General features: G+C 40.2%; 95 protein-coding genes and 1 tRNA gene (1 of these 96 only partly in view). 74 read left to right on the top strand and 22 right to left on the bottom strand.

All coding sequences use genetic code 11. The annotated features are described in order from the left end of the window. The 10 genes from ACYVM0_RS21250 to ACYVM0_RS21205 all read left to right on the top strand — a co-directional run. On the top strand, positions 1-810 hold the final stretch of the coding sequence (locus ACYVM0_RS21250; RefSeq protein WP_460560453.1) for a hypothetical protein. 1893 nt of this gene lie to the left of the window's left edge; the window shows 810 of its 2703 coding nt (coding positions 1894-2703); its start codon lies beyond the left edge, outside the window; its stop codon occupies positions 808-810. A gap of 86 nt (positions 811-896) precedes the next feature. After that, on the top strand, positions 897-3092 hold the full coding sequence (locus ACYVM0_RS21245) for a hypothetical protein (protein ID WP_460560451.1): 2196 nt from the start codon (positions 897-899) through the stop codon (positions 3090-3092). A 5-nt stretch (positions 3093-3097) separates the two neighbouring features. Further along, positions 3098-4534: a contractile injection system tape measure protein gene (locus ACYVM0_RS21240; protein WP_460560449.1), complete on the top strand. Its 1437-nt coding sequence runs from the start codon at positions 3098-3100 to the stop codon at positions 4532-4534. A gap of 71 nt (positions 4535-4605) precedes the next feature. Next, positions 4606-6528, top strand: a complete 1923-nt coding sequence (locus ACYVM0_RS21235) for a S8 family serine peptidase (RefSeq protein WP_460560447.1) — start codon at positions 4606-4608, stop codon at positions 6526-6528. A gap of 46 nt (positions 6529-6574) precedes the next feature. Then, the gene (locus ACYVM0_RS21230; RefSeq protein ID WP_460560445.1) at positions 6575-8239 is read left to right on the top strand and encodes an eCIS core domain-containing protein; all 1665 of its coding nucleotides are present in this window, start codon (positions 6575-6577) and stop codon (positions 8237-8239) included. Positions 8240-8330: 91 nt separating this feature from the next. Continuing rightward, positions 8331-8840, top strand: coding sequence for a toxin-antitoxin system YwqK family antitoxin (locus ACYVM0_RS21225; RefSeq protein WP_460560443.1), 510 nt, complete (start codon positions 8331-8333; stop codon positions 8838-8840). An 88-nt stretch (positions 8841-8928) separates the two neighbouring features. After that, positions 8929-10242, top strand: a complete 1314-nt coding sequence (locus tag ACYVM0_RS21220) for an ATP-binding protein (protein ID WP_460560441.1) — start codon at positions 8929-8931, stop codon at positions 10240-10242. Between the two features lie 117 nt (positions 10243-10359). Continuing rightward, positions 10360-11505 carry a M28 family metallopeptidase gene (locus ACYVM0_RS21215; RefSeq protein WP_460560439.1) on the top strand — a complete coding sequence of 382 codons (1146 nt, stop codon included), beginning with the start codon at positions 10360-10362 and terminating at the stop codon, positions 11503-11505. A 66-nt stretch (positions 11506-11571) separates the two neighbouring features. Then, positions 11572-13503 (top strand): M1 family metallopeptidase, encoded by a 1932-nt coding sequence (locus ACYVM0_RS21210; protein ID WP_460560437.1) that lies wholly within the window; start codon positions 11572-11574, stop codon positions 13501-13503. 80 nt (positions 13504-13583) lie between these two features. Further along, positions 13584-14105 carry a GNAT family N-acetyltransferase gene (locus ACYVM0_RS21205; protein WP_460560435.1) on the top strand — a complete coding sequence of 174 codons (522 nt, stop codon included), beginning with the start codon at positions 13584-13586 and terminating at the stop codon, positions 14103-14105. Positions 14106-14168: 63 nt separating this feature from the next. On the opposite strand, the gene ACYVM0_RS21200 is transcribed toward ACYVM0_RS21205, so the two are convergent. The 3 genes from ACYVM0_RS21200 to ACYVM0_RS21190 all read right to left on the bottom strand — a co-directional run bounded on the left by ACYVM0_RS21200 (position 14169) and on the right by ACYVM0_RS21190 (position 16819). After that, on the bottom strand, positions 14169-14807 hold the full coding sequence (locus ACYVM0_RS21200; RefSeq protein ID WP_460560434.1) for a transcriptional regulator: 639 nt from the start codon (positions 14805-14807) through the stop codon (positions 14169-14171). A 62-nt stretch (positions 14808-14869) separates the two neighbouring features. Next, positions 14870-15508 (bottom strand): 16S rRNA (guanine(527)-N(7))-methyltransferase RsmG, encoded by a 639-nt coding sequence (rsmG, locus tag ACYVM0_RS21195; protein WP_460560433.1) that lies wholly within the window; start codon positions 15506-15508, stop codon positions 14870-14872. Positions 15509-15700: 192 nt separating this feature from the next. Continuing rightward, complete coding sequence (locus tag ACYVM0_RS21190) at positions 15701-16819, bottom strand: glycosyltransferase family protein (RefSeq protein ID WP_460560431.1); 1119 nt, start codon at positions 16817-16819, stop codon at positions 15701-15703. An 87-nt stretch (positions 16820-16906) separates the two neighbouring features. On the opposite strand from ACYVM0_RS21190, the gene tgt reads away from it, so the two are divergent. Continuing rightward, the gene (gene tgt / locus ACYVM0_RS21185) at positions 16907-18046 is read left to right on the top strand and encodes a tRNA guanosine(34) transglycosylase Tgt (RefSeq protein ID WP_460560429.1); all 1140 of its coding nucleotides are present in this window, start codon (positions 16907-16909) and stop codon (positions 18044-18046) included. Between the two features lie 348 nt (positions 18047-18394). Further along, positions 18395-19108 carry an OmpA family protein gene (locus ACYVM0_RS21180; RefSeq protein ID WP_460560427.1) on the top strand — a complete coding sequence of 238 codons (714 nt, stop codon included), beginning with the start codon at positions 18395-18397 and terminating at the stop codon, positions 19106-19108. A 183-nt stretch (positions 19109-19291) separates the two neighbouring features. Here ACYVM0_RS21180 and ACYVM0_RS21175 read toward each other — a convergent pair whose 3' ends face one another. The 3 genes from ACYVM0_RS21175 to ACYVM0_RS21165 are packed head-to-tail and all read right to left on the bottom strand — an operon-like array spanning position 19292 to position 23260. Further along, on the bottom strand, positions 19292-20035 hold the full coding sequence (locus ACYVM0_RS21175; RefSeq protein ID WP_460560425.1) for an SDR family NAD(P)-dependent oxidoreductase: 744 nt from the start codon (positions 20033-20035) through the stop codon (positions 19292-19294). 31 nt (positions 20036-20066) lie between these two features. Beyond that, complete coding sequence (locus ACYVM0_RS21170) at positions 20067-22217, bottom strand: alpha-glucuronidase family glycosyl hydrolase (RefSeq protein WP_460560423.1); 2151 nt, start codon at positions 22215-22217, stop codon at positions 20067-20069. 8 nt (positions 22218-22225) lie between these two features. After that, complete coding sequence (locus ACYVM0_RS21165; RefSeq protein WP_460560421.1) at positions 22226-23260, bottom strand: LacI family DNA-binding transcriptional regulator; 1035 nt, start codon at positions 23258-23260, stop codon at positions 22226-22228. A gap of 589 nt (positions 23261-23849) precedes the next feature. Here ACYVM0_RS21165 and ACYVM0_RS21160 point away from each other — a divergent pair. The 18 genes from ACYVM0_RS21160 (at position 23850) to ACYVM0_RS21075 (ending at position 53422) form a co-directional block, all read left to right on the top strand. Continuing rightward, entirely contained in the window at positions 23850-27029 is a 3180-nt protein-coding gene (locus ACYVM0_RS21160; RefSeq protein WP_460560419.1) for a SusC/RagA family TonB-linked outer membrane protein, read from the top strand. An 18-nt stretch (positions 27030-27047) separates the two neighbouring features. Continuing rightward, entirely contained in the window at positions 27048-28868 is a 1821-nt protein-coding gene (locus ACYVM0_RS21155) for a RagB/SusD family nutrient uptake outer membrane protein (RefSeq protein WP_460560417.1), read from the top strand. Between the two features lie 38 nt (positions 28869-28906). After that, complete coding sequence (locus tag ACYVM0_RS21150; protein WP_460560415.1) at positions 28907-30508, top strand: endo-1,4-beta-xylanase; 1602 nt, start codon at positions 28907-28909, stop codon at positions 30506-30508. Between the two features lie 5 nt (positions 30509-30513). Beyond that, positions 30514-32148, top strand: coding sequence for a GH35 family beta-galactosidase (locus ACYVM0_RS21145; RefSeq protein WP_460560413.1), 1635 nt, complete (start codon positions 30514-30516; stop codon positions 32146-32148). Between the two features lie 178 nt (positions 32149-32326). Beyond that, positions 32327-33499, top strand: a complete 1173-nt coding sequence (gene uxuA, locus ACYVM0_RS21140) for a mannonate dehydratase (protein WP_460560411.1) — start codon at positions 32327-32329, stop codon at positions 33497-33499. 45 nt (positions 33500-33544) lie between these two features. Further along, positions 33545-35227 carry a glycoside hydrolase family 43 protein gene (locus ACYVM0_RS21135; protein ID WP_460560409.1) on the top strand — a complete coding sequence of 561 codons (1683 nt, stop codon included), beginning with the start codon at positions 33545-33547 and terminating at the stop codon, positions 35225-35227. 24 nt (positions 35228-35251) lie between these two features. Beyond that, a complete protein-coding gene (locus ACYVM0_RS21130; RefSeq protein WP_460560407.1) occupies positions 35252-37822 on the top strand; it encodes a glycosyl hydrolase 115 family protein in 2571 nt (856 codons plus the stop codon). A 32-nt stretch (positions 37823-37854) separates the two neighbouring features. After that, positions 37855-38973: an endo-1,4-beta-xylanase gene (locus ACYVM0_RS21125; protein ID WP_460560405.1), complete on the top strand. Its 1119-nt coding sequence runs from the start codon at positions 37855-37857 to the stop codon at positions 38971-38973. Between the two features lie 21 nt (positions 38974-38994). After that, on the top strand, positions 38995-40428 hold the full coding sequence (locus tag ACYVM0_RS21120; protein ID WP_460560403.1) for an MFS transporter: 1434 nt from the start codon (positions 38995-38997) through the stop codon (positions 40426-40428). Between the two features lie 29 nt (positions 40429-40457). Then, the gene (locus tag ACYVM0_RS21115; protein ID WP_460560401.1) at positions 40458-41492 is read left to right on the top strand and encodes a glycoside hydrolase family 43 protein; all 1035 of its coding nucleotides are present in this window, start codon (positions 40458-40460) and stop codon (positions 41490-41492) included. A 116-nt stretch (positions 41493-41608) separates the two neighbouring features. Then, positions 41609-44224, top strand: coding sequence for a glycoside hydrolase family 3 protein (locus ACYVM0_RS21110; protein ID WP_460560399.1), 2616 nt, complete (start codon positions 41609-41611; stop codon positions 44222-44224). Positions 44225-44226: 2 nt separating this feature from the next. After that, a complete protein-coding gene (locus tag ACYVM0_RS21105) occupies positions 44227-45603 on the top strand; it encodes a Gfo/Idh/MocA family protein (RefSeq protein ID WP_460560397.1) in 1377 nt (458 codons plus the stop codon). Between the two features lie 8 nt (positions 45604-45611). Further along, positions 45612-46373: a cupin domain-containing protein gene (locus tag ACYVM0_RS21100; RefSeq protein WP_460560395.1), complete on the top strand. Its 762-nt coding sequence runs from the start codon at positions 45612-45614 to the stop codon at positions 46371-46373. Between the two features lie 125 nt (positions 46374-46498). After that, positions 46499-47584, top strand: coding sequence for an alpha/beta hydrolase (locus tag ACYVM0_RS21095; protein WP_460560393.1), 1086 nt, complete (start codon positions 46499-46501; stop codon positions 47582-47584). Between the two features lies 1 nt (position 47585). After that, entirely contained in the window at positions 47586-49088 is a 1503-nt protein-coding gene (locus ACYVM0_RS21090) for a TolB family protein (RefSeq protein ID WP_460560391.1), read from the top strand. 4 nt (positions 49089-49092) lie between these two features. Next, complete coding sequence (locus ACYVM0_RS21085) at positions 49093-51030, top strand: sialate O-acetylesterase family protein (RefSeq protein WP_460560389.1); 1938 nt, start codon at positions 49093-49095, stop codon at positions 51028-51030. Positions 51031-51064: 34 nt separating this feature from the next. Further along, positions 51065-52609, top strand: a complete 1545-nt coding sequence (locus ACYVM0_RS21080) for an alpha/beta hydrolase family protein (RefSeq protein WP_460560387.1) — start codon at positions 51065-51067, stop codon at positions 52607-52609. 15 nt (positions 52610-52624) lie between these two features. After that, positions 52625-53422, top strand: coding sequence for a polysaccharide deacetylase family protein (locus ACYVM0_RS21075; RefSeq protein ID WP_460560385.1), 798 nt, complete (start codon positions 52625-52627; stop codon positions 53420-53422). On the opposite strand, the gene ACYVM0_RS21070 is transcribed toward ACYVM0_RS21075, so the two are convergent. From ACYVM0_RS21070 to ACYVM0_RS21045, 6 genes are all read right to left on the bottom strand, one after another. Continuing rightward, positions 53423-54187, bottom strand: coding sequence for a sialate O-acetylesterase (locus ACYVM0_RS21070; protein ID WP_460560383.1), 765 nt, complete (start codon positions 54185-54187; stop codon positions 53423-53425). A gap of 65 nt (positions 54188-54252) precedes the next feature. Next, on the bottom strand, positions 54253-55377 hold the full coding sequence (locus ACYVM0_RS21065) for a Gfo/Idh/MocA family protein (protein WP_460560381.1): 1125 nt from the start codon (positions 55375-55377) through the stop codon (positions 54253-54255). A gap of 32 nt (positions 55378-55409) precedes the next feature. After that, positions 55410-56906, bottom strand: coding sequence for a mandelate racemase/muconate lactonizing enzyme family protein (locus ACYVM0_RS21060; protein ID WP_460560379.1), 1497 nt, complete (start codon positions 56904-56906; stop codon positions 55410-55412). A 116-nt stretch (positions 56907-57022) separates the two neighbouring features. Further along, the gene (locus tag ACYVM0_RS21055; RefSeq protein ID WP_460560377.1) at positions 57023-57949 is read right to left on the bottom strand and encodes an RraA family protein; all 927 of its coding nucleotides are present in this window, start codon (positions 57947-57949) and stop codon (positions 57023-57025) included. Positions 57950-57983: 34 nt separating this feature from the next. Then, positions 57984-59531 (bottom strand): gluconokinase, encoded by a 1548-nt coding sequence (locus ACYVM0_RS21050; RefSeq protein ID WP_460560375.1) that lies wholly within the window; start codon positions 59529-59531, stop codon positions 57984-57986. Then, positions 59518-60414, bottom strand: a complete 897-nt coding sequence (locus ACYVM0_RS21045; protein ID WP_460560373.1) for a helix-turn-helix domain-containing protein — start codon at positions 60412-60414, stop codon at positions 59518-59520. Before ACYVM0_RS21045 ends, ACYVM0_RS21050 begins: the two co-directional genes overlap by 14 nt. Before the next feature lie 202 nt (positions 60415-60616). Between ACYVM0_RS21045 and ACYVM0_RS21040 the strand changes: the two genes are divergently transcribed. The 7 genes from ACYVM0_RS21040 to ACYVM0_RS21010 all read left to right on the top strand — a co-directional run bounded on the left by ACYVM0_RS21040 (position 60617) and on the right by ACYVM0_RS21010 (position 71727). Then, the gene (locus ACYVM0_RS21040; protein ID WP_460560371.1) at positions 60617-63778 is read left to right on the top strand and encodes a SusC/RagA family TonB-linked outer membrane protein; all 3162 of its coding nucleotides are present in this window, start codon (positions 60617-60619) and stop codon (positions 63776-63778) included. Positions 63779-63789: 11 nt separating this feature from the next. After that, positions 63790-65328, top strand: a complete 1539-nt coding sequence (locus tag ACYVM0_RS21035) for a RagB/SusD family nutrient uptake outer membrane protein (RefSeq protein ID WP_460560369.1) — start codon at positions 63790-63792, stop codon at positions 65326-65328. Positions 65329-65559: 231 nt separating this feature from the next. Further along, complete coding sequence (locus ACYVM0_RS21030; RefSeq protein WP_460560367.1) at positions 65560-67278, top strand: IlvD/Edd family dehydratase; 1719 nt, start codon at positions 65560-65562, stop codon at positions 67276-67278. Between the two features lie 11 nt (positions 67279-67289). Continuing rightward, positions 67290-68288 carry an SMP-30/gluconolactonase/LRE family protein gene (locus tag ACYVM0_RS21025; protein ID WP_460560365.1) on the top strand — a complete coding sequence of 333 codons (999 nt, stop codon included), beginning with the start codon at positions 67290-67292 and terminating at the stop codon, positions 68286-68288. A gap of 10 nt (positions 68289-68298) precedes the next feature. Then, positions 68299-69129 carry a fumarylacetoacetate hydrolase family protein gene (locus ACYVM0_RS21020; RefSeq protein WP_460560363.1) on the top strand — a complete coding sequence of 277 codons (831 nt, stop codon included), beginning with the start codon at positions 68299-68301 and terminating at the stop codon, positions 69127-69129. Between the two features lie 58 nt (positions 69130-69187). Further along, positions 69188-70363, top strand: a complete 1176-nt coding sequence (locus ACYVM0_RS21015) for an endo-1,4-beta-xylanase (RefSeq protein WP_460560361.1) — start codon at positions 69188-69190, stop codon at positions 70361-70363. A gap of 50 nt (positions 70364-70413) precedes the next feature. Next, positions 70414-71727: a GntP family permease gene (locus ACYVM0_RS21010; RefSeq protein WP_460560359.1), complete on the top strand. Its 1314-nt coding sequence runs from the start codon at positions 70414-70416 to the stop codon at positions 71725-71727. Positions 71728-71827: 100 nt separating this feature from the next. On the opposite strand, the gene rpsA is transcribed toward ACYVM0_RS21010, so the two are convergent. From rpsA to hxpB, 3 genes are all read right to left on the bottom strand, one after another. After that, the gene (rpsA, locus tag ACYVM0_RS21005) at positions 71828-73771 is read right to left on the bottom strand and encodes a 30S ribosomal protein S1 (protein ID WP_460560357.1); all 1944 of its coding nucleotides are present in this window, start codon (positions 73769-73771) and stop codon (positions 71828-71830) included. A 207-nt stretch (positions 73772-73978) separates the two neighbouring features. Beyond that, complete coding sequence (locus tag ACYVM0_RS21000; RefSeq protein ID WP_460560355.1) at positions 73979-79096, bottom strand: choice-of-anchor J domain-containing protein; 5118 nt, start codon at positions 79094-79096, stop codon at positions 73979-73981. A gap of 240 nt (positions 79097-79336) precedes the next feature. Then, a complete protein-coding gene (hxpB, locus tag ACYVM0_RS20995; RefSeq protein ID WP_460560353.1) occupies positions 79337-79996 on the bottom strand; it encodes an HAD family hydrolase in 660 nt (219 codons plus the stop codon). A gap of 111 nt (positions 79997-80107) precedes the next feature. On the opposite strand from hxpB, the gene ACYVM0_RS20990 reads away from it, so the two are divergent. Together ACYVM0_RS20990 and ACYVM0_RS20985 are read left to right on the top strand one after the other, a co-directional pair. Then, positions 80108-80878, top strand: a complete 771-nt coding sequence (locus ACYVM0_RS20990) for a lysophospholipid acyltransferase family protein (RefSeq protein WP_460560351.1) — start codon at positions 80108-80110, stop codon at positions 80876-80878. A 6-nt stretch (positions 80879-80884) separates the two neighbouring features. Beyond that, positions 80885-81991 carry a peptidase associated/transthyretin-like domain-containing protein gene (locus tag ACYVM0_RS20985; RefSeq protein WP_460560349.1) on the top strand — a complete coding sequence of 369 codons (1107 nt, stop codon included), beginning with the start codon at positions 80885-80887 and terminating at the stop codon, positions 81989-81991. Positions 81992-81993: 2 nt separating this feature from the next. Here the strand turns inward: ACYVM0_RS20985 and ACYVM0_RS20980 are convergent, their stop codons facing one another. Genes ACYVM0_RS20980 through ACYVM0_RS20965 form a run of 4 tightly spaced genes read right to left on the bottom strand, consistent with a single transcriptional unit; the run spans position 81994 to position 84438 of the window. After that, complete coding sequence (locus ACYVM0_RS20980; protein ID WP_460560347.1) at positions 81994-82506, bottom strand: acyl-CoA thioesterase; 513 nt, start codon at positions 82504-82506, stop codon at positions 81994-81996. Positions 82507-82548: 42 nt separating this feature from the next. Next, positions 82549-82860 (bottom strand): TIGR03643 family protein, encoded by a 312-nt coding sequence (locus ACYVM0_RS20975; RefSeq protein ID WP_460560345.1) that lies wholly within the window; start codon positions 82858-82860, stop codon positions 82549-82551. Continuing rightward, entirely contained in the window at positions 82823-82954 is a 132-nt protein-coding gene (locus ACYVM0_RS20970; RefSeq protein ID WP_460562314.1) for a DUF2256 domain-containing protein, read from the bottom strand. The genes ACYVM0_RS20975 and ACYVM0_RS20970 overlap by 38 nt, the downstream gene beginning before the upstream one ends. Positions 82955-82965: 11 nt before the next feature. After that, positions 82966-84438 carry a cryptochrome/photolyase family protein gene (locus ACYVM0_RS20965; protein WP_460560343.1) on the bottom strand — a complete coding sequence of 491 codons (1473 nt, stop codon included), beginning with the start codon at positions 84436-84438 and terminating at the stop codon, positions 82966-82968. 63 nt (positions 84439-84501) lie between these two features. Between ACYVM0_RS20965 and ACYVM0_RS20960 the strand changes: the two genes are divergently transcribed. The 4 genes from ACYVM0_RS20960 to ACYVM0_RS20945 all read left to right on the top strand — a co-directional run bounded on the left by ACYVM0_RS20960 (position 84502) and on the right by ACYVM0_RS20945 (position 89640). After that, positions 84502-85218 (top strand): SDR family oxidoreductase, encoded by a 717-nt coding sequence (locus ACYVM0_RS20960; protein WP_460560341.1) that lies wholly within the window; start codon positions 84502-84504, stop codon positions 85216-85218. Positions 85219-85287: 69 nt separating this feature from the next. Then, entirely contained in the window at positions 85288-86520 is a 1233-nt protein-coding gene (locus ACYVM0_RS20955) for a proline dehydrogenase family protein (protein ID WP_460560339.1), read from the top strand. An 83-nt stretch (positions 86521-86603) separates the two neighbouring features. After that, positions 86604-89057, top strand: coding sequence for a DUF5916 domain-containing protein (locus tag ACYVM0_RS20950; protein WP_460560337.1), 2454 nt, complete (start codon positions 86604-86606; stop codon positions 89055-89057). 76 nt (positions 89058-89133) lie between these two features. Next, positions 89134-89640, top strand: coding sequence for a hypothetical protein (locus tag ACYVM0_RS20945; protein ID WP_460560335.1), 507 nt, complete (start codon positions 89134-89136; stop codon positions 89638-89640). A 9-nt stretch (positions 89641-89649) separates the two neighbouring features. Here the strand turns inward: ACYVM0_RS20945 and ACYVM0_RS20940 are convergent, their stop codons facing one another. Then, positions 89650-90843 (bottom strand): ABC transporter substrate-binding protein, encoded by a 1194-nt coding sequence (locus tag ACYVM0_RS20940; protein ID WP_460560333.1) that lies wholly within the window; start codon positions 90841-90843, stop codon positions 89650-89652. A gap of 59 nt (positions 90844-90902) precedes the next feature. Further along, positions 90903-92438, bottom strand: coding sequence for a glutamine-hydrolyzing GMP synthase (gene guaA / locus ACYVM0_RS20935; protein WP_460560330.1), 1536 nt, complete (start codon positions 92436-92438; stop codon positions 90903-90905). Positions 92439-92519: 81 nt separating this feature from the next. On the opposite strand from guaA, the gene ACYVM0_RS20930 reads away from it, so the two are divergent. The 26 genes from ACYVM0_RS20930 (at position 92520) to map (ending at position 109791) form a co-directional block, all read left to right on the top strand. Continuing rightward, positions 92520-93221, top strand: coding sequence for a head GIN domain-containing protein (locus tag ACYVM0_RS20930; RefSeq protein WP_460560328.1), 702 nt, complete (start codon positions 92520-92522; stop codon positions 93219-93221). 113 nt (positions 93222-93334) lie between these two features. Further along, positions 93335-94390 (top strand): hypothetical protein, encoded by a 1056-nt coding sequence (locus tag ACYVM0_RS20925; protein WP_460560326.1) that lies wholly within the window; start codon positions 93335-93337, stop codon positions 94388-94390. Then, positions 94353-96683, top strand: coding sequence for a hypothetical protein (locus tag ACYVM0_RS20920; RefSeq protein WP_460560324.1), 2331 nt, complete (start codon positions 94353-94355; stop codon positions 96681-96683). Before ACYVM0_RS20925 ends, ACYVM0_RS20920 begins: the two co-directional genes overlap by 38 nt. A gap of 251 nt (positions 96684-96934) precedes the next feature. Next, positions 96935-97240 carry a 30S ribosomal protein S10 gene (gene rpsJ, locus ACYVM0_RS20915; RefSeq protein WP_290339494.1) on the top strand — a complete coding sequence of 102 codons (306 nt, stop codon included), beginning with the start codon at positions 96935-96937 and terminating at the stop codon, positions 97238-97240. 120 nt (positions 97241-97360) lie between these two features. Beyond that, positions 97361-97978: a 50S ribosomal protein L3 gene (rplC, locus tag ACYVM0_RS20910; RefSeq protein ID WP_430987497.1), complete on the top strand. Its 618-nt coding sequence runs from the start codon at positions 97361-97363 to the stop codon at positions 97976-97978. Between the two features lie 39 nt (positions 97979-98017). Continuing rightward, positions 98018-98650 carry a 50S ribosomal protein L4 gene (gene rplD / locus ACYVM0_RS20905; protein WP_460560321.1) on the top strand — a complete coding sequence of 211 codons (633 nt, stop codon included), beginning with the start codon at positions 98018-98020 and terminating at the stop codon, positions 98648-98650. Positions 98651-98675: 25 nt separating this feature from the next. Beyond that, positions 98676-98978, top strand: a complete 303-nt coding sequence (rplW, locus tag ACYVM0_RS20900; RefSeq protein ID WP_460560319.1) for a 50S ribosomal protein L23 — start codon at positions 98676-98678, stop codon at positions 98976-98978. A 60-nt stretch (positions 98979-99038) separates the two neighbouring features. Next, positions 99039-99881: a large ribosomal subunit protein uL2 gene (gene rplB / locus ACYVM0_RS20895; RefSeq protein ID WP_460560317.1), complete on the top strand. Its 843-nt coding sequence runs from the start codon at positions 99039-99041 to the stop codon at positions 99879-99881. 106 nt (positions 99882-99987) lie between these two features. Continuing rightward, positions 99988-100260, top strand: coding sequence for a 30S ribosomal protein S19 (gene rpsS / locus ACYVM0_RS20890; RefSeq protein ID WP_460560315.1), 273 nt, complete (start codon positions 99988-99990; stop codon positions 100258-100260). A gap of 80 nt (positions 100261-100340) precedes the next feature. Beyond that, the gene (gene rplV / locus ACYVM0_RS20885; protein ID WP_430987492.1) at positions 100341-100688 is read left to right on the top strand and encodes a 50S ribosomal protein L22; all 348 of its coding nucleotides are present in this window, start codon (positions 100341-100343) and stop codon (positions 100686-100688) included. 21 nt (positions 100689-100709) lie between these two features. Further along, the gene (gene rpsC / locus ACYVM0_RS20880) at positions 100710-101525 is read left to right on the top strand and encodes a small ribosomal subunit protein uS3 (protein ID WP_460560312.1); all 816 of its coding nucleotides are present in this window, start codon (positions 100710-100712) and stop codon (positions 101523-101525) included. A 129-nt stretch (positions 101526-101654) separates the two neighbouring features. Then, entirely contained in the window at positions 101655-102074 is a 420-nt protein-coding gene (gene rplP / locus ACYVM0_RS20875; protein WP_430987490.1) for a 50S ribosomal protein L16, read from the top strand. Positions 102075-102113: 39 nt separating this feature from the next. Further along, positions 102114-102323 carry a large ribosomal subunit protein uL29 gene (gene rpmC, locus ACYVM0_RS20870; RefSeq protein ID WP_460560310.1) on the top strand — a complete coding sequence of 70 codons (210 nt, stop codon included), beginning with the start codon at positions 102114-102116 and terminating at the stop codon, positions 102321-102323. A 22-nt stretch (positions 102324-102345) separates the two neighbouring features. Further along, complete coding sequence (gene rpsQ, locus ACYVM0_RS20865; protein WP_460560308.1) at positions 102346-102603, top strand: small ribosomal subunit protein uS17; 258 nt, start codon at positions 102346-102348, stop codon at positions 102601-102603. Between the two features lie 111 nt (positions 102604-102714). Beyond that, complete coding sequence (rplN, locus tag ACYVM0_RS20860; protein ID WP_430987487.1) at positions 102715-103083, top strand: 50S ribosomal protein L14; 369 nt, start codon at positions 102715-102717, stop codon at positions 103081-103083. 110 nt (positions 103084-103193) lie between these two features. Continuing rightward, positions 103194-103532 carry a 50S ribosomal protein L24 gene (gene rplX / locus ACYVM0_RS20855; protein ID WP_430987486.1) on the top strand — a complete coding sequence of 113 codons (339 nt, stop codon included), beginning with the start codon at positions 103194-103196 and terminating at the stop codon, positions 103530-103532. After that, positions 103532-104098, top strand: a complete 567-nt coding sequence (gene rplE, locus ACYVM0_RS20850; RefSeq protein ID WP_460560305.1) for a large ribosomal subunit protein uL5 — start codon at positions 103532-103534, stop codon at positions 104096-104098. The genes rplX and rplE overlap by 1 nt, the downstream gene beginning before the upstream one ends. 9 nt (positions 104099-104107) lie before the next feature. Next, positions 104108-104377, top strand: a complete 270-nt coding sequence (gene rpsN, locus ACYVM0_RS20845) for a 30S ribosomal protein S14 (RefSeq protein WP_430987484.1) — start codon at positions 104108-104110, stop codon at positions 104375-104377. 126 nt (positions 104378-104503) lie between these two features. Further along, on the top strand, positions 104504-104902 hold the full coding sequence (gene rpsH, locus ACYVM0_RS20840) for a 30S ribosomal protein S8 (RefSeq protein ID WP_430987483.1): 399 nt from the start codon (positions 104504-104506) through the stop codon (positions 104900-104902). A gap of 120 nt (positions 104903-105022) precedes the next feature. Continuing rightward, positions 105023-105577 (top strand): 50S ribosomal protein L6, encoded by a 555-nt coding sequence (gene rplF / locus ACYVM0_RS20835; RefSeq protein WP_460560302.1) that lies wholly within the window; start codon positions 105023-105025, stop codon positions 105575-105577. Positions 105578-105684: 107 nt separating this feature from the next. After that, entirely contained in the window at positions 105685-106038 is a 354-nt protein-coding gene (gene rplR, locus ACYVM0_RS20830; RefSeq protein WP_460560300.1) for a 50S ribosomal protein L18, read from the top strand. An 81-nt stretch (positions 106039-106119) separates the two neighbouring features. Then, positions 106120-106638, top strand: coding sequence for a 30S ribosomal protein S5 (rpsE, locus tag ACYVM0_RS20825; protein ID WP_460560298.1), 519 nt, complete (start codon positions 106120-106122; stop codon positions 106636-106638). Positions 106639-106715: 77 nt separating this feature from the next. Beyond that, positions 106716-106898 carry a 50S ribosomal protein L30 gene (gene rpmD, locus ACYVM0_RS20820; protein ID WP_460560296.1) on the top strand — a complete coding sequence of 61 codons (183 nt, stop codon included), beginning with the start codon at positions 106716-106718 and terminating at the stop codon, positions 106896-106898. A gap of 139 nt (positions 106899-107037) precedes the next feature. After that, entirely contained in the window at positions 107038-107487 is a 450-nt protein-coding gene (rplO, locus tag ACYVM0_RS20815; RefSeq protein ID WP_460560294.1) for a large ribosomal subunit protein uL15, read from the top strand. Between the two features lie 76 nt (positions 107488-107563). Next, positions 107564-108907, top strand: coding sequence for a preprotein translocase subunit SecY (gene secY / locus ACYVM0_RS20810; RefSeq protein ID WP_460560292.1), 1344 nt, complete (start codon positions 107564-107566; stop codon positions 108905-108907). Positions 108908-108990: 83 nt separating this feature from the next. Next, positions 108991-109791, top strand: a complete 801-nt coding sequence (map, locus tag ACYVM0_RS20805; protein WP_460560290.1) for a type I methionyl aminopeptidase — start codon at positions 108991-108993, stop codon at positions 109789-109791. Positions 109792-109864: 73 nt separating this feature from the next. Here the strand turns inward: map and ACYVM0_RS20800 are convergent, their stop codons facing one another. Beyond that, a complete protein-coding gene (locus tag ACYVM0_RS20800) occupies positions 109865-110455 on the bottom strand; it encodes a YiiX/YebB-like N1pC/P60 family cysteine hydrolase (RefSeq protein ID WP_460560289.1) in 591 nt (196 codons plus the stop codon). A gap of 54 nt (positions 110456-110509) precedes the next feature. Between ACYVM0_RS20800 and ACYVM0_RS20795 the strand changes: the two genes are divergently transcribed. The 5 genes from ACYVM0_RS20795 to ACYVM0_RS20775 all read left to right on the top strand — a co-directional run bounded on the left by ACYVM0_RS20795 (position 110510) and on the right by ACYVM0_RS20775 (position 115186). Next, entirely contained in the window at positions 110510-111742 is a 1233-nt protein-coding gene (locus ACYVM0_RS20795; RefSeq protein WP_460560287.1) for a BaiN/RdsA family NAD(P)/FAD-dependent oxidoreductase, read from the top strand. 146 nt (positions 111743-111888) lie between these two features. Continuing rightward, positions 111889-112989 (top strand): LptF/LptG family permease, encoded by a 1101-nt coding sequence (locus ACYVM0_RS20790; RefSeq protein WP_460560285.1) that lies wholly within the window; start codon positions 111889-111891, stop codon positions 112987-112989. Between the two features lie 186 nt (positions 112990-113175). Next, entirely contained in the window at positions 113176-114501 is a 1326-nt protein-coding gene (locus ACYVM0_RS20785; RefSeq protein ID WP_460560283.1) for a citrate synthase family protein, read from the top strand. A 327-nt stretch (positions 114502-114828) separates the two neighbouring features. Then, positions 114829-114902: transfer RNA gene (locus ACYVM0_RS20780), tRNA-Ala, on the top strand. 32 nt (positions 114903-114934) lie between these two features. Beyond that, positions 114935-115186: a GIY-YIG nuclease family protein gene (locus ACYVM0_RS20775; RefSeq protein WP_460560281.1), complete on the top strand. Its 252-nt coding sequence runs from the start codon at positions 114935-114937 to the stop codon at positions 115184-115186. The last annotated feature ends 157 nt before the right edge of the window (positions 115187-115343 follow it).

The raw sequence follows: 115343 nt of genomic DNA, 5'->3' as shown, positions 1-115343 counted from the left end.
TATCGTGTAATTACAGAAGGCAAAGTGCAGGCTTATCGTTTACGTATGGAAGATGGCGCAGGTAAAGCCTTGCTTGATGGACTAAAAGATTACAAGCAACAACAAAATGCAATAAAAGATGCAAAGGATTTACGGGAACAGGTACTTCGTGGAAAGATAATGATCTCATCTGCAGATGCAAATGGATATGTAAGGGTGATTGTGAAAGACAGGGAAGATAATAATGCATTGCAAAGTGACATGATAAAGAAAACTGATGCAGATACATTAAAACTTGAAATTGAAACATTGGCATTCCCGGATTGCTGCGCCATTGAGGGATTTCATATAATAGAACATATTTTATTAAGACCAAAAGACGATGATTTTGCGCCGCTCTTCCACCCGGTTATTGTACAGGACATGCTGGCAAGGAAAATCGGTGTTACACCAACTGATCTTTTAATTGAAGACGGGTATTCATGCTGGATAACAGTGGCAGTACCCAACTGGCTGCCACAGTTTAAAAACAATCCTAACGGACAATACCAGTTTGAACAACTGGTACGCAGGGAGACTCCTGCACATATTGTGGTTCGTTTTTGCTGGATGAGTCCCAACGAAATGTATCGCTTTGAAACAGCCTACCTGAAGTGGTTGTATGAAAATGCTTTGGAGAAACCTAATGAAAGAGAATTAACTGAACATGTTAATGACCTGGTTGCCATAATGAAGCAATGCAGTTTTTCTATTCGTGAGATCGGGGACCCGTGTTTGAGTGTTGCTTCTGCAACTAATGAAATGGATATGGTCAATACAAAGAATAAATAGAATGAGTATGGTTGTCGGTGTCTTCCCATGGTCGGTGCCTTCACCGGTCATAACGCCTGACTTTTTAATGATACAAATTTTTAGCTATGACTACTTGTGATAATGTTTCTGATTTTTCTGCCGACCAGTTAACAAGAATAAAGTTACTGGGTATGGGCATTGTATGCGGACTGGAAGTGTTCAGGGATTCGCAATGTTTTATCAGTGTTACCAAAGGCATTGGTGTAACATCAGCAGGTAATATTATTTGTATTGCCGGTAAAACAATAAAATATTACAAAGAATATAACGATCCCAATAATTATTTCAATACGATCATTAACTGTATTCCCGGCGCAGGAGTAAAAAAATGCACTGTCTTCGAATTGCTGGAGCACAGAGAAGACGGTGCGTTTTCAATTGTACCGCAAAGCCTGGATGCAGTGGAGAAACCTTTTCTTGAAAACAAAGTGGTATTACTGTACCTGGAAGACGCAGCTAAAATGATCGTACGCCTTTTACTGGTTGATGAACAGGATATGTGGGCTATTTTAAAATGTGGTTGTATCATGCAATCGCATTGTATACAAACCGAGCCAAAGGAAGAGGAGGACATGTCTATTTTTGATAAGGATGCAGAAAATACGTTACCGGGTGATGAGGAATTGTATAATGCCGTGCATAAAAAATATATGCTGAATGCAGTAACCATCCGCCGCTTTGGTTATGGCAAGACAGATATTGGCGACTTAAATGTAGGTGATAGTAAAGAAGAAAACCTGTTACCCGATTTTGATTTTACAGATACTACTCCGGCTAAAAGAAAAGAAAAGTTTTTCAGGGAATATGAATTGATCATCGACGAAGCATTAAAAAACCTGGATGATGAGGTTGATAAATTGCATAATTATTTTAGCTGTATGATCGATGCCTGCCATTGTAAAGAAAAAGACAATGAAGCAGAAATAAAATCTCCCTGCAACCCGGTAAATACCGATACCTCAACTGAAACAGGATTGCAGATGCACAATATTAAGATCTTTAATAACTATTTTACTTTCATCAATAAAAAATGGGCGGTATATAAAAAGAACCGCAAGCCTGTTGAAAGCGTACAGTATTTTTATGATTTTGTAAAAGACCTTATTGCCACCTACAACGAATTATTGAATGAATTGTACGAGTTGGTAAATGATTGTTGCACCGGCACGGAATGTTTTCCCAGGCATTTAATGCTGGGCAGGATAACAGAAGAAGTAAGTTTCCAGGCTTCTATCTTTCGCCAGGGGTACCTGCAGCCGCCGATTTACAATGATAATGCCAACCGTTTACAGCAAATACGTTTTTTGCATTGGCGTATGGTGATCATGATGAAATGTTTTTATGTGCCCGATTGGGAACGGGATGATTTCAGCGATGAAAGCTACTACGATGTATTGCAGATTGAAGGAGAAAAAATATTGGGAACAGACCCGAAACTACCGGTGCGCATTACACCGGGGCGGCTGTTTAGTGAACCATTGGGTAAACAAACGATCCCATTTTATTATAATTTATCCAACAGTACTTATTCCATACAATACTATTGGGATTATTTGTCAACCAAACACAACAGGGAAGACCACCAGCTTTCTTTTTTCAACAAGGAAATACCCGGTTATACCAGCCTGGATTTTGTGGTACACCCGTTTGTGTACTCTTTAAACCAGTATCCTTTTTACCGCGTGGAAGGCCATACCGGGATGAAAGTGACTGATGCCATTGCTGCCATTAAAAATTTAAGAAGAAGGTATGCCCTGAGTTTTGATGTGATGGCTGTAACAACAGACAACCTGAAAGAATTATTCATGCAGCCTTTGGACGATAAGGAATTTGTTGCTTATGGTTTAGAGCATGTAGGTGGGGTACAAAAAGGATATACATTGCTTTTACTTCATGATGGGGATACCGAAAACCCGGTAGTGATAGCGGATTTCCAGTTACCCTTTATGATGGCTGGTAAATTTACTGCAACTGCTGCACCAACAAGGGGAGATAATAATGAAAATATAAGAGCTACATGGAAAGATACGCTGGAAAAAATAGGAGCGGCAAAGGAAAAAAAAGATAACCTGAAAAGTATACCGGGTATTAATGAAGGTTTAGAAAAAGCCTTGATTGCTATTGGTGTTAATTCATATACGCAGTTGGCAAAACTAACAGCAAAGGAAATACCTGCCATGGCTGTAATGATGAGCAGAAAACCGGAAGAGATCAGCGAAACATGGTTTAAAGAAGCAAAAAAATTAATCAGGACTAAATAAATATTTTGCAACAGCAACATACTATAAAAAAATTTTCATTGCAACTGCAAACGCAGGGGAGTGAGCACAGTTATAAGATACAGCGCAAGTGCATAAAAATGGTGAACGAAAATCTTGTTGAAGGCATAGATGCAATGTTGACAGAATATTTTCCGGCTGATGAAATTGTAAGGATCAATAAAATTGAAATTGACCTGGGGGATATTACACATGAAGAACTGGAAAAGGATTTTGTGGCCAGGTGTATGGCCGGGCTGGTCAGTAAAATAAAAAAAATACCGGCGCAGCAAAAGCAGGATGATAAAAGCGACATCAGTAAAATAACCCATGAAGAAAATGTACTGCAGCAATTTTTCTATTTTCTTGCCACTGGCAAAATGACCTGGGCAGTACAACAGGCAAATTTTCAGCAATGGCAAACGGCAATAGAGGAAATAATTAAAAAACAACCGGCAACTTTCAGGACATTATTTACAGATTGTATAGCAGCACAACCGCAGGTAATTGAAAGATTGCTCCTGCAATTTGATACTGCACTGGTAAAGGTATTGGTAGAATTATATCAGCCTCTTGTAAAAAAAGAATACGAAAATTTAACTACAGGTGTAGAAAATATATTCTCTTCGCAGCAAACCGATGTAGTTAAGAAAAAAATATTGGCAAAATTATTACGCCCCGTATTTAACCCTGTAATAAAAATGAACGGCGAAACATTGGAGGAAATGATACTTTCCATAAAGGCCATGGTTCCACTAAAGGCAGGTGAAAATAAAACCGCCTCAATAAAAAATGCAGTTGTCGCTTTTGCTGAAAAGGCAGGAATTATTAAGGAGTATAAAACTAAGGAACAGGTGATTAAAAAAGTACAGGAACAAAATATAGCTTCACCGGCCGGAAAGCAGAACCCGGTAGCAACACCGGGAAATGAAGCTGATGATAAATCAATCTATATAAACAACGCCGGCATTGTTATTCTCCATCCTTTCTTACAAAATATATTCAGGGCCACAGGCTTAATGCAGGAGCAGCAATTTAAAGATGAAACGGGCCGGCAGAAAGCAGTGCATCTGTTGCAATACCTTACCAATAAAGAACAGCAGGCACCGGAATACCTGATGCCGCTAAATAAAATATTATGTGGCATTACTGAAGCTGAACATATCGACAGGTTTATACAATTGGATAAAACTGAAATGAATGAAGCCGACGAATTGCTGGAGGCTGTAATTACACATTGGACCAGCCTGAAAAATACTTCGTCCACGGCATTGCAGGAAACCTTCTTTCAACGGCGTGGTAAATTAACATTCCATGAGGCAGACGGGTATTGGAAATTGCAGGTGGAAAGAAAAGCGGTAGATATATTATTAGACAAAATTCCCTGGGGCATTTCGTATATACAATTACCATGGATGCCATATGCATTGATAACAGAATGGTAAAACACATACAGGCAAAAAGCTGTTGGGAATAATAAAACATAAACCTATTATAAATCTTAAAAGCAAATTCTATGTATTCATTCAAATTTGGAGGCAAAGGCGGCGTAACACAAAGCCTAGAAGAAAGCCAGGGCAGGATGGTGGTTCGCACCCGTAATGCCCGCAGTTTAAACGATGCTGTATTTTCTGAAGCAGGAAAAAAAGTATTGGAAAATTTTGTTCCCGAAATTGAATTTCCTGAATCTGATGTTACGGTACTTAAGCCACGTGATGGGATGCGTGGAGATCCGGTAGCTTTAAGGGATAGTGGCAGAGAAATATTAAAAACAGAAGAAGAACTTAAATTTGCAGGCCGGGTTTTAATGGACCCCGCTTCTAACTCCCCGGTAGTGTACACCGAAAACCTGTTTATAAAATTTCACGACAATATTAAACAGGAAGTATGTGAAAAGATCATTGCAGAAAATAAACTTACTATCAAACAAAAACAAAATTATGCAGTGAATGCTTACTTTGTAAGTACCCCTGGTGATACCGGTTTAAAAATATTTGATATTGCCAATGCTTTACTGGAAAAAAAGGAAGTGGAATTCTGCCATCCTGAATTGATAAGGAAAAAAAGTACAAAAACTATTAATCCGCAACAATGGCATTTAAGATCTGCAGTAATAAATGGCCACCAGGTAAATGCCGGTGTGAATGCAGATAAGGCGCAATTACTTACTAAAGGAGAAAATATTATTGTTGCCGTAATTGACGACGGGGTAGATATTGATAATCCTGAATTTAACCTGCCGGGAAAAGTGGTTGATTCCAGGGATGCCACCCAAAACAATAGCAACCCAAGGCCCAAACTGATGGATGAAATGCATGGTACGGCATGTGCAGGTGTGGCTGCTGCTGCAGGCATCGGCGCATCCGGTGTGGCACCTGCGGCTAAGCTGATGCCTATACGGTTATCATCACAACTGGGTTCTATACAGGAAGCCAATGCATTTAAATGGGCAGCAGACCATGGGGCTGATATTATTTCCTGCAGCTGGGGACCCGAAGACGGCGACTGGTCAAACCCTGCAGACCCTCTGCATACACAATTTGTGGGCTTACCCGATAGTACCAGGTTGGCTATACAGGATGTAACTACCAACGGGCGCAATGGCAAGGGCTGCATCATTACTTATGCCGCAGGTAACGGTAATGAAGATACTAAATTTGATGGCTATGCAAGCTGCGAAAATGTAATAGCTGTGGCGGCCAGTAATGATACTGATAAGCGCAGCGTGTACAGCGATTTTGGCGATGCCGTATGGTGCAGTTTCCCCAGCAGCGATTTTGGTCACCCTCCATTTCATCACCCGGACCCATTGACGCCGGGAATTTTTACAACCGACAGGGTTGGTGCAGCGGGCTATAATCCTAATGGAGATTACACTAACGATTTTGGAGGTACTTCCAGTGCATGCCCCGGGGTGGCCGGCACAATAGCTTTAATACTTGCTGCCAATCCCGATCTTACAAGATTACAGGTAAAAACAGTGCTTAAAGAGTGCTGCGTAAAAATTGATGTTGCCCACGGACAATACGACGCCAACGGGCACAGTAAATTTTACGGCTATGGTAAAGTGGATGCAGAAAAAGCGGTACAATTGGCCCTGGCCTTAAAATCGCCGGCTCAATCAGCAACGGTAAAAATAATCTCGGTATTGGTTGACCCTGCAGGTGATGATACAGGACATGAAAAAATATCACTGCTCAATACTTCAGCAGGAAATATCAGCCTTAACGGATGGGCCATTGAAGTAAAAGGTAAAAAAGAAGTGTTGACAGCCACACTTGCAGGGGGTGAAGCAAAAACGATCACGCTTGCAGGTACAAAGGCAAAGCTGTCAAATACTGGGGCTACCATCAACCTGCTTAATGCATCACAGCAGGTAGTGCATACCGTTAGTTATAAAAAGAACCAGGTAAAAAAGGGCGCAGCCATTGAGTTCTGAAAAATAATGCAGTCAGTCTTTAGCAATAACTTATAAAACTACAATCATGGAAACATTTGCAGGCTTGTCTTCAGAAAAAGTAAATGCTACTGTTCCTGCCGGAGGAAAAAATAAACCTTTTTTTTCTCCGGCTACGGTGCAGCCAAAACTAACTATCAATCAGCCCAATGATAGTTATGAACAGGAAGCTGATGCCATGGCTGATAAAGTGATGCGTATGGAGCAACCGGGTGTGCAATTACAACCATTACCCATTGCTGCGCTGCAAAGAAAATGTGCACATTGCGAAGAGGAAGACAAGAAAATGCAGCGTAAAGAAATGAATGGCGGAGAAAAAACTGCCGGTAGCAATTTAGAAAGTTATGTAGGAGGATTAAATAGTGGCGGGCAGTCTTTATCAAACGAAGTTCGTAATTTTTATGAACCACGTTTTGGGTATGATTTTAGCAACGTGAAAATTCATACCGATACGGTTGCTGCAAAATCGGCGCAATCAATCAATGCGCTGGCATATACTTCGGGCAATAATATTGTTTTTAATAGCGGGCAGTATTCACCTGGTACAGATAGCGGTAAAAGATTGCTGGGGCATGAGCTGACGCATGTGGTGCAGCAGAATTCGTCCATTCAGACAAAAAGGATTCAACGGACAATTGGGGATGGTCATGATTTAACTGCATTGCGGTTCAAGGGAGATGCTATATTGGAAGGGTGCTTTGATAATGAACGTGTTTTAAAAATAGGTGCAAAGGGCGAGGCTGTAAGAAAGTTGCAGCAAGCATTGGTAGATGCCGGATTTCCTCTGCCAAAATTTGGAGTTGATGGCGACTTTGGCAGTGAAACTGAAACTTCAGTTAGAAACTTTCAAAACGCCTCTCCGGGTTTGGTCGTGGACGGGATTGTTGGTCCCCAAACCATGGGTTCACTGGATGTCTTGTTCACTCCTGCACCGCCTGCCCCTGCGCCACCTGCCCCTGCGCCACCTGCCCCTGCACCACCTGCACCAACTCCCGTTGCCCCTTGTCCGCTGGGTATAACCGGACCACAGCAAGTTGATCATTATTGTGCAGCTTATGTGCCAAGTGATGCTGCTTCCTGCGGAACATTTCCTGCACCTAATATTACACTTACAGCTACAGGAATGGCAGCTGGAGCTGCACTTAGATGGAGTGTCAGCAGTGGAGCTACAAAAGCATCTATTGTTGGTCCGGTTAACGGCACAACTGCTGTAATTAAAGGCGATGCACCAAGCGCAACAGCAGGAGATGTAACTATAAGTGTATCAAACGGAACTTGTACAGCAACGAGAACAATAACTGTGAGAGAACCCAGCCATATGACATCTACACAGGCTCCTTCAACAACACCAACCTTAATTTCTAATCAAATTACTTATACTGTACAGGATCAATTTAACAATGCAATGGGAGCTGGTATTTGCGTGGATGAAACAATCACCGTATGTCATAATAGTTTGGTAGGAGCCAATTTTACTTTCGGAGATGCAGCTACGAATGCTAGCGGGCAAGTAACAGATAACCTGAGTGGAAGCTTTCCTGGAGGAGTGCCTGCTGGTTTATGTGTTAAATTAAATCAAACCATAACAGCGGGAGGTTGCGGCCCATTACTTCGAAATACAATTTTGTTTAGGAATACTGGCATTACTCTTCTCCCAGGAACCAGCTGTGCTGCCGGGGATGCTTGTCCATAATAATAAAATTATGGGTTGTATACAGTTAAAAATATTATCAAGAAGCATTATTGTATTAACAATATTTAGTTGTAATCAAAAACATATTGATATGAAGAAAGGTCATTCTGAAAAATCGCAATCAATGCAAACTGTTTATGAAGATTTGGATGAATTAAAAGCTTCTTGTCCATCAGGTACAACTTTGTCTGGACCTGTTGATAAAAATGGACAGACTATAACAGTAAATGGGCAGATTGAAGCTGTTTGTTTGACTATAGAAGGAGTTAAAAACGGATTATTTATGCAGTGGTATAATAATGGAAAAAAAGCTGTTCGTGGCAGTTTTACACAAGGGAAAAAATCCGGAGAATGGACTTATTGGTCAAGTGACGGGCACATGACTGGTAAAGGAACTTTTAACAATAACAAACCGGATGGTAAATGGATCACCTGGTTTAAAAACAGTAAAAAGGAATCTGAAGGAGAATATAAAAATGGTGTTGAAGAAGGTAGATTTATATACTGGGATGAGAATGGGGATATTTCTAAAATTCTGAATTATGAAAATGGCAAATTAATTAAGACAGTCTATTTTGAAAATGGTAAGCAAATAAATTAAATAAATTAAAAGTAGGCTTAGGATAACTAAGATATAAAAGCGAACTGCCAGCATACGGAATTAAAATACAGGTAAATGCAAGTAAAATATGATCAACTCTTTCAAAATACTACAGCAGGTCATTCATGGGCGCATGCAAACTCATTTTAAAAGGGAGGAGAAAGATGGATCTGCAATTTTTCCTGCCATAAAAATCGAACAAGACGGCTCGCAATTAAATGATTTTATAGTTAAACAACAACTTACCATCGAAGAATATATTATATTACTCATAGCATTAGTCCCCCATGTTCAACCCACTTTCTTTGAAAATATAGTCAGCGAATTTCTACCCCAGGGCGGAGACTTTACAGAATTCGGAGGCGTAAAAGCTACCAACCAACGCAGCATTTTACCCACAGGAGAAACAGTACTGTTTATCCTTGCCGGTAACGATATGCAGCGTCGCTTACAATTACAACAGCTCTTTAGCCCCGATCATTTTTTTTATAAGCAAAATATTCTTTGGCTGGAGCATGTAAAGGATGGCGAACCTGTAATGAGTGGAAAATTATTATTAGGTACGGAATGGGTAGATAAATTTTTATTCAATAAAGAAACCGCACCCAAATTCAGTCCCGAATTTCCGGCAAAGAAATTAAGTTCTCAAATGACCTGGGACGACCTGGTGTTAACACCACAAACAAAAGAAGAGATCGATCACATTAAAATCTGGTTGTCGCATAACAGTACATTGTTAAACGATAATAATCTTTCCCGGAAAATAAAACCCGGTTACAGGGCATTGTTTTATGGGCCACCGGGTACAGGTAAAACTTTAACGGTGTCTTTATTGGGAAAAGAATTTAATAAAGAGGTCTATCGTGTGGATCTGTCGCAGGTAGTGTCAAAATACATTGGCGAAACAGAAAAAAATTTAGAAAAAGTGTTTAGCAAGGCAGAAAATAAAGACTGGATCTTATTTTTTGATGAAGCCGATGCGTTATTTGGCAAACGTACCAATGTAAGCAGTTCGCACGACAGGTTTGCCAACCAGGAAGTATCTTACCTTTTGCAAAGAGTGGAGGACTTTCCGGGTTTATTGATACTGGCTTCTAACTTTAAAAATAATCTAGATAAAGCCTTCACAAGGCGCTTTCATGCCATGGTGCATTTTCCTATGCCTAATGCAGGCGAAAGATTACTGATCTGGCAAAAAGCATTGCCGCAGCATCTGCAGGTAGCCGGTGATATTAATTTAAATGAGATGGCACAGCGGTACGAGTTAAGTGGAGCTGCTGTTTTAAATATCATGCAATTTGCGGCATTAAGAGCCTTGCATCGCAATGATAATACCATCCATAATGCCGATCTCTTAACCGGTATCCGCCGTGAATTCTGGAAAGAAGAAAAAACCATTTAAACCCCGTAAAATACTTTACATCTCCCTGTAAAAGGTGCTTTCTGCGGCATTTTCCGCTTATACAATTCAATTTTTTTACTGCCTGTTTTTTCCGACATTTACCCTTTATATGATCGCATGAGGAAAATATTTTTACTACTGTTAACTGTAACAGCATCAGCAGCATTTGCCCAGGACCTCTCTTTTGGAAGAAAGATAGTGGATACGCTTACCTCGCCTTATTTCTGGGGCAGGGGTTATACCAATGATGGCATGAAAAAAGCAGCAGACTTTTTAGCCAATGAATTTAAAGCTTACGGATTGGAGCCCATGACTAAAAATTATTTGCAGCCATTCAGCTATCCCGTAAATACTTTTCCCGGAAAAATGGAAGTGAATATCAATGGCAAAGACCTGGTACCCGGAAAAGATTTTATTGTTAGCCCCGAAACAAGAGGTGTAAAAGCAGCAGGCGACCTTGATGTGCTGGATACCATTCAATATATCAACCGCAAAGAAATGGTGGTGATAAAAATGCAGGATAAATTAACCTGGGATATTGCACCGGAAGCAGCCGGCTACTCTTTAATATTAGTAGATAAAAAAGCACTGGATAAAAAGCCTTTTTCATTTAAAGTGAATATTGATAATAAGCTGGTGAAAAATTTTAAAACAGCAAATGTGTGTGGCATGGTTAAAGGCACAGTAAAACCCGACTCTGTTATTTTTATTACAGCGCATTACGATCACCTGGGTGGCATGGGCGCCGATACATATTTCCCCGGTGCTAATGACAATGCCAGTGGCGTTTCTTTATTGCTCAACCTGGCACATTATTATGCACAGCATCCGCAAAAATATACTATCGCATTTATTTGTTTTGCCGGGGAAGAAGCCGGGCTTATCGGGTCAAAACATTTTACCGAAAATCCTTTGGTGCCATTAAAAAATATTCGTTTTCTCATCAATACCGATCTTGCCGGCACGGGTGAAGAAGGTATTACCGTAGTAAATGCTTCCGAATTTCCTAAAGAGTTTGCTATGATGAATGCCGTGAATGACGAAAAGAAATTACTGGTAAAAATTAACTCCCGGGGTAAAGCTGCCAACAGCGACCATTATTTTTTTACAGAAAAAGGGGTGCCTTCTTTCTTCTTTTATACTTTAGGTGGCATCAAAGCTTATCATGACGTTTTTGATAAAGCGGTAACATTACCCTTAAATGAACATGAACATTTGTTTAAGTTAATTGTTGGCTTTAATGATAAGTTAATGGGCAATTAAGTACAATGCATTTTCAAATCGTATTAACACAATATAATTTTCTATTTGAGCTTTAAAAATATTTCTATGACGAGATTTTCTTTAGTGTTGATTTGTTTATTCCCTGTGATCGCAGTAGCCCAACCCGATCGTTGGCAACAAAGGGTTAAATACAATATGAATATTGATATGGATGTGAACACCAATCAATTTAAAGGCAAACAAAAACTGGAATACACCAACAATTCTCCTGATGTATTGAACAAACTGTTTTATCATTTATACTTTAATGCTTTTCAGCCCAACAGCAGTATGGATGCAAGAAGCCTGGAGCTGAGTAAAAATATTATTAACGGCAGGGCCGATTGGGATGGCAGGGTAAGAGACAGGATTGGGAAATTAAAAGATAATGAGATCGGCTTTCAAAAAATAATCAGCCTTACAATAAATGGTGTACCGCAGCCATTTAAATATCATGAAACTATCCTTGAAGTGAACCTGGTAAAACCAATGGCACCCAAAAGTAAAATAGTTATTGATATGGATTTTGAAGCGCAGGTGCCTTTGCAGGTAAGGCGGAGCGGAAGAGACAATCCAACCACAGGGGTGCGTTACAGCATGAGTCAATGGTATCCTAAATTATGTGAGTACGATTACGAAGGCTGGCATCCTACGCCCTATGTGGCAAGAGAATTTTATGGTGTATGGGGCGATTATGATGTGACCATCAGCATTGATAAAAATTATAAACTGGGGGGCACCGGTGTATTGCTGAATGCCAATGAAATTGGCTGGGGATATGATGCTGCAAACACACCGGACTTAAAGCCAATAACCAGGGAAAAACGGACCTGGCATTTTGCAGGTAATAATGTACATGATTTTATGTGGGCCGCCGATCCGGAGTATAAACACATCGTAAGAAAAATGCCCAATGGTGGTCCAACATTGAATGTGATTTATAACTATGTGGAGAACAGTCCTAAAAATGATTCTGCCTGGAACGAAGTGGCTGATGCTGCAGTAGTGGCATTGCCTTTTATGGATAGTAAATTCGGCAGGTATCCTTATCCGCAATACTCATTCATACAAGGTGGCGATGGCGGCATGGAATACCCGATGGCAACATTATTGAGCGGTCCTGGTTTGGGAACAGTTTTTCATGAATGGATGCACAGCTGGTACCAGATGATGTTAGGTACCAATGAAAGTATGTATGCCTGGATGGATGAAGGCTTTACCAGTTATGCCGAAGACCTGGTATCAAAATTTTACAGTGGCAGGTCTTCACTGGCCGGCCTTAAAGAAACCCTGCAGCGAAACCCGGGCAATAAAAACCTGCAGGAATTGATCCCTGTACTTCCCGAAGATCACAGCAATGCCTATGCCAGCTACTATGCATTGGTAAAAAGTGGTTATGAAGAACCGCTGACCACACATGCCGATCATTTTAATACCAACTTTGCGTACAGCGCAGCAGCTTATTCCAAAGGGGAGGTTTTTATGGAACAGCTGGGGTATATTATTGGTGCTGCAACAAGAGATAAAGTGTTACTGGAATATTACAACCAATGGCGTTTTAAACATCCCAACAGCAACGATTTTGTACAGGTGGCAGAAAAAGTAAGCGGTATTAAATTAGACTGGTACAAAGAATATTTCTGCAGCACTACAAAAACCATCAACTATGCTATTGATAGTTTATGGGAAGAAGGTGGTGTTTCTAAAATACGGTTGCGCCGCATAGGGCAAATGCCAATGCCTGTTGATCTGCAACTGACTTTTAAAGATGGCACCACAGAAATGCACTACATTCCACTCAATTTAATGTTTGGTGAAAAGCCAGCCGAAGACCCTAAACAAAAAAGAGAAGTGCATGAAGAGTGGCGCTGGACACATCCCACTTATGTGGTTGAATTTAAACGCCGCCTTACTGATATCACGGCTGTGGAAATAGATCCGACTAAAAGAATGGCTGATGTGGAACGGAAAAATAATTTATTGGAATTAAAATGGTAACTACCGTCAACGGTCATACGTATTCTCATGGTCAGACGAGGGCGTCAGACCATGAGAATACCCACTAATACAAATTACAAATGGAAATAACCATACAAAGAGTCACCACTACCGATGTGGCTACACTCTCTACGATTGCAAAGCAAACTTTTTACGATACGTTCACCGGTACCTGCACTGCAGCCGACATGCAAAGTTTTTTGGACGAGTACTTTAATGAAACACAGCTCACCAAAGAACTGAGCAACCCCGACGACCTTTGTTATTTTGCCATGGCAGATGGAAAAGCGGTTGGCTACATCCGTTTTATGGAAGATTATAGCAGCCTGCCGGTGATGAAACAATGGAAAGCTATAGAATTAAAACGTATTTATGTGCTGAAAGAATATCATGGTATGGGGATAGCGCAAAAACTCATTGATTTTATGCTGGACTATGTGGAAAAAGAAAACTATAAAGCCATCTGGCTGGGTGTGTGGGAGCATAACTTAAGGGCACAAAAATTCTACGAAAAATATGGCTTTGTAAATTCAGGCTATACCCATGATTTTCCTATTGGAAATACGCCGCAAACGGATGTGTGGTTGTGGAAATTCCTGTAACCAATAAACCCCGGAAAGTACCGGGGCTTATTGTCTGTGCTTGATCTTGATAACACTTGCGTGCTACCTTCCAAAAAATTTATTCACGGCCTCCACACGATTAGTGACGTGCAGTTTTTCGTAAATGTGATACACGTGTTTACGTACTGTTTCAGTACTGATAAAAACGGCATCCGAAATTTCTTTATACAATAACCCTTTCGATAACATCTCCAGGATCTCTTTTTCTCTTTTTGATAAAATGTCCAATGCAGATTCTGTTGGGGATTTATCCGACTTTTTGTTTTGAAAGGCGGCTACTACTTTCCTGGCTATCTGGCTGCTCATCGGTGAGCCCCCTTCCATCAGTTCCTGTATGCCTTCCAGTAATTTACCGGGAGGGGTTTTCTTTAAAATATAACCACTGGCACCTGCACTTAAAGCTTCAAAAATCTGTTCATCATCTTCATAAATAGTACACATCATAAACAATATTTCAGGATGTGTGGCTTTCAGTTCTCTCACCACTTCAATACCACTGATACCACCCAGGCCGATATCCATCAATACTACTTTGGGGTTTAAAAGCGGAAGGGTGATCAGGGCTTCTTCACCGCTAACACAGGATCCTGCTAATTCGCAGTGATCAGACATTTCAATGATCTGCTCCAGCGCAGACCGGATGTCGTTATTATCTTCTACTATGGCAACTGGTATCTTCATAATTGTATTGCAAAGTTGGTTCATTAAAACTATACGAACAATACCACAAAGTGGTAATTCTTTTATTTTAAGCCCACATACAACATGTATTTTTCTTTAAAAAACTCCCGGGGAAAGAGCTTTTCAATTTCCCATACCATTGGTTTACAGCCGCTTTCAAAAATCTCCTGCGTTAAATCGCCCCCTTTAAGGCAGATAAGGCCGTTGGGGGTATTTACGCCATACTGTGTATTTTTATTTTTCTGCAATAATGGTCTGCTCCAATGCCAAAGGTCTTTTAAAGGTGCTACCGCACGGCTTACCACCACATCAAACTTCCTGTTTTTTATATCCTCGGCACGGGTATGTTGCGTAGTTACATTCTGCAAACCAATGGCAGCAGCTATTTCTGCCACTACTTTTAGTTTTTTATTGATGCTGTCTACCAGGTGAAAATGTGTACCGGGATAAAATATAGCCAATGGAATTCCCGGAAAACCACCACCACAGCCAAGGTCCATCACCTGCATGCCCGCAGTAAATTCAAATTGCGTGGTAATTGCTAAAGAATGCAACACATGGTGCTCATAAAAATTATCCATATCCTTCCGGCTGATCACATTGATCTTTTCATTCCATTCGATGTATAATGCTTTCAGTGCAGCAAACTGCCTGGTCTGCTCCTCACTAAAATCATCGAAATACTGTTGAATCATTTCCATAAAAGACAATTTCAAAAATTATATAGAAAGTAAAGGCAATCTATTTATACAAGTTACTAAGTCCGGAAAAAAAGTTCAATAATAAATGCTCAATGCTCAATATTGAAGTGCAGCTGTATTTTCATTGTACATTGTTTGTTGAATATTGAGCGTTGAACATTTTTGGTTTACCTGTCTACAAGCCCGAGGCAATTACCACACTCTCTTCGGCTTCCTTACCAACGTAAACGAAAAAATAATATAATAAAAGAACATCCAGATATCAAACAATAAAAACCATGGATAGAGATCTTTTTCATTTAATTTTTGCATGCAGCGATAGTAAACAATGGCCTGCATAATAAAACGAACCCCGAATACAATTAACGCATACTGCCATCCGTAAAACAAAATACTTGCCACTAATAAAGGATAAAATAAAAATTGCGTAAGTGAATATACACCCAGCAAAAATTTATGCAGCGGTTTATAATATTTTGCTGTACTGTAATGCCGTTTTTTTTGCCTGGTCCATTGGCTGAATGTTTTAGCCGGTTCACTTAATGTAAAAGTATTGGCATCAATATTTATTTTGGTGTTGGTGGGGGTGGCTGCGGTCTTAATAAAAAGATCATCATCGCCGCTGGCGATATTACTATGTGCTGTAAAACCTTTATGCCTGAAAAAAATAGTTTTTTTATAACTCAGGTTTCTGCCCACCCCCATATAGGGCTTACCTGCCAGTGCATAAGAAAAATATTGCAGGGCAGTATGAAATGTCTCCCAGCGGATGAGTTTATTTAATACACCCTTTTTTTTATGGTAAGCTCCATAGCCCAACACAATTTCGGTATCCTCATCATAAGTTTCCTGCATTTTGTCAATCCAGAATTCGCTGGCTGGTACACAATCGGCATCAGTTAATAACACCACTTCGTATTTCGCAGCCTTAATGCCCATGCTCAAAGGAAATTTTTTGCCGGGTATAAACCTGGCTTCCTGTTTTAATTCTACTACATGCAGTTGTTTAAAACTTTTCTGAAATTCTTCCAGTAGGTATTTACTATCGTCAAAAGAATTATCATTCACTACAATTACTTCATGTGTAGTACGGTAATCCTGTACCAGCGAACCCGGCAGATTTTTCGCTAAATTTGCCGCTTCATCCCTTGAGCAGATGATAACCGATACCGGTTGGGTTTGCGATGCTGTTTTTGCTTGGGGCTTATAAAAAGCCAGCCGTAAAAAGAAAAAGCCGTAATAGAAAAGCTGTATCAGGGTGATGAGGCAAAAGCCGTAAAAAAGCAATTGCCACCAATGGGTAAAATTCATGGGGCAAAAATAAGGAATTAGTAATTTGGAATCGGGGATAAGTGATAACGCTATCCTCAGGATATAAACCGTAAACAAAAGCATATCATGGCTGCATTACAATTTGAATTACAACATAGCGATATACAAACCAAGGCCAGGGCCGGCAAGATCACTACCGACCATGGCGATATTGTAACGCCCATTTTTATGCCCGTAGGCACCGTGGGCAGTGTAAAAGCTGTTACCCAGCAGCAATTGCATGAGGATGTAAAAGCGCAGATCATCCTGGGTAATACCTATCATTTATACTTACGCCCGGGACTGGAAATCCTGGAAGCGGCCGGCGGCCTGCATAAATTCAATGGCTGGAATAAGCCCATTTTAACCGATAGCGGTGGTTACCAGGTTTTTTCTTTGGCCAACAACAGGAAATTAACTGAAGAAGGCGCTTTGTTTCAAAGCCATATTGATGGCAGCAAACATTTATTTACGCCGGAAACTGTAATGGATATTCAGCGTATTATTGGCGGCGATATCATTATGGCATTTGACGAATGCCCGCCATATCCCAGTGATTATAAATATGCCAAAGATTCGATGGACTTAACACACCGCTGGCTGGAAAGATGTTTTAAGCGTTTTAATACAACCGGAGATAAATACGGCTACACACAAAATTTATTTCCCATTGTGCAGGGTAGTACCTACAAAGATCTGCGAACAGCCTCGGCAGAATTTATTGCTTCGCAAAATGCCACCGGCAATGCTATTGGTGGATTGAGTGTAGGTGAGCCAACAGCAATGATGTACGAATACACCGAACTCTGTTGTGATATTTTACCCAAAGACAAACCCCGCTATTTAATGGGCGTGGGCACACCCTGGAATATCCTGGAAGGTATTGCTTTAGGTATTGATATGTTTGATTGCGTAATGCCTACCCGTAACGGCCGCAATGCCATGTTGTTTACATCGCAGGGTATCATCAACATTGATAATAAGAAATGGGAAAAGGATTTTTCTGTTATTGATGATGGCATTGATTGCCCGGTAAGTAATTTTTACAGCAAAGCCTACCTGCGCCATTTAATGAAAGCAAAAGAATTTTTAGGTTTAACCATTGCAAGTGTACACAACCTGGCATTTTATTTATGGCTGGTTACAGAAGCCCGCAAACATATTATTGCAGGCGATTTTAAAAGCTGGAAGGAAGAGATGGTATTGCGATTGCAGACAAGATTGTAACGTTTACTCAGTACGCTGAAATTTTATTTCTGCCTGCTACGATCGAAATACAATTTCGATATACTTCGGGAAATAAGAGATGATATTACGATTGCAGAAAAGTGTAATGAGTACATAGTATGCTGAAATTGTATTTCGGCCTGTCAGCATCGAAATAAAATTTCAATGTACCTGCCCAACCATTCGCCATCCTGTCTCGTCTTACCCCAAAGAATCGTACAATATTGTTAAAAATATATTTCCCCCATCGTTCCGGTAGTAAATACGGCCAAATAAACCGTCCCTTGGCACAATAATTGAAAACCTAAAGAAGTTATTTATCTTTAAATACCCAATCAAACTAAAACAATGATGAAACATTACATTTTTTATTTGCTTTTAACGTTATCCATACCCTTTGCTGCAGTAAGCCAGAACGGTACCGTACAAAATGCAGCTATACCGAAAGATGCTGCTGTAAACGTTACCATGACAGATTTTAAGAACAATGTACTCAATAATGAGATCGTGGTTTTTAAAAGCAAGCTCAACAGCAAGGAATACCAGGGCTTAACAGACGATAATGGTAAATTTACTGTACGCCTGCCATCAGGTGATACCTACGAGATTTTTATTTTAGGCTTTAAAGATTCGGCCAGTTATAATATTTTAGAAATCCCGGCATTAAAAGGCAATGCGTATTATAAAGATCCTTTTGTGGTGGATATACAACATATGCCTGCCAAAAGCTTTGTACTGGAAGATTGTAATTTTGAAACCGGTAAAGCCACATTAGAAGAAAGCTCGTATGGTGTACTGGATGAACTAGTAGCTTATTTGGTAAGAAAAGATGATGAAAAAATTGAAGTGGGAGGGCATACTGATAACGTTGGCACTGCGGCTAAAAATTTAGTGCTTTCGCAAGACAGGGCCAATACAGTAAGGGCCTATTTATTAACTAAAGGTATTGATCCGGCAAGGGTAACTGCCAAAGGCTACGGTGCTACAAAACCTGTTGCCTCCAATGCAACTGCAGATGGCAGGGCACAAAACAGGAGGACAGAGGTAACCATTCTTCAGTAATACATTGCTATATATAAATTAAAATCCGTCCCATTTAATTAGGACGGATTTTTTATGTTGCTTGGTTTCTTAAGTCTCTTTAGCGTATTTTACCGCTAATGGTTTCTATTGAACACTTTTTTGAGTGGCAGCATTAATTTCCAATGCTCAATTTGCAACGCCCCCATGTTCAATAAAAGAGCATTAAAACCCGATGCTGTTGCCGCCATCCACCGGCAACACTACACCGGTAATATATTTGGCGGCGTCGGTAGCTAAGAACAATGCAGCTTCACCAATATCAGCGGCTTCTCCCATAATACCCATGGGAGTTCTGCCAAATACTTTTGCTTTACGTTCAGGGTCGCTGTTCAATGCTTTATCCGTCATAGCGCTGTAAATAAATCCCGGTGCAATAGCGTTTACACGAATGCCTTTAGGAGAGAGCTCTACCGCCATGGCTCTTGTCATACCATCAATAGCAGTTTTGCTGGCACTGTAAGCAATTACTTTGGGTAAACCGTATTGTGCGGCCATTGAACTGATGTTGATGATATTGCCGGACTTTTTGGCCAGCATATGTTTTACCACTTCACGGCTTATGGCAAATACCGAACATAAATTGGTAGTGATCACACTTTGAAATTCTTCATCCGTTACTTCGGTAAACTCTTTTTTCATATTGATACCGGCATTGTTTACCAGTATATCAATCTGCCCGAACTCTGCAATGATATTTTCTATCAGGGCAGGAATAGAAGCCAAAGCCGTTAGGTCGCAGCTTTTATAAAAACAATGGTCTCCTAATTGGGATTGGGCTGTTTTTAATTTTTCTTCATCTCTGCCAACAATAATAGTTTGAATACCATGTTGCGAAAATTTCCGGGCAATGGCAAATCCTAATCCGGACCCACCGCCTGTTACAATAGCTACTTTTTTATTTTGCATATTTATTGATCTGTTCTTTTATAAAAATAGTTTAATTACCCGGCGCAAACGGAAAACGTAAGCTTTTATAATACTCCAATGTTTTATCCGGCTGCTCATAATGTGCCGGTATCGGCATTTTACTAAATGTTTGAAAATACAACAAACAGGCGTTGCGCCACCATACCGCTTCTTTCACCTGTATATTCAGCAACTGCTGTACCTGTATAAACCGCTCTGCATCCACAAATTTTTCCAGGCTATTCCATTGTTGCTGCATAGCTTTTATTGAATCAACACCGGTATAATATTTATAACACAACTCATTCCACAAGGTTCTGCCGCTATGCATGATATGGTTCCAGGATACATGATGAAACCATAATAAATATTCATCCGCACATTTGTTGCTGTCATTCCACTGGTTACTCACCTCATTTTTATATTCGCCTAATGCATTGGTGCCGGTAGCAGTTCTGTTAAAGCCAATACCAAAAGAATCGGCTTTGTGGTAATACACCGGGTTCCAGTCGGGCCTGCCCAATGTATTGCCCCAGGGCATCGGCCCGTAATGGTGACCGTTATACATGATGTGTGCTAATCCCAGCGGCGTCATATAATTCACCAGCGTTTCATGCGATTGCAACATCATTTTTCGGGCAACTGTTACAAATGTTTTGTTATTGCTGAAACTTTGTTGCAGCCATTCTGCAGCAATCTGTTCGCTGCTTAAAGTATAATCCCAGGCCAACCTGCCCAATGCATACCAGTTGGCTTGTGCAAAAGGGTGGCTGCACCAGTTGATATCACTACCGATATTGCTTACGCCTGCAATAGCGCTCATTGAAAAATTATTGATGCTGCCGTCAATTACTTTTGCCACTGTTGAACCTTTACCTTTTTCATACGTATCAGCATACAAGGTTTCTTTAAACATCGGCGCTTCAAATACAAGATGTGTTCCCTGCCCTAAATATTCCTGCGTTAGCTGAAACTCCATGGCCAGTGGTGTTTTGGGCATGGCGCCAAACAAAGGCGAAAAGGGTTCCCTGGGTTGAAAATCTATCGGGCCATTTTTTACCTGCAAAATTACATTGCTTTTAAATTGTCCGTCTAAAGGCGTAAACTCTTCATAAGCCTGTTTAAACCTGTCATTGCTTTGCTGGCTGTATACAAATGCACGCCACATCACTATGCCCTTGTAAGGCGCCAGTGCATCGGCAAACATATTGGCGCCATCTGCATGCGTACGATTATAATCCTGCGGGCCCGGTTGTCCCTCACTGTTAGCTTTAATTAAAAAGCCGCCAAAGTCGGGGATGAGCGTGTAAATTTCTTTTACTTTTTGTTTCCACCATTCCTGTACACCGGCATCTGAGGGGTCAGCAGTTTTTAAGCCACCAATTTCTATCGGCGCACTAAACCTGGCAGTAAGAAAAACTTTTATGCCGTAGGGGCGAAACACATTGGCTAATGCAGCTACTTTATATAAATATTGCCTGGTAAGTATAGTAGCATTGGCATTTACATTATTAAGTACCGTGCCGTTAATGCCTATCGATGCATTCGCCCTGGCATAATCAATATAACGCTGGTCGATATAATCGGGTAATTTATGCCAGTCCCAGATAGAGGCACCGGCATAACCTCTTTCAACAGATCTGTTTAAATTGTCCCAGTGGTTTAATAAACGATATTTTATTTTAGGGGCAGATGATATTTCTAAATTTGAAATATCCTGTTGTGTTTGCAGTAAACGTAAAAAGTGAAATACACCATACAATACGCCGATATCAGTATTGGCAGAGATTACAATTTTTTTTGGTCCGGATAGTGATGTAGAAATAATAAAACCTTCGTTTCCTGATTCACGTAACATGATTTTTTCATTGGGAAGTTGCCCCATGTCTAGCTCTATTGCTCTGCCAATGATCAATGTAGTTTTATTATTAACAGCATCTGTGGCTGTATAGTTAGCCGCAAGCAGACCCCGCAGTCCTTTTTCCAATTCATTTTTAGCCGCAGTAATTATTGCCGATTTGCCAATAACTGCAGGTGCAATGATCTGCTGTTTATATTTATTCAATAATGCAATATTGGAAATTTTATCGTACCGCAACCAAAGCCTGTAGCCATCATCTGCAGATACAGTGATGCTGCTCAATAATAATAAGTATACAAACAGTGGTTTCTTTATACGCATCAGCAAAATTATTTTTTAACCTTATCTTTTTTTAAAGACGATTCCCGTATGATCAATTCTGATTTAAGTACGATGGAGTTGGTATTGTTGGTACCATTGGCACCCTGCAATTGATTGATTAAATGTGTTGCAGCTACTTCTCCTATATCCATACCCGGATAATTTACTGTAGTGAGTTTAGGTTCTATAATGATACTGATGGTATCATTATTAAAACCTACCAGTGCAATATCTTCGGGTACCCGGATACCTTTTTCTTTAAATACCTGGATGCATAAAGCAGCGGTGAGATCATTGGTGGTAAAAATGCCATCCGGCAAAGGATGCATGGCGGCTACCTGGTTGGCAAAAGCAATGCAGGATTCTTTTTTAAGGTCATTAACAAATAAGAGGCTTTCATCAAATGGAATATGGTTGTCTTTTAAAGCGGCTAAATATCCTTTATAGCGTTGTGCATATACATTTCTTTTAAGGCTGGACGTGGTATGAATAATTCTTTTGCACCCCTGGTCAATCAGGTGCTGCGTGGCTTCGTAGCCCGCCTTAAAATTATCGATGATCACTTTGGTGCCTTTGCTGTCTTCTTCCACACGGTCAAAAAAAACTACCGGAATATTTCTTTCAAAAAAGGGTTCGTAATGATCCATGTTCTCTGTATCAAATGCCAGGGCGGCAATCAATCCATCTACTCTTTTATGAAAAAAGTTATTGGCATTGGCTACTTCTTTACCTGCTAATTCAGAGGAGTGGCCGATGATAAGATCGTAATTGGCAATGGTGGTTACTTTTTCTATGCCGGCTAACACAGAAGTAATAAAGTTACTGTTCAGCTCATGTACTATTACACCAATGGTATGGCTTTTCTGCCGGCGCAGGTTGCTGGCAAAATTATTAGAACGGTAGCCCAGCTCTTCTGCTTTTTCTACAATTCTCTTTTTAGTATTCTTATTAATGGCAGGATGATCCCTCAGCGCCCTGCTGATGGTGGCCGCAGAAAGGTTTAATTCCCGTGCCAGGTCATAAATGGTAATTTCTTTGTGCATATAGCAGCGAATTTCAACAATCCTGTGTCTATTATTTGAAATATTTTTTCTGCAATCGATTGCAATTTAAAATAAAATATTTACATTAGCATTTTAAAAGTAAGCTTTCTGTAAAAGTATTTCGGAAATATTTTTTCGGGTAGTACTGAAAGCCTTACTGACAAAGACTTTTAAAACGATCAGCTATAATGAAGATTGCTTGGCACCGGAATTATCCTTAGACGATTTTAATTTTTTTTTGAATGGCAATATTTAGAATTTGCTATTTTTTTGCAACTTTTATGCAATCGATTGCATAAAAGTTCAAGTCAGAGAATACCTGCTTTGTTACTAATAAAATTGTAGGCTGCTAATATGAATAAGAAATCTGCTTTGCTTTATCAGGCCATTGAAAATACAATAGGCGCTGTACTACCTCGCCATTGCGATACTTCAGCATTTTTTGCAATCAGCTTTTTTACTCAACACTGTCTTCCCCGTTTTTATTGTTCCAATACCATCTTACCATTAAACATTGTATCACCATTTTATAATAAACTATATGATTGACATTCTTGCATAAATTAATTAATACGCCAAAACAACAATTATGAAAAAAAGGAATCTTCAAAAAAACAACATGACTTTTTCTGTTGCGCCAAAACAGAAAATATTGTCATTTCTTATCCGGCCATTTATATTGCTGCTGCTGTTTGCATTGCCTGCCATGGTAACTGCCCAGCAAAAAGCTGTAACCGGCCATGTTAGTAACGAAAGCGGCTTGCCGCTGGCAGCTTCGGTTGTCATTAAAGGCACAACCAGGGGTACCACCACTGATGCCAACGGGAACTATACTATACTGGCAGCTCCCGGCGATAAAATAGTTATTTCTGCAGTAGAATATGTGTCGCAGGAATTTACTGTAGGTAAGGGCAACAGTGTGGATGCCGTTTTAGTAAGGGCAGATAAAGCCCTTAGTGAAGTGGTGGTGGTGGGGTATGGTACCCAAAAGAAAAAGGATGTTACAGGATCTGTAGTATCTGTTGGGGAAAAAGCTTTACGTGAAGTACCCGTGGCCAACCTGCAACAGGCTTTACAGGGCAGGGCCGCAGGTTTGGAAGTACAAAAAACAGGAACAAGGCCCGGCGCCGGAGCGGTTATTCGTATACGTGGTGAAAGAACCATTAACGGTTCTAACGATCCGCTCATTATCCTGGATGGTATTCCCTACGAGGGAGGTAACCTGAATGATATTAATCCGGATGAAGTAGCTTCTGTTGATGTTTTAAAAGATGCCTCTGCTACCGCTATTTATGGTTCAAGGGGGTCAAATGGTGTAATATTGATTACTACCAAAAAAGGAAAACCAGGCGAAGCCAAATTGTCTTACAATGGTTACGCCGGTAGTGTTTCAGTCAGAAACAAATACAATGTATTTAATGCGCAGGAGTATATTGCTTTAAGGGACCTTACTAACGTAAACCCTTACATGCCGGAAGAAACTGCAGCCAGGGCAAAAGGGCAATCTACCAACTGGCAGGACCTGATGTATAAAAACGGTTATGTAACCGATCAGAATATTTCTGTTTCGGGTGGCTCTACCGGTGGCAGCACCTATTCTTTAGGGGGTGGATATTACAAGGAAACCACTGTGTTACCCGGCCAGGATTTTGAACGTTTTTCTTTACGGGCCAGTGTTGATACTAAAATCGGTAAAAAATTAAAGATCGGTTTAAATACATTGAACAGTCTTAATATTACCAATGGCTCGCAGTTTAATAACCCTATGTTTCCAATCATTACTTTAAGCCCGTTAATGCCGGCTTATGATTCTTTGGGAAACCTGGTATTGTCGCCAACCGGTAATACAACAGACCGTGTAAGCCAGTACAATCCTCTTTTTCTTAAGAATAACGATGGACAATGGGTGGATAAAGTGCGCCGCCTGCGTACTTTCAACAGCCTGTACGCCGAATACCAGATCATAAAAGGATTAAAATACCGTGTTAATGTAGGTTTAGATTACCGTCTGCAGGAAAATGACCAGTTCAGAAGCTCAGACAAAGCTTTGGCCCCGAGCTATTTCAGGCCAAAACAAGGCAATACTGCAAGTGTGAATAATGCCGAAGGGTATGGCTATACGTTAGAGAACATAGTTACCTATGATAAAACAATTGGTAAACACAGGTTTACAGTAACAGGTTTATATAGCTTCCAGGAAGACCATAGCCATAACACCTCTGTAAGTAAAGATTCAATTGATGAGGATTTCATCCGCTTTTATAATTTAGGACAGGCCAATGCATCTAATAATGTAAAGCCTACAGTAAGTGGTTCAGAAGTTTCTTATGCATTGGAATCTTATATGCTGAGGGTTAATTATGCTTTTAACGATAAATATTTATTAACGCTTACGGAGCGTATTGATGGTTCATCACGCCTTGCTCCCGGAAATAAATACCATGATTATCCTGCAGCCTCATTTGGCTGGAATATCGGCAGCGAAAAATTTATGGAACAATTCAAATTCCTGGATAATTTAAAGTTAAGGGTGGGTGTTGGTCAAACATCAAATCAGTCAGTTAGTCCTTACACTTCTTTAGGCCTTGTATCTCCATATAACTACAACGGTTACTCGTCTCCTTCTGCTCCGGGTGGTACCATCCGTTATAACTACGGGCCATCAACAATTGTAACCGGTTATAATTTAGTAACCTTGCCTAACCCCAATTTAGATTGGGAATATACCAAAACTGTAAACGTAGGTTTAGATTTCAGCTTCTTTAAAAGCCGCATCACCGGTTCATTGGAATGGTATAAATCCAATACCAACAAAATTTTATACGGTATCTCTTTACCCGTTACTTCCGGCGTTTCCGGTAGTTATACTACTAATATCGGAGAAATGGAAAACAAGGGACTTGAATTTACGCTTAGCACTGTTAACGTAAGGCTTAACAATGGCTTTACATGGTCTACCGATCTTAACCTTTTTGGAAACAGGAACAAGCTGTTGAAATTAACTGACGGATTTAAAAATAATATCGGCAGCCAGTTATTCATCGGCCAGCCTTTAAGTGCACTTTACGATTACAATAAACTGGGCGTTTGGCAGTTAAGCGAAGCAGCTGAAGCCGCAAAATTTGGTAACCAGCCGGGTGATATTAAACTGGAAGATGTGAACGGAGATGGAAAGATCGATCCGAATAATGACCGCAAAATTATCGGCAGCGGACAGGCCAAAATACAGGGTGGTATTACCAACCGTTTTGCCTATAAAAATTTCGATTTCTCCTTTATTATGTATGCCCGTTTTGGTGGTTTACTGGTAAGCCAGATACACCAGCCTTTTGCGGCTTATACCAATGTATCAGACGGATTAAGGAATACCATTAAAACCAATTACTGGACACCAACCAACCCAACCAATGATTTCCCGATTGCCAATTTCACTTCCCGTGCAAGGCCTATTACTACCGACTGGACAACACTGGGGTATTATGATGCCAGTTTTATTAAAGTGCGTAGCATCAACCTTGGCTATACTTTTTCTTCAAAACTTGTGAGCAGGTTAAAAATACAATCTTTCAGGGCATATGTGGCTGTACAAAACCCATTTGTGTTGTATTCTCCTTACATGCGTAATGTAGGCGGGGTTGATCCTGAAGCAACAGGTACGGGTAACCAGGGTATTCAAAATCCGGGTAACTTATCGGGCAGGGCATTAACAGTAGGTTTAAATACACCTCCAACAATGTCAGTTAATGTAGGGTTTAATGTAACATTCTAATTAAAAAAATTTATAGATATGAAAAAATTATTTTCTCAAACAACAGCAGGTATGCTTATTGGTAGCTTACTGCTTTTGGCCAGCGGTTGCCAGAAAAAGCTGATAGAAAAACCTTATACGGTATTTACTATTGAATACCTTAAAACAGCAGCAGGATTACAAAGCTCTGCGGTTGCTTTATATTCGGGTATGCGTTATATTTATGGACCAAATGGCGGTCTTAATACCACTAACTCCGGTACAGACGAATGGTCACTGGGCGACCAGGGTGCAAGCAGTGGCCTGGATTGCGGGGCCTATAATTTAAACGCCAGCAATGGCGATATTTTAACTCCTTGGAACAGGAGTTTTAATAATATCAATCTTGCCAACGGAATATTAGGCTTTGCGCCTGATGTATCTATGGATGCTGCAGCTAAAGCAAAAATTGTGGCAGAAGCCCATTTTTTCCGTGGCTTGTATTACTTCGGGTTGGTGCAACAGTTTGGAGCTGTGCCATTAGACCTTGGCAGCGGTGATATGGTATTTAACCAATTGCCTTTCCAGGGCTTTAACAGGCTGGTAGCCGACCTGTTAAAAAAAGATTACCAGTTGATTATCGACGACTTTACTTATGCTACCCAGAATTTACCTGCTAAAAGGCCCGCTGGTGGTGGCTTTTATATTTACAAAGCTGCAGCCTATCATTTTTTAGCGAAAGCCTATTTATTCAGAGGCTATAGTGCTGTTAAGCAACCTACCGATTTTAAAAGTTCATGGGATGCTTCCAAATATGTGATCGATAACCAGGTGGCATTAGGTACTTCACTTTTGCCAGACTATGGAGATGTACATAAAGAAGGCAACGATTACAATGCCGAAATTTTGTATTCAGTAGAAAGAATACAGGCCGATCCATTTGACAACGAAACTAATGATGTTGCCAATGAATTTTCCGGCAAGGCTAATATGTCCTGCAACTGGTTTAATTCCAACTATCAGAATAATGTATCCATTAACGGGGCATTTCCGTGCGACAGGGTATTGCAATACATGAGACCTCTGCGCCAGCTTTGTCCTAATCCATGGTTATACGATTCGGCATTTGCTGATAAAATAAATGACAGCCGCTATGATAATTCATTCAGAACGGTGTGGCTGGCCACAAATAATAATGCGGCTTCCTCAGGAGTTAGCACAGGAGACACAGCATATTTTTTAGCGCCCAATAAAGTATATGCCGATTCATTAAGGGCATTGGGAACTAAAAAATACCTTATCCTTGATCCAACACAATTCTACCTGGTATCACGTCCTACATACCAGTTGTATCCTGCACTTAAAAAGTATGATGATAATAAAAGAGCCGGTATCAATGATGCATCAGGAAGGCCTTATGTAGTGGCTAAATTATCTGAAGTATATCTTGAAGCTGCCGAAGCTGCCATACTTGACGGCCGCCCCGGCGATGCATTACCATTGGTACTGGAGTTGCGTAAAAGAGCAGCCTACCGTCCATCATTAAGCGCAAATCCGGCTTTATTGGCACAAAGACAGGCCGTAATGACCAATAAAAATAACGGCACTCCAAACCTGCCTGTATTAACGCCTTATACTGCAGCTGATATGACCGTGGATTTTATAATGACAGAAAGATCACGTGAATTATGTGGCGAAAGTTTGCGCTGGGCCGATCTTGCCTGCAGGAATTTATTGGTGGAATATGTAAAAAACAGGAACCGCAACCTGGTGGCAGCACCAAAGGTTAAACCAACGCATGTGCTGAGGCCGATACCACAAAGCCAGCTGGATGCAAGCATTATTTCAAATCCGGCTTTGTATCAAAACCCGGGGTATTAAAATTAAAATTCTAAATTGTAAACTTTAAAATAAGTACAATGAAAAAAATATTCAGCAGCGTAATACTGCCTTCAGCATTAATGATCATAGCATTCAGTGCCTGTACAAAAATGAAAGATACCGGTACCCTTAATACCGGTGGATATAATGATGGTACAGCTGCTTTAAAAGATGCCTCAAACGGAAATTTCATTGGCGTTGCCATCGATTTTCCGGCAATGGTTACTAATTCCGCCTATTCGGATGTTGTTAAAAGAGATTTTAACCAGGTAACTTTTGGTAACCTGATGAAACACTCTTCTATAGTGAAAGATAATGGTACCATGGATTTTACCAATACCGATGCTCTGGTAGCTGCGGTTGGTACCCTGGATATTTTCGGGCACACGTTGGGGTGGCACTCGCAGCAAAACGCCACATATCTGAAGAGTTATTCAGGATTAGTGGTGCCTGCCGCGGCAGAACTGGCTACCAACCCGGGCTTTGAAGTGGGAGGTTTGAGTGGCTGGTCCATTTTTAACACTAATGGCGCTACCATTGCAGCAAGTTCTGCAGCAGGTGATGCCAGAACAGGAACTACCTGCATGAAAGTAATTAATCCTACCGCTCAAACAGGTAATCAATGGAAAGTGCAGGTATCCAGCGCTGCATTTGCAACTACTCCCGGTAAGCAGTATGCGATATCGTATTGGGTAAAAGCAGCATCTCCCGGCGGTTCTATCCGTTTGTCAACCGGTCCAACCAATTCTCAATACCAGGGCGACCAGACCATCGGAACAACTTACCAGAATATCATCTGGACCATTACTGCGAATATTGCTTCTACTACTTTCTTATTTGACATGGGTCAGGTGGCCAATACCTATTATATAGATGATGTAAGTGTAAAGGAGGTAATACCGGTACCCGGCGGTGCAGCAATTGCTAATAAATTAGATACCGCATTGGGTAACTACATTACTACTATGGTTACCCGCTATAAAACAAAGGTTAAAGCCTGGGATGTGGTAAATGAATTGATGGATGATAACGGTAACCTGCGTAACAATGCCAACAGTCCGGCACCTACCGGGGCTAATGACTGGTTAGTATGGTCTAACTATCTGGGCAGGGATTATGCACTGAAAGCATTTAACTATGCAAAAGCTGCCGATCCTGCTGCTTTATTATTCATCAATGATTATAATCTTGAATCAAGGCCTGTAAAGCTGGATTCTTTAATTGCAATGGTGGCAGAGTTAAAAGGCAAAGGTGCAAAAATTGATGGTATCGGAACACAGATGCATATTTCAAGAAACACCAGTTACGATGGTATTGATAAGATGTTTCAAAAGCTGGCCGCAACAGGTTTAAAAGTACATGTATCAGAATTGGATGTAAAAATTAACCCGGCTGTTGTACCTGGTTATGTACTTACGCCTTTGGAAGAAAATTACCAGGCGCAAATGTATAATTATGTTGTAGCTTCTTATTTAAAATATGTACCTAAAGCGCAACAATATGGTATCACTGTATGGGGCGTATCTGATAACACCAGCTGGTTATATAACAACGGTAAAGAATTTCCGCTGATGTACCGTGCTGATTTTTCAAAGAAAGTAGCTTATTCCGGTGTATTAAATGCATTGAATGGAAAATGATAAAAATGAGATATAAAAATATCCTGTCGCTGGTTTTGTTATTCTGTGCATCGGTTATTCATGCACAGGATAACAATTCGGGCGTGCAACTTAAAAAAACAGACGGCTTTCCTCAATTACTTATTGATGGAAAGCCGTTTTTGATTTTGGGAGGAGAGCTGGGTAATTCAAGCGCTTCCAATATCGAGTATTTAAAACCCGCCTGGAAATATTTGCAGCAAATGCATTTGAATACAGTGCTGGTGCCTGTGTATTGGGAACTGCTGGAACCTGAAGAAAATAAATTTGATTTTACCCTGGTAGATGGCATGATTGCTGATGCAAGGCAACATAATATGAAGATTGTTTTTTTGTGGTTTGGAGCATGGAAGAACAGTATGAGTTGTTATGCACCATTGTGGATGAAAAAAAATCCGAAACGTTTTCCCCGAACGCAGGATACAGCAGCAAGAAGCCAGGAGATATTTTCTGTTTTTGGCAAGGAAACACTGGAAGCGGATAAAAAAGCTTTCGCTGCTTTAATGCGTCATACAAAAGAAATTGACGGTAACGGAAAAACTGTGATAATGGTTCAGGTAGAAAATGAAATTGGAATGTTACCTACGTCAAGAGAGTTTTCTAAAACTGCCGATAATTATTTTAATGCGAAACTGCCGGCAGAGTTAATGGCTTACCTGCAAAAAAATAAGAACAACCTGGTTCCCGAATTAAGGGAGAAATGGGAGAAACAAAATTTTAAAACAAACGATACCTGGGCCGCTACTTTTGGGGCAGGGGTATTAACGGATGAAATTTTCCAGGCATGGTACTATGCAAAATATACCAATGAAGTTACACTGGCAGGTAAAAAAGAATACAACCTGCCCATGTATGTGAATGCGGCATTACCAAGGCCGGGTAAATTACCGGGGCAGTACCCCAGTGCAGGACCATTGCCGCAGGTAATGGATATCTGGCAGGCCGGCGCACCGGCATTAAATATGTTATCACCGGATTTTTATAACCCCGATACAAAATACTGGTGCGATCTGTATGTAAGAAATAATAACACTTTGTTTGTACCCGAAATACAATTTGATAAAACCTGTGCGGCAAAAACTTTTTTTATTATCGGGCATTATAAAGCGATCGGTTTTTCTCCCTTCTCTATAGAATCGGAAAACAGTGCTGCTGTATCGTTAGCAAAAAGCTATGATATCATGCAGCAGCTAACACCATTTATAGTAAATAAACAATGGCTTGGCATGGATGGGTTTTTACTGGATAAACAAAACAGGAGCACTACTGTAAAAATGGGGCAGTATAAACTGGTGGTATCGCACGAAGCTACACTGTCATGGTCTGCCGAAGCAAAAGATTCAATTTGGAGTACAACAGGGGGAATAATTTTACAAACAGCACCCGATGAATTTTTAGTTGCAGGTTCCGGTATAGTGGTTACATTTGAAAACACCGATAAAAATATGGTGAGTAATATTGCAGCAGCTGACGAAGTAAGGTATGAAAATGGTGCAGTAATTAAAGGCAGAAGAATGAATGGCGACCAGGATCACCAGGGAAGACATATTCGTTTTGCAGTGGGAGACTGGGGGATTCAAAAAGTGCAATTGTATAATTCACCTGCAAAAATTGATAATTAATCAGCGGAGTAAATACTTCGCTGAAAAAGATAGTAAAAATCTTTTCTCGTTTATTAGTAGTTGGCAGGAGGGATGTTTTACATCCTTCCTTTTTAATTTTTTAAATGAGAAAGGTTGTATTGATTACTTATGATATTAAGATTGATAAATTATAAAACAGGATTATAAAATCAAAATAATGACTAACCACCTGATGCATCAAACTATGCGCTGGTACGGGCCGAACGATCCGGTAAGCCTGGCCGATATTTTACAGGCCGGTTGTAAAGGTGTGGTAACAGCTTTGCACCAGGTACCTGTTGGTGATGTATGGACGATGGATGAAATTGAAAAAAGAAAAAAACTGGTTGAAGATGCCGGCATGAGCTGGACCGTAATTGAAAGCCTACCGGTAAGTGATGATATCAAAAAACAAAGCGGTGATTATTTGCAGCACATTGAAAATTATAAGATCAGTTTAAAAAATGTAGCTGCCTGTGGTTTAAAAGTGGTGACCTATAATTTTATGCCGGTACTGGATTGGTTGCGTACCGATGTGGCCTGGCAATTGCCCAATGGTGCAACAGCATTGTATTTTGAACGCCTGGCATTTGTAGCGTTTGACCTGTTCTTATTAAAAAGGCCCGGCGCAGAAAATGATTATACTGCTGAAGAAATCAAAAAAGCAGAACAGAAATTTGCTTTGATGACCGATGCAGAAAAAGAAAAAGTTTTTCGTAATGGTATGTTGGGTTTGCCGGGAAGTGATGATGCCTTTACCCCAGATCAGGTTTTGGCAGCATTAAAAACTTATGCAGGTATTGATGCAAAAAAATTAAAAGAGCATTTATTTTATTTTTTACAACAGGTAATTCCCGTTGCAGAAGCATGTGGTTTGTTAATGGCCATTCATCCTGATGACCCGCCATATGCTGTTTTAGGTTTACCAAGAATTATGAGTACTGAACAGGACGCTGCTGATCTGATTGCTGCGGTGCCTTCTAAAGCAAATGGTTTTTGTTTTTGCACTGGTTCATTTGGTGCAAGGCCCGATAATGACCTGGTGAAGATGATTCAGCGCTTTGGTGATCATATTCATTTTTTACATTTAAGAAATACCAAAGGTGATGGTAACGGAAATTTTTATGAGGCCAATCACCTGGAAGGTGATGCAGATATGTATGCCATCATAAAAGAAGTATTACTGCTGATGCAACGTAGAAATATATCGTTGCCAATGCGCCCCGATCACGGGCACCAGATGCTGGATGATCTGAAAAAGAAAACTTATCCCGGTTATTCTGCAATAGGCAGATTGAAAGGATTGGCCGAATTGCGTGGTGTGGAATATGCATTAAGCAAAATGCTATAAAAAAATGACAACTTTTAATTTTTAAACTATAACGGATAATAAATAATGAAAAGATTGTACAAACTGATATTGATAATTGTACTGATACTTTCAGTACATGCCACCCGATCGCAGTCTTTTACCAATCCCATATTATCCGGTTTTTATCCCGATCCGAGTATTTGCAGGGCTAACAATGATTATTACATCGTCAACTCTTCGTTTGCCTATTATCCCGGGCTGCCCATTTTTCACAGTACCGATTTATTAAACTGGCAACAAATTGGCTATGCACTTAACAGGCCCGAACAATTAAACCTTGATGGTGCAGGTGTTTCGAGAGGTTTGTTTGCACCTGCTATCCGTTATCATGATGGTACATTTTATATTTTATGTACACTGATTGACAAGGGAGGCAATTTTATTGTTACTGCAAAAGATCCCAAAGGGCCATGGAGTAATCCTATATGGTTACCGGAAGTAAAAGGTATTGATCCATCCATTGATTTTATCGGGGACAAAGCCTACATCGTTTACAACAGCGATCCGCCGGAAAATAAATCTTTGTATGACGGTCACCGCACTATAAGAATGTATGCATTTGATTATACAAATTTCAAAGTGACAGGCGAAGAAAAATTACTGATCAATGGCGGTACTGATATTGCAAAAAAGCCGATCTGGATTGAAGGGCCGCATTTATATAAAGTTGGAGAATATTATTATTTAATGTGCGCCGAAGGTGGAACAGGCTATAATCACAGTGAAGTAATTTTCAGAACAAAAAGCCTTGATGAACCTTTTGTATCGTATCAAAACAATCCCATACTTACACAACGTAACCTGGACTCCACTAGAAAAAACCCCATCACCACAACCGGCCATGCCGACCTTGTACAGGCAACAGATGGAAAATGGTGGGCCGTTTTTTTAGGCTGCCGTCCTTATCAGGGAGATTTTTATAATACCGGAAGAGAAACTTTTATGGCTCCGGTAGCATGGAAAGATGACTGGCCTGTTATCAATCCCGGTTTTGCCGAAGTGCAATATTCCTACCCGATTAATGCTGTTGTAAAAAAAACGGCAGAAAAATTTTCTGGTAATTATTTTTTCAGGGATGATTTTAATACCTCGATATTAAACAACCGGTATTCTTTTTTGCGAACAGTACGCAACCAATGGTACAACCTGGAAGCAAGACCTGGCTCGCTGTCGCTTGATTTGCAGCCGCAAACCTGCTCCGGAAAAGAAAATCCTTCTATGGTTTGTTTTCGGCAGCCCCATATAAAAGGGTATGCAGCAACGGCCCTGGAATTTAACGCCGCAAATGAAAATGAAAAAGCGGGACTTATGATTTTTCAAAGTGAAAACAATTTTTATTTTATCTGCCGGTCGGTAGAAAATGGTAAACCAGTAGTACAATTATTAAAAGGGAATGGTAAAAATACTTTGGTTGCAAAACCAGGAATAATAGCAACACAGTCACTGCCTGGCAAAACTGGTAAAGAAATATACTTTAAAATTGAAGCCAAAGGTGATGGCTGTTCTTTTTATTATGCATGGAAAAAAAATGACTGGCGCCTATTGGCAGAAAATGAAGACGGCAGGTTTTTAAGTACCAAATGGGCCGGCGGCTTTGTGGGCAGTATGTATACCATGTATGCTACCTCAAATGGGGTGGCATCAACAAACAAGGCATTATTCAACTGGTTTGAATGCAGGAGTGAAGATGAAGTATATAAAAAATAAATTGTAATTCTTATAATACAAAAAATGAAAAAGCTGCGATTGCTGATATTGTCTTTTATCGTTGTAACCTGCACCACTGTGCAATCACAGCAAATTATTTCCGATAAGCAAATCAGTAATTCTTTTTCTCTGTTGAACGCTGCGATATATGTTGATGCAAATGATTTTGCTTTGGTAAAAAAATCTGCGCTGTTACTACAGTCAGATATAGAAATGGTAACAGGTAAAAAGCCGCCGGTTATTTATACATTGGATAAGCCTTACATTACATTGATAGCAATTGGCAGTATCACTAATTCCGCTTTTATAAAAGAGCTTGCGGCAAAAAAACTACTCAATACTAAAAATATCTCCGGCAAATGGGAAGCGTATACCATTCAGTCGATTGATGCAGGCGAGGTATTTATGCCCATGCAAAATGTGCTGGCAATTGCAGGTAACGACAGACGAGGTACAGCTTTCGGCGTGTTTGAACTCTCCAGGCAAATTGGTGTATCACCATGGTATTGGTGGGCTGATGTTCCTGTAAAAAAATCAACTTCAGTATTTGTAAAGGCGAATACAAGTATCACTGATGCACCCAAAGTAAAATACCGGGGCATTTTTATCAATGATGAAGCGCCGGCTTTAAGTAACTGGAGCAAAGAAAAATTCGGTGGCTTTAATCATTTATTTTATGCAAAGGTTTTTGAATTACTGCTGCGCCTGAAAGCAAATTATATATGGCCTGCCATGTGGGGCAATGCATTTTATGATGATGATAGCCTGAATATTAAAACGGCGGATGAATATGGTATTGTAATTGGCACATCGCACCACGAGCCTTTAATGAGGGCGCATGATGAGTGGCGCAGGTATGGTAACGGCAAATGGAATTACGATAGCAATGAAGTAAAACTGAAAGCATTCTGGAAAGCGGGTATGCAAAGAGCCACCAATGAAAAAATTGTTAGTATAGGTATGCGTGGCGACGGTGATGAACCTATGAGCAGGGAAACAGCTACTGCTTTATTGGAAAGAATTGTAAAAGACCAGCGGCAGATAATTGCTGATGTTACCGGAAAGCCTGCTGCTGAAACACCGCAGTTATGGGCATTGTATAAGGAAGTACAGGATTACTATGATAAAGGCATGCGTGTACCCGATGATGTTACTTTATTGTTGTGCGATGATAACTGGGGCAATATACGCAAGTTGCCAAAATTAACCGATGCGCCACGCAAAGGCGGCTACGGCATTTATTATCATTTTGATTATGTGGGCGGGCCGAGAAATTATAAATGGCTCAATACAAATCCTATTCCCCGGGTATGGGAACAAATGCATTTAGCTTACGAATACAAGGCAAAAGAAATCTGGATCGTAAATGTGGGAGATATTAAGCCAATGGAATTTCCGGTTTCTTTCTTTTTAGATTATGCCTGGAATCCGGATAAAATTGCTGCTGATGACCTGCAAAAATATACAGAACAATGGAGCGCCGCACAATTTGGTAGTGCGTATGCAAAGGATATCGCAGACATTATTTCAAAATATACAAAATATAATGGCAGGAGAAAACCTGAATTACTGGATGCCAATACTTACAGTGTTGATAATTACAAAGAATTCAGTAATGTAGTAAAGCAGTATAATGAAATACTGGATAAAGCAGAAAAGATAAATGCTGTCATACTGCCGGCATACCGGGATGCTTTTTTTCAACTGGTGTTGCATCCTGTAAAAGCCTGTGCTAACCTTAATGAAATGTATTATAATGCAGCATTAAACAAAATAGCATACAAAAACAAATATGCCATTGCAAATGAGTATGCTGATAAAGTAAAACTGCTTTATAAAAATGATTCGCTTATTTCATTGCAATATCATCAGCTTAATAATGGTAAGTGGAACCACATGATGGATCAAACGCATATCGGGTATACTTACTGGCAGCAGCCTTCATCCAATAAAATGCCATTGGTGAAATATGTTTCATTGGATTCAATTGCTACGCCACCTCCGGTACTATACAATGATGTGATGCAGGCACGTATACCACATGGGATACAAGGCAATGTTTTTTTCCAGGATGAAGAAAGCGGAGTTGCTATAGAAGCAGCACATTTTACAAAAGCTGTAAACAGTAAAATTATCAACTGGAAAATATTACCTGATAATGGAAGAACAGGCGATGCAGTTACTACTTTTCCTGTTATTGCCGCAGTTCAAACTGTAACACCTGCTTCGCCACACCTGGAGTATGAATTTTATACTTACGACAGCGGAGCGTTTAAGGTCAACGCTTATTTTTCTCCCACTTTAAATTTTCATACTACAGCAGAAGGGTTACAATATGCTGTATCTGTAGATGATGAACTACCACAAATTCTAAGTATTAATAAAGAAGATAAAACATCCGCTGGCGGTATCTGGAACAAATGGGTGAGTGAAAACATAATTATAAAAACCAGCGATCATAGAATTGCGGCAAAGGGAAAACATGTGCTTAAGTACTGGGTGGTAAACCCGGGTGTGGTATTGCAAAAATTAGTGCTTGATTTTGGAGGGGTAAAGCAAAGTTATCTTGGCCCCCCGGAAACAAAACAAAAATAATTTTCAAAAAAAATAAAATAAAATATTCACCGATGATAAAAAATAAATTTAACAGGCCGGGAATTATTGTCCTCTGTTTATTGAGCTTTGGCTGTAGCTGTGCTCAAAAAAATATTTCAAAAACTGCTTCTCTTAAAGAGGCCTATAAAAAAGACTTTCTTATTGGCACCGCCTTAAACAGTTTTCAAATTGAAGGGAGGGATTCGGGAGCCGCAATATTGGTTCCACAGCAATTCAATGCTGCCACGCCCGAAAATATAATGAAGGCGGAAGTAATTCATCCCAAATGGGATACCTACAATTTTGATATGGCCGATAAATTAGTTGCCTATGGAAAAAAAAATAATATCAGGATCAATGCTCACACATTAATATGGCATAGCCAGTTGCCTGCATTTGTACGCACAATCAAAGATGCGGATTCTGTAAGGCAGTATTTTATAAACCATATCAATACGGTGGCTGGCCGTTATGATGGCAAAGTTTTTTCCTGGGATGTGGTAAACGAAGCTTTAAACGAAGATGGCAGTTTGCGTAAATCTGTTTTTTTGGAAAAACTGGGCCCTGATTTTGTGACAGAAGCATTCAGGCTGGCACAAAAAGCGGCACCACATACCGAATTATATTACAACGATTATAATATTGAACAGCCAAAGAAAAGAGCAGGGGCAATTGCATTGATAAAAAAGATACAGGCTGCAGGTGTACGTATAGATGGTGTGGGCATACAGGGGCACTGGCGGGCATACGATATTCCTTTAAAAGATATTGAAGAAAGTATTATTGAATTCGGGGCGCTTGGAATAAAAGTAATGTTTACTGAATTGGATCTTGGTGTATTGCCTAATCCATGGGATGGCGACGCTGCCGATGTAAATATAAAAGCAACCTACTCCGAAAAAATGAATCCGTATGCAAAAGGGTTGCCGGATTCTATGCAGGCAAAACTTACAGCAGGATACGAAAATCTTTTTAAATTATTTTTAAAGCATAAAGACAAAGTAAGCCGTGTAACTTTCTGGGGTGTTAACGACAGGCAATCATGGCTGAACGGATGGCCCATACCCGGCAGAACCAATTATCCATTACTGTTCGACAGAGATTATAAACCCAAGCCTGCATTTGATGCAGTAATTAAATTAAAAAAATAATCAACTTTTAAAAAATATACCATGAGTGAGATCACACAGAAATTATCCGTAAAAGAAAAGATTGGTTATAGTTTGGGCGACCTTGCTGCTAACCTGGTTTTTCAAACATTGGTTACATGGATATCTTATTATTACCTGAATATTTTTGGTTTAAAATCTGAACATGCCTCTCTGTTAACGCTTATTGTTGGGTTGGTAGCTGCATTTGGCTTTAACCCCATCATGGGTGCCATAGCAGACAGAACAAAAAGCAGGTGGGGTAAATTCAGGCCCTGGATTTTATGGACAGCTGTGCCTCTGGGCGTGGTTTCTATACTGGCATTTCGTACACCGGGATTTGCTTACCAGGGAAAGGTTATTTATGCAGTTGTAACGTATGCATTACTGTTACTATTGTACGCTGCAAATAATTTACCCTACTCGGCATTAAGCGGTGTAATTACAGGTGATATGAAGGAGCGCAATAGTATCGGCGCTTACCGCTTTGTGGCAGTAATGTTTGCTCAATTTTTTGTACAGGTATTTATGTATAATTTTATTATCAAGGCAGGTGGTGGCGACAGTATTGAAGCTAAAGCCATTGGCATCTCTAAGGTAATGACAGTATTAGCGATTATAGGAACTGTAATGCTGATAATATGCTTCTTAACCACCAGGGAAAGAGTGATTCCAAAACCTGAGCAAAAATCAAGTTTACAAGAAGATTTAGCTGATCTGTTTAAAAACAGGCCATGGGTAATCATGCTGGTGGTTACTACATTGGTGTTTATCACTCTGGCAATGAAAGGCGGTTCTTATGTTTATTATTTTGAAAACTATGTTGACAAAGGGGAACTTACTGCTTTCTTAGAACCCTTTAAAAAATTTCTGCCAACCTTTGAAAACGACACATCATTGGGCTTGGGCGTATTTAACGGCGGTGGCATTTTGGTAGGCCTGGTAGGCATAATGCTTTCTCAGACTTTTGCCAATAAATATGGCAAACGGAATGTGTTTATGGTATCACTGTTTATTTCAACCCTCTTCATTATTTTCTTTTATTTCTTTCCGCAAAAATCAATTGGATTAATTTTTGGGGCGCAGGTTTTGCATGGCTTTTTCTATGGCATAAGCACTCCTATATTATGGACGATGATTGCTGATGTGGCGGATTTCAGCGAATGGAAAAATAACAGAAGGGCTACGGCAATTATTTTTTCTGCTATGATGGTTGGCCTTAAAGCAGGATTAAGCATTGGCAGCTCTTTAGTGTCGTGGATACTGGGCAAATACAATTATGTTGCCAATAGTACAGCCGGCCAATCGGACACTGCAATTAATGGTACAAAACTGCTCATCAGTATTTTTCCTGCCATACCTTTTCTTCTTGCAGTGGCGTTGCTTTTCTTTTATGAAATAGATAAGAAGAAAGAAATGCAGATTGAGAGCGATTTAAAACAACGGCGTGCTGAGTAAAACACTATTCATTTTTAATAATTCATTTTATGCCTGAAGAATCAATTGACCATATAGATTTCAACGAATTAAACCAGCGGGCTATTTCGCAGCCATTGGTAAAACATATTTACACAGCCGATCCGTCGGCACATGTATTTAACGGCAAAATCTATATCTATCCTTCACACGATATAGATGCAGGCGATGCATTTGATGACCTGGGGAGCCATTTTGCCATGGAAGATTATCATGTACTGTCAATGGATACGCCACATAGCGAAGCGGTTGACAACGGACCGGCGCTGCATGTGAACGATGTGCCATGGGCCGCTAAACAAATGTGGGCACCAGATGCAGCCGCAAAAGACGGTAAGTATTATTTGTATTTTCCGGCTAAAGATCACGAAGGTGTTTTTAGAATAGGCGTAGCCGTTAGTAATAATCCTTCAGGGCCATTTGTGCCACAACCCCAGGCGATCAAAGGAAGTTTTTCTATAGACCCCGCTGTATTTAAAGATGATGATGGAAATTATTACATGTACTTTGGCGGTATCTGGGGCGGACAACTACAACGCTGGAGAACCGGTACATTTAAAAGTGAACAGGCTGAAAGCCCTGTTGCTTTTTTGCCCGGAGATGATGAACCGGCCTTGTGTGCCAAAGTAGCCCGGCTTACCAACGATTTATTGGAATTTGCAGAAGCACCTAAAGATGTGGTGATACTGGATGAAAATGGAAAACCATTATTGAACGGCGATAAAGACAGAAGATTTTTTGAAGCCTCGTGGTTGCACAAATACAAGGGTAAATATTATTTTTCTTACTCCACCGGCGATACTCATTTTATCTGTTATGCTATAGGCGATAATCCATATGGCCCGTTTACTTATGCAGGAAAAATCTTAGAACCGGTTGTGGGCTGGACATCACATCATTCCATATGTGAGTTTGAGGATAAGTGGTATTTGTTTTATCACGACAGCAGTTTATCAAAAGGAGTAACACATTTGAGATCGGTTAAAATTACTGAACTGGAATACGATGAACATGGGTTTATAAAAACTATAAAGCCGTATTTGTAAAAAATAATACAGTAAACTATGCATCCTACGGCCGGGCTGTATTGGTTGAAGCCGGATACTGAAGAGAATAGTGCTATTATTAAAGGGCCTGGTTTTTTGATGATAAAATACATTTCATGAAAAGAATATGCTTATTTGTGCTGTTTTGTTTTGCCATTGCGGTGCATGCGCAGGACTACAAATCTTTTCCCATGTGGAATTATAATTTACCTTTTGAGCAAAGGGTAAATGATGTGGTGAGCCGCCTTACATTGGATGAAAAAGTACACCAGATGCTGAATGCCACACCAGCTATACCAAGGCTGGGTATCCTGGCTTACGACTGGTGGAACGAGACCTTGCATGGCGTTGCAAGAACACCCTTTCGAGTTACAGCTTACCCGCAGGCCATTGGTATGGCTGCAACCTGGGATAGCAACTCACTGTACCGCATGGCCGATTATTCTGCCATGGAAGGAAGGGCTATTCAGAATATAGCGATTGAACAAGGTAAAACAAAAGACAGGTATTTGGGATTAACTTACTGGACGCCCAACATTAATATTTTTCGTGACCCACGCTGGGGACGTGGACAGGAAACTTATGGAGAAGACCCTTTTTTAACTGCAATGATGGCAAAGGCTTTTGTAAGAGGATTGCAGGGCGAAGACCCGAAGTATTTAAAAGCTGCTGCATGTGCCAAACACTTTGCTGTGCATAGTGGCCCGGAGCCCAGCAGGCATGTAGATAATTTCAATCCTTCCACTTATGATCTGTGGGATACCTATTTACCTGCATTCAGGGAATTAATTACCAAAGCAAATGTTGCAGGAGTAATGTGTGCTTACAATGCCGTAAACACACAGCCCTGTTGCGCCAACGACCTGCTGATGAATGATATTCTGCGTAAGCAATGGCAGTTCAACGGTTATGTTACCAGCGATTGCTGGGCCATTGATGATTTTTTCAAGTATCATAGAACGCATAAAGACTCAATAACAGCAGCAGTGGATGGTGTAATGCACGGTACCGATATTGAATGCGGCACTTCTGTGTATTACACTTTATTAAATGCCGTAAAACAAGGATTGATAAGCGAAGCACAGATCGATGTTTCATTACGCAGGTTGTTTATGATACGTTATCGTTTAGGGATGTTTGACCCGCCGGCAATGGTAAAATATACCAATGCGCCGTCATCGGTATTGGAAGCCCCCGAACATAAAGCATTGGCATTAAAGATGGCGCAGCAAAGTATTGTGTTGTTAAAAAATCAAAATAATACTTTGCCATTGCAAAAAACAATTAAGAAAATTGCAATAGTGGGCCCTAATGCTGATAACCGTGTGGCTGTTTTAGGAAACTACAATGGTATTCCTTCAGAAATTGTTACTGTGCTGGATGGCATTAAAACAAAACTGGGCAGTAATACAGAAGTGGTGTATGAAAAAGCTACCACATTTGTAAATGATACTTTGCTGGTATATGCCGACGTTAGTAACCGGTTCAGCTGGGAAGGCAGGCAGGGTTTTAAAGCAGAATACTTTAATAATAAGGAATTAAAAGGAGATGCTGTTGCTGTAAGATCAGAAAGTGCAGTGGATCATTTCTGGCAGGAAGGAGAAACGGTGGTGGGGAATATTACTGCCACAAATTTTTCTGCAAGATATACTACTGATTATACCGCCACCACTGATGGCAGTATAACTTTTGAAGTGGATGGCGATGATGCGTATAAACTCATGATCAACGGAAAAGATGCCATCAATGTATGGACACGTAACCGCATGGGTGCCAGAACCTATAAATTGAAAACGCAAAAAGACTCTGTTTATAAATTGGTATTGGAATACTGGCAGGGTGCCGGCAAAGCCAACATCAGGTTAAGGGCAGGAAATTTTGAACGTACCGATTTTACTGCTTTGGCCAACAGTATTAAAGATGCAGATGCTATTGTGTATGTAGGTGGAATTTCGCCACAGCTGGAAGGAGAAGAAATGCCTGTAAATGCGCCGGGTTTTAATGGTGGCGACAGAACGACCATTGCTTTACCAGCAGTGCAAACACAAATGATGAAAGCATTGCAAGCCACAGGCAAGCCGGTTGTATTTGTGATGATGACAGGAAGTGCCATTGCTATTCCATGGGAGAATGAAAATATTCCTGCTATTATAAATGCATGGTATGGCGGACAAAGTGCCGGTACAGCCATTGCTGATGTATTGTTTGGTGATTACAATCCTGCAGGAAGATTGCCGGTTACATTTTATAAAACTGATAATGACCTGCCGGGCTTCAGCGATTATTCTATGAAAGGAAGAACCTATCGTTACTTTAATGGAGAGGCATTATATCCTTTTGGTTATGGCTTGAGTTACACCACTTTTAAATATGCTGACCTGAAATTACCGGCAACAGTTACTAAAGGAAAAAATACTCTTGTAACGGTACAGGTAACCAACACGGGTAAAAGGAATGGAGAAGAAGTGGTGGAATTATATGTATCTAACCTGGATAAAAATATTCATGCACCAATAAAAGCACTGAAAGGTTTTCAGCGTATCACTCTAAATGCAGGCGAAAGCAAAACGGTAAGCTTTAATTTAACCGCAGATAATTTGTCTCTGGTAAATGAAGAGGGAAAATTATACCTGCCCAAAGGAAAACTGATGATCAGTGTGGGCGGCGGACAACCCGCTGTGAAAAATACAACCACCAGTAATGTAGTAAGTAAAATAATTTCAATACTATAGTTATGAAAAGGAACCCACAATCACGTCGCAAGTTTTTGAGTACTACAATCAAGGCTTCGGCATTATTAGCTTTTCCTTCTATTGTTCCTGCAAGTGTATTTGGTAAAAATGCACCCAGCAGCCGTATTAATGTTGCCGCAATTGGTACTGGCCGTATCGGTCGCACACATGATATGCCGGGCGTGTGGCAGTATGATTACGCACAACTGGTGGCCGTTTGCGATTTGGATAGCGTACGTGCAGCCGACGGGAAAAAACTGGTAAATGAATATTATAGCAAAAGAGACGGCAAGGATTTTGATGGCGTAAAAATGTATACTGATTACCGTGAGTTGTTACAAAATAAAGATATTGATGCAGTACTGATCAGCACACCCGACCATACACATGCCATGATTGGTGTGGCTGCTGCAAGAGCAGGTAAACATATTTATATGCAAAAGCCGGCATCGCTTACTATTGCAGAAGGAAGAGTAATAAGTGATGTTATACAAAAGAGCGGTGTAAAATTTCAGGTAGGCAGCCAGCAACGCAGTACAGAACAATTTCGTTACGCAGCAGAGCTGGTGCGTAACGGACGGATCGGCCAATTGAAAAAAGTGTATGTTGGTTTACCCGGCGATCCGCCGGGAGGAAATAAAATTGAAATGCCGGTTCCCAAAAACCTGGATTATGATATGTGGCTGGCATCAACCCCCGAAGTGTATTACACCGAAGACAGGGTACATCCGCAGGCAGGCTATGGCCGGCCGGGCTGGTTGCGTTGCGAACAGTTTGGCGCAGGCATGATCACCGGTTGGGGTGCCCATCATATTGACAGCGCACATTGGGGAATGGGAATGGAAAAAAGCGGCCCTGTAGAAATATGGTGCGATAAGGCAGAATTTGCAACAGGAGGTTTATGGAACGTACATGGTATTTTTAAAACAGAGGCTATGTACGAAAACGGTGTAAACATGATCGTTAGTAACGAGTTTCAGAACGGTATTAAGTTTGAAGGAACAGAAGGCTGGATATTTGTTTCCCGTGGCGATTACCAGGTTACAGGCAGCGATCCTGCGGTGCCCGGCGTGCCGGCTAAAAAAATAGATGCCAGCGACCCTAAAATCTTAACCTCTGTAATTGGTGCCGGCGAATTTCATTTTGAAGTAAGTAAAGAACACCACGGCAACTGGCTGGAAGCTATCATAGATAATAAAAATCCCATTGCACCGGTTGAAGAAGCACATCGTGCCTGCTCGGCCTGCCTGCTGCATCATATTGCCATGAAGCTGAAGCGAAAACTATATTGGGACCCGGCAAAAGAGCAATTTAAAAACGATGACGAAGCGAATAAAATGTTGGCAAGGCCGCAACGTAAGGGTTATGAAGTAAAATAAACCAGGCAATGAAAAAAATACTTACGATCTTATTGCTTTTGCCACTTGTAGCAGTGGCACAAAAAGATACCATTGCGTCGGGGGCCTATAACTGGAAACAACCGGTTGTACAGAAAAACAAAATATCAGGTATTGTTTTAGCTGAAGGCAAGGCACATGATTTTGAATGGATGCAGGTAAGTGCCAATACAATCAATAGCACTAAGGAAATAATGCAGCAGGTACCTTCAGTTTATGAAGAGGTAATTATTGTAAAATCAGGCAATATCACTATTCGCTTCAACGATTCAGTTTTTGTATTAACACCCAATAGTGCTGCAGTATTAATGCCCGGGCAAAAATTTGCAGTAAAAAATTCAGGGGGAGATCACAGTGATTTTTATACTATGAAATACCGCAGTAAGCCATCGCAGGAAAATAAAAAAATGCAGGCCACAGCATCATTTGTAAAGATCTGGGAGCACCAGCCCTTTAAGCCCAATACTATTGGCGGAGGCAAAAGAGATTTTTTTGAATGCGGTACCATCATGCAAAAACGTTTTGAGATACATGTAAGCACATTAAAAGAAGGTATTCGCAGTCATGACCCTCATACGCACAAAGCAGAAGAAATTGTATTGTTAGTTGAAGGTGATACTGAAATGCAGGTAGGGGAGCAATTTAAAAAGGTAGATGCCGGCGGCTTTTATTATTTAGGTAGCAATGTATTACATGCCATTAAAAATACCGGCACCAGGCCAGCTACTTATTTTGCTATACAGTTCGAATAAATTGAGGGAGAATTTTATTCAGTAAGTTTAAAATTCAACGGCGTGGGATTATGTAAATCTTTTAAAGGGGGGAGTGTTAAATTGCTTCTGCAATCGCAATAACACTCAACAAATAAACCTTGCTAATGAAAAAAATTATCCTCACACTGCTGGTATTAAATATACTTGCAGTTAATGCGCAACCTTTTCCCCGTGTAGATATTCCGGGTTCTGAAGTAAGAAAAATTACTTCCGCAATTGTTGCGGGCCAACAATATGAATTACAGATTTTATTGCCTTCCGGTTATGCCACCAGTACTAAAAAATACCCGGTGGTGTACCTGATGGATTCGCAATGGGATTTCCCCAATGTAAAATCAATTTACGGGCAACAATATTTCGATGGCTTTATTCCTGAATTGATTGTGGTAGGTGTAACATGGGGTGGTGTAAATCCCAATCCTGATAGTTTACGTGCAAGAGATTATACGCCGGTTAATGAAGCAAGATTAATGCAAAGCGGGGGGGCAGATAAATTTCTCGACTTTATGAAGAATGAATTGTTCCCGTTTATAGAGACTAATTATAAAGCAGATAATGATAACAGGACATTGATGGGCTGTTCATTAGGCGGATTATTTACTCTGTATACTTTATTTACACATACCGATATGTTTACCGGTTATGCAGCTGCAAGCCCTGCTGTTGGCTGGGCTAATGAAGTGTTGTATAAATATGAAAAAATATTTGCAGAGAAAAAACTGGCTAAATCACTCCGGGTTTATATGACTGTGGGAGATGTGGAAAGAGGAAGGCCGGTGTTTGAAAAATTAGCCGCTAAAATGTCGGGCCGCAAATATCCCAATGTTAACCTTCGTTCTAAGGTATTGGAAAATACCGGGCACTCAGGCACTAAAAGCGAAACTTACTCCAGGGGCTTGCAATATATTTTTGAAAGAGCCCAATTAAAATTCAGCAATGCAGATTTAAAAAAATATACAGGAATCTATACCATGGCCGACGGGAAAAAAATTGAGATCAGGAATGATGCAGATGGCCTGGCTTTTTATTATGAGCAGGAAAATAAATTTCCGCTTTTTGTAAACACAGAAAAACATTTTTATGCCACGCATGAATTTTTTAACCTCTACTTCAACATAACTGCTGGTAAGGTAGAAGGTTTTAACCTGGCACGCTATGGCTCAACACTTTACTTTACTAAAACCAACTAGTATGAAGAAGATAACACTACTTATACTATGTGCATTCATTTTTTTAATGACTGCTGTGGCACAACAAAACAGCGTTGGAGTTTTTGAAGCACATGGGGATGTGGGTAATCCTGTTTTACAGGGCAATACTGTTTATAATGCGGCTGACCAGACTTACCTGTTATCCGCTGCAGGAAAAAATGTGTGGGCAAAGCAAGACCAGTTTCAATTTGCCTGGAAAAAAATAAAAGGTGATTTTATTATAAAAGCAACAGTGCATTTTATTGGTAACGGCGTGGAAGGGCATCGCAAACTGGGGGTGATGGTAAGGGATAAATTAACCATCGACTCCAGGTATATTGATGGCACATTTCACGGGGGATTGCCTCTAAATACGTCGATGCAATACCGGCAAACCGATGGCGATAGTACCGGGCAGTTGCTGGTTCCTTCTATCCATCCAACAGAAATAGAATTTGAACGTAACGGTAATACCTTTACTTTTTCTGCTGCTACATACGGCGAAAATTATAAATCGGTAACTAAAGAAATGGAATTAAATGAAGAAGCTTATGTGGGTATTTATTTATGTTCTCATGCAGATGCTGTACTTGAGAAAGCAATTTTCAGTAATGTAAGGGTCATCATTCCTCCTGCAAAAAATTATAAACCTTATACCGATTATATTGGCAGCCATCTTGAAGTAATGAATGTGGCAACCGGGCTTAGAAAAATTCTTTATAGTGCGCCCAATTCTTTGCAGGCACCTAACTGGACACCGGATAATAAAAACCTGTTGTATAGTTCAGAAGGACTGTTATACAAATACAATTTAAAAACAGGCACTGTTGAAAAAATAAATACCGGTGCAGCTGATGATCTTAATAACGATCATGTATTATCAATGGATGGAAAAATGTTGGGCATCAGTAACCATCTTGGCGGTAAGTCAACCATATTTATTTTACCCGCTACAGGTTCGGATAAGCCGGAACAAATTACATCCGATACACTTATCCCTTCTTACCTGCATGGCTGGAGCCCCGATAAAAAACGGTTGATCTTTACCGGGTTAAGAAATAAACAATGGGATATCTGGGCCATTGATATTGCCACAAAAAAAGAAACCGCGTTAACCAATGATATCACATTGGATGATGGTGCAGAATATACACCCGATGGTAAATGGATCTATTTTAATTCGGTAAGAACAGGCACCATGAAAATCTGGCGGATGAAACCCGATGGCAGCAATCCTGAACAGGTAACTTTTGATGAAACCAATGATTGGTTTCCGCATATTTCTCCTGATGGTAAATGGATCGTGTACATTTCCTTTTCCAAAGATCTTGATCCCACAACACATCCGTTCTATCAAAAAACTTATATCCGTTTGCTGCCAATAAATGGTGGTGCACCAAAAAACATTGCGTATGTATATGGCGGCCAGGGAACCATTAACGTACCTTCATGGTCGCCGGATAGTAAACAGATCGCATTCATCAGTAATACACAAATAAAGTAATCAAATGAAAAAAATTTGGCTTGTTTTTTTATTGGTTGTTCAGTTGGTAAATACTGAAAAAATATCCGGCCAGGTTAAATTGCCTGCATTGGTAAGGGATAGCATGGTGCTGCAACGGGATGCAGAAATTAATATCTGGGGATGGGCATCCACTAATGAAAAAATCACGGTTGTATTTAATCAAAAAAAATATACTACCAAAGCTACGGCAGATGGTAAATGGAAAATTGTTCTGGGCGCCATGAAGGCAGGTGGCCCTTACAGCATGATCATTTCCGGCAAGAATAAAATAACGCTGAACAATATCCTGATTGGAGATGTGTGGTTTTGCTCCGGGCAATCCAATATGGTGCATCAAATGAATATACATGATGTTACTTATGCCAATGATATTGCCATGGCTAACTATCCTGAGATACGGCAGTTTTTAATTCCCACACTTACCAGTTTAAATGGCCCGAAAGATAATTTGCCGGCAGGCTTCTGGAAAGCAGCTGTATCAGAAGACGTAAGGCCATTTTCTGCAGTAGCTTTTTTCTTTGCCAGGAAAATTTACGAAGAGTACCATATACCCATCGGTATTATCAATGCCAGTGTGGGTGGTACGCCAATTGAAGCATGGACAAGTGAAGAAGGGTTAAAGGATTTTCCAGCATTGATCAACACAATAAAAAAAAATAAAGACACTGCTTATATCAATGGGCTATTAAGAAACGCTTTGGCAAAGAATGTAAAAAGAACATCGCAGGATAAAGGAATGACAGGTTCCAGGCCCTGGTATGATCTTACTTATGTTCCGGCAGGATGGAAAACAATTGCGGTACCCGGTTATTGGGAAGACCAGGGTATTAAAGACCTGAATGGTGTGGTATGGTACAGGAAAGAAATTGCTGTGCCTGCAGCTATTGTAGGGAAACCTGCAAAAATGTTTCTCGGAAGAATTGTTGATGCAGATGTTGTATACATTAATGGAAAACAGGTGGGTACTACCGGTTACATGTATCCGCAAAGAAGATATGCTGTTGCTGCAGATATATTAAAGGAAGGGAAAAATATTATAGTAGTAAAAGTGACGAATAATGCCGGCAAGGGCGGATTTGTTGCGGATAAACCTTACTGTTTATTTGCCGGTAATGACACCATTGATTTAAAGGGGTACTGGCAATACAAAGTGGGAGAAGTTTTTATTCCCGGTGAGGGGCCGGGTGGTGGTGGCATTGCTGCACAAAATCAACCGGCTGCATTATACAATGCCATGGTAGCACCGGTTATTAATTATACCATTAAAGGTATTGTATGGTACCAGGGCGAAGCAAACTCAGGCAGGGGAAAAGAATATGCACAATTGCAACCGGCACAAATAATTGACTGGCGCAAAAAATGGCAGCAGGGGGATATTCCTTTTTGCTATGTGCAACTGCCCAATTTTATGGATGCCAATTACCTGCCTTCCGAAAGCCAGTGGGCAGAACTGAGAGAAGCGCAACTTAAATCTCTGTCTGTTCCTAATACAGGGATGGCAGTAGCGATTGATTTGGGTGAATGGAATGATATTCATCCGGATAATAAAAAAGCTGTTGGCGACAGGCTGGCATTGATCGCTGATAAAATGGTATATGGAAAAGATATCGTTTATTCAGGGCCGGTTTTTAAAACCGCCACAATTGATGCAGGTAAAATAATACTTTCCTTTAGCAATATTGGCAGCGGCCTTATTAGTAAGGATGGAGAAGAGCTGAGAGAATTTGCCATTGCAGGAGCGGATAAAAAATTTGTTTGGGCAAAGGCAACAATTGAAGGTGATAAAATAATTGTTGGCAGCGATGCTGTTGCTCATCCAATGTATGTACGTTATGCATGGGCAGATAACCCCGATGTGAATTTTTATAATAAAGAAGGATTGCCTGCATCGCCATTCAGAACAGATGGATATACGCAATGATTAATCATAGTATGAAAAATATCAAACAGTAAAAATGAAAAAGAATACATTTTTTTTGTTGCTGTCATTATGTGTTGCAGCTACGGCAACGGCGCAGTCTTCAATAATTGATAGCAGCAAATATCCAAAGCTGGTAACATTTACTGCACAGCAGGATCATGATAATATGATGCAGCAATTGGGTATAAAAAAATTACGGTCCGGCCCAAGTGGCGATGCCTCGGCACCTAATCATGCCAACTATGATGAAACTGTGGCAAACCCTTGTCCGCAATTGCCGGATATTCTTACTGCAAAAAACGGCAAAAAAATAATAACCCCTGAAAGCTGGTGGAGCTTGCGAAGGCCCGAATTGGTGGCAGATATCGAAAATGAGTTGTATGGCAGTATTCCCGTAAACGTACCCGAAGTAAACTGGACAGTTAAAATAACTGACCGTGAATTTATCGGGCGCACGCCGGCCATTGTAAAGCAGGTAACGGGGCATGTTAACAATAATGCATACCCGCTGATTAGTGTAGACATCAACATGATGGTAGTATTGCCGACAAATGTAAAAGGCCCGGTACCGGTATTAATGATGTTTGGCCTGCCTTCCTTTCCTGCACCTGCGCAACCCTCGCTTGCAGAGATGGAAAAACTGAATGCTGCATTTAAGGAGATGATAATAAAATATGATCCTTCATTGAAAATTATATTCGATAAATATCCTGTCTACAGTCCGGTAACCAGATTGGCCGGTCCAAATTTCTTTGCATTACCTGCAATAGAAAATTTATCTCCTGCAGAACAATTGCTGGCGGCAGGGTGGGGCTATGCCACTATTGACCCAAACAGCATCCAGGCCGATAATGGCGCAGGGCTTACAAGAGGAATTATTGGATTGGTAAACAAAGGCCAGCCACGCAAACCAGGTGATTGGGGATCGTTACGGGCATGGGCATGGGGTGCCGCAAGGGGACTGGACTATTTAGAAACAGATACCATGGTGGATGCAAAAAAAGTAGGCATTGAAGGTGTATCCCGTTATGGAAAAGCGGCATTAGTTACCCTGGCATTTGAACAACGTTTTGCTGTAGGATTAATTGGTTCTTCAGGAAAAGGCGGCGCAACATTGGAGCGTCGTGTGTTTGGTGAAGCAGTGGAAAGTCTTGCAGGTACCGGTGAGTACCACTGGATGACCGGGAACTATTTAAAATATGCAACAGAAGAATCTTCCTTTGGGAGAAAAACAGGTTGTGATCTTACCGTAGATTCGCATGAACTGATTGCGCTTTGTGCACCCCGATTAACATTCATCAGTTATGGCATTCCTGAAAAAGGTGATGCCAAATGGCTTGATCAAACCGGGAGCTATATGGCAACAGTAGCAGCGGGATCAGTATTTAAATTATTAGGTGCAAAAGATATAGGTGTAAGTAATGATTACTTGAAAGAGAAAATGCCACCCATGCTTACAGATATGCTGGATGGGGAGCTGGCATGGAGGCAGCATGATGGCGGACATACTGATGGGCCAAACTTTAAATTTTTTATTCCTTGGGCAAGTAAGTTTTTAAAGTATAACAAAACACAATAACAATCTGTAAAAATTATGCAACGTTTTTTAATAATCACCATCTGTTTACTCTCTTTACAATCGCAGGCACAAATAAATGCTACAGCCTGGTATGGAAAAAAATGTGCAGTGGTACTCACTTACGATGATGCTATTGATCAGCACCTGGATAACGCTGTGCCGGTTTTGGATTCTCTGCAATTAAAAGCCACATTTTATATCACTGCTTTTTCAACCTCTATGCAAAAGCGCCTGGCCGATTGGAAGAAACTGGCAACGAAAGGGTATGAACTCGGCAATCACACATTGTATCATCCCTGCGACGCAGGCATGCCCGGAAGATCGTGGGTACAGCCCGAAAACGACCTGGGTAAATATACCGTAAAGCGGATAGAGAATGAAATGCGTATGACCAACCTTTTCCTGCAATCACTGGACGGAAAAACAAAAAGAACATTTGCCTTTACCTGCGGTGATATGAAGGTGGGCGACTCTTCTTTTATAAACGGCATGAAAAAAGATTTTGTTGCTGCAAGGGCAGTGCGAAATGAAATGCATAAGATAAATGAGATTGATCTGTATAATATAGATTGCTATGTAGTGAACAATAACAGCTTTGAAGAAATGAAACAATGGGTGGATAAAGCCATGCAGACAAATTCCCTGCTGGTCATTTTATTTCATGGCGTTGGCGGCGGTAATAGCTTAAATGTTACTTTGGATGATCACCGTAAAATATTAAGCTACATTAAACAAAACCAAAAAAATATTTATAACGCACCCATGCTGGAAATGGCAGAATATATAGCGGCATGGCAAATAAAAAATAAATAGTTATTGTACAGGATATTTTTGCAAATACGCTTCAGCAAATCTTTTTCCCATTGTTCGCTGTCCCGTTGAATTAAAATGCAGGCTATCGCCTTTGTCTTTCAGGTCGCGGGTAGATATAACAGCTGTATTGGCATCTTGTGAAGCATAATGATGAATAGCCTCGTTAATCAAACTAAACTGTTGTTTACTTTTTGAAAAAGAACCTAATTCTCCGATCAGTATTGGAAGATTGTTATCAGCAGCAACAATCCTGAATTTATTAATCAAGACAGCAAGCCTTTCTTCATACTTCGAACTGTTTTTTTCATTGGCATCACTTTCTCCCTGGTGCCATAAAATACCTTTTATAGTACCGAACTGCCGGGCATTATTAACTTGTTTGGTAAAATTGGAAAACAATTGCACCGAACGAAATACAGAATCTCCTAACCACTGGCTGATAGAACTGCCCCCGACAGCCGTTGGAATTAATACAATGGAAATATTGCGGGGAATATTTTGAAGCAATGTTTTTGCAAATGATAATCCGCAATCAAGCCCGGTTAAATTGGGTTCATAAAAATGAAGAGGTTCTTTGGCAACAATTAATTGCCCTTCTTTATTTACAGTTAGTATTCTTTTATTGGAAACAGTATCCTGTGGTGCTACCATTGCCCTGCCTGCCATATTGGATTGCCCCGCCATTACGAATACCCATACATTCTGTTTGACCGGTATGTCAACCGGTATGTCAACCTGCTTTGGAAAAAATGAAGTTCTTTCCATGTTAATTTTTTTATGACAGGAAAATAAGCAGCCAATACATAATATTATAGAAAATATTTTCATCATTATAATTTTAAACTCACCTTCTTGCCCGATTTTACCGCTGCATAAATACCATCGATAATTTTCAGGTCTTTCAATGCTTCTTCACCATCAACAGGTAGTATTGGTTGTTTGCCCTCCAAAATAATAGCGGCCATCTCATCCATCTGTACAGTTTGATGCGTTCTATGTTCCTGCGTCAATTCTCCTTTATTCGTTCTTCCTTTGATAGGGCCGTAACCCGTGGAGGGTTGCATTTCTGCAAAACCCTTTTCAGCATTTAAATAAAAACGGTCCAGTCCGTTCATCATATAAGTAGATAAACAGGAGGCAACTGCTCCACCCGGGAATCCTAACTGAAATTGAATGGTTTCATCAACACCATCCTTAAATTTTACCGGGTCGGTTTTGGTTTCCTGAGCGGTTACCCAAACCGGTTCTTCACCCACCATATAACGGGAACCATTAACTGCATATATGCCAATATCCATCATAGAGCCACCACCGGCAAGCTCTTTGTTCAACCGCCATTGCGTGGGGTCGCCAATTCTGAAACCACATAGTCCCTGGAAGAATAATACCTTCCCCATGTCACCTGCATTTCTCATACGTATCACTTCTAATGTTTTGGGTTCAAAATGCATACGGTAGCCCACCAATAATTGTACATTGGCTTTTTTGCAGGCAGCAATCATTGCTTCACCTTCTTTGGCATTTAATGCCATAGGTTTTTCGCAGATAACATGTTTGCCTGCTTTGGCAACCCGAATGGCCTGGTCCTTGTGTAATGCATTGGGGGTGATAATATACACTGCATCAATATCGGGATTATCTTTTATGGCATCAAAGTTTTCATAATTATAGCAATTCTTCTCCGGGATAGTATACTTGCTTTGCCAGGCAGTTAATTTAGATGGCGTACCACTGATAGCACCCACTAATTTTACTTTGGTGCATGACTGTATAGCATCAGCTACACGGGTGCCATAGCTGCCAAGGCCCATGATGGCCACACGCAATATAGGGCCATCATAAAAAATATGATTCATGTCTTTTTCAATACCTGCATAACTCTTTGCAGATAATAAGGGCAATGCAATAAAGGAAGCGGTGAGTTTTTGTAAAAAATTGCGACGTGAATTTTTCATAACAAAAGTTTAAAGTAAGGTTGATAATTTATTTAACTGAATATCCTGTCATGCGAACGCTTCTCATTCCATTGCGGTGTAGGTTCAAAATAGGTTTTGTCTGATGGATGCAAATGTTGTTTTACAACTTCATCATTCAGCTCAATGCCTAAGCCCGGTGCTGATAAAGGAAGATTAGCAAAACCTTTGGTGATCAGTTTTCTGCCATCAGTTGTCTTCACTAAACTTTCCCACCATTCCAGGTCGATGGAATGATGTTCCAACGCTAAAAAGTTTTGCGTTGCGGCCGCACAATGTACATTGGCCATAAACGAAACCGGCGTGCCTGCCTGGTGCATTGCCATGGCTATGCCATGTTCCTCTGCATAATCGCCAATTCTTTTTGTCTCTAACAATCCTCCTGATGAAGCAAGGTCGGGATGAATAATATCCACCGCATGAATATCTATAAGCGGTTTAAAGTTTTTCAATAAATAAATATCTTCTCCTGTAAGCAACGGCGTTTCCAAAGCATCCGACATCATTTTCCATTGGTCTGTTAACTCCCAGGATACGATATCCTCCAGCCATGCCAGCCTGTATTTTTCAACAGCCTTACCTAAACGTATACCATTGTTCATATCAAAATGTCCGTAGTGATCAGTAGACAATGGAATGTCATAGCCTAACATGCCCCTTACAGTATCTACCAGTTTGGCTAATTCATCCAGGCCCTTATCGGTGATTTGTATTTGTGTAAAAGGATGTTGTGTATTACCGTAAGACATATAATTACTCTGGTCTCCCCATTGAGCCAGGTCTCCTTTTGCATTCTGCCAGAATTTATCATTCACCAATGCTCCGGGTATGCCTTTTAATTCACCAATGCCAAGATCCATCTTTAACCACGTGTATCCCTGCTCGTTAATACGATAATTCATTAATTTTTTTTGCTCTTCCGGCGATCCTGCTTCCGGGGTATCAGCATACAATCTTATTTTATCACGATAGCGGCCACCTAATAATTGCCAGCAGGGTACATTGTATGCTTTACCAACAATATCCCACAGCGCCATCTCCACACCACACACGCCACCGGCCTGGCGGCTTTGTCCGCCAAACTGTTTTATCGATTTAAATACCTGTTCCACATTGCAGGGATTTTGTCCCAGCAAACGGCTCTTCAGCATTAAAGCATAGCGTTCATCAGCACCATCCCTTACTTCGCCCAAACCATAAATGCCCTGGTTGGTATCAATACGGATGATGGAAGTACGGCCAAGCACTGTTGTGGTAGCATAACGCAGGTCTGTTATTTTTAATTCCGACGGACTTGAAAAACGGCTTACCTTTTGTGTGCTTTGTGCAATCAATTCTTCAATTGGCGCAAATGCAAAAGCCCCTCCGAATGCAATACCGCCTAACATTGATTTTTTTAAAAAAGAACGGCGATGATTTTCCTGTTCCTGTTCAACAGGAGCAACTGGTTCTTCTGTTATATCCTGGTCTTTTAAACCTAATTTTTGTAAATATTTTTGTGATGGTGTCATAATTGTAATTTTTTATTGTAGAAAAATAAAAATCTTAAAATCTATAAAAGAGCGCTAAACCTCTAAACCCTAAACCTCTAAACCCCTAAACCCCTAAACCCTAAACCCCTAAACCTCTACCATGTCCTATCCTTCATATACTGATCTAACTCCGCTCTTGTCATTGGTAATTTGCCGGGATTATCATCCAGCCACTTCAAAAAATCTTTTTTTATCTCATCAGTCCACTGCGTATCGATCTGCCCCGGTGTATATTTTTGTTCACGTAAACGCTGGTGGCCAAAGGCATCTTTCAATGCAATAAACTCTGCATTCAATACTACTTCTTCTACCAGGTAAGCCGGTATAAAAACCACGCCGCCTTTTTTTGCCAGGGCCACATCACCCGGTAATACAGTGGCTCTTCCTATCCGTATCGGTACATTAATGCCACCTAACATCATCTGTTGTATATAAGAAGGATCGTAACCTTTTGTCCATGCATTAAATCCTTTTATTTCATCCAGTCCTTCTATATCTCTTACCGAACCATAAAAGATAACACCCCGTAATGATTTAGCGTAAATGGAATTGCCGAGATTATCACCGATCAATGTACCGTCAATAATTTTTCCATAACTATCCGCCACATAAATATCACCGTTCTTCAACACATCAATGGGCCACGAATTGGTAGCACCAATACGTCCCTCTGCTTTGCCTTTTTCTTTGATGATCTTATCAACGTCAGGCCGTAAAGGAAGATACTGCGCCGTTACTACTCTTCCCGTCATTACAGAATCAGGATGTTCAACCATCCAATCGCCTTCAAACTGGTTTTGAAAACCTTTGTTACGTAATATGCCCCAGGCTTCTTCCAGGTGTACAGATTTCAATCGTTCCAGCCACTTGTCTGCTACTTTTGGTCTGCCATCTGCAAAGCGCTCTCCTTTCCAATCGGGTGTATAGGCTTTTATCTGGTCGGGAGTAAGTGTAACCTGTTGCGCTGTTATGATTGATGAATAGCATAACAACAGGTAAAAAAGAAAATTAAATTTTTTCATGTTGCAAGTGTTTTGATGAGTGTAGCTTTTTTATTTAAACATTTTTCTGTTGTAAGTTGGCAATGGCCTCAAACTCCGCATTAAACTTTGTACTTAATTTTTCAAATACATCCACATATTTTTTATAGATGGCATTGTGTTGCCGGTTGGGTTTAAAAGTTGCAGAGAACTCAACACTTCTTGCTGCATCATCCAAGCTTTTGTAAATGCCCATGCCGGTGGCACTCAATAAAAATGCACCTAAGCCTACACTGCTTTTATTGTTACTTATTCCAACTGGTTTGTTGAAAATATCTGCTATCAGCTGACTGCAGAAGGGAATGCTGGCAAAACTGCCATTTACTGAAAGGCTTTTAATACTCCGGTGCTCTTCTAATGTTTTTCCAATGCTGTACATTTCATACAAAATACCTTCAATAGTGGCCCTCGTAAAATGTTTTTGTTCATGATTAATATTCAATCCAAAATAAACACCTCTTGCATTCGCATTCCAGATCGGTGCTCTTTCGCCCAGCAAATACGGCAGAAATAATAAGCCGTCAGAACCCACTGCTACTTTTGATGCATCATTGATTAATTCTTCCATGCAGTTTTCAATATCGTAGGCATATTTAAAATCGCCAAACTGTTTGGCAAACCATTCAAAAATTACGCCGCCGTTATTAGTGGGCCCGCCGCTTACATAATAATCTTCTGTCAAAACATAATTAAAAAATCGTTGCTGCTCATCTTTTAAAATTTCTTTTCCTACCACTCTCATCGCACCACTGTCTTCTATCGTTATGGTGGCTTTTCCTTCACCCCAGACACCGGCGCCTAATGTGGCCATACAACCATCACTTGAACCGGTGATTATTTTTATGTCAGCAGAAAGGCCTAACGATGTCTGGTATTCCTTACGCAGTTTACCTGCCGGATGAAAAACAGAAACCAGCCCGGGTAATTTATTTACGGTAATGCCTGCATAGTCCAACGCATCAGCATCCCATTTCAGTTTATGAATATTAAATAAACCTGTGGCAGAGGCCAGGCTGTAATCAATAATATATTCACCCGTTAATTGCTGAATGATATAGGATTTAATAGAAAGAAATTTTGAGGTTTGCTTAAACCTTTCCTTATCCTTATTCTTCATCCAGGTAATTTTTACCAATGGCGACATAGGATGAATAGGTGTACCGGTGGCTTTATAAATCGTTTTTCCCAATGCACTATTCTTTAATGCTATTGCTTCATTCTTGCCGCGGTTATCTGCCCAGTTAATTACATTGCCCAATGGTGCTCCGTTTTTATCAATGGCTAATACGCTATGCATGGCCGCACTAAAGCAAATGGTATGCACTTTATATTTAGCTGCATGCACTGTTTCATTCAAAAAATTCTTCAGCACATATAGCATTGTAATAAATAATTGCTCCGGGTCCTGTTCGCTGTAATCGGGTTCGGGATGAAAAGTGGGGTAGGCGCCTTTTGCAGAGCCGATGATATGGCCATTTAAATCAAACGCAAAAACCCTTACTGCGTTGGTGCCCAGTTCAATTGTGATCACACAATCTTTTTTGGCGGAATTAGTCTTGCTCATTTGAAATATTTTTTTTTCTGAAATCGCTGGGCGTATAACCCGTTAATTTTTTAAAGGTGGTTGAAAAATGTTGGGATGAATAGAAGCCGGTATCTAAAGCAATATCTGTTACACTCAGATCATTCTGTTTTAATAATTTAATGGCTTCTGATATGCGTATCGTAATTAAATAATTTAAAGGCGAAAAACCGGAATAGCTTTTTACTTTTTCAGTAAACGTGGTAGTGCCCAACCCCACCATCGCGGCCATTTCTTCTACCGACCAGTTATGCGATAAATTCTGCCGCAAGGCATTCTCCAGGTTCATGAACGATTGCGGAAAATCCCTGTGGGTATTATTTTGTAACGTGAGTTTACGGGCAATTAAAATAAATAATTCATCCAGTAGCTGGTTCACTCTGGTGCTGTAACCAATTTGCTGATTGAATATTTCATCATGTATCTCATTCAATATTCTTCCGGCTTCTTTTATACGGGAAAGAACAGGTGTATTGCAAAGCCTTAATATTTTTCCAATAGCCAGTATTTCATTTTTAGGCAGGCTGCTCCATTTGCCAAACATGATCCTGTCTGCAGGTTCAGCTTTATTCACTTCAATATATAACCAGCAGAGTTTACCAATGTCAAGCACACCTTTTTGCCCGCCGAATTTATGGCCGGGTTGTATCAGCACCAGATCGCCGGGGTATAAAATATGATGATGATCGTTGATGGTCCATTCAAATTTTCCCTCTAATACATAGTAAATACGAATGCTGTTGGTAGAAGCTTCTGTAAAAGAATTTAATTGTATCGTATTGTTTCGCCTGATGGCAAATTCAATTACGTGCGCAAAAGGATACAGTTCTTTCGAATTCCCTTGTTGTAGAAAAAACTGGTTCATGCAATCGTTATTAAGAATTCTAAAATACAGCTATTATTGGTACAATATAGTCTGTGCTGCCGATAATGTCAACTTTCCTTCCACATAATTTGTTCAAAAACCAACGGCGTTTTTTATTGGAAGTTTTTTAGTTTTTTTTAACTCTATTTTGTAAGCTGTTAGAATGCTGTCCTAAAAATTTTTAACCAAATAACTTGCTATCATGAACAAACTATTGGACCCGGCAATGCTGCCGGTTTTGCGTAAAATGCTATTTACGTTTTCTTTTCTCTTATTTTTTTCACTATTGGCTAAGGCACAAACTGTAACAGGAAAAGTTACCGATGCAGACGGAAAGCCACTCAACGGAATTACGGTTTTAGTAAAAGGAACATCTACCGGTGTATCTACAACGGCATCCGGCCAGTACAGTATTACAGCAGGTTCTAACGCTGTATTGGTATTTAGTTCTGTTGGATTTATTAAACAGGAAATTAAGGTGTCTGGCAAAAATGTTATTGATGTAACCCTTGCCGCCGATAACCGTAACCTGAATGAAGTAGTGGTAACTGCCTTAGGTATCAGTAAACAATCAAGAGGGCTTGGTTATGCTACTTCAAATATCAAGGCCGAAGAACTAACGATTAACAGAACCGCAAATCCCATCAATGCGCTGCAGGGAAAAATTGCCGGTGTTAATATATCAAGCTTAGGCACAGGCCCCGGCGGTTCATCCAAGATCCGTATCCGTGGCCAGTCTTCTATATCCGGACAAAACAATCCTTTGATCGTGATCAATGGTGTACCTGTAGATAATACCAACTTTAATGATAATGCGATTTCGGTAAAGGGCGGTGGTGTATTTGCAGATGGCGGTGATGGTTTGTCCAGCATTAATCCTGATGATGTGGAAAACATGACCGTTTTAAAAGGTGCTGCTGCTGCGGCGTTATATGGCTCACGTGCAAAAGATGGTGTAATAATGATCACCACAAAAACTAAAGGTAAGGGCAAAGGTATTGGCGTAACCTACAACCTTAACTATACTAATGAAACACCTCTGGATTATACCGATTATCAAACCGAATACGGACAGGGAGAAAACGGGGTGCGGCCAACTACGGTAAATCCAACTTCAGGGCAATGGTCCTTTGGAGAAAAAATTGTGCCGGGGATGACGCAAACATTATTCAACACCACAAATATTCCTTATGTAGCTCAGGGCAGCCGTATAAAGGAATTTTACAGGCACGGACAGAATGTAACTAATACGGTTACACTAAGTACCGGTGGCGAAAAAGGCGGTTTATATCTTTCTTTGGTTAATACCGATAACAAAGGTATTGTGCCTAACAATAAATTCAACCGCAAAGGCCTTAACCTTGGTTTCAGTTATAATTTAACTGATAAATTCAGCTTTACAGGAAATGTGAATTATACCAATGAAAAAAATACCAATCCGCCTAATATTGCCAACCAGGATAATTCAATCCCGACTACATTAATGGGTATGGCCAATACCATGCCGTTAAGCGTACTTAACGATAATAAGTATAACCCGGCAACAGGCAATGAATACATCTATTCAAGATTTATGAATCGTACCAACCCTTACTGGGTTTTGGCAGAGCAATTCCATAATATAAAAAGAGACCGCATCTTCGGTAATCTTTCAATGAAATATAATTTACTGTCTTGGCTTTTTGTACAGGGACGCTTTGGGCAGGATTATTCCAGTCGTGATGAAGACGTGAATAATTTTCCTACCGGGCAGGCCTCAAGGCCATTGGTTACAGGTTTTGCCAATGGTATCTATACACAGGAATCCCGTCGTTTCAGGGAAACCAATCTGGATTTCCTGATCAGCGCCAATAAAAAATTCGGCGACTTTGATGGTACACTTACTGCAGGCGGAAACCAGATGCGCAGAACACTGGATATAAACAATGTACAGGTAACCGACTTTTTTGTAAGAGGCCTTTACTCTGTACAAAACGGCAGGGCAAAAGATCCGGTGTATACATTAATTGAACAAGGCGTAAATTCTTTATACGGTTCAGCCGAAGTATCATGGAAAAAAACCTTGTATTTAAATGGTACGGTAAGAAACGACTGGTTCTCTACCTTATCTGCTAATAACAGGAGCATTGTATATCCTTCGGTATCGGGCTCTTATGTTTTTTCTGAAAACCTGGCTAAACAATCCTGGCTAAATTTTGGTAAACTAAGAGTGGGTTATGCAGAAGTAGGTAGCGATGGAGATGTGGCACCATATTCCGGGCAATTATTTTATGCTGTAAATGCTAACTTAATTAACAACCCTTCTGGTGTATCCGTTCCCGTTGCCAATAGCGGCACTTCAATACCTAATCCTAATTTAAAGCCAAGCAGGGTTTCAGAAACAGAAGTAGGGCTGGAATTAAAAATGTTTAAAAGCAGGGTGAATGTGGATGTGGCAGTATATAAAAAAATCACCAGGGACCAGATCGTTCAGGTGCAGGTATCTGATGCATCAGGATTTTTAAATACTCGTATCAATAGCGGCGAAAGCAGCAACAAGGGTTTTGAAGCCATGTTAACACTTATCCCTGTTCAGAAAAAAGATTTCAGCTGGCAGTTCACGGCTAATACTTCTTACAACATAACAAAAGTATTAAGCATTATCACCAATACTCCCGGCGAAAGAATTACTATCGGCACACACGTATTTAACGGAGAAGTAAGGCATGTGGTAGGCGAAGAAATGGGGCAGATCGCAGGTTATGGTTATGCAACAGATCCTACAAAAGGTAACCAGAGAATATTCCAGGCTAACGGGCTACCGCTGCGTACAGCAAACCTTGTATTATTCGGAAGCGCATTACCAAAATGGACAGGCGGTTTCCTGAACTCTTTCAATTATAAAGGCATTACCCTTTCTGTGTTTATTGATTACAAACTGGGTAATAAAATGTTATCAGGTACCAACTTTAATGCAATACGTGAAGGCTTGCATAAAATGACATTGGAAGGAAGAATAAGTGGTGTGGTTGGTCAGGGTGTAAATCAAAGTGGCGGTACCAACACCGTAGTTGCACCGGTGCAAACCTATTGGGAGCATTTGCGCTCACAACAAATTATAGAACCTGTTATTTATAATGGCGGCTATTGGAAACTGCGCCAGGTAAGTATTGGTTACGATTTCACTAAATACATTCCGGCAAAATTACCTTTCAAAGCTGTAAGGCTCGATCTTGTTGCCAACAATGTACTGATCATCAAAAAATGGGTGGATAATATCGATCCCGAAACTTTTGGATTTGGTTCCGATAACCAGGTGGGCCTTGAATCTCCGGGTTTACCAACAACAAGAGGCATTGGATTGAATTTAAATATCAAATTTTAAAACTAGTAATTATGAAAAAAATATTTGTCTATAGTTTATTCATCAGTTTAGCGGTATTCGTTGGCTCCTGCGATAAGGGCCTTGAAGACCTGAATAAAAATAAAGTAAACCCAACAACAGTTGACCCTGTTTTCCTCCTGAACAATGCAGTTATTCAATCTTCTTATCCTGTAAAGGCCCTGGTTTTTGATATGGGAATTGTACAGCAAATGATTTCGCCCAACGGAGGTGTGTTGGCCGGCGCAAATTTTAACCAGGATAGCAGGGACGTAACCACGGCACCGATGTGGGCAGTGTATTATCAAAACGTAATAAAATATAATTACGATGTAATTGTAAATACAAAAAACCTTCCTGCAAGAAGTAATTTGTATAATATGGCAAGGATATTCCAGGCCTTTTCATTTATGGTACTTACCGATGAGTACGGAGATATTCCTTACACAGATGCCGGTACTGGTTATTCCAACCAGGTATTGTTACCAAAATACGATGCCCAGCAAACTATCTATCCCAAACTTATACAGGAATTAACGGAGGCTACTGCTGCATTAAATGCCGGTGGTACAATCGAAAGTTCTGATGTGTTGTACAGCGGTGATATAGCCAAGTGGAAAAAGTTCGGTTATTCATTACTGTTAAGGGCTGGTATGAGATTAAGTAAAGCAGATGCCGCCAAAGCCCAAACTGCCGTAGCGGCAGCTTTTGCAGGTGGTGTGATATTGAGCAATGCTGATAATGCCTATATACGCCACGATGCCAATTACAACCAACCCATCGGCGGTACATTAAATGGCAGCGAGGCAGCAAACTTTTATTTGGCCAAACCTTTTGTTGACCAGTTAAAAAATACCAGCGATCCTAGGCTTTCGGCTATTGCTATACGTTATGTGGGGGCAACTTCGGGCAATGGGCAAACTGTTGCCGCAGGTTCAACCAATGCTGCACAGCAAATAGGCATGCCTATGGGGAAAGATAACGGTACTATTGTAGCGCAGGCTGCAGCAGATGGCCTGGCCTCATTTTACGATTACAGCCAGGCAGACAGGAGAAGGATTGTAAAAACAACATCACCGGTGTTTTTGGTTACTGCTGCGCAAACCAATTTGTTATTGGCCGAAGCAAGGTTCAGGGGGTGGATCACTACCGGTACTGCAGCACAATATTTTTCTGATGGCATAAAAGCACATATGGACCAGATGGCAACTTACGATGCTGGATGTGCTATTGCTGCAGGGGCAAGAGATACTTATGTTGCCGCAAATCCATTGGGGGCAGGTACAGAATTGAACCAGATCAATACACAATACTGGATCGCTTCCTTCTTAAATGGCCCCGAAGCATTTGCTAATTTCAGAAGAAGCGGATTTCCTGCTTTAACACCCAATCCTTACGGACAACCTAATAATCCTGATGTGCCTAACGGTACATTCATCAGGAGGCTAACTTATCCCACCAGTGAATTATCTGTAAATACAACAAATGTAAATGCTGCAATTGCTGCTCAGGGACCGGATAAGCTAAGCACCAGGGTATGGTGGGACAAATAGGTAATTCAATTTGAAAGCAGATTTCGATTTTCATATAGCAAGACCTTTTGTTTCTACATCGGGTCTTTTATTTATTTCACTGGTCAATCTATAAATGGTGCAGCTTAAAGGCTACATTGATTTATATTTACAATACTGGAAAAAGAATGGTAATACCACAATAAAAATAAGCTCACACCCTGTAAAAGCAAATAATAGTGCAGGCAGAACAACGGGATTAAATCAGTAAACATGAAACAGAAATTACGCAGCCACGATTGGTTTGGCAAAAAAGATAAAGACGGTATTATTTACAGAAGCTGGATGAAGAACCAGGGAATGCCCACTGATATGTTTGATGGCAGGCCCGTGATCGGTATCTGCAATACCTTCAGCGAACTTACACCCTGTAATGCACATTTCAGAGACCACGCAGAAGCAGTGAAAAGAGGTGTGCTGGAAGCCGGTGGTTTCCCGGTTGAATTTCCTATCATGAGCCTGGGAGAAACACTGTTAAAACCAACCGCCATGCTCTTCAGAAATCTGGCCAGCATGGATGCAGAAGAATCTATCCGTGGCAATCCAATTGATGGCGTGGTATTACTTACAGGTTGCGATAAAACAACACCATCAACCGTGATGGGGGCATCGAGCGTGGGCCTGCCAACCATTGTTGTTCCCGGCGGGCCAATGCTCAATGGAAAATATAAAGGACAGGACATTGGCAGCGGCACACATGTTTGGAAGTTTGATGAAGATATGAAAACCGGAAAGATGACGCAGGAAGATTGTGAGTTTGCAGAAAGTTGTATGAGTCGCAGTATTGGCCATTGTATGACGATGGGCACAGCAAGTACCATGGCTGTGATGGTAGAATCTTTGGGATTAACCTTAAGCGGTGCATCAGCAATACCTGCAGCCGATAGCAGGAAAAAAGTAATGGCGCAATTAAGCGGCAGAAGAATTGTGGATATGGTAAGGGAAAATTTAACCATCGATAAAATTCTTACCAAAGAAGCATTTGAAAATGCCATTAAAGTAAATGCTGCTGTTGGCGGTTCTTCTAATTTTATTATCCACCTTAGTGCCATTGCAGGAAGAATCGGGGTAGAATTGAAACTGGAAGACTTTGATACACTCGGTAGTAAAATTCCATTACTGCTTAACCTGATGCCTTCAGGAAAATACCTGATGGAAGATTTTTACTATGCCGGTGGTTTACCCGTGATATTAAATGAACTGAAAGATCACCTGCATAAAAATGTAATTACTGTTACAGGAAAAAATCATGAAGAGAATATTAAAGGAAATACCGAATGTTATAATGAAGATGTAATTGCAAAATATAATGCCCCTATACAAACAGAAGCAGGCTGTGTAGTGGTAAAAGGAAATCTGGCACTTAATGGTGCAGTAATGAAACCATCTGCAGCCACACCGGCATTATTAAAACACCGTGGCCGTGCAGTGGTGTTTGAAAGTATAGAAGATTACAATAAAAGAATTGACGATCCTGATTTAGATATTGATGAAACCTGTGTAATGGTATTAAAATATGTCGGCCCGGTAGGTTATCCCGGTATGCCCGAAGTAGGCAATATGGCGCTGCCAAAAAAATTATTGCAGCAGGGCATTAAAGATATGGTGCGTATCAGTGATGGCAGAATGAGTGGTACCGCTTACGGCACTGCAGTATTGCATGTATCTCCCGAATCGGCCATTGGCGGTAACCTGGCATTGGTACAAAATGGCGATATGATTGAACTGGATGTGGAGCAACGTAAATTACATTTAGATGTAAGCGACGAAGAATTACAAAAAAGAAGGGCCGCATGGGTGGCTCCTGAAATTGCAGCAGACAGAGGGTATGTAAATCTTTATGTAAAACATGTGCAGGGGGCCGACAAAGGTGCCGACCTCGATTTTTTAGTAGGCAATTCAGGATCTGTTGTTACAAGAGATTCTCATTAGAAAACGACTATATGAAAAAAATAATGCTGCCTGTGCTTGGTGTGGTACTGTTTTGTTATCAGTCAGTGGCACAAAACAAATTCATTGGCAATGTAGAACGTATTGATCCTGCACTGGATGCTGTTATTATGCCCGGGGCTAAAGCAGAAATAATTGCAGAAGGATTTAAATGGAGCGAAGGCCCTTTATGGGTAGAAAAAATTAATGCACTTATCTTTTCTGATGTACCGGAAAATAAAATTTATAAATGGACAGCTGCAAAAGGAAAGGAACTATACCTCACACCTTCCGGCTATACTGATACCGTAAAGCGTGGCGGCGAAATGGGCAGTAATGGATTACTGCTAAACAATAAAGGACGGTTGGTTTTATGCCAGGATGGAAACCGGCAAATGGGAATAATGAATGCGCCGCTCGATAAACCTGCTCCCGATTTTATCACTATCGCCGCAACCTATAAAGGCAAACGCTTCAGTAGTCCTAATGATGCGGTATACAACAAAGCCGGCGAATTATTTTTTACCGATCCGCCTTATGGATTGGAAACCAAAAGTGATACCGATCCTAAAAAAGAAATCCCATTCAATGGTGTTTATAAAGTAAAGAAAAATGGCGAAGTGATTCTATTGGTGGATTCAATACCCAGGCCAAATGGTATTGCATTTTTACCGGGAGAAAAAAAACTTATCATCGCCTGCTCCGATTCAAAAAAACCAAACTGGTATGTGTATGATGTAAAGGGTGATGCACTAACCAATGGAAAAATATTTTACAGCAGTATTGGTTCGCCCAAAGGCGAAAGGGGAGCCCCCGATGGAATGAAAGTGGATAGCAAAGGAAATATATTCGCTTCCGGTCCCGGTGGTATATGGATATTTAACAGCCAGGCAAAATTATTAGGCAAATTACATTTAACCGAACAGGCATCTAACTGTGCTTTAAGTACTGATGAAAAAATTTTGTACATTACCAATAATATGCAGGTACTGAAATTTAAAATGAGAGATTAAAAAAATAACAATGAAATTGTACAACACAAAGCAGGGAATAGTAATTAATAAAGACATTTTTTTTTATTTGGTGAAAGACGAAAACTGGGAGTCATTTATTAATGATGATGAGCTCTTAAAAAAAATAGAAAACCTAACAACAACTTTATCACCCGCCACTAACGAATTAATAAATGAAACAATGGCACCTATAGGCAGCAACCAGGAATTATGGGCCTGCGGTGTAACCTATTTAAGAAGTAAAGTAGGTCGCCAGGAAGAATCAAAATCAAGCGGTGGTGCCGATTTTTATGCAAAAGTGTATGAAGCAGCAAGGCCCGAAGTATTTTTTAAATCCACGCCGCACCGCATTGTTGGTGATGGTGATAAAGTAAATATCCGCAAAGATTCTACATGGGATGTACCCGAACCTGAATTGACATTAGTAGTAACCTCATCAGGAAAAATCATTGGCTATACCATTGGCAATGATATGAGCAGCAGGAGTATTGAAGGCGAAAATCCTTTATACCTGCCGCAGGCAAAAACCTATGATGCCTGTGCCGCATTAGGGCCCTGTGTTTTTGTAACAGATCAGCCACTGGATAATAACACCATGATTGCGCTTGAAATAAAAAGAAACGGCACGATTGTTTTTAATGATACTATTGCCATCAGCCAGATGAAACGAACACCACAGGAACTAGTGGTCTATGTTTTTAAAGAATGTTCTTTCCCTTACGGTTGTTTGATCATGACGGGTACGGGCATTGTGCCCGGCAGCGATTTTACTTTGCAAAGCGGTGATCAGATCAGTATCGCAATAGATGGCATTGGTATGCTGGTAAATACAGTAAGATGATCAGCACTATTTTTTTAGTATCACATAATCACACTGCACATAAAACTTTACAATTACATTGAAGTATCTACAATATTTTTTAATTGCAGTGGCTGTATTTCTTTCTGCTTGCAGCCAATCAAAAATAGCAGGTAAAATCCCTGCATCCACGGGCATTTTAAAGGAAGTATATAAAGATGCATTTCTCATTGGAACGGCTGTTACCCCTGCTATAACTTCCGGCCAGGATAAAACCACGCAGGATATTGTCATCAAACATTTCAATTCCATTACAGTTGAAAACGTAATGAAAGCGGCATTGATAAATCCCCAACCAGGCATATATAATTTTGGCCCCGCAGATGATTATGTTGCATTTGGAGAAAAAAATAAAATGTTTATTATCGGGCATACATTGGTATGGCATAATCAATGCCCTGCCTGGTTTTTTACCAATGCTGCAGGTAAACCCAATACCAAAGAAGAGCAGATTGAAAGATTAAGGGATCATATAAAGACTGTTGCCGGCAGGTATGCTGGCCGTGTGCAGGCATGGGATGTGGTAAATGAAGTGATAGACAACGATGGCAGCTACCGGCCCACCACATGGGTAAATGCTTTTGGCAACGGAGACACACTGGTGAAATATGCTTTTAAGTTTGCTGCGGAATATGCTCCCGGTACAGAACTGTACTATAACGATTTTAATACCTGGCGCCCTGCAAAAAGAGAGGGCATTGTACGAATGATAAAAATGCTGCAGCAGGAAGGATTGCGTATAGACGGTATCGGTATGCAGGGGCATTGGGGGCTTAATTATCCTAAAACTGAATATATAGAAGATGCTATTGATGCCTATGCTGCCTGTGGCGTAAAAGTAATGATTACCGAACTGGATGTGGATGTATTGCCCTTGACCAAAGAAGGCCAGGTAATCGGTCAGGGTATGGCAGATAAGCAATTTCAGCTCGAAGAATTTAAAACTTTTCTTGATCCTTATCCCAACGGTCTTCCGGATAGTATGCAAACCTTACTGGCAAAAAGGTATGCCACATTTTTTTCAATATTTTATAAAAAGCGGGATAAAATTGCAAGGGTTACCCTTTGGGGAATACATGATGGTATGAGCTGGAAAAACGACTACCCCATACCCGGAAGAACGAATTACCCTTTACTATGGAACAGGCAGCGGCAACCTAAACCGGCATTCAATGCTGTGTTGGCGGTACCGGGAAAGAAAAAAATTAAATCATAGTGTACCTGCTATAATAACTATTACGGGTACACTTTTTAACGATTGTTTGCATGCAACTATTAATAATCTTATTGGCTATTATTGTACAGGTATTGCTTACGGTAAAAAAAGTAAGCCCTTTTATTTCCCTGCTCATCGTGTCTGTAATATCCGGGCTTGCACTGGGAATGAAGCCTGCAGACCTGCTTAAATCTATCGAAGCAGGTGTGGGTAGCACCATGGGCGGACTGGCGTTAATCATTTGCCTTGGTGCTATACTGGGAAAAATTCTGGAAGAAAGCGGCGCCGCAGAAAAGATTGCTGTAACACTCATTAAAGGTTTTGGAGAAAAAAATATCCAGTGGGCAGTTTTACTTACCGGTTTTCTTATCGGCATTCCTTTATATTACAATGCAGGTTTCGTTATCCTGGTGCCCCTGGTATTTATGCTGGCAAAAAAAACAGGGTTGCCATTATTATACATTGCTATACCAATGGCAGCATCATTAAGTACCACACATTGTTTTTTACCACCCCATCCGGGCCCCGTGGTTTTGGTAAATGCATTTAAAGCAGATCTTGGGAAAACTTTATTGTATGGTATTTGCATTGCCATTCCCGCCGTGATTGTTGCAGGGCCGTTTTTGGGAAGGCTGTTAAAAAAGATCAGCTCTTCAGATAAGGATCTTTATGGTACAGCAACCACCGCAGAAGTGAAGATATTGCCCAAGGCAGTTCCAAGTTTTTGTATTGCCCTGTTGCCCGTAATCCTGATCACACTGGCAGTAATTGCAGGAAATTTTTTGCCTGCCGGAAGTATATTACAACGTATATTATTATTCACCGGCGATTCTACCATTGCACTTTTATTATCGGTATTATTAGCCATTTATTATTTTGGTATAAGGATCGGCCGCAAAATGGAAGTGATGATGAAACTATTGGCAGATGCGGTATCCGGTATTGCCATGATATTACTCATCATCACTGCAGGAGGTGTTTTTAAACAGGTATTAATTGATAGCGGCACCGGAAATTATATTGCGTCATTCAGCAGTAAATGGCAAATGCCCCCCTTACTGTTTGGTTGGCTGGTAACTGCATTGCTGCGTGTAATGATCGGCTCTGCAACCGTTGCAGGCATTACAGCAGCGGGTGTGGTAACACCATTGGTTTTAAGTGGCGTGGTATCACCCGAGTTAATGGTGCTGGCAGTAGGGGCCGGTAGTGTTTTCGGTTCTCACATCAACGACTCCGGCTTCTGGATGTTCAAGGAATTTTTTAAACTTTCCCTTAAACAAACTTTTTTATCATGGTCGGTAATGGAGACCCTCATTTCAATTATTGGTTTAATAGGCGTGTTGCTATTGAATATGATTGTTTAAATATAAACTGTAGAAAATCATTCAGGTTGATTGTTACAACAACGCATAAAAAAATCCCCTCCGGAAACGGAGGGGATTTACAATTAAAAGCTTTTATAAATTATTCGCCTTTTGGTTCTTCTTTAGCTTCTGCTGCTGCATTATCAGCGGCATCGCTTTCCATTTTAGCTTTTAAATTAGCTAAAACACCTAAATCACCTAAAGTTGATTTTTCTACTTTGCTTTGAAGATTCTTAACTGCTTTCTTGGTTACTTCAGCATCAGCTTTTTTCTCTTTGATAACAGCTTGTTTTTCTTCTTCAATCACCTGCTCCCAGATACGGGCATGGCTTAACACGATACGTTTGTCGTTACGGTCAAACTCAATCACCATAAACTGCGCTGTTTCATCAGCACCAACGGTTTTACCATCTTCCTTAGCTAAGTGACGTGCAGGAGCAAATCCTTCTAATCCATAAGGCAACTGTACTACAGCACCTTTATCATCTTTTTTCACCACAGTTCCTTCGTGGATGCTTCCAACAGGGAAAGTTGTTTCCAAAGTGTTCCATGGATCTTCTTCAATTTGCTTATGTCCTAATTGCAATTTGCGGCCTTCCTTATCAATGTTCATAATGATCACATCAATGGTTTCACCCACTTTAGTATACTCATTAGGGTTATTGAAACGTTTTAACCAGCTTAAATCGCTGATGTGGATCATACCACCAATACCGGTAGATAATTCAACAAATACACCGTAAGGAGTGATGTTTTTAACCACACCTTTATGCCTGCTGTTTTCAGGGAAAACAGTTTCGATAGTGCTCCATGGATCTTCTGTCATTTGTTTGATAGAAAGACTCATTTTGCGGGTGTCTTTATCAAGGGTAACTACTTTTGCTTCGTATTCGTCACCTAATTTAAAGAACTCTTTTGCATTGATAGGAGTGTTAGCCCATGTAATTTCACTTACGTGTACCAAACCTTCCACACCAGGCATAATTTCCAAGAAAGCACCGTAGTCTTCAATGTTCACTACTTTACCTTTTACAATTTCACCTTCTTTCAACCCTTCAGATAAAGTATCCCACGGGTGAGGAGTCAATTGTTTTAAACCAAGGCTGATACGTTTTTTATCATCATCAAAATCAAGCACCACAACGTTCAGTTTCTGATCCATTTTCAATACTTCACTTGGGTGGTTGATACGTCCCCATGAAATATCAGTGATGTATAATAAACCGTCTAAGCCACCAAGGTCAAGGAATGCGCCAAAATCAGTGATGTTCTTGATCGTTCCTTCCAGTACCTGGCCTTTTTCCAGTTTACCCATAATTTCGGCACGTTGTGCTTCAATATCACTTTCAATAAGTGCTTTATGAGAAACAACAGCATTCTTAATGGCTTCATTGATTTTCACCACTTTAAATTCCATTGTTTTGTTTACAAACTGATCGTAATCTGTAACTGGTTTCACATCGATCTGAGATCCTGGTAAGAAAGTTTCCATACCAAATACATCAACGATAAGTCCACCTTTAGTTTTGCTGGTAACCAAACCGGTAACAATTTCTCCGGTTCTGTGTACTTCCATAATTCTTTCCCATGCCCTTGTAGTGCGTGCACTCTTACGGCTCAGGTGTAAATTACCTTCCCTGTCTTCTTTTTCCACTACCATTACTTCAATCACATCACCCACCTTTACACCACCTGGTACATCACGGAATTCGTTTAAGGAAATTAAACCGTCACTTTTAAAACCAATGTTTACAACAGCATCAGTTTTGGTTAATGATTCTACAGTCGCCTGTATCATTTCACCATCATTGATTTGTTTAAACGTGTTGTCGTAAACAGTATCATACTTTGCTTTTTCAGTAGCAGAATAGCTGGTTACATTTCTTTTGTCTACGCTCCAGTCAAAATCGTCATGAGCGGTAGCAACGGTTTCGGCAACCGGTGCTGCAACAGGCACGTTTGTTATCGCAGCAGTTTCAGCAGCATCAGCCGCTGACCCTTCCTGTGCATCTGCGTTTAATTGTTTAATAATATTGAAAGACATAAAATTACCCCGGGTTTTTAAACGGGACGGCAAAGTTACTAAAATATGGCCGATTTCTGTAGTATAAAATGCCCCTTTTTCAGAATCATAAAACCTGCAAAACCAGCAGTCCCTGGTATTTCCCTAAGCACTTGATTGCCATACAGGTATAAAAAAAGCCTCCCCAATTTACCGGGGAGGCTTTTTTATAGAAAGATATGAAGTGTATTATCTTAAGACTTCTGCCCTGCCCATGGCCAGGCGGTTGCCTACTACATCCACAACTTCAATCCAGTAAACTCCGGTTCCCTGGTTTCTCAAATCAACATCCATTCTTCCGTAAGGAGAAGAGATAGAATAGTTCTGTGTAAGAACTCTCTTACCTCTTGCATCGTATACGTTGATACCACGTGGTAAGTTGGTGTTGTTGATGATACTCCAGTATCTAACCTGGAACAGACCGTTACTTGGGTTAGGATAAATGAATACCCTTCCGCTAACAGAATCTGTGATTGAAACCTGGTTAGACAAATTCGTACAACCGTTAACATCAGTAACTCTTAAAGTGTAGTCACCTAATCCGTCAACAGTTACAAGATAAGAACTGGCAGTAGCACCTGGTACCGCCACACCACCTCTCAACCATGTGTAAGTTGCTGCCGCAGGAGTCACCGTAGAGAACAATGTGGTGGTTTTGCCCGGGAACAATTTAGTAACAGGAGAAGCTCCGATTACAATGGTTGGTAATGGGTTAACAGTCAGTTTCACAATTCTTGAAGAAGAATCACGACAAGCTACTGTGCTTACAGAATCTTTGTAAAGATATCCGTTCATTGAAACAGGAGGAGCAGTGATAGTTAATGTACCGGTTTTTGCACCAGCATATACACCACCATTGGCAACGTCTGTCCAGGTATTACCATTAGTGGTACTTACCCTCCAGTTATGATTTACTACCGATCCGGCAGCAACAGTTGTAAAGCTGGTTACTTTATCTGTACAAACTACAGCATCAACTGGTTGAGTTGGGAACGTAAGTGGCAGGTTAACTGTAACAGGAACCTGTGTTGCATTAGATACACAACCAACAGTTGCATATTTAAAGTTGATACTGTAACCGCCGCTGATTGAGCCCTGGTCACCAAATGTATCATCTACTACAAACAATTTCCATGTACCGTTAAAGTTACCGGTAAAGGTTGCTAAAGCCGGATTTGGTCCAACAAAAGCACCAGGTCCCGGAGCTGGCCAGTTATCGTTAGGAGCGCCATCCGTAGGTAAGTAAGTACCGGTTGCGTTACCCGCAGTCAGGCTCATTGCGCCGGCTGCTGCATCGCTAAAGGTATACGTTACGTTGTTTAAGATAGCTGCACCACCAACATCAGACATCAATATTACATTTTGTCCGGTTGGAGATTGTAACAATACATCGATATCATCAGACCATGTGTGGCTGATACCAGATATAGTTACAGAATTTACAGACACACCAGATGTTGGTAAACCGCTAACGGCAATACCAGCAGGGTAAGGTGTAGCTACTGAACCATCATTGATGGTGATAGCTGCTGTATTAGAGAATGTAGGAGTAGCGTCAGGGCCGATACTTGTAACGGTTACGTTATAAGTAGTGCTGCTTCCTGGTTTAGCGTAAACAGTGTTTACTGAAGTTCCTGCATAAGGAATGGTTGCATTAGCATCTAACCATAATCCTGTAACTGGGCTCCAAACACCAGATGCTGGCGGACCGTACAGGTAGTTAAACGTTAAAGACCATGATGTAAGCGTACCCACATCACCTGCACCACCATCATACATACCTAATGTCCAGTTACCGTTAGGTACTGAATATAAACCTGCAAATGTGCCTACTGTTGGTAACATACCTGTAGGACCAGCTGCTGGTGAAGAAGCAGGACCTGCGGCGTCTGCTTTAAAGATGCCATTGTATGGATTAGTACCTGAGCTAAGTGCTGCAGTACCGGTTGAGCTAACACGTGTATTGGTGAAACCAGTAGTTACACCTGCACCGCCTGTACCGGTTAAATAATAATCCAGGTTTAAGATAGCGTTGTTTGGTGCTTTAAGAACCATAACAAGGTCACCATCCCATGTGTGATTGATATTAAATGCTACAGACATACTGGTAATAGCAGCAGTTGTAGGCAATGGAACATTGATTGTGCTTGTTGCACCTGCAAGGCTGTTATCAGGTATTGCTACGCTGATTGGGCCTGAACTGTATGTTGTGGTAAACGGAGACGGTGCAAGAGCCGAAGTAATACTTAATGGCACTGCAGGGTTTCCTAAACACATAGTTACTGCAGCCGGATTAACCGTAGGAGCAGCAGGTTTGTAGTTAACATCAACTTTTAATGTACCGATACAACCTGTAGTACCATTTGTACCAGTGATGGTATAAGTAGTATTTACAGTTGGAGCAGCGTATACAGTTGCAGTTGGTGTACCGGCAACATATGGTATAGTAGCAGCAGCATTGGTGTATAAACCGGTTGCTGGAGACCAAACATAAGTTGAAGCACCACTTGCTGTTAACAATGTACCGCTAACACCTGGAAGACCACCGCAAACAGGGCTAACCGGAGAAACAGTTACAGCCGGTAAAGGATTAACTGTTAAGATAGCCGCTGCTGAAATAGCATTCGGAGGACAAGTACCACTAACCACACAACGGTAACGGTACGTGTTAAACGTAGCCGGAGCACCGGTGATAACTAAGGTATTTGTTGTTGCACCGGAGTAAGGAGCAGCATTGGTAATATTGGTATAGCTACCACCACCGTTTATGCTCACCTGCCATTGGTAAGAAATACCTGCACCAGATCCTACGATGCTGAATGTGGCATTGCTGTTAGCACAAATGGTAAGATTGCTTGGAGGTGTTACTACCGCCGGCAATTGGTTTACATTGATAGTTATTGCTCCTGTAGTCTGACAACCGTTTGGTGCAGTACCCAATACAGTGTATGTAGTGGTGCTGGCAGGAGAAGCAGCAACAGGGTTAGCTGTTGTTGAGCTTAAACCATTTGGAGGAGACCATAAGAAAGTATAACCAGCAGGAGGAGCTGCAGGTTCTGAATAATTAAGTGTCAGACTCCAGCTGGTAATAGTACCAACATCGCCACCTGCACCATCTCTTGCGCCAAACAACCAGTTACCGTTAAGTGTACCCGCTGTGTTGTATAAAGGGGCAAAAGTTGTGGCAGTAGGAGTAAATCCTGTTGGAGCAAGGGCTGTTAACGATCCATCAGGAGCATATGTTCCTGTAAATGGAGCACCGGCTGCAGGAATTACTGTAGTAGAGGTTGAGTTGATAGTAGTATTAACAAAATTATCACCCGAACCACCTTTTGAATTTACGAGGTTCAATACCTGGTTGTTTGGTGCTTTCAGGAATAATCTCAGATCACTATCCCAGGTATGGGTAATGTTGAAATTAACACTTGCAGCAGTACCAACCGCTGCAGGAGGAACACCCGATACAGTAAGTGGGGTGCTGATACCTGTAGCATTAGCATCCGGTATAACCACTGCAATAGGACCTGAGCTAACAGTTGTAGTTCCTGCAATAGGGGCACCAACAATTGTTAATAATGTTGGGTCTCCCGCACAAAGTGGTGTGCTTGGGCTTGCAGTTACTGTTATTGCATTTACAGTTGTTGGAGAAACTGTAATAGTAGGAGTACCACTGTTACCGGTACCTACGCAACAAGGGTTGCCATGTACAATAACTGATACCAGGCTGTAAGTTGTAGTTACAGCAGGAGTAACAGGAATGTTAGCACCGCTTATGTAGTTGTTAACAGCGAAATCAGCACCAACTGACGGGTGTATAATCAGGTCATATGTATATGATGGATCACCACCAGTCATATCAACCTTTAAGTTAGCTGTAGAGCCTGTACATGTATTTGGATTGATGGTTGTAAAGCTGGTATAAACAGCATTATCAATACCAATAAAGTCAGAGTTGGCACCGGCAGGGCCACCACCTGTTACAAAATACCTGAAAGCCAGGCGACCGGAAACACCGGCAGCTGGTAAGCCAGACATTGTAACGGTATATTGTGTCCATGCAGTTGGATATCCTGTACCGGTTAAGTTTGGATTGATATCTAACAATAAAGTAGTGAAATCTCCCACACTGGTTTCGGATGTACCAACGTTTACGCTTGCACCGTTAAGGCTTTGTCTTAATTGCAGCCTGTCGGGGAAAGTACCGGTGGTAGTACGTGTGTAGAAAGAGAATTTATCACCATTTTTAAAAGTAACCTGAGGCGTAAACATCCAGTCACTGATAGTACCAACGCCGGCAGTGTTGTTGAAGTTTGCAGAAGCAAAACCAGCACCACTTTGAGGGGCAAATACTAAAGAGTTAGTTTGAGACCAGTTAGTAAGACCAATAGGGCTGCTAAGGTTTTGAATTGGCCATCCTGCAGGAGGAATAGCACCATCAAACTGTTCGCTGAAAAGGTTTACTGGTGGACCTGGGATCTGCACCTGGCTTAAAACAGAAGCAGTGATAGGTACACATGGAGGAGGAGCAGCACAGTTAATACCTGTAACAGTCATCGTGTAATGATCGCAGGTAGTGTTTGCAACTGCTTCGTTAACTACTAATACAATGGTTTCGTTTGGAGCCATTGTAAAAGAAAAAGAAACCGGGGTACCACCGGCAAGTGAGCTTAAACCACCATCAGCTTTGTAATTAGTACAAACGTTGGCAGCGCTGAAGCTGTTGCTGTAGGCTGTAACAAAACAGTCACCTGAAGTACCATCAGCAATATAATTTACCGTTACGCACTGGCTGGCGCAGGTAAGGTTTTGCATAGTGTAGGTGTCGTAAAAGTACGGACCTGCACCTGATGTACCGGGACACGCCCTGGTAAAACCGCAACTCATTAATGAACCATCTCTGAAAAGACGGGCACCGGCAATTGTAGCATCTCCCGCTGCTAAAGAACCGGTAAATGTACAAACATCGTTAATGATGTTTGCTGTTGGTAAACTGCCGCCTTTAAAAGCAGCCGGATTGCTCTGCATTTTTGCAGCAATCACTTTGTTTGTTGCAGGAACGTCTGTTGGCTCTGCGGCACCAACAACTCCCGGAAACGTCTTCTTTGTAGCAGGACGAATGGAAGTTGTAGCGGCAGGCGTAACAGCCGGTCGCTCAGTGGGTAACCCTTTCGTAGCACTGGCGGGCTTTGTAAGAGCCTTTTGTTGCTGCGCAAAAGAAACCTGAAAAGAAATGCCCAAGATCAGAATCGACAGAAACGTCTTGAGCAAATACACCTTAAAGTCTTTTCGTGTAGTTGTTTTTTGCATAAAAAAATGTTTTAGTTTGTTTGCGTACTTAAGAAAGACCTGGATAGTACATGTTTAGGAGTAAAGCAGTGCAGTTCAGGTAGTACAGCATTAAAGGTAATAACTTTAACTTTAAATTATCGAATTTTTGCCCTGTTTTTTCCACAAGAGGCCACTTGGTGAAAAAAATAAATATGAAAAGCTTATTTTGAGCAGATTTTTATTACAAGCCTGCTCAGTACTGCAATTGAAGCTTAAACATTAATACAATGATTGCAGCAATAACTCATTAAAATTCTGAAGGGAGGAAATCTTAAGGTCGGCTGCATGCCATTTAAGTTCTTTGCTGATCTTAGGGTCCGGAACAACAACACACTTCATCCTGGCAGCTTTTACGGCTATCATTCCCGGAAAAGAATCTTCAAAACAAACACATTCTGCAGGCACCGCTTTTAATTCAGCGGCACAGTTCAGGTATACTTCCGGGTGGGGTTTGCCATTGGCCAGCAGGGCAGCCGAGGTAATGGTATGCAAATGCGGCCTGATGTTTATAAGATCAACCACCACATCTATCAGGTTGCGTGGTGAGGAGGATGCAATACCGATCTTAAAATTTTTATCGATAAAAAAGTTAAATATATGCGACAAACCGGGCATGGGCTTACCTTTTTGCAGCACCAGTTCAATAACCTTGTCAATCAGGTCTTTTTCAATAATACCTGCTTCCTGCAAGGGTATTTTAAAATGGTTAAACCAGTGCGTGATAAATTCTTTGGTGCGCAGGCCGGTAGTGCTGGCATACTGCTGTGGCGTTAATTGGATACCGTAACGGCTGAAAATAGTTGCAGACGCCTCATTCCATAAGGGTTCGGAATCTATCAGCAGGCCATCCATATCAAAAATTACGGTATTCAGTTGCATAACTGCAAATATATTAACTTCATCAGCTGATTGCGGTTTCCTTAAAAATTTTATGTTGTAGCGGCAGATATCTAATTTGCATCAAAAGGTATCTTAAAATATTTTTGTGTAATGAAACAATGGCTTGCACGCTTTAAAGAATCCAAACTGGTGAAAGGTACAGTGTATGCCGTGGTTGGTTTGTTTTCCTATCCCGGCATCAACCTTATCAATAAGCTTGAAATTAAGGGGATGGAACACCTGCAAAAGTTGCCCAGGCAAAACGTGTTATTTGTAAGCAATCATCAAACCTATTTTGCAGATGTAATTACGTTTCTGCATATTTTTTGTGCCGTAAGCTGGCGTAAGAAAAATAAGCTCGGCATTCCCTACTATTTATTGTGGCCATTTACCCGGGTAAAATATGTGGCTGCGGAAGAAACCATGAAAAGTACCTGGATAAGTAAATTATTTAGTTTGGCAGGTGCTATAACAGTAAAGCGTACATGGCGGGCAGAAGGTACAGAAGTGCGCCGTGGTTTAGATGCATCGGATACCAGGAAAATACAGCAGGCCTTGCAAAAAAACTGGGTCATCACTTTTCCGCAGGGTACTACCAAACCCTTTGCGCCCGGGCGTAAGGGTACAGCATTTATCATTAAGCAATTGCAACCCATCGTTATCCCGGTTGTTATAAACGGTTACTGGAGGGCCTTTAATAAAAAAGGATTAAAATTTAAAAAGAAAGGTACTTTACTATCAGTAACTTTTAAAGAGCCTTTACAAATTGATTATAACGATACCACCGAAAATATTTTAGCAATAGTGATGGATTCTATTGAGCAGAGCAAAAAATTCATGCTCAAAGGCAGGCATCATTTAATGTCTGTTACTGATAAATAATCCCTGATGAAGCGAACCATTTTTACTTTTCTTTTTATTGCAGCAGTAATTTTTTCCCAGGCACAGATTGTTATTAAAGGAAGGGTGGTGGATAGTAAATCTGATTTGGCTATTGCTAATGCAAGTATCTATTTGAATAATACTTCTATCGGAGCCATTACCAATGCCAGGGGAGAGTTTGTAATTACTACCAGCAGTATTTACAGTGGCGAATTAATAATATCTTCTATAGGCTACCAGGCACTTTCCTATCGCCTGGACAGCAAAGATGCTGATAAGCACACCTATACATTTAAACTGGATATTAAGGAAAACGAAATGAAAGATGTATTAGTAATGAATGATTTGGCAAGGCAGCAATGGCTTAAAATTTTTAAAGATAATTTTTTGGGTATTACAGAAGAAGGGGATAATTGTAAAATTGTGAATTTGAAAGCCGTTTATTTCACTACGGGTAAAGATAAAAATACGATCTATGCCTATGCAGATAGTCCCCTCATCATCATTAATAAAATGCTGGGCTACAAAATATCATTCGACCTGATTGAGTTTAACTTTAATAAAGAAAATCACAGCACTTATTTTGTGGGCTACAACAGGTACGAAGACATGGGAGATAAAAGACGTTGGACAAAAAGGCGCAGGGAAAATTATTTTGGCAGCACGATGCACTTCTACCGGTCACTGATAAGTGATAGCCTTAAAGAAGAAGGGTATTCAATACTGGCAGTAACCAAAAAACAAATTACAGATACACTTAAGCGTGAGAAGGTATGGGAGATCACTAAAAAAGATACTTTTGTTACCCAGCCAACCACAGCCCGTAAAATTTTATTTTCGGATAGTACAGGTAACTATTATTTGAAAGCAGATGGAAAAATAACAGTGAATTATAATAAAGTACCTCATACAAAAGCTTACCTGGTGAATAAAGTTTTTGTAGAAGGGCTTAGCCATTATTATGGATTTACGGCTTACATTAATTTGATGAGCGACAAAGTGGCACTGGATGGCAACGGTATTATTATTGATCCCATGCAGGTGATATACAATGGTTACTGGGTATACGAAAAAATGTGTAATCAATTGCCCTTTAATTATACACCCGATTAAGATCAGTCTTTTGTAAACAGTGCTCTTAATTCATCCGCTTCCTCGGCTTTCATTTTTCCGCCAAGTACCAAACGCAATTGCCTTCTTCTTAAGGCTCCTTCAAATAATTTTTTTTCTTCTTCAGTTTCGGGGATGAGCTGATTTACTTTTCTTGGTTTACCATTAGGATCCAAAGAAACAAAAGTATAATATGCTTCATTGCTTTTGTACCTGTATTGCTGAATGGCATCTTCGCCCCACACTTTCATGTGTACTTCCATGCTGCTGGTAAATGCCCTGGTAACCTTAGCCTCAATATGTACCACATTACCGATCTTTATAGGGCTTTCAAAAGATATATTATCAACAGAAGCCGTTACAACCGGTGCATTGCAATGTTTCATGGCGGCCAATGCAGCAGCAATATCCATCCAGTACATTAAACGGCCCCCCATCAGGTTACCAAAATTATTGGTGTCATTGGGTAATACCAATTCCGTCATTACTACCACTGATTCACCGGCTTTCTTTTCCATAAAAAATTTTTGCAAATATAGGCTGATAAATACGTAACAATTTTATCTGCCGGAAATTTTATTATGGCTTATTGTTTTTTGCCGGCTGCATTTAAAGCGGGTGACTTCTTCACTTCGCAATGCCGCATGTTTTGTTATTCTGCCATTGGTTCGCTTGCGCCACATTTTAAAACTTGATGCTTTCATTTCTTTACGCATCAGTACAATTACTTCCTTTTCCTTTAAACCAAACTGCATTGCTATAGCTTCAAACGAAGTACGGTCTTCCCATGCCATTTCAATAATCCGGTCAATGTCTTTTATATCCAACATGGCTTTACTCATTTTGTTTCCTGTTTTTTCTGCATTTATCACTGCAATATTTTACTTCGCTCCAAACTTTCTCCCATTTTTTTCGCCAGGTAAAAGGCCTGTTGCAAACAACGCAGATTTTAACGGGCAGGTCCATTTTCTTTTTTGTCATAAACCGGTTAAATATTTTTCTGCTATGGAAAGATGGTTCTGTTGTTTTTCTGCTGGCATTTTATCAAACGTTTTTATAAGCATACCCAGCCGGGGATTTTTTAAAAAGAAGCTCCGGTGTACATGCATAAAGCGCCAGAACAAGGCATCCCAGGTTTTTGTCCAGTCGCCTTTTTCGTAATCACTCATTTTTAGTAAATAATTACTGCTGCTGATATACGGCTTTGTGGTCATTAATCCGCCATCTGCAAACTGTGTCATACCATACACATTGGGTACCATAACCCAATCGTACGCATCAACAAACATTTCCATAAACCATTTGTATACTTCATCAGGATCAAATTCGCACAACAACATAAAGTTGCCCAGCACCATCAGCCTTTCTATATGATGGCAGTAACCGGTTGCTAAAACTTTTTTTATCACATTGTCTATAGGTAAAATGCCTGTGTCGCCTGTCCAGAAACTCCGGGGTATTTTTCGGCTGAAGCCCCAATAATTTCTGGTACGTTGCTTACTGCCTTCCCTTTCATAAACTATACGGATAAACTCACGCCAGCCTAAGATCTGCCTTACAAAACCTTCCAGAGAATTAAGCGGTACCTTGTTGCCTGCAGCGGCAGCAATGGCTGCTGAAATTATCTGCCCCGGTTCTAATAACCCGATATTAAGTAACGGGCTTAAAACAGAATGGTATAAAAAATTTTCTTTGGCTACAATGGCATCTTCGTACATGCCGAATTTTGAAAAACGTTGCTGTAAAAAATCAGCCAGCCATTTTTCTGCGCCTGTAAAACCGGTGGGATAAATAAATGTGTTGACAGAACCATAATTACCCGAAAAGTTTTTTGCCACGTAGGCCCTGGCCTCAGTGACATACTGGTGCTCCTTTTCAAAAGATATTACCGGTGCTTTTTCTTTTTTGGGAAATTTCATCCGGTTATCAGCATCGTAAGTCCATTTTCCTCCTTCGGGGCCGCCCGAACTATCCAATAAAATATTTCTTTTTTTTCGTTGATCAATGTAAAACCCTGTTTGAAAATAGGTTTTCTTTTTATCGAAATAAGTTTTTACATCAGCAGGCGTATTTAAAAATTCAGGTGAGTTGTGTTCAATGTACCCGATACCTTTTTGCGTACAGGCTTCCACAAGTCTTTTTTTCAGCCAGTTATCGGCAACATCGGCAAAATGAATTCCGGTTATTTTCAGTTGCTGTAATTGCGCTATTAATTTCCTTACATCACTCGTTTCAGTTATGGCATCAACATAATCAACACTGATTTTTTTTTGAGAGAGGTAAGCAGCGTAACATTTCATTGCAGCCCTGTGCAATACCAGCTTTTGCTGGTGAAACCTGTATTGGTTAAAAAATAAATATTCCTCTACCAGGTATACTTTTCTTCCCGGCTTAACAGCGGGATGCTCCTTAAAAAGCTGGTGCGGAAATATGAGCGTTACTTCTGTCATGATAAATACAGCAGTTTAAACAAAATGAAAGATGATTTGTTTACTCATCACAAATACTTAATTATGGAAACCTTAAAAGGTAAAAATGTTTTGCTGGTTGGCGCCACCGGGGGCATAGGCAGTAAAACAGCTAAACTATTGGCCGGCAGCGGGGCGTCACTTTTTTTAGCTGCAAGAAATGAAGCTAAGCTTAAACAGGTTGCAGGCGATTGCAATGTAAATGAAGAAAGAACTTTTGTGTTGGATATCTCTCAACCGGCAGCTGTAAATGAATTGAAAGAAAAATACTTTCAGCAATTACCCACAATAGACATTTTAGTAAATGCTGCCGGCATAGGTATCATTAAATCTATGGATGCATTAAGTGAAACCGATTTTTTGCGGTCGCTCAATTATAATTTGTACGCCCCTTTTTTATTGGTTAAAGCTTTTTTGCCCGCCATGAAAGAATTAAAAAAAGGGCTGATCATTAATATACCGGGCGTTTTAGGTAAAGTACCTATGGCTGGTGCGGCTGCATACAGCGCCAGTAAATACGGATTGGTGGGTATGATGCAAAGTATACGGGAAGAACTAAAGCGCACCGACATCCGCATTACTAATTTATTCTTAGGGGGAGTGGATTCTTCCTTTTGGGATACCATCGATTTAAAAGTGCAGCGGGAAAAAATGATACAGGCAGAAGAAGCTGCTAAGGCAATATGGTTTTTATGTCAACAACCCATTAGTGGTGTGGTAAGCGAAATGGTATTGCAACCTTTTAATCACCAGGCCATTTAACGCAAAGCCAATTGTTTTATTTGGTAGTTCGTCACCATTTTTCGAATTTCGAATACTGAACTGCAAATTATGAACGAACATAAAGAACCTATTTCATTTGAGAATACCCAAACCGCATTTGCTTACAAAAGTGATGACCAGTTAAAAAAAGCACATTTTCTTTTTTCATCTATGGGCAAACCCTGGCTGGTAAACCTGGGTTTAAAAATTACGCCGTATGCTATTAACTGGCACCTGCCTTTTACAAAAACAGTTATACGCAATACTATTTTTCAGCAATTTGTTGGCGGTGAAACGCTGGCTGAAACTGCAAAAGTGGCCGACAAGCTGGAAGAATACAACGTACAGGTAATTTTAGATTACGGTGTAGAGGGAAAAGAAGGCGAAGATAATTTTGAACATGCAAGGGATGAATTTAAAAAAGTAATTGATTATGCAGCCACGCAGGCCAATATACCTTTTATGAGTGTAAAGGTAACCGGCTTTGCACGGTTTGCTTTACTGGAAAAGTTAGACGGCATGATGAACACTGCAACGGGTACTTTAATGAAACGCTACCTGCACGCAGTTGAAACATTGCCGGCAACTGAAAAAGAAGAATGGCACAGGGTGCGCCTGCGTATGTTGCAGGTTTGTGAAGAAGCTGCAGCAAAAAATATAGGCGTATTAATTGATGCCGAAGAAACCTGGATACAGGACCCGGTGGATGCCCTGACGATTTTAATGATGGATACTTTTAATAAAACAAAGGCAGTAGTATTTAACACGCTGCAATTGTATCGTCACGACAGGTTACAGTTTTTAAAAGATTCTTATACTGCAGCTGAAGAAAGAAATTTTATCCTTGGGGCAAAATTGGTGAGAGGCGCATATATGGAAAAAGAAAGATTACGTGCAGCGGAAATGAATTATCCTTCACCTATTCAACCCGATAAAGAATCATCCGACAGGGATTATAATGCTGCGGTAGAATTTTGTATAGAGCACCTCGATCGGGTATCGGTAATTGTGGCTTCACACAACGATTACAGCAATTTATATACTACACAATTACTCGATAAAAAGGGATTGCCCCACAACCATCCTCACGTGCATTTTTCTCAATTGTATGGTATGAGCGATAATATTACTTTCAACCTGGCAAAATCCGGTTGTTCAGTAAGCAAGTACTTGCCTTTTGGGCCAATCAAAGACGTAGTACCTTACCTGATGCGCCGTGCTCAGGAAAATAGTTCAGTTGCCGGGCAAACCGGAAGAGAATTGGCATTGATAAAGAAAGAGATGGAAAGGCGCAAAATATAAGCTCCGGTTTGTTAAAGCCCTGATGTATTGATTTATTTTAATGTTAATCGGTTACCTTTGCGCCGAAAACTAACTGTAACCAATTGCGCTTTATATTAACTGCTGTTTTGTGCCTGCTGCTAACGATTGCCTTCTCACAGGCAAAACGTATGCCTGCTATAAAGCTGGCTCTTCCCGTAAAAATTGATGGCGATCTTAATGATGAGGCCTGGAAAGCGATTCCTGCTTCGGGAGATTTTATTACTTTTTCGCCGCATTTTGGAAACATATCCAGCTATAAGACCGAGGTAAAAATAGCATACGATGATAATGCCGTATATGTGGGTGCGTACCTGTATGAAAAGCCGGAGAATATACGTACCCAGCTTACTGCCAGGGATATATCAGACCGGCAGGATGTGGACGTATTTACAGTTGGCCTGGATACTTATCTTGACCGGCAGAATGCTTTTCTTTTTAAAGTAACCGCAGCTGGTGTGCAGGCAGATGCCAAAGGTTCTCAAAACAGTTCGCCGGTGTACGATATTACCTGGAATGCTGTTTGGGAAAGTAAAGTAAGTATTAAAAAAGATGGCTGGGTAGTTGAAATCAAAATCCCGTTTAGTGCAATACGTATTTCTAAGAATGAAGTGCAGGACTGGGGATTAAATTTTGCCCGCTTTGTACGTAAAGAAAATGAAAACAGTATCTGGAGCCCCGAAAATCCTAATATTAATGGCGATATTAACCAATGGGGAACCTGGACAGGATTAAAAAATATCAAGCCCCCTTTACGCTTATCATTTCAACCCTATATTTCAGGAGGATTCAGGAACTCACCTACAAATAATGGCAATGTAACGGAAGTTTTAAAAAGTGGCGGAATGGATGTTAAGTATGGTATCAATGAAAGCTTTACGCTTGACATGACGCTGATACCCGATTTTGCGCAGGTACAAAGCGATAATTTATTGCTTAACCTTACACCTTTTGAAGTAAAATTTGATGATTACCGTCCTTTTTTTACAGAAGGTACCGAACTGTTTAATAAAGCCGGACTGTTTTACTCCAGGCGTGTTGGTGCAGCACCGGGCGGGGCATCTGCAGTACTTAAAAAGTATGGCAGCGATCCTGGTTACAGGATAGATAAAAATCCCGGCATTACAAGATTATATAATGCAGCCAAAATATCGGGCCGTACCAGGGATAATTTGGGCATAGGCGTTTTCAACGCAGTATCAGTACCCATGTATGCAGATATTACCAGGCTTTCCAATGGCACCGATTCCAGCATTTTAACAGAGGCTTTAACCAATTACAATATTGTTGTATTAGACCAGGCTTTAAAAAACCGTTCGTTCATCAGTTTTACCAACACCAACGTGATGCGAAAAGGCAATAGCCGTAACGCTAATGTAGGTAGTGCAGATCTGTCTTTGTTTGACAGAAAAAACACCTACAACTTTGCGCTCTCCTGCAAGTTCAGCACTATATGGGGTGATAATTATACAAAAAACGGTTACCGTTCCGATATCAGTTTTAGTAAAGTGAGTAAACTGGTAAGGTACTCTGCCGCAGCAAATATTATCAGCGATAAATTTGACCCTAACGACCTGGGGTACCTGCTGAGCAATAATCAGATGGTGTATAGCGGGGCCATCAGCTATAACCTGCTGAAACCTAAAAACAGGTACAATACCAGGATATACAGTGCCGGCTTTAATAATTCTTTTTTATACAAACCTTTTAACTGGACGGGCTTATCAGTGAATGCCAAAGCATTTTTCCTGTTCAGGAATTTTTGGGATGTTACTTTCAGTTTTCAAAGCCAGCCTTTGTGGAGCAAAGATTATTTTGTAAGCTCTACGGTTTACAATGGAAGTTTCCTTATGCGTAAACCAATTTATTACCTGGGTATAAACGGAAGTACCGACAGCAGGAAAAAATTATATTTTAACTACAACATTGCAGGTGCAGAGTCGCCTTCGCCAGATGATCCTTACTGGACTTCGGAAGCCGGATTAAGGTACAGGGTCAATGATAAATTTCAGTTCAGTGCAGATATGATCATTGAACATGATAAGGGAAACTGGGGATGGTCTTACATTACTGATAACCAGGGGAGGCCTGCAGTTCCGCTGATCATTGCAAAACGCAAGGTTAAAAGAAATACCGGTGTTGTAACCGCACAATATAATTTTACCAAAAGAATGAACTGGACAGTAAGGGTACGTCATTACTGGTCGGCGCTGGAGAATACTAATTTTTATAACTTAAGAAATGACGGCTACCTGGATGATATCGCATTTATTCCGGGAAAAAATATTAACTACAATACTTTTAACGTTGACATGTTTTATACCTGGGATTTTTTACTGGGCAGCCGCATTACAGTAGCCTGGAAAAATGCCTTAGGCACAAACGTTAACATCGATCCGTACAGCAATACTTCTTATTTAAAAAACTTCGGGCAAATGGTAACCAATCCTCACAGCAATGAACTTACTGTAAAGATCGTTTACTTCCTGGATTACCTAAAACTTAAAGGGAAAAGCTGATAAATACTTTATCATTTACTTTATCATTGCTTTGATATATTTTGGAAACAACTTACCTTGTTGCAAATTATTTTATATGAGCCAGGATACTGCAAATGATTTATTGAATTACGATGAGCATCAAAATGATGTGCTTCCCTCAGGTTTAAATATTTTAACGATCCTTACATTTATCGGCTGTGGCCTCCAGATTCTTATAACAGCAATTACTCCCTGGTTATTGAATTTTTCAAAAAATATGATGGATAAAGCGGAGTCCTCCGGCCAGGAGCTTACTGCAAAACAATTGGAAGATTTTGCTAAGGCCAAAGAAATGATCGCCATGTCTGAAAAAAATATTATCCCTGTTTTAGTAACCAGCGCCCTGGGTATAATATTATGTTTTATCGGGGCATTATGGATGCGTAAATTAAAAAAGGACGGGTATTGGTTATATATTGCCGGGCAGATTATACCTATTGCAAGCGGCGTTTTTTTTATGGGGAAATACCAGTTTGCCGATTGGAAAAGTTATATAGGCATTGCAATAACCGCAGTATTTATTGCATTGTATAGTTTTCAAAAGAAGTACCTGGTAAAATAGGTAGTTTGTTTACCAGGCTTTGGAAGTAGCTCCGTTAAGTAATTTTATAAAATACAAATGCTTGTTTTCAAAATAATCAGGTGTGGCTGTTTCTTTTTTTAATACTACCGGCCTGAAGTTATACTCGCAGAATACTTTTTCTGTTTTATCATTGATGTGATTAATAAGATCATCAGGATATCTGGTAAGCAACTTTGTAAACAAGTAGACGGTTTCAAATCCCCTGAAGGCCATATCACTTGGCTTTATCCTGAATTTTTTGGCATAGGCACTCATCAGTATTTTGCTGTAAGTATCTTTTTTCTCATTAAAATAGGGCGAGGTAAAATAAAAGGGAAAATCTTTAAAATCATCTTTCTTTTGTAACGATGCAAAACCATCCCAGTTAGGCATGCCTATTAAAATCCTGTTGTATACTGCTGGCAATTCATAACAGGCAGCTCCCAGGTTGCCTGCAAAATTTTCATCAAGGCTGCCGCCTATGATAACGGATTTCCTATTACTGTCTAATTTTGATTTAAGGTAAGCAGAGCTGATGGTGCTGTCGAAATTCAATGTTTTTATATTCAGCAGTGCCCTGCCATCCTGTTCGTTCAAAAATTTAAAATACCCTGCTACTTTATCTTCCTGCGCCCCGTTCTTTCTGCATAAAAAAATCTGGTCGGTACCATGTTGTTGCAGCAGGTAACTATAAATAGCTTCGCAATGTGCTTTCAGCGTGGAATTCATTATCACCGTGAAGGGATTGGCAGTTACCCCGCCATCGTTAGGATAGGTAGCAGAAATGAAGGGGATGTTTTTTAATAGAGCAAAATCTGCCAGTTGTTTGTAATCGGCATCTTTAACGGAACCGATTATAAGGTCCAGGTTATCTAATTGCTTTGCATTAATCAGGTAACTGATATTTTTGGTGTACGATTTAGAATCGTAGATGGTAGCTTCAATATTTTCATTGCCTGCCTTCATTGAATCCAGTGCAATTTCTGCACCTTGTACAAATTCAACTGCGGGTACCATAAATTTAGGCAGGCCCTGTTTGTATCGGAAAGTATTGTTGCTGAACATTGAATCCAGGTAAAGCGGGGCAAATATCCCTACTTTATAAGTGGGCATTTTTTTTACCGAATCTGTTTGTGCTGTTACATGTAAAAATGCAACAACTGCCAGTACAAACAACGATACTTTTAGAAACTTTGTTTTCATAATAATCAATTCTAAATATCAAAACTAAACCTCTGATCTTATAAACCTTAAACTTTACATTATTCCCATTCAATTGTGGCCGGCGGCTTACTGCTGATATCGTATACCACACGGTTAATGCCTTTTACATTATTGATTATTTCATTGGATATATCGGCCAAAAATTCATACGGCAAATGCGCCCAGTCTGCCGTCATACCATCTACAGAAGTTACCGCTCTTAATGCTACAGTAAATTCATAAGTTCTTTCGTCGCCCATTACACCCACACTCTTTACCGGTAACAAGATGGTGCCGGCCTGCCATACGGTTGTATATAAATTATATTTTTTTAAGCCGTTAATGTATATAGCATCTGCTTCCTGCAATAACCGTACCTTTTCTTCAGTCACTTCTCCTAAAATTCTGATTGCCAATCCCGGGCCGGGAAAAGGATGGCGGTTGATCATTAAAGGAGGAATGCCTAATTCAGCCCCCACACGCCTCACTTCATCCTTAAATAGTGAACGTAAAGGCTCTACCAGTTCCAGCTTCATGGTATCCGGCAAACCACCTACATTATGGTGGCTCTTAATGGTGGCCGATGGTCCGTGTACCGACAGGGATTCAATCACATCAGGATAAATGGTGCCCTGTCCTAACAATTCCACACCTTCTATTTTTTTGGCTTCCTGGTCAAATATTTCTATAAAGCTGCCGCCGATTACTTTTCTTTTTTCTTCGGGGTCCGATTTGCCGGCAAGCTTGGTATAAAAATGTTCCCTTGCGTCTATACCTTTTACGTTAAGGCCAATTTCGTTATAGGTTTTAATTACCTGTTCAAATTCATCTTTGCGCAATACCCCGTTATCTACAAAAATGCCATAAAGATTTTTGCCAATGGCCTTGTGAATAAGTGTTGCAGCAACCGTACTGTCAACACCACCACTTAAAGCCATAATAACTTTACGGTCGCCAATCTGCTTTTTTAAAGCAGCCACCGTATCAGTAATAAAATGTTCCGGCGTCCAGTCGCAGGTGCAGCCGCAAATATTGATCAGGAAGTTTTTAATGATTGTTTTGCCTTCGGTAGAATGATACACTTCCGGGTGAAATTGCAATCCGTATAAAGGATGCGTAGTTGTACCGTTGCTTTTGAATGCCGCTACAGGAATGCTTTCTGTGGTGCCTAAAAGTTCAAAACCCTCCGGCAATACTTTAATGGTATCACTGTGGCTCATCCACACCTGGGACGTGGGCGACACATGCTCCAGAAAAGTATCTTCCTTTGTTTTAGAAAAGATGGCTCTTCCGTACTCTCTCTTCTCACTTTTATCAACCCTGCCGCCAAATAATTTTGCAGTAAGCTGGGCGCCATAGCAAATGCCCAATACCGGCAATTTTTCCGTCATGGCCTTTACATCCACAATAAGCGCCTTTTCTTCATTTACCGAAAAAGGAGAGCCGCCGAGGATAATTCCTTTTAACCCGGGCTCGTAAACAATGTCCTTGTTATAAGGTACTATTTCGCAATACACATTGGCTTCCCTTACCGCACGGGCAATCAACTGGGTGTATTGCGATCCAAAATCCAGAATAAGTATTTTTTCCGTCATATGGCTGCGAAGGTAAATAATTAGTTGAATGGTAGGAGGTTTAGCATTTAGCTTTTTATATTTGTTGTAAAATATTCAACCATGAAACAAGTAATTCTCCTTTGCAGTACACTTTTGCTGCTGCTTAACTCCTGCGACTATACCACCGGCAGCGGTAATATTGTTTCAGAAAAAAGGACTGTGGATGACTTTACGGGCATTTCTGTGAGCAATGCCATTGAAGTGGAGATAAAGATAGGGCTGGTTACCGAAGTGAGGGTTGAGGCAGATGACAATATTATTAAGCATATTGTAACCGGAGTTTCTGATGGGGAATTAAGTATAAAACTAAAAGGGCTGCACAATTTTGGTGACGCACACCTTAAGGTATACATCACCACACCGGATTTACAAACTATAACAGCATCTTCATCTGCAGATGTAAAGGTGCTGGATATTGTGAAAAGCAACAAGAAACTGAGGTTTAAAGCCTCCTCTTCAGCAGATATAGATGCGGAAGTTGATGCCCCGGATGTAGAGGCAGAAGCCAGTAGCTCAGCATCGGTAACGCTAAGAGGGCGAACCAAAAATTACACAGCTGAAGCTTCCAGCAGCGGAGATATAAAATCGGCCGAACTATTATGTGAAAATGCTGATGTAAACGCAAACAGCAGTGGTAGTGCAGCGGTAAATGCAAGTGTAAGCCTGAATGCAAAAGCCACCAGTAGTGGTTCAATAGATTATTATGGAGAAGCGGCTGTAAAAGAAACCGTAAACAGTTCGGGCAGCGTGGAAAAAAAATAACAGCGAAGCATTGTTATTTTGAAGGCAGCTACAATTTATGTGTTAATTAATTTCTAAAACAGATGTAATAATCATAAAACATTTCTACCTTACGAGTCATATCCAGCGCTGCAATGACCGCCCATTCCCGTTTAAAATTCTTTACTTTTTTATTGTTTTTTTTGCCTGCATTCATTTCATGCAAACAAAAAACTATCAGTATACAACGGGGTTTTTATTACTGGAAGAGTAATGAATATGCTTTTGCTTCAACCGAAAATAACTGCATTAAAACGCTGGGTATTCAAAAAATATATGTCAAGTTTTTTGAAGTGGAATTCAGTAAAATATTCGGTGTAAGGCCTGTGGCAAAAACATTACTGAATAGCAATTATATTATCAATGATGATTTTGCCGGAAGGATGGAAGTAATACCGGTTGTATTTATAAAGACTGATGTTTTGGCAAATACATCGCAAACCGGCCTGGATTCTTTAGCAGATAATATTGTTTTTCTTACGGCAAAAAAGTATAAGGATAAGATCAATCTAACCAATAGCTTCACAGAATTGCAGATAGACTGCGACTGGACTGCGTCTACAAAAGACAAATACTTTCTTTTGTTAAAAGCGATAAAGAAAAAATCGGGTAAAATCATTTCCTGCACATTACGGATGTATCCCTATAAATATCCTGAGCTTATGGGGGTACCGCCGGCTGATAAAGTTACGCTGATGTGCTACAACCTTAATAATCCCCTGGAAAACGAAAATAAAAATTCGATACTGGATGTTGCAGAAGTAAAAAAATACCTCAGCGCAAAAAAAGCATACCCGCTGCACCTGGATATTGTATTGCCTGTTACTTCCTGGATGCTTTGTTTTCAAAATAACCAGTTTGCCGGCGTATTACATAACCAGGATGATATCAATACTATTGCAAAGCCAATAAAACCACTTTGGTACAGTGCTGTAAAGGATACCGTTATTGACGATATTTTTTTAAGGGTGGGGGATAAGATCAAATATGAAGAAGTGAGTAAAGAACAGTTGCAGGAACTGGTGGCACTTTTAAAATCAAACATCAATTTTACTGCAACCACCACCATTAGTTTTTTTCATTTAGATAAGGCCGCATTAAATAAATACGACAATGAAACGCTGGATCATTTGTACAATCATTTTAAATAGTTTGGTTTCGCCGGCGATGGCATGCGGCCCTTACTATCCTTATGGCGAGGATGTACGTTTTTCTATCCTGGACCCGGCAACATTTGGCTACAGGGATTTTTGTGGTTTTCATTTTTCTGCCACCATTTATTATGATGATGAATGTACCAGAACCAACGAAGCATCAGGCAGGGCAAAGAATGTATTGTTATGGAAAGACTATTGCAAAAATAAAGTAGATACAGCAGGCATTTATGAGGCAATATATAACCTAACCGAAAATGAACTCATTGCCAACAGCAGCAACAATACAATGATCAGTTATTTGCGGCAGGCAAAAGATACTAATGCAATAAATTATTTAAGATTTGCAAAACAATGTAACGATTTTAATACCTGGATCGACGATCCTTGGGAGAGAAGCAATGAATGGCAAACGGCTAACAGAACACCTTTAATTAATGTAGCATTGCAGGCAATGGCCCGGGTAAAAAATAAAGCTATTCAAAAACGGTATGCTTTTTTAACAATACGCCTGGCTTATTACAACGGCGATGAAAAAACAATTGAAAATATTTACCGGCAATATTTTAATGTTTCCGGAGTACGGAAAAACATTGTTGACTACTGGGCATTGTATTTTAAAGCCATTACAGATACCAGCCAGGTAAAACAAAATTATTATTTAGCCCTTGTTTTTGCTAATGCCCCGGATAAAAGACTGGCAATAGCACAACATTACAACAGAAAAGTGCCCTTAAATGCCGTTCTGGCCTTAGCCAAAAACAATACAGAAAGAGCGGCCGTATGTTTGATCAACGATTTGAAAAATATAGGTGTTGGTTTAACAGAGTTAAAAACTGTGTACCAGTTTCAACCCAATAGCCAGGCTTTTAGTTTTTTGCTATTAAGAGAAATGAATAAACTGGAAGACTGGATTTATACACCTTACTATACATATTTTCTACCTTCAATAAAAAGCCTGGATACTTATTTTAATTACGAAAAAGAGATCTCTGATGAATCAAAATTTGCGTTGGCCCATATTGATAAAGACCGCCAATATGCACAAAAATTATTGCAGTTTCTTGAAACAGTAAACCTTGCAAAAGTGGAAAATACAGAACTGGTTAAAACGGTAAAAGCTTATCTGCAGTTGATGACCAACCAGTATAGTGCATGTTTAGGTACAATAAAAACAATTTCCTCAAAAGCATTACCGGCACAACTTATAAAAGCTTTATGTACAGTTTCCATGCAATCGGTTAGCGGCTGTAAAATTCCCGGCCAGTTTAAGAAACTGATCATGGAACAAGGTGAATCTAAAAACTATAATTTTCTTTTTGCTATTGCCCGAGAGCTGGAATATAAAGGCAATACAACTGAAGCTGCGCTGTTATATTCGAAGTTAAACCATGGCGAATATGCAGATCATAATATGTATTGGCGTACTAAAAAAAATCACAATACTTTATTACTGGATTTTTATGACAATTATTTTTTTTACCTGGATGCAGAATATACACCTGTGCAAACAAAAGCACTAATTGCCGCCATCGAGAAGAGCAGAACCGGAAACAAGAGCAGTTTTGAAAAATGGGCTTATAGTGATGTTAATGGAGACATTGGCAGGTTGTACGATCTGCTGGGTACAAAATATATGCGGCTTAATAAACTTAACGATGCTTACAAAGCATTTGAAAAAGTGGATGATTCCGTTTGGAATGAGCCGGGTTTTTATTATAAAGATTTTTTAAATGCCAATGCGTTTTATACCAATTTTTATACCGAGCATCAACAAACAAAAGCGGATACGGTGCGTTTTACCAAAACCACCCTTACTGCCAGGTTAATGGATTATTTGCAAAAGGCAAACGACATTCAGAACAAGAAACGGGATTATTATTACTTCCTGGTAGCCAATTGTTATTTTAATATGACACAATATGGTAATTCGTGGATGATGAAAAGGTATTTCTGGACGAGCTACCCCGGTGCCAGCGGATTGGAAGATGATAAGGAATATTTCCAGGCCAACCTTGCCAAAGAATATTACCTGAAAGCAAAAGCGGTGGCCAAAACACCGCAATTTGCCGCACTGTGCCTGCGAATGGCGGGGCGATGTGAGAAATACAGGCAGAGAGACCTGGCGGATTTAAGGCATACCGCAAATTCATCCGGCGATGAGTTAACTATGGAGGATAACAGGTACTATAACGAGATCAAAACGAAATACCCGGATGATTTTGAAAACCTGATGAGCAACTGCTATTCCTTTGAAAAATACTTTGCGGCTAGGCAAAATATGCCCTAGAAAACCAGGCCCTGTATATTTTAAAACTAAACTATACAGGGTAGTAGGGTTTGATATAATTGACTGATAAATAATTAATTAAACTGGTAACTACGTTTGCTGAGTGGTTCAACCAGTGGGCACAATGCTCAATAATCTCTCCCCATTTAAAGAAAAGCAAAAAAACTTTCCCTAATCCTTTTGCTATATCAAAAGAACCCATTACCTTTGCACTCCAAATTAAAAAAAGGAAATTTTAAAGTTCTTTACATATGTCACAGAGAATCAGAATCAAATTACAGTCTTACGACCACAACTTAGTTGATAAATCAGCCGAAAAGATTGTAAAAACAGTTCGCAGTACAGGTGCAGTAGTTACAGGTCCTATTCCATTACCTACACACAAGAAAATTTTCACTGTATTGAGAGCTCCTCACGTTAACAAGAAAGCACGTGAACAATTTCAACTGTGTACGCACAAACGTTTATTAGACATTTACACCAGCAGCAGCCGTACGGTAGATGCTTTAAGTAAGTTAGACTTACCAAGTGGTGTTGATGTTGAGATCAAAGCTTAATGAACTTCTCCGGCAACAGAGCAGGAGAAAGCAGAAGCTAAGTTCTTAAAAAGAAAAAAAGTATGAACATCCAAGTATCACGGTAATTACCGGGACACCGCTGGATAAAAACAAGATACAATGAAAAGTATTATTGGAAAGAAAATTGGCATGACCAGTATCTTCGATACAACAGGCAAGCAAACTGCTGTTACTATTATTGAAGCTGGTCCGTGCGTTGTAACGCAGAAGAAAACCATTGAAACTGATGGTTATAATGCTCTCCAGATAGCATTCGGCGACAAAAAAGAAAAACACTCCTTAAAGTCTGAAACAGGCCATTTCGCCAAAGCCCAGACTTCTCCCAAAAAATTCGTTCAGGAAATACGCGATAGCGAAATTGACAAAGCTGTGGGTGAAACCATCACTGTTGACATCTTTACCGAAGGTGATAAAATTGAAGTAGTGGGTACTACAAAAGGTAAAGGTTTCCAGGGTGTGGTTAAACGTCATGGCTTTAGTGGTGTTGGTGAGCAATCTCACGGACAGCATGATCGTCAGAGAGCACCGGGTTCTATCGGTAACTCATCTGATGCCAGCCGTGTATTTAAAGGTATGCGCATGGGTGGTCGTATGGGCCAGGACAGGGTTACCATGAAAGGATTGAAAGTTGTAAAGATTTTCGCTGAGAAAAATTACATCCTGGTTAGCGGTTCTGTACCAGGCCATAACGGTTCAATCGTTTTAATTCAAAAATAATTATGTACTCGCAATTTTATTGCGAATAAATATAGCACAATGCAAGTAGACGTTTTAAATGTAGAAGGAAAGAAAACCGGCAGAACGGTGGAGTTACCAGAAGCAATTTTTGGTATCGAACCTAATGACCACGTTATTTACCTTGCTGTTAAGCAATACCAGGGTGCACAACGCCAGGGTACGCACAAGGTGAAAACCCGTATGGAAGTACACGGTTCTTCTAAAAAATTACACAAACAAAAAGGAACCGGTGGTGCCCGTAAAGGTAACCTGCGTAACCCTTTGTATAAAGGTGGTGGTACTATCTTTGGTCCAAAACCACACAAGTATGATATCAAATTGAATCAGAAAGTGAAAACCCTGGCTAAGATGAGTGCATTGGCTTACAAAGCAAAAGATAACGCTATTGTTGTGGTAGAAGATGTGCAGATGGACAAACCAAAAACACAGCAGTTTACAACTATGTTGAAAAACTTAGGTGTTGCCGGAAAAAAATCTTTGTTTGTAATTCCTGAAAACAGCGATAACCTGTATTTGAGTCTTCGCAATGTGGCTAATGTAAACGGTACATTGATCAGGGACATCAACACTTACGATATCATTAATGCTAACGTATTAGTGTTAACAGAAAATGCAGCAAAAGTATTTACAGCTGAAGAAGCAGAAGCATAATTAAATAACAACAAATTACTAGACAATGAACCCGTCTGACATTTTAATAAAGCCGATCTTATCTGAAAAGGCCAACAAACAAACAGAAAAACAAAACCGTTATTCTTTTGTGGTAGATAAAAAGGCAAACAAGCTGGAAATTAAAAAAGCGGTAGAACAATTTTATGGTGTACAGGTTAGCCAGGTAAATACCATTGTTGTTCCATCAAAAGCTAAAGCAAAATATACTAAAGCCGGATTTATAGTGGGCCGTAAGCCTTCTAAAAAGAAAGCAATTGTAACTGTTGCAGAAGGTGAAACTATTGACCTTTACGGCAGCGGTATCTAATACTAATAATGAATGGTGGTCAGCACCGCAAAGTTTTGACAAAATAAAAAGTAATTAAAAATGGCACTTAGAAAATACAAACCAACAACAGCCGGTACCAGATGGAGAATTGGTAATGCTTACGAAGAGATCACCACCAATGTACCGGAGAAATCTTTGTTGGAAAAGCAAAAAAATACAGCCGGACGTAACGTACAGGGCAGAAGAAGTATGCGCTACATGGGCGGCGGAAACAAAACCATGTATCGTTTGGTGGATTTTAAGAGAGATAAGAAAAATATCCCTGCAGTAGTTAAAACTATTGAGTACGATCCAAACCGTACTGCTTTCATCGCATTGTTAAACTATGCTGATGGTGAAAAGCGTTACATCATTGCACCGCAAGGGTTGCAGGTAGGCCAAACCGTTATAAGCGGCGATAATGTGGCTCCTGAATTAGGAAATGCATTATTGTTCAAGAATATGCCTTTAGGTACCAACGTACACAATATCGAGATGCAGCCTGGTCAGGGTGGTATCCTGGTAAGAAGTGCAGGTACATCGGCACAGTTAAGTAACAAGGAAGAAAAATATGCTATCTTAAAAATGCCAAGCGGCGAATTAAGAAAAGTATTGATCAATTGTTATGCTACTGTGGGTGTGGTAAGTAATGGCGATCATAGCCTGGAAAGCATGGGTAAAGCCGGCCGCAACAGGTGGAAAGGTATCCGTCCCAGAACAAGAGCTGTAGCAATGAACCCTGTAGATCACCCGATGGGTGGTGGTGAAGGTAGGGCAAGTGGTGGTCACCCTCGTAGCCGTAAAGGTAAATACGCTAAAGGTGAGATCACTCGTACAAGAGGTAAAGGTTCTGATAAAATGATCATCAGCAGAAGAAACGGTAAGAAGTTACCTAACAAATAGAATAAAGTAATTAGTTAAAATGGTCCGGCGAAAGCGGGGCAAATAAACAAGATGAAGATTTAGATTGAAGCAATCATAAATCGTAAATCACAAATCAAAAATCAAAATGGCTCGTTCGTTAAAAAAAGGTCCTTACGTAGAAGCAAAACTGGAACAGAAAGTTGCTGCTATGATCGACGGAAAATCAAAGAAAGGTGTTATCAAAACCTGGAGCAGAAGAAGTACAATTACTCCTGATTTTGTAGGCCAGACTTTTGCGGTGCATAATGGTAACAAATTTATTCCTGTTTATGTAACTGAATTTATGGTAGGTCATAAATTAGGTGAATTTGCACCAACAAGAAACTTCAGAGGTCACTCAAGTAAGAAAATAGCTTAATAAAAAAGTTGATAGTAAACAGGTGTTAGTTGACAGTTTTGCTAACATCGATCATCTAACAGCTAATAACTAAATAAAAAATGGAAGCAGTAGCAAAATTGAACAATTACCCGACATCGCCTCGTAAAATGCGTTTACTGGTTGATTTAATTCGTGGTATGGAAGTAGAAAAAGCATTAGCTGTTTTGGAACATAACCCAAAGCACCCGGCTGTGCCTTTACGTAAACTTGTAGTATCTGCCATCAGCAACTGGAAAGCAAAGAACGAAGGTGGTGATGAGAACGGATTGATCGTAAAAACGATCATGGTTGATGCGGCAAGAGTTATCAAACGTATGCGTCCTGCCCCGCAAGGCCGTGGTTACAGGGTTCGCAAACGCAGCAACCATGTAACAGTAATTGTAGATACTAAAGCAACTAAAAATTAATAAAAGATTTAACTAAGTAATATGGGTCAAAAAACAAATCCAATAGGTGCCAGGTTAGGAATCATTCGTGGTTGGGATAGTAACTGGTTCGCTAATAAAACGGATTATCCAAAAAAACTGATTGAAGATCATAAGATCAGGAATTACCTTAATGCCCGTATCAATAAGGGTGGTATAGCAAAGATCGTTATTGAGCGTACGCTTAATAAACTGATCATCACTATCCATACTTCAAAGCCAGGTATTATCATTGGTAAAGGTGGTGGAGAAGTTGACAGGATTAAAGAAGAGTTGAAGAAATTAGTGAGCAAAGATGATGTGCAGATCAATATTTTAGAAATACGTCGTCCGGAACTGGATGCAAACATAGTGGCTGATACTATTGCCCGTCAATTGGAAAACCGTATCAACTACAAAAGAGCGATCAAGATGTCTATTGCATCTGCTTTAAGAATGGGCGCAGAGGGTATTAAAGTAAAAGTAGGTGGCCGTTTAGGTGGTGCTGAAATTGCCCGTAGCGAAGAGATCAAACAAGGACGTACGCCATTGCATACACTACGTATGGATATCGATTACGCTAATGTATTTGCTTTAACAGTATACGGAAAGATTGGTGTGAAAGTATGGATCTGTAAAGGTGAAGTTTTAGGTAAGAGGGATTTAAATCCGAATGTTGTAGCAGGTGGTGGTAAAGAAGGTGGACCAGGCGAAAGACAAGGTGGATTTGACAGAAGGGATGACCGCAGAGGTGGAGATGACCGCAGAGGTGGCGGTGGTGGAGACAGAAGAGGCGGCGGCGGTGGAAACCGTGGCGGTGGCCAGGGTGGCAGAAGATAAGAACCAATTTGTGAGTTGAGATTTGCGATTTCAGATTTGTTGAGGTCGCAGAGAAAAATAAAAGTTTAATACTGATTTGGATTGAAGGAAATCAAAAATCTGCAATCTGGAATCTAAAATCGAAAAAAAATGTTATCACCGAAAAGAACAAAATACAGAAAGGCGCAAAGGGGTATGATGAAGGGCGACACCAAGCGTGGAGCTACCCTAGCCTTTGGAACATTTGGTTTAAAAGCGCTGGATAGTGTTTGGTTAACCAACCGTCAGATTGAAAGTGCCCGCCAGGCATTAACCCGTCATATGAAGAGAGAAGGGAATGTGTGGATCAGGGTATTTCCGGATAAGGTGATGACTGCCAAGCCAGCTGAGGTGAGGATGGGTAAGGGTAAAGGTAATCCTGAAGGATGGTGTGCTGTAGTGCAACCAGGCAGGATCATTTTTGAATGTGATGGTGTACCTGAGCAAACTGCAAAAGAAGCATTTGCACTTGCAGCACAAAAGCTACCAATATTAACCAAATTTGTAGTGCGTCACGACTTTAAAGCATAAGCTGGTTAAACAACACTGAAAATAGAAAATTATAATACAATGGCGAAGAAAGTTGATTTTGTAAAAAGCCTTAGCGGATTAAGCGAAGCAGATTTAAAAGCGAAGATTCAGGAAGATGAATTGCGTTTAAAGAAGCTTGCGTTCGCTCATGCAATTTCTCCACTGGAGAATCCGCAAAGCATCCGTTTATTAAGAAGGGATGTTGCAAGATTGAAAACCGCATTAAGAAAACAACAATTAGGGTTTTAATTAAACCATAAAAAGTAGCACAATGGCTGAAAGAAATTTAAGAAAGACAAAATTGGGAGTGGTATCCAGTAATAAAATGGATAAAACCATTACAGTTAATGTTGAAAGAAAAGTAAAGCATCCGCTTTATGGAAAGTTTGTAAAGAAAAGTACAAAGTTTCATGCTCATGATGAAAAGAATGAGTGCAACATCGGCGATACAGTTAAAATAATGGAGAGCCGTCCGTTAAGTAAAACTAAACGCTGGAGACTGGTAGAGGTAGTTGAAAAAGTAAAATAATAATACAGCTTCAAGCAATCAGCTTCAAGCTTCAATAAATAATATTAAGAATGCCAACGGTTTACAATTTGCCACTTGTGGCTTGTACCCTGAGGCTTAAAGCTTAAAAAAATGATACAACAAGAAAGCAGACTTAACGTAGCAGATAACAGCGGTGCCAAAGAAGTATTGTGTATCCGTGTGCTGGGTAACAGCGGACAGGACTATGCAAAAATCGGAGACAAGATTGTTGTAACTGTTAAGGATGCAATGCCTGCAGGTGGTATTAAAAAAGGTACAGTTAGCAAGGCTGTAATTGTAAGAACAACTAACAAATTACGTCGTAAAGATGGTTCTTATATCCGCTTTGATGATAACGCAGTAGTATTATTAAATGCTTCTGACGAACCAAGGGGTACACGTATTTTTGGACCAGTGGCCCGTGAATTGCGTGATAAAGGGTACATGAAAATTATTTCATTGGCACCAGAAGTATTGTAAGAAAATGGCTTCAAGCAATCAGCTTTAAGCAACAAGTAAGAAAAGTATAAACGCCGAAAGTTAAAAGTTGCCACTTGCAGCCTGTAGCTTGAAGCTAAAAGCAAAATAAAATGAGCACAAGATTTAAACCAAAGTACAACATTAAAAAAGGCGATTCAGTAGTAGTGATTACTGGTGAAGATAAGGACCTGAAGAAGCCACGTAAAGTGTTGGAAATTATTTTAGAGAAAGGGCGTGTATTGGTGGAAGGTGTAAACATCATCACCAAACATACCAAACCAACTTCTCAGAATACAAAAGGTGGTATAATTAAAAAAGAAGCGCCTATTGCTATCAGTAACGTGATGCTGTGGGATGCAAAAGCCGGTGCACCAACTAAAGTAAAACGTAGCCGTGAAACTGGTAAATTAGTTAGAATTTCAAAAAAATCAGGGGAGGTAATTAAATAATGAGCACAACAACTAACACTCCGAGGTTAGCAGATAAGTACACTAAAGAAGTTGTACCTGCTTTAATGAAAAAATTCAGTTATAAAACTGTAATGCAAGCTCCAAAGCTTACCAAGATTTGTTTGAATCGTGGTGTGAATGGTGCGGTAACAGATAAAAAACTGATTGACATTGCTGTTGATGAATTAAGCAACATCACTGGCCAGAAGGCAGTAGCCACTATGTCTAAAAAAGATATCTCCAACTTTAAGTTGCGTAAGAACATGCCGATTGGTGCAAGGGTTACGCTTCGTGGAGTTAAGATGTATGAATTCTTAGACAGGTTAGTTTCTGTATCACTACCACGTGTACGTGACTTTAAAGGTATCAATGATAAATCATTTGATGGCCGTGGTAACTACACTTTGGGTGTTACTGAGCAGATCATTTTTCCTGAAATTGATATTGATAAAGTAAATAAAATTACCGGACTGGATATCACTTTTGTAACTACTGCCCAAACAAACGAAGAAGCGTATGAGTTGTTGAAGGAATTGGGTATGCCTTTTAAAAATATTAAAAAATAATAGTAACACATGGCAAAAAAATCAATTGAAGCCAGGCAAAGAAAGCGTGAAGCATTGGTGGCTAAGTTTGCTGAAAAAAGAACAGCTTTAAAAGCAGCCGGCGATTATTCAGCTTTGGATTTATTACCAAAAAATGCATCTCCTGTTCGTTTAAGGAACCGTTGCCAGTTAACCGGCAGACCAAGAGGGTATATGAGACACTTTGGTATTTCCAGGAACCAGTTTCGTGATATGGCATTGCAGGGAAAGATCCCGGGTGTTACAAAAGCAAGCTGGTAAAAAAGCCGTTGGTTGATAGATGACAGTTGACAGCATCTTAAAAATCTAACAACTAACATCTCACATCTGACACTAAGTTGGATATCGCATTGAAAAAATTTATTTAATCAATTAACTAAAATAACAATGGTTACTGATCCTATAGCAGATTATTTAACAAGAATACGTAACGCTCAAATGGCTAATCACCGTATTGTGGAAATACCTGCAAGTAATTTGAAAAAACGTATCACAGAAATTTTGTACGATAAAGGCTACATATTAAAGTACAAGTTTGAAGAAGATAAAAAACAAGGTGTTATTAAAATTGCATTGAAATACGATGCAGCTACTAAATTACCTGTTATACAAAGTTTAGAAAGAGTAAGCCGTCCGGGTTTACGTACTTACGCAAAACCAGGCGAATTTAAACGTGTAAAGAATGGTTTGGGTGTTGCCATCGTTTCTACTTCTAAAGGTGTAATGACTGATAAAGAGGCAAAAGCACAGAATGTAGGTGGCGAAGTATTGTGTAACATTTACTAAACACTGAATTTCTAAACTACTCAAACAGTTTAGATACGATCTTAAAATTAAAAACAGTTGCTGATACATTAAGCCGAACCTATAGCAGGCTGACCGGTCAGAAACAAAAAATAAAAAACTATGTCTCGTATAGGTAAAAAACCGGTAACAGTTCCTTCAGGTGTAACTATCTCAGTTAATAACGAAAACGTTGTAACTGTAAAAGGCCCTAAAGGCGAATTGAAACAAGCTGTTGACCGTGATATTAAAATTGAAATCAAGGACGGCACTGTAGATGTGGTTCGTCCAACTGAACAGATCCGTCACCGTGCTATGCATGGCCTGTATCGTTCTTTGATCAGCAACATGGTAACAGGCGTTACTGAAGGATACACAAAGAAACTGGAGTTAGTGGGTGTGGGTTATAAGGCATCTAACCAGGGAAATTTGTTAGACCTTGCTTTAGGTTATTCTCACAACATTGTTTTTGAAATTCCTAAAGAATTAAAAGTTACTACCTCCCAGGAAAAAGGTCAGAACCCTATGATCAGTTTTGAGAGTAGCGACAAACAATTGATTGGCCAGGTTTGTGCAAAGATCAGAAGCTTACGTAAGCCGGAACCATATAAAGGTAAGGGTGTTAAATTTGCAGGCGAAGTGTTGAGAAGAAAAGCAGGTAAATCAGCTGGTAAGTAAAATAGTTAATTGGTTAATTAGTTTATTAGTAAAACCTATTAACCAGTAACTCAGTAAACTAATAAACAAATGCCCCGGCAGTATCGGAGCAACTAAAATAAAAGATCATGAATTCAAAAGGTAGCGCAAGAGTAAAAATTAAATACCGTATCCGTAAAAAGATCAGCGGTGCTGCAGCAAAACCAAGGTTGAGCGTTTTCAGAAGTAATGCTGATATCTACGCCCAGTTGATTGATGATGCCAATGGTGTAACATTAGCGTCAGCTTCATCTAAGCAAAAAGATATTGCAGCTCAAAAAGCGCCTAAAACAGAAAAGAGCAAATTAGTAGGGGCAGCCATTGCAACAAAAGCAAAAGAATTAGGTATTACTACAGTAGTATTTGATCGTGGTGGATACATCTACCATGGCCGTGTAAAAGCAGTTGCTGAAGGTGCAAGAGAAGGTGGATTGCAATTTTAGGTTTCAGATTGCAGGTTGGTGATTTATCTGCAGAACAAATTAAATCATATATCATACATCAAAAATCGTAAATCGATATAAATGGCAAATTTAATTTTAAATAAAGTAAAGGCAGGCGATCTTGAGTTAAAAGACAAAGTGGTTGCTATCAACCGTGTTGTTAAAACAACAAAAGGTGGACGTGCATTTAGCTTTTCGGCTTTAGTGGTTGTAGGTAATGAAGCTGGTGTTGTAGGCCACGGATTGGGTAAAGCTAAAGAAGTGCAGGAAGCTATTACAAAAGGTATTGAAGATGCAAAGAAGAACCTGATTAAAGTTCCTTTGATGCATGGTACCATTCCTCACGATCAGTTAAGTAAGGAAGGTGCTGCAAAAGTATATATTAAACCGGCAGCCCATGGTACCGGTGTAATTGCGGGAGGTAGTATGAGAGCGGTTTTGGAAGCTGCAGGTATTACCGACGTATTAGCAAAGAATCTTGGTTCTGCTAATCCTCATAACGTGGTTAAAGCTACTTTTAAAGCATTGGCTACTTTACGTGAGCCCATTGCTGTTGCAAAAACTCGTAATATTTCTTTGAAGAAAGTATTTAACGGATAAGATTAGTTCATAGTTCATTGTTGAAAGTTCATAGCCTTGTCGTGAACCGTTAGCCATGAGCCATCAACCAAAATAAAATGAAAAAGATAAAAGTAACACAAGTTAAAAGTGTAATCGACAGATCTGAGCGCCAGAAAAGAACAATGGTAGCTTTAGGTTTAAAAAAGATGAATGCTTCTGTAGAAGTTGAAGCTACTCCGCAAATATTGGGTATGGTTACCAAAGTGAGCCACCTGGTAAAAGTAGAAGAGTTAGCTTAAATGGAAATTGATAATGGAAATGTTGTCAGACTGAAACATTTTACCATTAAGAAGATGGCAACATTATCAATAGTAAATTATTCAATTAGTAATTATTAAAGCGAGGGGTGATTCCCCGTAAGTACAAAATCAACATACAATGAAATTACATACACTCAGGCCTGCAAAAGGCGCAACGCACAAAGAAAAAAGAATTGGCCGTGGTGAGGCAAGTGGTAAAGGTGGTACATCTACAAAAGGTAATAAAGGTGGACAAAGCCGTGCCGGTTACAAAAGCAAAAAAGCTCATGAAGGTGGCCAGATGCCAATTCAACGTCGTATTCCAAAGCGTGGGTTTAAAAACAACAATCGTGTTGAATTCAAAGTATTAAATATTGGCCAGATCGATCATCTGTCTGAAAAATACGGTATCACAGAATTTAATTTGCAGAATTTATATATCAATGGATTGATCAGTCAGTTTGATAGTGTAAAAGTTTTAGCTAACGGGGAGATAAAAGGTAAATTTGCTTTTAAAGTAAATGCGATAAGTGAAAAAGCTAAAGCTGCTATTGAAGCTGCCGGAGGTTCTGTTGAGATAGTTAAATAATTTCACGATATTTGCAGACCCCGCCTGGCGGGGTCATTTTTAATTTAGCGCAAAACATTTAAATCGGTTTAAATCTGTGAAGAAGTTTATAAAAACACTTAAGAATATCTGGAGTATCGAGGAGTTGCGTAATAAGATCACTTTTACGTTATTGCTCATCTTCATTTATATAGTAGGTACACATATCGTGTTGCCTGGTATCAATCCTAATACTTTAGTTGATCTGCAAAAAGGTAATTCAAAAACCTCTGGCGGATTATTAGGCTTACTGGATACTTTTGTAGGCGGTTCTTTTAACAGGGCCTCTATTTTTGCATTAGGTATCATGCCCTACATTTCGGCCTCTATCTTTATGCAATTGATGACCATCCTGGTTCCGCAGATTGCAAAAATTCAGAAAGAGGGTGAAAGCGGCAGAAAGAAAATTAACCAGTGGACACGTTACCTTACTGTAGGTGTTACTGCATTCCAGGCTGTGGCTTATATCAGCTTTTTAACTTCTACTTACGGCAGTGCAATCATTCCGGCTTATGGCGCTACGTTCTTTAAATTATCAACTGTGGTTATTCTTACAGTAGGTACTTTATTTGTAATGTGGTTAGGCGAAAAAATTACTGATAAAGGTTTAGGTAACGGTACATCAATAATTATCATGATCGGTATCTTAGGAAGATTACCACAGGCTATTGTACAGGAGTGGGCAGCAAGAACAACGAGAGGTGCCGGTGGCTTGTTGATTATGATGATTGAAATTGTATTCCTTATTGCCGTGATCATGGGATTGATCATGCTGATACAGGGAACAAGAAGGGTGCCTGTTAATTATGCAAAACAAATTGTAGGTAATCGCCAGTTTGGTGGTGCAAGAAACTTTTTACCTTTAAAAGTAAATGCTTCGGGTGTAATGCCGATCATTTTTGCTCAGGCAATATTGTTCTTAATTGCGTTCATTACCGGCTTAGGTAAAACCACACAGGCCAGTTTTTTAAACGACCATAAGAACGGTTGGTACATGCTGATCTATTCTGTAGCAGTTATTGCGTTTACTTTTTTATACACAGCGTTAATATTCAATCCTAAGCAAATGGCAGATGAATTGAAGCGTAACAACGGCTTTATCCCTGGTGTAAAACCTGGTCAGCCAACTGCAGATTATATTGGTACAATCATGGATAGAATTACTTTGCCAGGTGCTGTATTGTTAGCATTTGTAGGTATTTTACCAGGCCTTTGCCAATTGGCTTTTGTAGATATGCAACAGTCGTTCTCTACTTTCTTTGGCGGTACATCCTTGCTGATCATGGTAGGTGTTATACTGGATACCTTGCAGCAAATTGAAACACAATTATTAATGCGTCAGTATGATGGATTAATGAGCAGCGGAAGAGTTCAGGGAAGACAAGCTGCGACAACAATTTAATTTACGTTTTCCCCTTTTGGGGACTTAAAAAATAATTAAGCCCCGACAAAAAAATGTCGGGGTTTGTTTTAAATACAAAATAAATGATTCACTATAAATCAAAAGAAGAGATAGAACTGATGAGAGAAAGCAGTTTGCTGGTGAGTAAAACACTGGCTGAAGTAGCTAAGATCATCAGGCCGGGCATTTCTACATTTGAACTGGACCAGTTTGCTGAAAAATTTATATTGGATAATAAAGCGCTGCCCTCTTTTAAAGGCTACCAGGATTTTCCTTATGCCTGTTGCATATCTGTTAATGATGCTGTGGTACACGGCTTTCCTACAAAGGATGTTTTAAAAGATGGCGATATTGTTTCTGTTGATGTAGGTGTTTTTAAAAATGGTTTTCACGGAGATAGCGCTTATACGTTTGCGGTAGGTAATGTGAGTGAAGATGTAAAACAATTATTAAGGGTAACAAAAGAATCTTTATACAAAGGCATTGAAAAAGCAATACACGGCAACCGTGTAGGCGATATTGCCTATGCCATACAACAGTATACTGAAAAAGAGCACGGCTATGGTGTTGTACGAGAATTAGTAGGGCATGGCCTGGGCAGAAAATTGCATGAGGAACCACAGGTACCTAACTATGGTAAAAGAGGAACAGGAGCCAAATTAAAAGAAGGGATGGTAATTGCTATTGAACCCATGATCAACCTGGGAACAAAAAATGTATTTCACGATAAAGATGGCTGGACGATAAGAACCGAAGATGGTAAACCTGCAGCACATTACGAACATAATATCTGCATTCAAAGGGGCAAAGCTGATTTATTATCTTCTTTTACAGAAATAGAAGCTGCGGAAAAAGCCAATGTAAATCTTTGTTCAGATTATTGACCGTGAGACGTGAGCCGGAGCTGAGTATTACGGTCATCATTTATTATTTACGTCTGACGATTCACACCCCATGTTACAATATCCTGTACTTCATCTGTACTCTTTCATCCGTCCATATTTTTTCGGGGCTGATATAGGTGTCTTTATATTGAATGATAACACCTGCTTTGGCAAAAATATCCCTTACCAGTTCACTGCAGATATAATTACGGTTTCTTTCTCTTTTGCTGATGTGAAACAGAATACGGATCATGATACGTACAATTTCAAAATTATCGTACGGCCTTGCTAATTCATCTAATCCAAAACTGATACCCCGGTTTAATTTTTCTTTTTCTATTTCAATATTAATTTGCGCAATGGTGATCTGCCCTTTATAAGGCCGCTTTTTATCTTTATAATCAAGCAGATATTTTGACAGCGGAATTAACCGGATACCAACAGAAGGTTCTGCCTCTAAAACCAATACCCTTCCTAGCTCCTCATCTTTATAAATAACTGCCACATGGCTCCAGGTGCTTTTAGTGAGGTTTTGGATAATACCTGAAAAAGCATAGCTGCCACTACTAAAAAAAATGTCGCCGGTTTTAATATGCTCCCTTATTTTTTCGTAAGGTATTACCGGCATTTGTTTTAATTGTTTTTTTGTAATAGAGTTTGCCATCTTGCAGTTTGGAGTTTAGTTGTACTTTTAATTGTCAAGATACAAAATAGACAGATGAATAAAAAACACCTGGTAGTTATAGGAGGCGGGGCCGCTGGATTTTTTTGTGCTGCCAATGCTGCACGGATGAACCCTGCATTGGAGGTAACGTTGATAGAAAAAAGCAGTAAGTTATTAAGTAAAGTAAAAGTAAGTGGCGGAGGTCGTTGTAATGTAACGCATGCCTGTTTCAGTATTGCTGAGATGATAAAAAAATACCCACGGGGTGCCTCGTTTTTAAAAAAGGCGTTTCATCATTTTTTTACAACTGATACAATTGAATGGTTTAAACAGAGGGGAGTGGAGCTGAAAACAGAAGCTGACGGCAGAATGTTCCCGGTGACCAATTCTTCGCAAACAATTATTGATTGCCTGGTGAAAGAGGTAAATAAATACGGGGTAAATATTATGATGAATGCGGAGGTTAAAACATTGTTGGTACAGGAACAACAATTTGAGATTGTATTGGCAGGTAATAAAATTTTACAGGCCAATTATGTTTGCATTGCCAGTGGCGGTTATCCTAAAACGGTTCAGTTTGAATGGTTAAAAAATACAAGTCATGCTATTGAAGAACCAGTGCCCTCCCTGTTTACATTTAATATGCCTGGCAACGCCATTACTGTACTGATGGGCATAACAGTTGAAAACGCAGCGGTAAAAATTGCAGGCACAAAATTAACGGAGCAAGGACCGTTGTTAATAACACATTGGGGAATGAGTGGACCGGCAATTTTAAAGCTTTCGGCATGGGGCGCAAGAGAATTACAAGCTACAAATTACACGTTTAAAATTCTGGTGAACTGGATACCGGAGTTTAATGAAAATACATTGAGGGAAAAAATGCAACAGCTTCGCTTTAGCCTGGCAACGCAAAAAATAATTAACCGCAATCCTTTTTTATTGCCTGGCCGGTTATGGGAATATTTATTGCAGCAATCCGGTATTGATGCGGATTTACGTTGGGCCGAGCTGCCTGCCGCTAATCAAAACAAACTGATCAAAAATTTATGTGTGCAGGAATTTGAAGTAAAAGGTAAAACCACTTTTAAAGAAGAATTTGTAACCGCCGGAGGTATTCAATTAAATGATATTGATTATAATACCATGCAAAGCAAAAAAATACCGGGTTTGTTTTTTGCCGGTGAAGTAATTAATGTGGATGGTGTAACAGGGGGATTCAATTTTCAAAATGCATGGACAACGGGCTGGATAGCTGCAAAAGCCATCAGTGGTTTAGAAGTTTAGGGTTTAGAAGTTTAGAATGTGCCCCTAAACCCCTAAACTCCCAAGCCAATATTAATCTTCACAAATACTTACAAATATGCTTTTTTACACTACCTCTTTTTGCTCTACATTTGCCGGGGCAAAATAAACTGCCGGGGCTGATTACGATGTTAAAAAAAATCGACCGCTACATACTGTTCAAATTTCTTTCTACCTTTTTCTTTTGCCTTTTATTAATGACGGCAATTGTGGTAGTAGTGGATGTAAGTGAGCATACGGATGATTTTGTAAAGTCCAAATTACCGGCATCAAGAATTATTACTGATTTTTATTTTGGTTTTATTCCACGGATTGATGCCATGTTGTTTCCCCTGTTTACATTTATTGCAGTAATATTTTTTACTTCTAAAATGGCTACCCGTTCAGAAGTAGTGGCTATTTTAAGCAGTGGTGTAAGCTTCAGGCGGTTTTTAGTGCCCTATTTAGTTGGTGGCCTGTTCCTGGCTACCATATTATGGTTCGGCTACCAATACGTGGTGCCAAAGGCCAATAAAAAATGGGGCGATTTTGAAGCCAAATACATTGACCCGAATTTTGGCAGTACGCCCAATGGCAGCAACACCTACAAGCAACACCTGTATTTTAGAAATGATTCTAACACCTATATCGGCATCAGGGGCTATGACACCATCTCCCGAACCGGTAATGGTTTTTTTGTACAACGTTTTGCCAACAATAAATTATTATACAATTTAAGAGCCGATAATTTTAACTGGGATACCGCTGCCCGCAAATGGAAACTGGATAATGTACTGGAAAGAAGCATTAACGGCATTGCAGAAGATGTAAAGCACTCGCCAACATTACTGATGACCTATAACTTTAAACCCCTGGATTTACGCAGGGATGAATATATGAAAGACCAGATGCCCACCCCGGAATTAAACCGGTTTATCAAGCAGGAAAAGATAAGGGGCTCTGAAGGATTAAGTGCGTTACTAGTAGAACGCTATAACAGGGATGCTATTCCTGCATCGGTTTTAATTCTGACTGTGATCGGTGCTGTGCTGGCATCCCGTAAAGTAAGGGGTGGCAGCGGACTGCACCTTGCATTAGGTGTTGTTATCAGTGTGCTCTATATTTTATTCAGCCGCTTTACCATTGTATTTGCAACCAAGGGAAGCTTTACCCCGTTTCTTGCCGCCTGGACGCCCAATATCGTTTTCGGTATACTTGCTTTTTACCTCTATAAAAAAGCACCTAAATAACATTGCAGCATAGTAAATAAATAAATGTGATGCCAATTACTCTTTAGCATCACTATTCCTGAAACTTTCTTTTAAAACTTTTGTTTAACAGGGCGGCGCATCGTAATTTTAAGCATCTTTTAATCAACCATTCATTTTGTTGTTAAAAGTATCAGGTACTTTAAATTTATAAATTTCAATTGCAGTATGGGAATTATTAAGGATAAATTCAAAGCGAAATCAGAGATTGTTGCCGCGGAGATTAAAGACCTGCTGAAAGAGCACGGCAATAAAAAGATAGGCGAAGTTACATTAAGCCAGATTTACCAGGGTATGCGTGGCATTACCGGCCTTGTAACAGAAACATCTTTACTGGATGCACAGGAAGGCATCCGTTTTCGTGGTTATACCATACCCGAACTGCAACAGAAATTGCCTAAAGCTCCCAACGGTTCCGAACCTTTACCCGAAGGGTTATTCCATTTGATGCTGGTAGGAGAGTTGCCATCTGAAGAAGATGTACAGCATATTACGAATGTATGGCAACGCCGCAGCCATGTACCTAATCATGTGTTTGATACCATTGAAGCATTGCCGGTATCTACACACCCCATGACGCAGTTTGTGGTGGCTATTATGGCTTTGCAAACCGAAAGCCAGTTCAGCAAAAACTATGCTGCCGGTATGAGTAAAAAGGATTACTGGGATGCCGTGTTTGATGATTCAATGGACCTGATAGCCCGCCTGCCAAGGGTTGCCGCTTATATCTATCGCAGAAAGTATAAAAACGGAGAACATATTCAGCCCAATGGTTTATTAGATTGGTCGGGCAATTTTGCTCATATGATGGGCTATGATGATGAATCTTTTAAAGAACTGATGCGTTTATACATGACCATTCATGCCGATCATGAAGGTGGCAATGTATCTGCACATACCACACACCTGGTGGGCTCCGCATTAAGTGATCCTTATTTAAGTTTTGCTGCAGGCATGAACGGCCTGGCCGGCCCCTTGCACGGATTGGCTAACCAGGAAGTAATTAAATGGATCTATGAATTGAGAGAAGAGATCGGTAGCGACCTGCCTTCAAAAACCCAGATTGAGGAGTATGTAAAAAAGACTTTAACAGAGGGCAAAGTTGTACCGGGATACGGCCATGCGGTATTACGCAAAACAGACCCCCGCTTTACAGCACAAATGGAGTTTGGTAAAAAACATATGCCGGATGACCCATTGGTGCAAACTGTATGGAATATTTATGATGCCGTGCCACCCATACTGCAATCTTTGGGCAAAATAAAAAACCCATGGCCTAATGTGGATGCACACAGTGGAGCTTTATTAGTGCACTATGGCATGGTGGAATACGAATTTTATACCGTGCTGTTTGGTGTTTCCAGGGCATTGGGTGTATTGGCCAGTCTTATATGGGACAGGGCATTGGCTTTCCCATTAGAAAGGCCAAAATCTGTTACTACCGACCTGGTTAAAAAATGGCTGGATGGTAAGGATGAGATTTGGGGAGATTAATTGAAATGATTTGATTTATTGATAATGCCCTGAAACTTCAGGGCATATTTTTTGAAATACTTTTTGAGAGCTTGTTCAATGCTTTTATATTTGCAGTCCTCAAACAGGGGTTAGCTCAGTTGGCTCCGATAAAGACCGGAACGTTTGCATGTCCCGAAAGGTATCGGGAAAGAGGTTGGTAGGGGTTATAAAAAAGGTTCTTTTTAAAAATAAATGGGGGGTTAGCTCAGTTGGTTCCGATAAAGATCGGAACGCTTGCATGTCCCGAAAGCTTTCGGGAAAGAGGTCAGTCGGGGTTATAAAAGAAGTTCTTAAATCAAAATAAATGGGGGGTTAGCTCAGTTGGCTAGAGCGCTTGCATGGCATGCAAGAGGTCGTCGGTTCGACCCCGATACTCTCCACAAAGGTTCACATAAGTGAGCCTTTCTTTTTTATGTTCTTTTCTGTTTATATTATTTACTCTGCAAAGCTGGATAAATATTATGTTGGTTATACAGAGAATATTTTAAATCGTTTACATCAGCATAATAACGGCGAATCTTCTTTTACATCAAAAGCCAATGACTGGATTTTAAAATACACCCAGGATTTTGATAGCCGGGAAAAGGCGCATTCCAGGGAGTTAGAGATTAAACGTAAAAAGAGCAGGAAATATATTGAATGGTTGATCAGTTCAGTTGGCTAGGGCGCTTGCATGTCCCGAAAGCCTTCGGGAAAGAGGTCGTCGGTTCGACCCCGATACTCTCCACAAAGGTTCACATAAGTGAGCCTTTCTTTTTTATGTTCTTTTCTGTTTATATTATTTACTCTGCAAAGCTGGATAAATATTATGTTGGTTATAC

Source organism: Ferruginibacter profundus, from assembly GCF_054783275.1.
This window is presented reverse-complemented; position numbering and strand designations above follow the sequence as displayed.

Excerpts from the sequence above, each read along its gene's own strand:
- ACYVM0_RS21150 (WP_460560415.1), top strand. The coding sequence starts at position 28,907 with ATGAAAAAAATATTCAGCAGCGTAATACTGCCTTCAGCATTAATGATC.
- uxuA (WP_460560411.1), top strand. The coding sequence starts at position 32,327 with ATGACTAACCACCTGATGCATCAAACTATGCGCTGGTACGGGCCGAAC.
- rpsH (WP_430987483.1), top strand. The coding sequence starts at position 104,504 with ATGGTTACTGATCCTATAGCAGATTATTTAACAAGAATACGTAACGCT.
- rplW (WP_460560319.1), top strand. The coding sequence starts at position 98,676 with ATGAACCCGTCTGACATTTTAATAAAGCCGATCTTATCTGAAAAGGCC.
- ACYVM0_RS21230 (WP_460560445.1), top strand. The coding sequence starts at position 6,575 with ATGGAAACATTTGCAGGCTTGTCTTCAGAAAAAGTAAATGCTACTGTT.
- ACYVM0_RS21225 (WP_460560443.1), top strand. The coding sequence starts at position 8,331 with ATGAAGAAAGGTCATTCTGAAAAATCGCAATCAATGCAAACTGTTTAT.
- ACYVM0_RS21080 (WP_460560387.1), top strand. The coding sequence starts at position 51,065 with ATGAAAAAGAATACATTTTTTTTGTTGCTGTCATTATGTGTTGCAGCT.
- rplX (WP_430987486.1), top strand. The coding sequence starts at position 103,194 with ATGAGCACAAGATTTAAACCAAAGTACAACATTAAAAAAGGCGATTCA.
- ACYVM0_RS21220 (WP_460560441.1), top strand. The coding sequence starts at position 8,929 with ATGATCAACTCTTTCAAAATACTACAGCAGGTCATTCATGGGCGCATG.
- ACYVM0_RS21020 (WP_460560363.1), top strand. The coding sequence starts at position 68,299 with ATGAAATTGTACAACACAAAGCAGGGAATAGTAATTAATAAAGACATT.
- ACYVM0_RS21130 (WP_460560407.1), top strand. The coding sequence starts at position 35,252 with ATGAAAAAGCTGCGATTGCTGATATTGTCTTTTATCGTTGTAACCTGC.
- ACYVM0_RS20940 (WP_460560333.1), bottom strand. The coding sequence starts at position 90,843 with ATGAAAACAAAGTTTCTAAAAGTATCGTTGTTTGTACTGGCAGTTGTT.
- ACYVM0_RS21215 (WP_460560439.1), top strand. The coding sequence starts at position 10,360 with ATGAGGAAAATATTTTTACTACTGTTAACTGTAACAGCATCAGCAGCA.
- ACYVM0_RS20790 (WP_460560285.1), top strand. The coding sequence starts at position 111,889 with ATGTTAAAAAAAATCGACCGCTACATACTGTTCAAATTTCTTTCTACC.
- ACYVM0_RS21065 (WP_460560381.1), bottom strand. The coding sequence starts at position 55,377 with ATGAAAAATTCACGTCGCAATTTTTTACAAAAACTCACCGCTTCCTTT.
- rplN (WP_430987487.1), top strand. The coding sequence starts at position 102,715 with ATGATACAACAAGAAAGCAGACTTAACGTAGCAGATAACAGCGGTGCC.
- ACYVM0_RS21035 (WP_460560369.1), top strand. The coding sequence starts at position 63,790 with ATGAAAAAAATATTTGTCTATAGTTTATTCATCAGTTTAGCGGTATTC.
- ACYVM0_RS21135 (WP_460560409.1), top strand. The coding sequence starts at position 33,545 with ATGAAAAGATTGTACAAACTGATATTGATAATTGTACTGATACTTTCA.
- rpsA (WP_460560357.1), bottom strand. The coding sequence starts at position 73,771 with ATGTCTTTCAATATTATTAAACAATTAAACGCAGATGCACAGGAAGGG.
- rpsC (WP_460560312.1), top strand. The coding sequence starts at position 100,710 with ATGGGTCAAAAAACAAATCCAATAGGTGCCAGGTTAGGAATCATTCGT.
- ACYVM0_RS21105 (WP_460560397.1), top strand. The coding sequence starts at position 44,227 with ATGAAAAGGAACCCACAATCACGTCGCAAGTTTTTGAGTACTACAATC.
- ACYVM0_RS21180 (WP_460560427.1), top strand. The coding sequence starts at position 18,395 with ATGATGAAACATTACATTTTTTATTTGCTTTTAACGTTATCCATACCC.
- ACYVM0_RS21095 (WP_460560393.1), top strand. The coding sequence starts at position 46,499 with ATGAAAAAAATTATCCTCACACTGCTGGTATTAAATATACTTGCAGTT.
- ACYVM0_RS21205 (WP_460560435.1), top strand. The coding sequence starts at position 13,584 with ATGGAAATAACCATACAAAGAGTCACCACTACCGATGTGGCTACACTC.
- rpsQ (WP_460560308.1), top strand. The coding sequence starts at position 102,346 with ATGGCTGAAAGAAATTTAAGAAAGACAAAATTGGGAGTGGTATCCAGT.
- ACYVM0_RS20930 (WP_460560328.1), top strand. The coding sequence starts at position 92,520 with ATGAAACAAGTAATTCTCCTTTGCAGTACACTTTTGCTGCTGCTTAAC.
- ACYVM0_RS21090 (WP_460560391.1), top strand. The coding sequence starts at position 47,586 with ATGAAGAAGATAACACTACTTATACTATGTGCATTCATTTTTTTAATG.
- rplR (WP_460560300.1), top strand. The coding sequence starts at position 105,685 with ATGAATTCAAAAGGTAGCGCAAGAGTAAAAATTAAATACCGTATCCGT.
- ACYVM0_RS21170 (WP_460560423.1), bottom strand. The coding sequence starts at position 22,217 with ATGCGTATAAAGAAACCACTGTTTGTATACTTATTATTATTGAGCAGC.
- rpsE (WP_460560298.1), top strand. The coding sequence starts at position 106,120 with ATGGCAAATTTAATTTTAAATAAAGTAAAGGCAGGCGATCTTGAGTTA.
- ACYVM0_RS21010 (WP_460560359.1), top strand. The coding sequence starts at position 70,414 with ATGCAACTATTAATAATCTTATTGGCTATTATTGTACAGGTATTGCTT.
- rplF (WP_460560302.1), top strand. The coding sequence starts at position 105,023 with ATGTCTCGTATAGGTAAAAAACCGGTAACAGTTCCTTCAGGTGTAACT.
- ACYVM0_RS21075 (WP_460560385.1), top strand. The coding sequence starts at position 52,625 with ATGCAACGTTTTTTAATAATCACCATCTGTTTACTCTCTTTACAATCG.
- ACYVM0_RS21160 (WP_460560419.1), top strand. The coding sequence starts at position 23,850 with ATGAAAAAAAGGAATCTTCAAAAAAACAACATGACTTTTTCTGTTGCG.
- rplE (WP_460560305.1), top strand. The coding sequence starts at position 103,532 with ATGAGCACAACAACTAACACTCCGAGGTTAGCAGATAAGTACACTAAA.
- ACYVM0_RS21200 (WP_460560434.1), bottom strand. The coding sequence starts at position 14,807 with ATGAAGATACCAGTTGCCATAGTAGAAGATAATAACGACATCCGGTCT.
- rsmG (WP_460560433.1), bottom strand. The coding sequence starts at position 15,508 with ATGGAAATGATTCAACAGTATTTCGATGATTTTAGTGAGGAGCAGACC.
- ACYVM0_RS21175 (WP_460560425.1), bottom strand. The coding sequence starts at position 20,035 with ATGCAAAATAAAAAAGTAGCTATTGTAACAGGCGGTGGGTCCGGATTA.
- ACYVM0_RS20920 (WP_460560324.1), top strand. The coding sequence starts at position 94,353 with ATGAAACGCTGGATCATTTGTACAATCATTTTAAATAGTTTGGTTTCG.
- ACYVM0_RS20960 (WP_460560341.1), top strand. The coding sequence starts at position 84,502 with ATGGAAACCTTAAAAGGTAAAAATGTTTTGCTGGTTGGCGCCACCGGG.
- rplP (WP_430987490.1), top strand. The coding sequence starts at position 101,655 with ATGTTATCACCGAAAAGAACAAAATACAGAAAGGCGCAAAGGGGTATG.
- ACYVM0_RS20775 (WP_460560281.1), top strand. The coding sequence starts at position 114,935 with ATGTTCTTTTCTGTTTATATTATTTACTCTGCAAAGCTGGATAAATAT.
- ACYVM0_RS21110 (WP_460560399.1), top strand. The coding sequence starts at position 41,609 with ATGAAAAGAATATGCTTATTTGTGCTGTTTTGTTTTGCCATTGCGGTG.
- ACYVM0_RS20955 (WP_460560339.1), top strand. The coding sequence starts at position 85,288 with ATGAACGAACATAAAGAACCTATTTCATTTGAGAATACCCAAACCGCA.
- ACYVM0_RS21000 (WP_460560355.1), bottom strand. The coding sequence starts at position 79,096 with ATGCAAAAAACAACTACACGAAAAGACTTTAAGGTGTATTTGCTCAAG.
- rpmC (WP_460560310.1), top strand. The coding sequence starts at position 102,114 with ATGGCGAAGAAAGTTGATTTTGTAAAAAGCCTTAGCGGATTAAGCGAA.
- tgt (WP_460560429.1), top strand. The coding sequence starts at position 16,907 with ATGGCTGCATTACAATTTGAATTACAACATAGCGATATACAAACCAAG.
- rplD (WP_460560321.1), top strand. The coding sequence starts at position 98,018 with ATGCAAGTAGACGTTTTAAATGTAGAAGGAAAGAAAACCGGCAGAACG.
- ACYVM0_RS21120 (WP_460560403.1), top strand. The coding sequence starts at position 38,995 with ATGAGTGAGATCACACAGAAATTATCCGTAAAAGAAAAGATTGGTTAT.
- ACYVM0_RS20795 (WP_460560287.1), top strand. The coding sequence starts at position 110,510 with ATGAATAAAAAACACCTGGTAGTTATAGGAGGCGGGGCCGCTGGATTT.
- ACYVM0_RS21060 (WP_460560379.1), bottom strand. The coding sequence starts at position 56,906 with ATGACACCATCACAAAAATATTTACAAAAATTAGGTTTAAAAGACCAG.
- ACYVM0_RS20985 (WP_460560349.1), top strand. The coding sequence starts at position 80,885 with ATGAAGCGAACCATTTTTACTTTTCTTTTTATTGCAGCAGTAATTTTT.
- ACYVM0_RS20990 (WP_460560351.1), top strand. The coding sequence starts at position 80,108 with ATGAAACAATGGCTTGCACGCTTTAAAGAATCCAAACTGGTGAAAGGT.
- rpsS (WP_460560315.1), top strand. The coding sequence starts at position 99,988 with ATGGCTCGTTCGTTAAAAAAAGGTCCTTACGTAGAAGCAAAACTGGAA.
- ACYVM0_RS21055 (WP_460560377.1), bottom strand. The coding sequence starts at position 57,949 with ATGAAAAAATTTAATTTTCTTTTTTACCTGTTGTTATGCTATTCATCA.
- ACYVM0_RS20785 (WP_460560283.1), top strand. The coding sequence starts at position 113,176 with ATGGGAATTATTAAGGATAAATTCAAAGCGAAATCAGAGATTGTTGCC.
- hxpB (WP_460560353.1), bottom strand. The coding sequence starts at position 79,996 with ATGCAACTGAATACCGTAATTTTTGATATGGATGGCCTGCTGATAGAT.
- ACYVM0_RS21040 (WP_460560371.1), top strand. The coding sequence starts at position 60,617 with ATGAACAAACTATTGGACCCGGCAATGCTGCCGGTTTTGCGTAAAATG.
- rplV (WP_430987492.1), top strand. The coding sequence starts at position 100,341 with ATGGAAGCAGTAGCAAAATTGAACAATTACCCGACATCGCCTCGTAAA.
- ACYVM0_RS21190 (WP_460560431.1), bottom strand. The coding sequence starts at position 16,819 with ATGAATTTTACCCATTGGTGGCAATTGCTTTTTTACGGCTTTTGCCTC.
- ACYVM0_RS20965 (WP_460560343.1), bottom strand. The coding sequence starts at position 84,438 with ATGACAGAAGTAACGCTCATATTTCCGCACCAGCTTTTTAAGGAGCAT.
- rplO (WP_460560294.1), top strand. The coding sequence starts at position 107,038 with ATGAAATTACATACACTCAGGCCTGCAAAAGGCGCAACGCACAAAGAA.
- ACYVM0_RS20970 (WP_460562314.1), bottom strand. The coding sequence starts at position 82,954 with ATGGACCTGCCCGTTAAAATCTGCGTTGTTTGCAACAGGCCTTTTACC.
- ACYVM0_RS21070 (WP_460560383.1), bottom strand. The coding sequence starts at position 54,187 with ATGGAAAGAACTTCATTTTTTCCAAAGCAGGTTGACATACCGGTTGAC.
- rplB (WP_460560317.1), top strand. The coding sequence starts at position 99,039 with ATGGCACTTAGAAAATACAAACCAACAACAGCCGGTACCAGATGGAGA.
- map (WP_460560290.1), top strand. The coding sequence starts at position 108,991 with ATGATTCACTATAAATCAAAAGAAGAGATAGAACTGATGAGAGAAAGC.
- ACYVM0_RS21045 (WP_460560373.1), bottom strand. The coding sequence starts at position 60,414 with ATGAACCAGTTTTTTCTACAACAAGGGAATTCGAAAGAACTGTATCCT.
- ACYVM0_RS21235 (WP_460560447.1), top strand. The coding sequence starts at position 4,606 with ATGTATTCATTCAAATTTGGAGGCAAAGGCGGCGTAACACAAAGCCTA.
- ACYVM0_RS21155 (WP_460560417.1), top strand. The coding sequence starts at position 27,048 with ATGAAAAAATTATTTTCTCAAACAACAGCAGGTATGCTTATTGGTAGC.
- ACYVM0_RS21145 (WP_460560413.1), top strand. The coding sequence starts at position 30,514 with ATGAGATATAAAAATATCCTGTCGCTGGTTTTGTTATTCTGTGCATCG.
- guaA (WP_460560330.1), bottom strand. The coding sequence starts at position 92,438 with ATGACGGAAAAAATACTTATTCTGGATTTTGGATCGCAATACACCCAG.
- ACYVM0_RS21210 (WP_460560437.1), top strand. The coding sequence starts at position 11,572 with ATGACGAGATTTTCTTTAGTGTTGATTTGTTTATTCCCTGTGATCGCA.
- ACYVM0_RS21125 (WP_460560405.1), top strand. The coding sequence starts at position 37,855 with ATGATAAAAAATAAATTTAACAGGCCGGGAATTATTGTCCTCTGTTTA.
- ACYVM0_RS21030 (WP_460560367.1), top strand. The coding sequence starts at position 65,560 with ATGAAACAGAAATTACGCAGCCACGATTGGTTTGGCAAAAAAGATAAA.
- ACYVM0_RS21025 (WP_460560365.1), top strand. The coding sequence starts at position 67,290 with ATGAAAAAAATAATGCTGCCTGTGCTTGGTGTGGTACTGTTTTGTTAT.
- rpsN (WP_430987484.1), top strand. The coding sequence starts at position 104,108 with ATGGCAAAAAAATCAATTGAAGCCAGGCAAAGAAAGCGTGAAGCATTG.
- ACYVM0_RS20980 (WP_460560347.1), bottom strand. The coding sequence starts at position 82,506 with ATGGAAAAGAAAGCCGGTGAATCAGTGGTAGTAATGACGGAATTGGTA.
- ACYVM0_RS20925 (WP_460560326.1), top strand. The coding sequence starts at position 93,335 with ATGACCGCCCATTCCCGTTTAAAATTCTTTACTTTTTTATTGTTTTTT.
- rplC (WP_430987497.1), top strand. The coding sequence starts at position 97,361 with ATGAAAAGTATTATTGGAAAGAAAATTGGCATGACCAGTATCTTCGAT.
- ACYVM0_RS20800 (WP_460560289.1), bottom strand. The coding sequence starts at position 110,455 with ATGGCAAACTCTATTACAAAAAAACAATTAAAACAAATGCCGGTAATA.
- rpmD (WP_460560296.1), top strand. The coding sequence starts at position 106,716 with ATGAAAAAGATAAAAGTAACACAAGTTAAAAGTGTAATCGACAGATCT.
- ACYVM0_RS21100 (WP_460560395.1), top strand. The coding sequence starts at position 45,612 with ATGAAAAAAATACTTACGATCTTATTGCTTTTGCCACTTGTAGCAGTG.
- ACYVM0_RS21050 (WP_460560375.1), bottom strand. The coding sequence starts at position 59,531 with ATGAGCAAGACTAATTCCGCCAAAAAAGATTGTGTGATCACAATTGAA.
- ACYVM0_RS21165 (WP_460560421.1), bottom strand. The coding sequence starts at position 23,260 with ATGCACAAAGAAATTACCATTTATGACCTGGCACGGGAATTAAACCTT.
- ACYVM0_RS21115 (WP_460560401.1), top strand. The coding sequence starts at position 40,458 with ATGCCTGAAGAATCAATTGACCATATAGATTTCAACGAATTAAACCAG.
- ACYVM0_RS20945 (WP_460560335.1), top strand. The coding sequence starts at position 89,134 with ATGAGCCAGGATACTGCAAATGATTTATTGAATTACGATGAGCATCAA.
- ACYVM0_RS21085 (WP_460560389.1), top strand. The coding sequence starts at position 49,093 with ATGAAAAAAATTTGGCTTGTTTTTTTATTGGTTGTTCAGTTGGTAAAT.
- rpsJ (WP_290339494.1), top strand. The coding sequence starts at position 96,935 with ATGTCACAGAGAATCAGAATCAAATTACAGTCTTACGACCACAACTTA.
- ACYVM0_RS21245 (WP_460560451.1), top strand. The coding sequence starts at position 897 with ATGACTACTTGTGATAATGTTTCTGATTTTTCTGCCGACCAGTTAACA.